Raw genomic sequence first — 114066 nt, 5'->3', positions numbered from 1 at the left:
GGCCAACGCGGCGCGGCGGGCCATCCCGCCGGAGAGCTCGGCCGGGTACTTGTCCCGGGCGGAACGCAATCCGACCGCCTCGAGCTTGAACAGGACGATGCGCCGAATCAGCGCCTCGTCCAGACGGGAATGGGCGCGCAACGGGAAGGCGACGTTTTCACCCACCGTGAGGTCGGTAAACAGGGCCCCGTTCTGAAACAGCACGCCCATGCGCCGGCGCAGGGCGTATAGCGCCTTGCGGCGGGCACGCGACACCTCGGTGCCGTCGACGAGCACCCGGCCACTCGCCGGGCGCACCTGCCCACCAATCAGACGCAGTAGTGTCGTCTTGCCGGTGCCCGAGGGGCCGAGTACCGCGGTGACCTCGCCGCGGCCGAAGCGCATGTCGACACCGTCGAAGATCACCTGGTCGCCACGGGCGAAATGCACCGCGTCGAGCTCGATCATGCCGGTGGTGGTACGTGAATCACTCACCGTCCCATCAACTCCGTCAGGGTGCGCAACCGGTCGACCGTGGCCACCGAGGGCGGCTCGCCGTCAACGAACAGGGCGGCCTCGGCGGGCGCCTGGTCGAGAAAAGCCGACAGCCAGGCATGCAGATCGGCCGGCTGGTCACTGGCCGGCACCAGGCCCACCACCGCCGGCTTACCGTGGGTATCGGGACGCCAGATCGGCGTATCACCCGTCAGGCGCACCACGGCATGGTGGCCGGCATCAGCCAGTGCCTGCCACGCCGGCGACCAGGCGGGCTTCTCGACCACCACGAACACCTCGCCGGGGGACTCCTCCAACTCGGCGAGTACGGTCTCGACATCCGGGTCGTCACCGGCCACCCACAAAGCGTCCTGCTCGTTGAGCAGGAAGGCCACGCGCCAGTCAGCCGGCATCTCGGGATCGAAGAAACTCGATTCGAGCGCCGGCGAACGCCGGAAACGCAGACCAAGATGTGTCGCCTTCATCGCGGGTGGCTACCTCGGAAAATCAATCGACCGCGCATGATACACGTCGCTCAGGCCCCGATCTCGCGCAGCAAACGAAAACCCAGATTCAGGTCGAATTCGTCCTGGTGACGACGGGCCCGCGAGCCGCTACGGCAGGCCCCTGGCGGATCGAACCACGACCCACCGCGCACCGCGCGCAGGTAACGGTATTTCCGATCGATGCTCCGATACGCCCGATCACCGGGGCGCGGCCCGTCGGCAAAGGCATCGCGCCAGTGATCCAGGGTGAATTCCTGCAGGTTGCCGTGCACCTCGAACAAGCCCCAGGCATTCGGCGGCAGGCTCCCCACGGGGACCGGCTTGCCCACGCCGCAGAGGAACAACCCGCGGGTGCAATGCAGACCGCCGGCACAATTGACCTCCTGTCGGCGGATTCGGTCGCCGAAACAGAACATGGTGTCGGTGCCCGCGCGGGCGGCGTACTCCCACTCGGCTTCCGTGGGCAGGCGATAGCTGTGCCCGGTGACCTCGCTCAGCCACCGCGCGTAGGCCTCGGCATCGCGCGCCGAGACGTTGTACATGGGAAATTCCGGATCGTTCCAGCTGAAGGGGCGTGGCCGGCGATGCCCGCTCGCCGCGAGGAACGCAGCATACTCGCGACGACGTATTGCCCCCCGGGTGATGGCAAAGGCGCGCTCAAAATGCACCTCGTGCCGCGGCTGCTCGACGGGGCGCGCACCATGTTCACTGGCCCGGCTACCCATCCAGCACCCACCGGGCGGAATCACGGCCACCTCGGGCGCCGGCTCGCCACCGGCATGGCCATCCCGGAAAAACACCTCCAGGCCACGATGGCGAGCCGCCTCGCGTTGTCGCTCGATCACCGCATCAACAAGATCGGCCTGAATGGCCGTGGCATCCGGCTGCATTCGCTCACCCCCAGGACAGAAACGGACTGACGTCGGAACCGGATAGATCGCCACCTGTCTTCACCGCCGCCTGTTCTAAAAGGTGCGACAAGCCACGGCGGTCCGTTCGCGTCGGACTGATATACTTCGAGCCCCAAAAATCTTAGCACGCCAACCGGATACCCCATGGAGCCCAACGCCCTGCATCCCGACAACCTGCTGCGCATGGCCCGCGAGGTGATCGATATCGAGCGGCAGGCCATCGACGCGCTGCCCGCAAGACTCGACCAGGCCTTCGTCGACGCCTGCCGTCTGATGCTCGATTGCGAGGCCCGGGTGATTGTTACAGGCATGGGCAAGTCCGGTCATATCGGCGGCAAGATCGCCGCCACATTGGCGAGCACCGGCACCCCGGCCTTCTTCGTCCACCCGGGCGAGGCGAGTCACGGCGATCTGGGCATGATTACCCAGCGCGACGTGGTCATCGCCCTATCTAACTCCGGGGAAACGGGCGAGATGTTGGCCATCCTGCCGGTGATCAAGCGTCTCGGCGTGGGTTTGATCGCCATGACCGGCCGTCCGCAGTCGACGCTCGCCCAGGCGGCCGACGTGCATCTGGACGTCGGCGTCGACCGCGAGGCCTGCCCCCTCAACCTTGCCCCGACCGCGAGCACCACCGCCACGCTCGTCATGGGCGATGCCCTCGCCGTCGCCCTGCTCGACGCCCGCGGCTTTCAGCCCGAGGATTTCGCCCTCTCCCATCCGGGTGGCTCGCTAGGCCGGCGCCTGCTGCTGCACGTGCGCGATGTGATGCATACCGGCGAGCAGCTGCCGCGGGTGGGGCCTCGGCACAGCGTCAAGCAGGCGTTGCTGGTGATGTCCTCGGGCGGGCTGGGCATGGCGGCCGTCGTCGATGAAGACGATCGCTTGCTCGGACTGTTTACCGACGGCGATCTGCGTCGCCTGCTCGATCAAAGCGATTTCGACCTCGACTGCCCGATCGAACGGGTGATGACCCCCGATCCGCGCACCTGCCCGGCCAACGTGCTCGCCGCCGAGGCGATGGCGATGATGGAGCGCGACAAAATCAACGGCCTGCTGATCGTCGACGAGAAAAAGCACCTGGTCGGCGCCCTGAATATGCACGATCTACTGCGGGCGGGAGTGGCGTAATGGCCGGGCATGACACGACATGGATTGAACGGGCGCGGCAGGTCCGGCTGCTGGTGCTCGATGTGGACGGCGTGATGACCGACGGCCGCCTGCACCTGACCGAGGATGGCGAGGAACACAAGATATTTCACAGCCGCGATGGCCACGGCATCAAGCTGATCCAGGAACTGGGCGTCGATGTCGCGATCATCACCGGGCGTTCGTCGCCCGCGGTCAGCCGACGGGCCAAGTCCCTGGGCATTCAGCACGTGGTGCTCGGCGCCACCGACAAGGGCCAGGCGATCGAGGAACTGGCGCAGTTGCTTGAAATCAGCCTCGACGAGATCGCCGCGATGGGCGACGACGTCCTGGACCTGCCGATGCTCAATCGCGCCGGACTGTCCGCGACGGTCAGCGACGCCCCCATGGTGATCCGCAGCCGGGTCGACTGGATCAGCCCGGTTCCCGGCGGCTACGGGGCGGTGCGGGCGCTCATCGACACGCTGATCGATGCGCGCGACCAATGGGGTGAAGTACTGGCGCGGTACCGCTGATCATGCGCTGGCCGCTCTCCTCACGGGTCAATCGCGGCCTGGTCGCCATCGCCGGGCTGGGATTGGTTGGCTGGCTGGCGTGGCAGAACCTCGCCGACGAGCTGGCCCAGCCAACCGATACAGCCGGCGGCTACGCCCAGCGCCTCGACAATGCCACCACCTGGCAATACGACGAGGCGGGCCAACTTGCCTATCGGCTTGAGAGCTCGCAGGCCATTCACCTCGACCAGACGACCACGGGAGACCACTACGAGCTCGACTCCCCGCGTGCCACCCTGCTGGATGCCGATCCGACCGTGCCGCCTTGGACACTGCGCGCCGAACGCGGCACGGTGACGGAGCGAGGCGAGACGGTCGAACTGGCAGGGTCGGTTCACGCGCAGCGCCAGCCGCACCAGGAGCGCGGATTGCTGGAACTGACCACCGAACAGCTTTGGCTCTATCCGGCACAGCGCCAGGCGCGCACCGACGTCCCGGGGCGTATCAGCGAGACCGCGCCGGACGGCACGCCCCGCTGGCACAGTAACGCCGAGCAGCTCGCCCTCGACTGGGGCGACAAGATCCTGACCCAGACCGGGCAGGTCCGCGACGAAATCCAACCCGGCACGACCGACAAAACCGACTAACCCACCCGACTCGGCACGGCAGCTACGCCACCCCGACGCCGGCGAGAAGGCAGGAAGATCACACCATGCAGATTCCAACGTATTCCAACCACTCAAGCCGCAACCACGCAACCTGGCTCGCGACAGTCGGCCTGTCACTGATGATCGGCCTGGGCACCCAGCCTGCATTGGCGGCACAGGCCGACCGGACGCAGCCGGTCAAGGTCCAGGCGGACAAGAAGGTGACCCGTTACCAGGAGGGCACCAGTGTCTACACCGGTAGCGTGGTGATCGACCAGGGCAGCCTGCATGCCACCGGCGACCGCGCGACGCTCTATCTTGAGGAGGGCGAGCTGGTGCGGGCGGTGCTCGAGGGTCACCCCGCCACCTTCCGCGAGCGCGATGACGAAGGCAACTGGGTCGAGGGCGAGGCGCGCGAAGCGGACTACCGCACCGCCGAAGGCAAGATCGAGCTGACCGACGAGGCCTGGCTAAAGCGCAGCGGCGACGACATCCGCTCCGATCGCATCACCTACGACCTGGAAAGCGAGGTGGTCGAGGCCGGCGAGGAAGGCGGCAACGCACGTGTCGAGATGACCCTGCAGCCACGCAACAAGAAAGACGACAACGGTGGGGACTGACGCAACGATGACCGCGGCAACCACCCAATCGCGCACTGCCTCCACCGAACAACGGCACCCCGCCCTGCTCGAGGTGCGCAGCCTGTCGAAGAGTTACGGGGCTCGTCCGGTCGTGCGCGATGTGTCATTGAGCGTCGAGGCCGGTGAGATCGTTGGCCTGCTCGGCCCCAACGGGGCCGGCAAGACGACCAGCTTTTACATGATCGTCGGACTGGTCGGGGTCGACCAGGGCGGGGTCTATCTCGATGGACACGACATCACGCACACGCCGATCGATCGGCGCGCACACCTCGGCCTGGGTTACCTGCCGCAGGAACCCTCGGTGTTTCGCAAGCTGACCGTGCGCGAGAACATCCTCGCCATCCTCGAACTGCGCCGCGATCTCAACGGGGCGACTCGCCGACGCGCGCTCGACGACTTGCTCCAGGAACTCAACATCACCCACATCGCCGGCTCCAAGGGCCAATCCCTGTCCGGTGGCGAGCGACGTCGCGTGGAAATCGCCCGGGCGCTGGCCGCCAACCCCCGCGCCATGCTGCTCGACGAGCCATTTGCCGGTATCGACCCGATCTCCGTGATCGACATCCAGCGCATCATCGAGCACCTGCGCGATCGTGGCATCGGCGTGCTGATCACCGATCACAACGTCCGCGAAACCCTCGGCGTGTGCAAACGCGCCTACATCGTCTCCGACGGCACAATCCTCGCCCACGGCACCGCCGACGAGTTGCTGGCAAACCAGTCGGTGCGGGACGTCTACCTCGGCCACGATTTCACGCTGTGATTCGTCTTGCCGAACCACCGATCGACCCAATCGGCGTTCGGCGTCCGCGGCAAAATCGTTGGCACAGTGCGCCTCCATTCGGCTAAACTGAACCTCATGCAAATTGCGTGCGCAACCTCACTTCATTACCCCACACCGGGCTCGGCAACACCCATGCCAGCCAACCACCTGGCCCGCATCACACCCGACGCTGACTCCACCGCGGGAGGCATGACATGTCCGGTATGAAGGCAGGACTCGAACTTCGCCTGGGCCAGTCACTGGCCATGACGCCACAGCTACAGCAGTCGATTCGACTACTGCAACTCTCCACCCTGGAGCTGAGCCTAGAGATCCAGCAGGCGCTCGACACCAACCCGTTGCTCGAGGTCGGCGAAGACGAGCATCCCGAGGAAGAGACGGCCGAGCAGGACGCCAAGGAAGAGCAGGACCCCGGCCTCCAGGCCGGCGAGGAACTCCTTGATGACCGCAAGGACAAGTCGGCCGATGACGACCTGGTGGTGGACTCGACCTGGGACGACTACTACGAGTCCGATGGCAGCACCCCCCTGAGTGCCAACGCCCCCGGCGACGACTACGACCCCTTCGCGACGCAATCGACCGGCGAAGACAATCTTCGTGATCACCTGCTGAGCCAGATCCATCTCGCCACGCTGTCGGAAACCGACCGGCGGATCGCCACCGCCCTGATCGAATCGATCGAACCATCCGGCTATCTCGACGAATCCCTCGAGGAACTCGTCGCCCTGCTGAAAGACGAGTTGCCGGGGATCGATGCCGAGGAAGTCGAAGCCACGCTTCACTACATCCAGCGACTCGATCCACTGGGCGTCGGCGCCCGCTCGCTGGCCGAGTGCCTGATCATCCAGATCGACCATCTTCATGCCGACGACCCGGCCGCCGCGGATGCCCGCGCCGTGCTCGAGGGCAACTGGCTCGAAGCGATCGCCCGGCGTGAGCTGCCGCAGGTCACCAAGGGGCTGGGCATCAGTCGCGAACGCCTCGAGGCGGCGCTGGGGCTCATCCAGTTGCTCGACCCCCGCCCCGGGCTTGCGATCGGAGACACGACGGCCGACTACATCAAGCCAGACGTGATTGTCACCCATCGGGAGGACGGCTGGCACGTCGACCTCAACCCGGAAATCGCGCCGCGACTGCGAGTGAACCAGACTTATGCCAGCCTGATCGATCGATCCAGCCGCGGCAAGGATGCCACCTACATCCGCAACCACCTGCAGGAAGCCCGCTGGTTCATCAAGAGCCTGCGCAGCCGCAATGAGTCCCTGCTGAACGTGGCACGCGAGATCGTGCGCCGGCAGATCGAGTTCTTCGAGCACGGCGAGATCGCGATGAAGCCCCTGGTGTTGCGCGAGATCGCCGAGACACTCGAACTGCACGAATCGACGGTCAGCCGGGTAACCACCAACAAGTACATGCTCACCCCCAGGGGCGTGTTCGAGTTCAAGTACTTCTTCTCCAGCCATGTCGGCACCAGCGACGGCGGCGAGTGCTCGGCGACCGCCATCCGGGCGCGCATCAAGAAGCTGGTCGAGGAAGAAAATCCCAAGAAGCCCTTGAGCGACGCCAAGATTGCCACCATGCTGGGAGATGAGGGGATCGACGTCGCAAGACGGACGATCGCCAAATACCGCGAGGCGATGGGAATTGCCTCATCAACCGACCGCAAGCGACTGATATAACGAACTTATAAGGAGCGGCTCATGCAGATCGACATCACCGGTCATCACGTCGACGTCACCGAGGCCCTCAAGGCCCACGTCCACGAGAAGTTCACTCGACTCGAACGTCACTTCGACAAGCTGGTGGATATCCACGTCATTCTGACCGTGGAGCGCAAGGAAGCGCAGAAGGCCGAGGCGAACCTGCACGTCAGCGGTCAGGACATGCATGCCGACGCGACCACCGACGACATGTATGCCTCCATCGATGCCATGATCAACAAGCTCGACCGGCAGATCGTCAAGCACAAGGAAAAGCTGACCAGTCACCGCTGAGCCCCCTCCGCCGGGCCACTCGTCGGCGGATGACGTGAAGGCAGCGACCAATCGCCCCCTTCACGACGTCGGAATCGGTGTTGCACAGCCGGCGCAACACGCTATGATGCGCGCCGATTCAACCATTCCCGCCCCGACCCGCGAGTGATCCTCGCGACCAGTCGACCGACAGGGTGCTTAATGAATACTGCCGAGCTATTTCCGATCCACCACATCCGGATCGACGAGCTGTACCAGAGCCGCAAGCGGGTTCTTGAGGTCCTTTCCGGCCTACTCGCCGACGATGAGCTCGGCGGCGAACAGGCCACCCGCATTTTCGAGGCGCTCGTCGCTCGAGAGCGGCTGGGCTGCACGGCAATTGGCCACGGCATTGCCGTTCCCCACGGTCGCGTCGACGATATCCTCACCCCGCGTGGGGCGCTGATCCGACTTCGTGAAGGCGTGGATTTTGGCGCGCCCGACGGCGCCCCGGTCACGCTGGTGATCGGCTTGGTCATCCCCGAGGATTGCCCGGAGCAACACCTGGAAATCCTCGGCCGACTGGCTCGTCACCTCAACGATGCCGACGAGCGGGAAACCATCATGGAGACCCAAAGCGCCGAGCGCGTGCAGGCCCTGATGGTAGAATGGCTCAAGGACGGCGCGGAAGCGACTGCGAGCTGACCCGGGCTGCGAGCCCGATCACAGGGGCAGGCCATGATCCCAAGCTTCACCTATCAGCACCTTCCCTCGGACGCCGGCGATAGCGACTGGCAGCGGGCGCTTCCCGATAGCTGGGACGCGCCCGTTGCCGGTGACCAACGCCTGATCGGCTCGGCAAACCCCTGGATACCCACGCGCGTCGCGCTGATCTCCCCGTCGCTGCGTCATTACCTCCAGTGTGGCGAGGAGTGTCTGCAGCGGGCAAACGGACCGGTGGCGGCGATCAGCCCGCCCCGGGTCATCATTCTCAGCCGGGCACATGCCGACGTGCTCGCCGACTGGCTCGACCAGCACGCCACGGCCACCAGCACGGCGGCCGACATCCATATCCTGAGCACCAGCGAGGACGACGAGACCGTCGTTCGGCGGTTGCGACGGTTATGTGGCCACACTGACGAAGACTGGCGCCATGGCGTGTTCATGGAGGTCAGCGGGTTGGGGGTGCTGATCCGCGGCTCAGCGGGCATTGGCAAGAGCGAGGTGGCACTCGAACTCCTCAGCCGCGGGCATCGACTGATCGCCGACGACGCGCCCTGCTTCACCGCTCACGGGGAGGAAGTCACGGGCTCCTGCCCCGATCGTCTGTTCGGCCTGCTTGAAGTCCGGGGCATCGGCATCGTCGACATCCGCGAACTCTTCGGCAGCAACGCGATCAAGGCGCGCAAATACCTTCGTCTGATCGTCGACCTCTACCCCGCCGATGCCGGCCGTCCCATCGGTGCCGAGGAGCGCCTGTTCGGCGACCGTGGCAACGAGCCGGTTGCCGGGCAGACCATTCCCGTCTGGCGCATGCCGGTGGCACCGGGGCGCAACCTTGCGGTCCTGCTGGAAACGATCGTGCGCCAGCGCAACCTCGAGCGACAGCGCGGCGGCCAGCCGGCCAGCCCGCAAATCGCGCGGCTGTTCGCCGACGGCGAGATTCCGCCGCGCCCCGATGAAAGGCCGGAGCCCTGGTCATGACCGCCCCCTTGCCGCGCTTGATACTCGTCACGGGGCAATCCGGCTCGGGCAAGTCCGTGGCCCTGGCGGCCCTGGAAGACAGCGGGTTCTACTGCATCGACAACCTGCCGCCGGACCTGCTCGACCACCTCGCCGAAAGCTACCTGGAAGGCAGCATCGTCGCGCGCGGGATTGCGATCAGCATCGATGCGCGTGCGCCCGAGCAATCGCTGGCCAACCTTCCCGACCGCATCGACCGACTCAGGGAACGCCTGCCGCAACTGCAGATCAGCAGCCTGTTCCTCGAGGCCGATCGTCAACGGCTGATCACCCGGTTTTCCGAGACCCGGCGGCGGCACCCACTCTCCTACCAGATCGAGAACCTGGTCGAGGCGATCGCGCGCGAGGGGCAACTACTGATGCCGATCCGCGCCTACGCGGACCTGGTCATCGACACCAGCCTGACCACCGTCCACCAACTGCGTGAGGACGTGCGCTCACGCCTGATCGGTGAAAAGGAGGCCGGGCCGCGCATCCTGATCCAGTCGTTCGGCTTCAAGTTTGGCATTCCCCTCGACTCGGACTTTCTCTTCGACGTGCGCTTTTTGCCCAATCCGCACTGGTCGGCAGCGCTACGTTCGCACAGCGGACTCGATCAACCGGTGGTCGAGTACCTCGAACAGCATCCGGTGACGCACGAGACCCGCACGCGCATCGCCGAGTTCCTCGCTCACATGCTCACCGAGGCAAGCCATAGTGATCGCAGTTACCTCACCTGCTCGATCGGCTGCACGGGCGGCAAGCATCGCTCGGTCTACGTCGTCGAGCAGATCGCCCGCGACCTGCGGCCCACCTTCGGCAACCTGGTGGTCCGCCATCGTGATCTCGGCAACCACTGACCGCGATGGCGCACCCCCTGTCTCGGGCCCGTTTTTCGGTATGATGCGTTTTTTGCCGACCGCGACCGAGGAAGCACTCCCGCAATGACCGTCGGAATCCTGCTGATCTGTCACAACGACATCGGGGGCCAGTTGATCGAAACGGCCACCGATATGCTAGAACGCCTCCCTACCCGGCTCGACCACCTCGACGTGCGCCAGGACGACGACCCGATCGATCTGCTCAATGCCGCCCGACGGCGGGTGGCCGACCTCGACAGGGGCGAGGGGGTTTTGGTATTGACCGACATGTACGGCTCGACCCCGTCGAACATCGCCCACCGCTTGCGCGATCAGCACGATGTGCAGGTACTGTCCGGCGTGAATCTCCCCATGCTGGTTCGCGCCCTGAACTATCCGCGCCTGTCGCTCGACGAGATGACGGCCAAGGCCTGCAGCGGGGGTCGCGAGGGTATCATTCAGGAAGGAGCGACCGAGGAGCGGTCATGAGCGAGAACATTCCTTCCGTCGTCCAGAGAGAATTGACGCTGCGCAATCGTCGCGGTCTGCACGCCCGCGCCGCCGCACGTTTCGCCGCGACGGCCGAACAATACGCAAGCGAGATCGAAGTCGCGTTCAACGACCGCCAGGTCAACGGCAAGTCGATCATGGGCCTGATGATGCTGGCCGCCGCCTGTGGCAAGACGATCACCGTCACCGCCACCGGCGACGATGCCGCCCAGGCCATCGAGGGGATCGCCGATTTGGTCGATGCCCGTTTTCACGAATCCGAATAAGAGAGACGGAGTACAACATGCAGCGTAGAGGCAACTCAGCAAAAGACGGTTACGTCGGGATCGACAACGATGGTGATGGGGGCATGACCTTCCACGGCCGCCTGATCCTCGATGCCCGCGTGTTCGGCCTGATTCCGGAAGACGAGACCTGTGAAGGTTGGGAACTTGGGCGTCTGCAGGGACTGGCCGACCGGGTCAATGCCGAATGGGACAAGCATGGCGGCGGCATCCCGAGCCAGCTGCCCGATGACCTGCGCCGTCGCCACGCAGAAGCCTACGAGAAGCAGATGCAGAAGGCCCGCGAGGATGGCTGGGATCCGGACGCGAACCTCGAAGACGAACAGTAAGGCAAACCGCTTCGCCGACCGGGCACGAAGTCCACTTCGGCCCCACAGACGTTAAAAGGTCGCCGGAACCCTCGTTCCGGCGACCTTTTTACTGCCCGGCCCCGCAAGCGGGCCCCGGGATCTTTCCAGGCATTCAACCCGCCATGCGAGCGAAGACGCGCTCGGCCGCGTCGATGGTCGCATCGATCTCGGCCTCGCCGTGGGCCATCGAGACAAACCCGGCCTCGAACGACGACGGCGCGAAATACACGCCCTCGTCGAGCATGCCGTGGAAGAATGCCTTGAAGGCCTCCTTGTCACAGGCGGTCGCGTCATTGAAGTTGGCCACCCGGTCCTTGTCGGTGAAGAACAGGCCGAACATGCCGCCGACGTTCTGGGTGATCATCGGGATGCCATGTGCCTTGGCCGCGGCGGACAGACCATCGCAGAGCGCCTGGGTGCGACGGGCCAACACGTCGAAGAAGCCGGGCACGCTGATCAATTCAAGCGTCTTGACGCCGGCGGCCATGGCCATCGGGTTCCCCGACAGCGTGCCCGCGTGGTAGACCGGTCCCATCGGCGAGATCATCTCCATGATCTCGCGTCGACCGCCGAAGGCACCCACCGGCATACCGCCGCCGATCACCTTGCCCATGGTGGTCAGGTCCGGCTTGATGCCATAGTGCTCCTGTGCGCCGCCCAGCGAGACGCGGAACCCGGTCATCACCTCGTCGAAGATCAGCACCGCGCCGTACTCATCGCAGACCTGGCGCAGCCCCTCGAGAAAGCCCGGCTCGGGCGGGATGCAGTTCATGTTGCCGACCACCGGCTCGACGATGATCGCGGCGACCTCGTCACCCACCTCGGCAAACACCTCGCGCACCTGATCGAGGTGGTTGTATTCGACCGTGGTGGTCAGGTCGGCGAAGGCCTTGGGCACACCCGGCGAACTGGGTACCCCGTGGGTCAGCGCCCCCGAGCCGGCCTCGACCAGCAGGGAATCGGAATGGCCGTGGTAGTTGCCCTGGAACTTGACGATGCGGTCACGACCGGTAAAGCCACGCGCCAGGCGAATGGCGCTCATGGTCGCCTCGGTACCCGACGAGGTCAGGCGCACCAGGTCCATCGACGGCACCAGATCGCAGAGCAGGTCGGCCATGCGCGTCTCGTTGACCGTTGGCGCACCGAAGGACAGGCCGCTCTTGGCCGCCTCGCGGACCGCGTCGATCACGTCGGGATGCGCGTGCCCCAGGATCATCGGCCCCCAGGAGCCGACGTAATCGATGTAGGGTTTGTCGTTCTCGTCGAAAAAGCGTGAGCCCTCGGCCCGCTTGACGAAGACGGGATCGCCGCCGACCGAGCCAAAGGCACGCACCGGCGAATTCACCCCGCCGGGGATGTGGGCCTGGGCACGTTCGAACAGCTCGTGGTTGGATGCGGTCATCTAGGGATTCTCCGGATCGTGATTGATTCTTGAATTGGATTGAGCCGGGTTTTGAACCCGGCCGGCCGCCATGGCCCGCGTCAGGGACTCGGCGGCGGCCCGAATGTCGGCGGCGGCGAACACCTCGCTGATCACCGCGATCATGTCGGGGCGATGCGGCATCAGGTCGGCCACGTTCGCCGCCGTGATACCACCGATGCCGCAGACCGGCCGGCCGAGCCGCTCCCGGGCCCAGCCCAGCACCTCTGCAGGCGCGCCGGGGGCATGCGGTTTGGTTGGCGACGGGAACATCGCGCCGAAGGCCAGGTAATCGGCCCCCTCTGCCGCGGCGCGTTCGGCCCGAAGCCGATCAGCATAGCAAGACACACCGATGATCGCATCGAGCCCCGCGGCCTCGAAACGGGCCCGCGTGTCGGTCAACGGGGCATCCTCACGGCCGAGATGCACACCATCGGCGCCGACCGCGATCGCCAGCGCCACGTCGTCGTTGACGATAAAGACACGATCGTGATGCCGGCACAGCTCGGCGAGTGCCGCGGCCTCGTCACGGCGCCGCTCGGCATCCGTGCTCTTGTCCCGGTACTGGACAATCCGCGCCCCGCCCCCAATGGCCTCGCTTGCCGCCTCGACCAGCGCCTCGCGCTGAAACCGGGTGGTATCGGTGATCACGTACAGCCCGTTCAGATCGTCCCGGCTCATCGTTCCACCCTGGTTGAATCCATTTCCTGCTCGGCCAATCGCCGCGCCCCGGCGAGACCGAGATTGCCGTCGGCAACCACCCACAGCGGCAGACGGCCGAGCATGGTCGCAAACCGCCCCTTGTCGAGAAAGGCCTCCAACGCCTGCTCGCGCACGAACGGCATAATGTGCCCGACGATGGCCCCGGCGATAAAGACCCCACCGGTGGGTAGCGACTTGAGCGCAAGATTGCCGGCCTCCGCCCCGAGGATCCGGGCGAACAGCCGACAGGCGATCACCGCGCATTCGTCCTCGCCGCGGTTCGCCCACTGGGTGACCAGGGCATTGGGGTCCGAGGCCGCCGAGAGCTGCCCATCGGCACCCGGGGTCGGGCGGCCAAGCTCCGCATGGCGCGCAAAGGCATAGAGCGAGGAAAAACCGTCGCCACTGAGAATGCGCTCGTAACTGACGTGACCACCGAACCGCCCACGCAGGTAGCTCAGCAAGGCCGCCTCGCGCTCGTCGTTGGGACCGAAGTCGCAATGGCCGCCCTCGCTCGGCATCGGGTGGTGGCGGTCCCCATCATGGAAGAACAAGGCCTCGCCCAGCCCGGTGCCCGGCGCGATCACGGCGGCATGCCCCGTGGCCGGCGTGGCCTCGGGATTAAGGTTCACCCGCCGGTCGAGCGGGCTTGCCAACGCACCCAGACCCACGGCGATCAGGTCATTGATCAGCCGAACACGCGCGCCGCCGAGGGCCTGGCCAATCGTCGCCGCCTCCAAGGTCCAGGGCAGATTGGTTGCCTGCACCCGCGCCGCGTCGCCCTCGCCTTGCACCGGTCCGGCGATACCGAACGCGGCCACTTCGATCCGCCCGTGGTCGTGCCGACCGGCAAGCTCGAGGAAGGACGAGAGCATCGCGGCAAAGCCCGCGTAATCCCGACTGGGCAAGGTCTGCTCGAATCGAGCCGCGGGCTCGCCGGCGACGAACAGCGCCAGGCGCGAGCGTGTCCCGCCGATATCACCCGCCAGAATCATCATTTGCCTCCTCCAAAACGGGAACCGCGTCGACGTCCGCTGCGAGCAGGTAATCCAATGCGGCACCCACCCAATGGGCAACGGCCAGTGGCGATCGATGGTAGAACGCCTGCCAGGCATCTGCTCGTGACTCGTCGTAACGCCCCCCGTCTTCGGGATGCTCATGGAGCCAGGCCAGACGGACGGCGTGCCCGATCACCACGTCGAGCACCAATGGTTCCTCGATCGACAGCTCCGGGGAGTGCGTCACGATCTCGATCAGTGCGGCGATCGCCTCGACGTTCAACTCCCGGTATTCGGGGGCATCAATTCGATTGAGCCGATGCTCGACGGCCAGGGCGAAGTTGTGCTCCCGGGCGGTCGACTGGCCCCGATAGAGCGCGCTGTCGAGCACGTTGCGTGGATCGAACCGATTGCCGATCACCAAGGTCGGGACATGACCCAGTAAGTCCCACACCCCCTCGTAAAAGCGCTCGGGCAGGCGACTCATCGCCCCGCCGATCTCACGACGGTGGTACCAATCCACCGTGCGCGCCGTATCTTGCCCAGCCGCCCGCGCTCCCGACCCATCTCCACTCAGCACCGAGGCGGTCGGCGAGGTCGGCGGCTCACCCTCGGCCTGCGGGGTCGGCGGGCGGGCGGTATCGCGTCGATGCAGCGCCTCGAGCCGTTCGGGCTGATCCCGCCAGTCGATCGCCTCACGCAACCGTTCGCGCAAGGCATGCGGCGCCATGCCGACAAGCTCGTCCAACGCCTGCGACGGCGGAATCGCCGCCTCGCGAGCGCGCAGGGCCACCAGGATCTGCAGCAGCGGGCCGGTACGCAGGGTAATCACGTTGCAGAACAGGTCCGGCTCGGCACGCAACCAGGCACCGAGGTGAATCACGAGTTCCTGGGTCAGGGAGCGTTCCCGCGGATCGTCATCGCAATAGGCGTGGATCCGGCGCAGGATTTCGCGATTCGAGATCGGGGCGTCGATCACCGCCGCTCGGCTGTAGGAACGCCCCACGGCCAGCCGCTTCTGGCGCACGACCAGATCCATCAAGGCGACCTCGAGAAACCCGTCGACCACGCCGGCGAGATCCGCCGCCAGGCGCATTACCCGCCAGGCACCCACCCGCTGGGCCAGCCGTAACAGGGCAATACAGTGACCGTTCCAGTCGCGCAGCTCGCCGTCGACATCGGCAAACGTCTGCTCGGGGGCCAATGCACTCCGCGCCAGCCACTCGAGCAGCATCAATCGTTCATCCAGCGCGGTGGCGCGCCCAAAGACCGCGATCAGCTCGTCGACCGAATCGGCTTCGCCCAGTTCGGCGGCAATCGCATCGACATCACCACCCCACTCCCATCTGCCGCAGCGAACCGGTTCGCTAACGGGCGCGTCGGGTAGCTGTCCGGGCAGTCGCCACTTCGATGCCGCCTGCACCAGCTCGTCCAGGCGTCCGAGCCGAACCCGGTCAACCCGGCCGCTCGTCAGCTGGTCGAAGAAGGCCAACACCGTCGCGCCCCCCGGGCCATCGAGCATCCAGTCGAAAATCGGGATTGCCCATAGGGCGTGCCCCGGACCGCGGGCGTATCGGGCCAGGTAAGCCAGGCTGGTACGAACCTCGTGGATCAGCAATTCGGCATCCCGACCAAGCAGAAAGGTGTCGGTGTCGAACAGTGACGGGATCACGGCCGAGTCGCCCCTATCGCTGACGATCACCCGGTCCGCCGACAGGCCCAGCAGCCGCCGCTTCGTGCGCCCCGTCAACGCGAGGTGCCCATTCGTCCCCACCGAGGCCAGTCGCTCGACCAGGACATCGGCCGGGATCACGGCCGTCTGGGTCTGTTCCGGCCACGAGACCGGCCCGATACCGGCGGCCTCGAGTCGCTCGGCCACGGACGGCGTCTGAGCGAGCAGCGCCACGTTTATTTCGACGCTGGAGGATTCCAGCCTGGGCCGATGACGACCGATCGGATCCATGTCCGACGGTTGAATGTGCCCCGCCAGTAACAGCCGACCGACCACCCACAGGCTCTGGGCCCAGACTAGTGGTCGGTTTTCATTTGCCAGGCGATCGGTGGCGCCGGGGGTGTGACGCTCGGTCTCGATCGACTCGGTCGGCACGTAATAGAGCTCGGGCAACACCGGTGCGCCGCATTCGCACACCGCCACCCGCTGGATCTGCCGATGGATCGACGCGGCTGCCGCGCGATCCCCGGAAAAACAGGCATTGATCAGTCGATAGGTGAAAAACAGCGGCCACTCGCACTCGATGTGGGCAAAGGCCTCGAGTTCCTCGGGGTCGTAGTGGAGCTTGGTTTCATCCTCGATCGACGTCTGGTGTCCATCGCGCAGAAAACGCTTGTAACCGTAGCGCCCGGCCAGCCGTGTCTCGATGCGTTCACCCACCTCCTCGGCCTTGTCACCGGCGGCAAAGGCCGGAAAACCGATCACGGCGAGCAGCGCCGAATCGATTTCCTTGGAGGCCGATTCCCGGGGGAGGATCGAATCCAGACACTGCTGCACCCGGGCGATATCGTCGGGCACCACCTGCAACCGACTGGCGTCATCGCCCTGTTCGCCGAACAGATCAAAGCCGTCGGCCGCCTCCAGTGCAGCAAGCACCAGGCCGAGTGAGCTGGCATTGAGCTCACGCATACCATGGTTGATCTTGTTGCCACGCTCCCAGATGCCGTAGTCGGGAATCACGTACGCCCGCGACAGGTACCAGACGAGGTTCTGGACGAAATCCACCTCGTCACGCCCCTGCACGATCGTCAGCCCGCCCGCGGTCATCTGCACCAGCATCAGCAGGAACAGCGAAGTGGCATCCAGTTGCAGGTGCCCCCACTCCTCGTCACCCACCACCGCCTCGCCGGTCGCGGTGTCGTATTTGGCATGCAACGCATCGATCGGGTCGAGGCTGTGCTTGAAGCGCTCGACCCGATCGGCCTGACGCATCATGGCCAGCAGGAGCCCGCGCATGTTGCGGACGACCGCCTGTTCGAGCTCGAAGGCCTGGGCCGATTGTCCGGCACGACGGCAGGCAATGCCGAGTGCCCAGGGGCCGAGGATGCTGTAGACGTTGTCGCGCACCCAGGCGTCGGTGTAGTCGCCATGGGCGGTCACCGCCGTACTGGCAGGCAGCAGCCCCGAGATCGGGTGTTGGCGGTCGAGGATATGGCGACGGACTTCGCCAAAGAGGGTATCGAGTGATATCTCGTCGATAACAGGATCGACGGCGGTGTTGGAATGGGGCGAAGTGTCGGAGGCGAGACCGGACGTCATGCGATACACCGGGTGATGTTTAGGGACAGGCCGGGAAAAGCGCCCAGTATGGCCGCCTTCACGACTGCCGCCCAGAGGCCGACAGCATCGGATTCAATGACGGGTGGACTCTGCCGGTGCGACGCTATCGCTGGTAAGCAATTGCTCGACATCGACCCGGTCAAAGCGATACAGGCTGCCACAGAAATCACAACGAATTTCGATCAGCTCCGACGTCTCCTCGCTGTCGAGTGTCTCTTCGAGTTCCTGCCGCCCCAGGCTCGCGAGCATCTGGCCGACACCCTCCCGGGTACAACCGCAGTTGAACGAAACGCGCGCCACATCCTGGATGCGCAACGCCTCCTGGTGGAACAGCCGGTGCAGCAGTTCCGGCGCCGACACCGTTCGCATCTCCTGACGTCCCTGTTCACCGAGCAGGGTATCCATCAGCTTGCCCACATGCTCGAAGCCCGACGCCGCGGCCCCGCGGCTCGGCATGATCCCGCCGGTCTCGGGCATTTGCTGGACGAGCATGCCCGCAGTCACATCGCCGGTGGCGCTCAGCACCAGTCGGGTCGGCAACTGCTCGGATTGCTGGAAATATCCCTCGATGGCGTTTTCCAGACCAGCACCGGCGATCGGGACCAGCGACTGGTACCGCGCGCCCTCGTCGGGCTCGATCGTCAACACCAATTGACCCCGGCCGAGTTGGTCCTCGAGATGATCGCCGGCAACGGCCAGACGGTCGTCGTCCCACTTGGCCATGCAACGAAAGCGGCGATCGGAGGTCACCTGCACCACCAGCAGACTGATCGGGCCGCCTCCGGCGAACTGCATCACGAGACGTCCCTGGAACTTGAGGCTCGCGACCATTAGCACGGCCCCGGCGACGGCCTGTCCCAGCAGGCTCGCCACCGACGCCGGGTAGTCATGGTTCTCGATCGCTGCCTGCCAGGTGGGCTCCAGGCGCAGGGAGACCCCGCGCACCCGCCCATCCTCGAAGGAAAAGCGGAACAGCTCGTCGCCCTGGGGCAGGTTGTGCCAATCGATGGATTCGGACTTGCCGGTCATTTCGCTCATGGGGTTCCCCCGGGTTGCTGCACGACGGCTCAATCCCCGTCCAGGCGGCGCTTGAGCACGTCGTTGACCGCCTGCGGATTGGCCTTGCCCTTGGCCGCCTTCATCACCTGGCCGACGAAAAAGCCGAACAGCTTGTCCTTGCCGCCCCGATAGGCCTCGACCTGGCCGGGGTTGGCGGCGATCACCTCGTCGACCATCGCCTCGATCGCCCCGGTGTCCGAGATCTGCTTGAGGCCGCGAGCCTCGATGATCTCGTCGACCGAGCCACCCTGCTCGGCCAGCGCCTCGAAGACCTCGCGACCGAGCTTGTTCGACAGCGTGCCATCGGCAATCCGTTCGAGCAGGTCGGCCAGTTTGTCGGCCGGGACGGGGCACGCGCCGATCTCGCACTCGAGCCGGTTGAGCAGTGCGGCGACCTCGCCCATCACCCAGTTCGCCGCCAGCTTGGCATCCGCACCCTCGCGGGCGACGACCGCCTCGAAGTACTCGGCCGTGGCGCGGCTCGAGGTGAGCACGCCGGCGTCATAAGCGCTCAGCCCGTACTCGGACTGGTAGCGCTCAGCCTTGGCATCCGGCAACTCGGGCAATTCGGCTCGCCAGGACTCGATGGTCGCGTCATCGACGACCACCGGCAGCAGGTCCGGGCAGGGGAAGTAGCGGTAGTCGTCCGCCTCTTCCTTGGTGCGCATCAGGCGGGTCTCGTCGCGATCCGGGTCGTACAGGCGCGTGGCCTGGACCACCTCGCCGCCGGTCTCGAGCAGGTCGATCTGGCGTTCGATCTCGAACTCGATCGCCCGCTGCAGAAAGCGGAATGAGTTGACGTTTTTGACCTCGGTGCGAGTCCCCAACGTCTCGTCGCCCTCGGGGCGCACGGAGACGTTGGCATCCACGCGGAACGAGCCTTCCTGCATGTTGCCGTCGCAGATGCCCAGGTACTGGACGATCGCGTGGACCTTGCGGGCATAGGCCACCGCCTGCTCGGGGTTGCGCATGTCCGGCTCGGAGACGATCTCGATCAGGGGCGTGCCGGCTCGGTTGAGATCGATGCCGGTCATGCCGTGGAAATCCTCGTGCAGCGACTTGCCGGCATCCTCCTCGAGGTGGGCGCGGGTCACGCGGATGGTGTCCTCGCGGGCCTGCTTGCCCTCACCGGTGGTCACCGTCACCGAGCCACCCACCACGATCGGCCGGGCCAGTTGCGTGGTCTGGTAGCCCTTGGGAAGATCCGGGTAGAAGTAGTTCTTGCGGTCAAAGCTCGAGACCCGCGATATCTCGGCGTCGATGGCCAGGCCAAACAACGAGGCCATGCGCACCGCGCCCTCGTTGAGCACGGGCAACACGCCCGGCAAGCCGAGATCGACGGCGCAGGCCTGCGCGTTGGGCTCGGCGCCGAAGGCGGTGGATGCCCCGGAGAAAATCTTCGACCGGGTGGCCAGCTGGGCGTGGATCTCCAGACCGATGACCACTTCCCAGCCCGAAGGGATTGCGAATTGACTCATTGGTGCTGTCCTTACCCTTCGCGGTTATCGTTGGCGGAGTCGGCAGCGAACGACGGCATGCGCTCATGCCAATCCACGCGCTGCTGATACTGATGCGCGACGTTGAGCAGTCGCGCCTCGTCGAAGTGCCGACCGATCAGTTGCAGACCGACCGGGCGACCCTCGACGAAACCGGCCGGCACCGACATGCCGGGCAGGCCGGCGAGATTCACCGGAATGGTGAAGATATCCTCGAGGTACATCTTGGCCGGATCGGCGCTGTGCGCACCGCGGTCGAAGGCCGGGGTGGGCGTGACCGGTCCGGCAATCACGTCGCACTGCTCGAAGGCGCGCTGGAAGTGGTCGGTGATCAGTCGACGGGCCTTCTGTGCACGGCGGTAGAACGCGTCGTAGTAACCGGCGGACAGTGCGTAGGTCCCCACCAGGATGCGGCGCTTGACCTCCGAACCAAAGCCCTCCGAGCGGGTGCGCTCGTAGAGGTCCTGCAGGTCCTTGGGGTCCTCGCAGCGGTAGCCAAAGCGCACGCCGTCGAAACGGGACAGGTTCGAGGAGGCCTCGGCCGGCGCGAGCAGGTAGTAGGCGGCCAACGCGATGTCGGCATCCGGCAGGTCAATCTCGACGGTTTCGGCACCGGCGGCCCGCAACTCGTCGATGGCCACCGTAACGGCATCACCCACGGCCGGGTCCAGCGCGTCCGAGAACCATTGCTTCGGGATGCCGACCCGCAAACCACGGATCGACTCGTCCAGGCCGGCGACGTAATCCGGCACGGGCCGATCGGCCGAGGTGGAATCGCGTTCGTCGAACCCGGCCATCTCACCGAGCACCAGCGCGCAGTCGGCGGCTGACTTCGCGATCACGCCACCCTGATCAAAGCTCGAGGCATAGGCGATCATCCCGTAGCGAGAGACCCGCCCGTAGGTCGGCTTGATACCGGTCACGCCGCAGAAAGCAGCCGGCTGGCGAATCGAACCGCCGGTATCGGTGCCGGTGGCGAACGGCACCAGCCGGGCGGCGACCGCCGCGGCCGAACCGCCCGAGGAGCCACCCGGTACAGCGTTCGTATCCCAGGGGTTGGCCACCGCGCCAAAATGGCTGTTCTCGTTGGACGAGCCCATGGCGAACTCGTCCATGTTGGTCTTGCCCAGCAGCACCGCCCCGCTTTGAGTCAGACGCTCGTGGACGGTCGCATCGTAGGGCGCGACCCAGTCAGCGAGCATCCGCGAACCGCAGGTGGTGCGCGTGCCCTTGGCGCAGAAGATGTCCTTGTGGACGAATGGAATGCCGGCAAGCCGTCCGGTGGACGACGCCGGCTCGACCGGCTCGACGCGGCTGACCAGGCTGTTGAGGGAGGGATCGATCGTCTCGATGCGCCGGGCAAAGACGGCGGCCAGATCGGCGACCGTGTACTCGCCGGCCGACAGCCCATTACGCAGTTGGGCAATCGAGGCGTTGATCAGCGCGGCATCCCCGCCGCGTTGCGGTGTATCACTCGTGGACACGTAAGGTGTTCCCCTGGCAGGCAATGTGGGCGTCAATACTCGACGCGGACCGGCTTGCGCCGACCGCAGGCGATCTACTCGATGACCTTCGGCACAAGAAACAGGCCCTGCTCCTGGGCCGGCGCGCCGGCCATCAGGGTCTCGCGCTTATCGGTCTCGGTGACCGTGTCGGGGCGCAGTCGTTGTACCTGGTCGAGCGGGTGGGCCATCGGCTCGAGATCGTTGAGCCTTGGGTCGTCGAGACGACCGGCCTGTTCGAGAATGCCATTGAGATCCGAGCGCAATGCCTCGGTCCACTCCGGCTCGACGGCAATCCGGGCGAGATGCGCCACGGTTTGTAACTGATCATTGGTCAACGACATCGTCGTCACCCCTCATGAAACGTGTTTGGCGTGTCTGACTTGAACCGTATTTCGGGCGACTGTCCGTCCGCTGGCATCGAGCGAGAACCCGCCGGCAAGTTCCTTGCTCGGACGACGCATGCCGAAGGACGGAAATCCGTCGCGAAGCCTATCACAGCCGCGCCTGCCTGCCGAGTCAGGCACTTGCCTGAAAGCACGCTTGTTGCTACCGTAGCCGCTTATTTTTCGCGGCGCCTCGGATGCGGCTCTCGTCCCGTTTTCCGAACGGATTGCCCCGGCGACACAGGTGGCCGGGCCGCGCACACGGGAAAGGACTCAGCCGATACCGCGCGCGACCGCGGTATCGCGACAACGGGCCGTCCACCGGCCCGACCACATACATCAGACATCACTCGGTTATATCTCCCATGTTCAAAGGCTTCCGCGGCATCTTCTCCACCGATCTCTCCATCGATCTGGGCACGGCCAACACGCTAATCTACGTCTCCGGTCGCGGCATCGTGCTCGACGAACCGTCGGTGGTCGCCCTGCGGAACGACGGTGGCCAGACCGTCATCCAGGCCTACGGCAACGAGGCCAAGCAGATGGTCGGCCGCACACCGAAATCGATTCATGCCGTGCGCCCGCTGCGCGACGGCGTGATCGCCGACTTCCATGTCACCGAGAAGATGCTGCAGCACTTCATCAAGAAGGTGCACTCCTCGCACTGGTTCCGTCCCAGCCCGCGTGTACTGGTCTGCGTGCCGGTGGGCGCGACCCAGGTCGAACGCCGCGCGATTCGTGAATCGGTGCTTTCCGCGGGCGCCCGTCGCGCGTTCATCATCGAAGAGCCGATGGCCGCCGCGATCGGGGCCGGCGTGGACGTCGACGAGCCGCGCGGCTCGATGGTGGTCGACATCGGCGGCGGTACCTCCGAGGTGGGCGTGATCTCGCTCGACGGTATCGTCTACTCCTCGTCGGTACGCATCGGCGGTGACAAGTTCGACGAGGCGATCATCGCCTTCGTCCGCCGCCACTACGGCATCCTGATCGGCGAGGCAACCGCCGAGCGGATCAAGAAGGAAATCGGCAGCGCCTACCCGGGCAAGGAGCTGCGCGAAATCGACGTCAAGGGGCGCAACCTCGCCGAGGGCGTGCCGCGCAGCTTCACGCTCAACTCCAACGAAATCCTCGAGGCCCTGCAGGAACCGCTGTTCGGCATCGTTCAGGCCGTACGCGCCGCCCTCGAGCAGACGCCGCCGGAACTGGGTGCCGACATCGCCGAGCGCGGCATCGTGCTGACCGGCGGCGGCGCGCTGCTGCGCGATCTGGACAAACTGGTCATGGAAGAGACCGGCCTGCCGGTCGTGATCGCCGAGAACCCGCTCACCTGTGTGGCTCGTGGTGGTGGCAAGGTCCTGGAACTGATCGACCAGCGCAACAACACCCTCTTCGCTGACGAGTAACGGCGCCGGTCGTGGCGCTTTTCGATTCCCACCGTCCCGGACTCAACCTGCTCCTGGTGCTGGCGGTGATCTCGATCGCCCTGATGAGCCTCGACCGGATCGGCACCCGCTGGGTCAGTCAGCTCGACCAGGGACTGGGCGGTGCCACCGACGGCATCGTCAAGGCCATTCACCAACCGGTGGTGATGGCGCGAGGCGTCGGCCAATGGTTTGTCGAGCACAGCGATCTCCAGGCGGAGGTCGAGCGCCTGCATGAAGAAAACATGCTCCTCCGTGGCCAAATGCAGCAGTTCGTCGCGTTGCAGCGCGAAGTCGACGAGTTGCGCGCCATGCTTGACGGCGAGGCCAGCACGATCCCGGGCGTGCTGCTTGCCCGTCGCGTCGGTCACCCCCCCAGTCTGCACGGCAATCTGTTCACCATCGGCCGCGGCCACGGCGACGACGTGCGTCCCGGCGACCCGGTCATCGATGCGTACGGGGTGGTCGGTCAGATCCTGCGCAGCACGCACAGCGGTGCGACCGTCATCCAACTGACCTCGCGCGACCACATCCTCTCGGTCATCCTGGGCGACACGGGTCGCACCACCCTGCTCCGCGGCACCGGCAACCGTCAGTTGATTGCCGAGCGTGTGCCCGAGCGCACCGCCATCGAACCCGGCGACCTGCTGACCACCTCCGGCATCGACACCGCCTTTCCGCGCGGCTACCCGGTGGCACGAGTGACCGACATCGAGATGGACGAGGCCCAGCGCTTTATCCGGCTGATCGCCGAACCGGTGGCCGATCTCGAGCGTCTCGATCACGTCCTCGTGATCACTGAGGCGCCGGACGCACCGCCCGACCCGAGTTCCGCATCCGATTCCGTCCTCGAGCACCCAACCATCACGCCACCCACCGATGGCCACACCGCCGACGAGTCCACGGCAGCCGATGTCCCGGCTGCCACGGGAGCCACTGATGACGACTAGTTGGTTTGCCATCATCCTGACCAGCATCGCGGCGCTGGCACTGACCCTGTTGCCCCTGCCCGCGACGATGCAGGTGCACAATCCTCAGTGGCTGCTTCTCACGGTCATCTTCTGGTCGCTCTATCGCCCGGCGCAGGCGGGGCTGATCTACGCCTGGATCGCCGGCCTGATGCTCGATGTGGCGACCAATGGCCTGCTGGGCCTCAACGCCCTGCTGTTCACGATGACGGCCTTCCTCTTTCTGTCGTTGCGCCAGCGATTCGGGGTGGCGCCACTGCTGTCTCAAGCCCTGCTGATCGCGGGCTTCACCCTGGGCTATCTGATGGTGGCCCTGTGGGTGGAAGGCGTGGCCACCGATCTGGTGTCCATGGCCACCTACCTGTCACGCGCGATCAGCAATCTCGCGGCCTGGCCCGTGGTGTTCTTCCTGCTCAGCCGATTCGCTCGCATCTCCGAGCGCTGACGCGGCATCGTTTCAGTCGAACAGCAGGAATCCCCAAACCACCGCGGCGATCACGATCGCCATCAGGACGGCCGCCGAGCCGACATCCTTGGCGCGCCCCGACAACTTGTGTGGATCGTGGCCGATGCGATCGACCACCGCCTCGATGCCGGTGTTGAGCAACTCCACCATCAACACCTGGAGCACCACCGCAATCAGCACGGCTCGCTCCAGCGCACTCTCGCCAACGAACCACGCCAGCGGCACGGTCAACATCACGACCACGACTTCCTGCCGGAAGGCCTCTTCCTTGCGCCAGGCCGCGCGCAACCCTTGCAGGGAATAGCGCAGCGCGTACCACACGCGCCGCAGCCCGTAGTTCTGTTCGGATGCCATGAGTTTGTCTCCCGGCTGAGGGGCGAGCGAACCGTCCACGACGGCTCGCCGGTGCAGCGCCAAAGGCGGTCAGTCGGTTGACTCGAGCATCCGACCGTACTCGTCCGGGCTCATCCACTCGGCCGGCTGGCCTTCCATGCGGATCTTCAGGATCCAGCCCTCATCGAGCGGATCGTCGTTGATCAGCTCCGGGCTGTCCTCGAGCGCCTCGTTGATCTCGAGCACCTCGCCGTCCACCGGGCAGAGTACGTCGGAAGCCGCCTTGACCGACTCGAGCGTGGCGCAGGGCGCGCCCTCGGAGACCGCCTGCCCCACGTCGGGCAGATCGGCGAACACCACGTCGCCCAGCATTTCCTGCCCCTGCTCGGTCACCCCCACCGTGATCACGTCGTCTTCGACCGTGTACCACTCGTGGGTCTCGCCGTAGCGCCGATCCTGCAGAATTTCCATGGGCGACTCCTTCGTCGGGTTAAGCGGGTAAACAGGCCCGCGATTCTGGCACAAACCGCCAACCTTCTCGATTGTCTCTCATCGCCCGATTGCGGCATATGCCACAACGCATGCGGCATCTGCCCCGTTCCAGGGGTCACCGATAACCGTAAATCAATAGCTTACCGGTGGCCCGTTTCCTGCTGTGTAGGGCGGCAACCCGTCCCGCCATACCGACAACACAGTGAGGAACGATTCCCGCATGACTGCCGCTCGCCTGCATCACCGCCCCACTCGTCTGCACGCCACCATTCTGGTTAGCCTCGCCAACCTGGCCACCATCGCAGCCGGCACCCAGCCCGCCGCCGCTCAGGGTCTGGACACGATCCTGATTACCGCCCCGGAACCGGTGGCGATCGACCAACCGGTCACGCTGACGGCCGAGGACACGGCGCCACGCGCCGACCTGGCCGAAGTACTCCGCGAGATCAACGGTGTCAACGCCGGACGCATGTCCGGTCATGGTCTGGACCCGATCATCCGCGGGCAGCGTGAACACCAGCTCAACGTGCTGCTCGACGGGGCGGGCATCGCCAACGCCTGCCCGAACCGCATGGACCCGCCCACCAGTTTCGGCAATCTGGCCGGCTACGACACCGTCGAGGTGCGCAAGGGCGTGACCACGCTGACCCGCGGACCGGGGGGTAGCGGCGGCAGCATCGAGCTCACCCGCAACACCTTCGAACGAGCCGCTGAAACCGGCATCCAATCTCGGTTCGGCTTTGCCACCAGCAGCAACGGCCTGACCGACCAGGGCAGCGCCGACGTGCTGATGAGCAACGGCCATGCCTACGCCCGAGTGATCGGCCAGATCGCCAACGGCGAAAATTACGAGGATGGTGAGGGCAACGGGGTGCCCTCGTCATTCAAGCAGCGCAGCGGCACCATCATCGGCGGCTACCGCGTCAGTGACGAGACCGGCATCGAGGTGTCGATCGACCGCAACCGCATGCTCGACACCCGCTATGCCGGCACCGGCATGGACTCGATATTCGACAACGCCACCATCTATCGCCTCGACGGCCGGCTGGGGGATCTCGACGGCCCGGTCGACACGCTGCGCCTGGAGGTCTCGCGCGCCAATGTCGACCATCTCATGGACAACTACAGCCTGCGCGAGTTGACCGCCCCCATGCGGATGGAGGCCCCGGCGGAGTCCCACACCACCACCGCCCGCCTGACCGCGTCCTCACGCATCAACGGGGTCGAAATCGATTACGGCCTCGACTTCCAGCGCGTGCAGCAAGACGCCCAGGCGGTCAATGCGATGACCGACATGCTCATGTTTCGCCAATGGCCGGATGGCCAGACGGACCAGGTGGGGGCCTTCCTGGAAGGTGACTGGGAACTGGATGACCGCAACGTGATACGCGCCGGCCTGCGAGTCGATCGCTTCGACAGCGAGATCGATTCCAGCCTAGACAAGGGCATTGCCACCCACATGAAGGTCCCGGCCGCCATCCGCGCTGCGGCGACCGAGACCAAGAGCGACACCGAGATCGGTGCCCTGCTTCGCTACAGCCATACCTTTGACTCGAACCTCTCCGGCCACGTCGGCATCAGCCGCACCGCGGTCGCCGCCAACCTGACCCAGAAGTACTTCACCCTGTTGATGAACGGCATGCTGGCGAAGGTGGGCAACCCGGACCTGGAACCGGAAATCCATCACCAGATCGAGACAGGTCTGTCGTGGCAGAACGAGCGACTGTTAACAAACGCCAACCTGTACGTCGATCAGGTCGACAACTACATCCTGCAGGACCGGCAGATCGCGGGCCTGATGCCGATGACCACGACCTATCGCAATGTCGACGCCCGCCTCTACGGTGGCGAGCTCGACCTGCGTTATGCCGTGACCGACTGGCTGGCGACCGAGGCGCAGCTGGCCTACGTCCGTGGGCGCAACACCAGCGACTCGCGCGACCTGCCGCAGATCCCGCCGCTGTCCGGCAACCTCGGGGTGCGCGCCGAGCGAGGGGCGCTGGACGCCGCCGTAATCATGCGCTGGGCGGCTCGCGCCGAGGCCATCGACAAACAGAGCGGACTGGACACCACGGAAACGGCCGGATACGCCGTGCTCGATCTCAATGCGGGCTATGCCCTCAGCAAGAACTGGCGGCTGGAGGCCGGTGTCGACAACGTCTTCGACCGCACCTACGCCCAGCACGTCAACCGGGCCTATAGCGGTGCATTCGGTGACCCGACCGCCCGGATCAACGAGCCGGGACGCACCGTTTGGGCACGTCTCACTGCGACCTTCTGACCCCCTTTACCTCCAGACTGCCACGCGACAGCGTGGCCTTGCGGCAGCTTCGGCTGCCGTTTTTTTTGGGGCGCAACGGGACGGACGACGACATCAATAACTAGGCCCCATCGCAACGCGACCAACGCAAAGGCCCCGTCTCAGACAATGCCGAGACGGGGCCTTTAGGATTCGAGACAAGATCCGTTGGTCAGTCGCTATTCAATGGCGAACTTCTTCAGACGATAGAGGAACGTGTCACGCGAGAGGTGCAGCAGGCGAGCGGCATGCGACTTGTTGCCGCCCGTATGGGCCAGGGCCTGGCGCAGAAGATCGCTCTCGACGGCCTCGAGATCGACGCCACCTTCCGGCAGCACGAAGCCCGGCGCAAGCGGACCACCGCGTTCGCTTTGTGCCGCCGACCGCATCGCCGGCGGCAGGGCTTCGACGTCGACCACGCCGCCTGGATGAAAGATCACCAGCCGTTCGGCCAGTTGCTTGAGTTCGCGAATATTCCCCGGCCAGCGGTATCGACGCAGCACACCGGTGGCCCGCGCCGTCAGGCGAGGCATCGCCACGCCACTGCGGGTAGCATTCTCTTCCAGGAAGCGAGCGAAGAGCCAGTCGACGTCACCCTGACGGTCACGCAACGGCAGCAATTCGACCGGTACGCCGGCCAGCCGGAAGTACAGGTCGGCGCGGAACTCGCCGGCCTCGACCATGGCGGCAAGATCCCGGTGCGTCGCCGCGACCACGCGCAGATCCACTCGACGGGTACCTGTCTCGCCCACCGCCCGGGTTTCGCCGTTCTCGAGCAGGCGCAACAATTTCGCCTGCAGGGCCTGGGGCAATTCGCCCAGTTCGTCGAGAAACAGCGTGCCGCCGTCGGCCTGGTCGACCAGGCCCGGCTGGTCGGCGAGCGCGCCGGTGAAGGCGCCGCGCCGATGGCCGAACAGCGTTGATTCGGCCAGCTCGTCCGGGATGGTGGCGCAATTGACCGTCACCAGCGGACGATTGGAACGCGACGAGCCGGCATGGATCGCGCGCGCGGCCAATTCCTTGCCGGTGCCGGTCTCACCCGTGATCAGCACCGTCGCCTCGGTCGCCGCCACCAGCCCGATGCTGCGCAGCATGGACTCGAAACGTGGCGACTGGCTTTGCAATGCCTCAAGATAGGGGTTCGCGTTCATGGCGATCGGTCCATAACGTGACGAGAATGACGGCCAGTCTACCGCTAGCAGCCGTCACGATAAAGCCAGTTTTGCCGCCCCAAACCCGACTCAATCACCCGGAGATACGATGCCCGATACGGTCACCGACAACCTCGAGTGCTACATCGTCGGCGGCGCCGTGCGTGACCAGTTGCTCGGCCGCCAGGTGGTCGACCACGACTGGGTGGTCGTCGGCGCCACGCCCGAAGAGATGCTCAGCCGCGGCTTTCGCCAGGTGGGTGCGGACTTCCCGGTGTTCCTGCACCCGGAGACCGGCGAGGAATACGCGCTGGCCCGCACCGAGCGCAAGCAGGGACGCGGCTACCACGGCTTTGCGGTGCATGCGGCCCCGGAGGTGACGCTCGAGGATGACCTGGCCCGCCGTGACCTGACCATCAACGCCATGGCGATGCGGGAAAACGGCGAACTGGTCGATCCGTTCGGCGGTCGCAAGGACCTCGATGCTCGCCGGCTGCGCCACGTCGGCCCCGCCTTCGTCGAGGATCCGGTGCGCGTGCTGCGCGTGGCACGTTTCGCCGCCCAGCTGGGCGCGCATGGATTCGAGGTCGCCGAATCCACCGCCGCGCTGATGCGGCAGATGAGCGCCAGCGGGGAGCTTGCCGATCTCGTCGCCGAGCGCGTCTGGACGGAGACGGTCAAGGCGCTGGGCACCGAACGGCCGTCGCGCTATTTCACGGTGCTCCACGAGGTCGACGCCCTGGCCGAGACGTTTCCCGAGGTCGAGGCACTGTTCGGCGTGCCCCAGCCCAAGGAACATCACCCCGAAATCGACACCGGCATCCATACCCTGCTGGTGCTGGACGCCGCCGCCGGCCTGAGTGATTCCATCGGCGTGCGCTTCGCCGCGGTCTGCCACGACCTGGGCAAGGCACTGACGCCGCGCGAGGAGTGGCCGCGCCACATCGGCCACGAACGTCGCGGGGTCGAGCCCACGCGGGCACTGTGCGAGCGCCTGCGCACCCCCAAGGCAATCCGCGAGCTAGCCCTGACCGTGACCGCCCAGCACGGTCGCATCCACCGGGCGCTGGAAATGCGCGACACCACGCTGGTCGACCTGATCGACGAGCTGGACGCCCTGCGTCGCCCGGAGCGCTTCGAGGAGATTCTGATCGTCTGTCACGCCGACTCGCGCGGCAGGCCCGGCAAGGAATCGGTCGAGTATCCGGAGGGCGACTGGTTGCGCCAGGTGCGTGAAACGGTGGCCGCCATCTCGCCGCAGCCCCTGCTTGAACAGGGGATTCGCGGCAAGGCGCTGGGCGAAGCGCTCCGGCGCGAACGCATCCGGGCGGTCGCCGCACTGCAACACCCGGATTGACCGCGTCGAGGCAGCGGGCCCTTACTCGGTGGCCTCACTCGGTCATCGCGTGCGCCGGCCCGGTTGGCGGCACCCGACCGAGAAACCGCGATACCGTCGACAGGATCTGGGCGTCGAAAGGGAATACGTTCGACAGGCTGACCACCACCCCGGCATGACGCAGATTGTCGACCCGCAACAGATCGACCGGCACGCCGAGCTGTTTGAGGCGCTCGGCCATCCGCTCGGTATTGCGTGGATCGACCACCGGGTCATCGGCGCTGACCACCAGTAACGTCGGCGGCACCTCGCTGTCGACCCAGTTGATTGGCTGGCTCGACTCGAGCGGGTCGGCGGGCTCGAAGATACGCTCGAGCTTGGGGTCATTCAGCGGCAGGAAGTCATAGGGCCCCGCGAGCCCCGCCCAGCCCGCAATCCAAGATCGCTCGCCGCCCGCTGCTTCGAGATATCGGCCGTCGGACACCAGCATGGCCACGTTGTAGGCCCCCGCCGAATGCCCCATCAGTGACAAGCGCTCCGGATCGGCACCGTAATCTCCCGCATGCTCGCGTGCCCAGGCCACAGCACGAGCCGAGTCATACAGGAAGTCGGGGTAGCGCACCTCGGGGTAGAGGCGATAGTCGGGGATCATCACCACGAACCCCCGACTGGCCAACGTCCGACCGAGGAACGCATAAGTGGAGCGGTCGCCCGTCTGCCAACTTCCGCCCCAGAAGAACACCACCAACGGAGCGTCTTGCGAGTCGTTGGGGCGATAGACATCCAGCGCAAGATCGCGCTCGACATCGAACACCACGCCCTGGGTCACCGAGACCGACTCGCTGGGCGCAAGCGACTCGAGCACCTTCGCCCCGGAGCAGGCCGTCAGGGTCAGCAGGGTGACCGTCGCGGCCGTTATTACGGTCAGAAATCGTTTCACGATATGGCTCCGCGGTGATGGCGCGCTGTCTTCAGGTGCGCGGAGTGTAGACCCCGCCACGCCCACGTGAATCGCTTTATTCGCGACCATAATCGCGGCGCAGATCGACCGCCGCAGCGACCAGATTTTGCAGCGCGGCTCTCACTTCCTCCCAGCCGCGTGTCTTGAGACCGCAGTCGGGATTCACCCACAGCCGTTCCACCGGCACCTTGTCCAGTGCCAGACGCAGGCGATCGACCATCTCCTCCACGCTCGGCACCAATGGAGAGTGGATGTCCCAGACACCCGGACCGATCTCGTTGGGGTACTCGAACTCGGCAAACGCATCCAGCAGCTTCATGTTCGAGCGTGTCGTTTCGATGGTGATCACATCGGCATCCAACCCGGCAATCGCATCGATGATGTCGTTGAACTCGCTGTAGCACATATGGGTGTGGATCTGGACGTCATCCGGTGCCACCGCGGTGGCGAAGCGAAACGCGCGCACCGCCCAGTCGAGATAGCCGTCCCAGCCGGCGCGGCGCAGCGGCAACCCTTCGCGAAAGGCCGGCTCGTCCACCTGGACCGCCGCAATGCCGGCGGCGCTGAGATCCGCGACCTCTTCGCGCAATACGGCCGCGAGTTGATACGCCACCTCCTCACGCGACAGGTCATCGCGAACGAACGACCACGAGAGCATCGTGACCGGGCCGGTAAGCATTCCCTTCACCGGTCGGTCGGTGAGTGACTGAGCATAAGTGCTCCAGTCGACGGTCAGGGGACGAGGCCGAACCACGTCGCCCCAGATGATCGGCGGCTTGACGCATCGCGAGCCGTACGACTGCACCCACCCGGCGCGGGTGAAGGCAAAGCCCTCCAACTGCTGGCCGAAATACTCGACCATGTCGTTGCGCTCGGGCTCGCCGTGTACCAGTAGATCGAGGCCCAATGACTCCTGCTCGCGGATCGTGTCGGCGATCGCCTCGCGCATCGCCTGCTCGTAGGCAGTGGTATCGATTTCCCCGCGGCGATGTGCGCGGCGTGTCGCACGAATCGCGTCGGTCTGCGGAAACGAACCGATGGTCGTGGTGGGAAGGGTCGGCAGGTTCAATCTCGCGCGTTGTGCCGTCGCCCGTTCGGCATACGGACGCGCACGTGCCGGTTTCTCGGTGAGCGATCGGGCCAACTGCTCGCGCCGCACCGTATCCTGGCGGCCATCCAATGCCTCCAACCGTAGACGGGCCTCGGTGGTCGCCTCGATCTCGTGCGCGATCGCCTCGCGGCCCTCGGCCAGCCCGCGGGCCAGCAACGCCAACTCGTCGAGTTTCTGCCGAGCAAAGCTCAGGTTCGCGGCCAACGCGGGCGGCAAATCGGTTTCCTCACCGGCATCCAGCGGCAAATGCAAAAGCGAACAGCTCGGCGCCAACCACAGGCGTTCGCCCAGCCTCTCGTAGAGCGGCTCGAGTCGATCGAGCAGCGCGGGCAAGTCCGCCCGCCAGATCGAACGCCCGTCGAGGACGCCCGCGGAGAGCACCTTGAACGCCGGGAGCCGATCCGCCAGGGCGTCGAGATCATCACCGGCGGACACGTCGACATGCAACCCATCGACCGGCAAGGAGGCCAGCAGGGCCAAGCGCCCCTCGATCGGCGAGAAATAACTGGCCAACAGCAGCCGCAGCCCCGGCGTTTTCAGACGGTGGTAGACCGGTTCGAATGCCGCCAGCCAATCCGCTGGCAAATCCAGCCCCAGGATCGGCTCGTCGAGCTGGACCCACTCGGCGCCGAGGGCTGCAATTTCGCTCAATAGCGTGGCGTAGGCATCGGCGAGCTCCGGGGCGCGCCGCAGGCGTTCTTCGCGACTGACACCCGCGCTGAGCCAAAGGAAAGTCAGTGGACCGATCAGCACCGGCTTGCTGGCCGGGTCATCAGCGAGCGATTCGCGTATCTCCGTCAGCAGCCGATCGGCATCGAGTCGAAACGGGCGGGTCGCATCGAGTTCGGGCACCAGGTAGTGGTAGTTCGTATCAAACCACTTGGTCATCGCCAGCGGCGCGAGACTGCCCTGCTCGGACGGCTTCCCGCGGGCCAGGGCAAACAACGAGGCGATATCGTTGGGCAGGTCGCCGAAGCGATCGGGCGCCTGCCCGAACAGCAGGCAGAGGTCCGCCATGCCGTCGTAGAAGGTGAAATCACCGCACGCCGGTCGCTCGACGCCCGCCCCGCGAAACCACTGGCGTGACTCGGCCCGTACCTCACGGGCGGCGTGCTGCAGGGCATCGGCGTCGATCTCGCCGCGCCAGTGGCGTTCCAGCGCCCACTTGAGCGCGCGCTCACGTCCGATGCGGGGAAAACCCAGGATGTGCGTAACGGGGTACGTGGTCGTAGCGGGCATGTCGATTCCTTTGTGATTCGGGCGATAACGTCACCCTATCGGAATGCAACATGCATTTCGTCGCACACTATTCCTTGATTGTATTATTTCTATTCATCTCATGACGAGCCAGTCGGGTTCTCCAGGTCCGTGTGGAAGGCAACCGACTCGTCCTTTGCCCCCTTGGCCCCCTTGGCCCCCTTGGCCCGATACATGGCGGCATCCGCACGGCGCATCAGGCCCTCGAGGGTGTCGGCATCTTCGGGGAAGCGAGCGAAACCGATCGATGCCTGGACGTGGACCAATTGCGCCGTGCCACTGAGCACCATGGGCTCGCGCAACTGCTCGAGCAGCGACTCGCCCAACCGGGCAATGTCCTCGTTACCGTAAACGCCATAGAACACCACCACGAACTCGTCGCCACCCAGGCGCGCAACGATATCCTCCCGCCGACCTACCTGGGAAAGGCGCCGTCCGACTTCCCGCAACACCTCGTCACCGACGTGATGGCCGAGGGTGTCGTTGATGGGCTTGAAGTCGTTCAGATCAACAAACGCCAAGGCGATGCCCACGCCCTCGCGAATCGCGTGCAGGCGAGCCTGCTCGCAGCGCTCCTCGAGGCCGGCGCGGTTAAGCATGCCGGTCAACGGATCATGTAGCGCACGATGGTGCATGGCCTGCATGCGGCGATGACGGGTCGTGACATCGCTGATCACGGCAACGTAGCGACTCACGCGTTGTTGATCGTCACGGTTCAGGTCCACCGACCAGGCCAGAACACACTCCCGCCCATCCGGCAGTCGACAAGCCACTTCCTCGATCCAGCGGCCCCGCTCTCGCAACCCGCGCACGCAGGACGCAAGCCGTCGCCGACTGCGATCCAGCGGTTCGGGAATGGTCAGCCGCTCGCCGACCAGTGCCTTGCTCGAATGGCCCAGCAATCGCTCGAAGGCCGGATTGACCGCCAGTACCCGGCGATAACGGTCCAGAATGATGATGGAATCCCCCGCCCCTTCGAACACCGCGGTAGCCAGCCCCTCCAACTGCTCTAAGGCCTGCCGATCGGACAGATCGATCAGGGTGCCGACCAGCCCCGCTTGCCCGAACGACGCCGCCGTCACCGGCTCGACTCGCATCTCGGTCGGGACCACCGTCCCGTCGCTGTGTATCAGGCGAGTCGCCAGCACCACCCGGTCACTAAGCGAGGGACCGGATGGGACTTGTTCGGGCTGACGCATCCGCTCGGTGGCCTCACGGATCGTACGCCGCTCGTCTGCAGGGAACAGATTCAGCCACTGCTCCCCGATCACTCCCTGCGCGGAGCGACCGACCATGCGCTCGTACGCCGGGCTGATATAGATCAACTGCCCTGTCCCGTCCGTGCGGAACACCGCGTCACTGACGTTGGAGGTAACGTCGCGCAGCAGACGCTCGGAGTCGACCAACAGCCGTTGCTGCGCCTGCCAGCGCACGGCGAGCCACATCACGAGCAGCCCCACCAGCAGAGACACCAGCTCGACGATTCGAATCAACCGGGTGACCATCGTGCTCGGTTGACTGAGCTGCATGGCAAACTGCCATTGCCCATCCAGCGCAATCACCGGCGCTTTCAAGGTATCGTCGTGCCCGAAAAGCTCAGGGGGACCAAGAAAAACCGCTCCCTCGGCCCCAAGGCCATCCATCCCCCGCACGGCCAGCGTGCCCTGGGCCAGCCGGTCGGACACACCGGCCGCCTCGAACAGGCGCATCAGGTCGATCGGGGTGGAAACCATGCCCCAATACTCTTCCTCCCCGTTCCCGTCCCCGTCACCATCGAAATACACCGGCACCCGGTGGATGACAGCGTAGCCGCCCTTTGCCAGTTCATAGGGGCCACTGAGCACGGGCTTACCACTTTGCATCACCCGTCGCACCAACTTCCCCTGAACCGGATCGGCCGCGATATCCGTGCCAATCGCCAGCTCGTGACCCGCCAGCGGGATGCTGACCTGGATCACGTTGTCCGGTGCAAGGGAGATGGATCGAATGCCGGGGGTGTGCTCGAGCATGCGCTGGGCAACGGCTCGCACGGCAGGTTGGTCCAGCCCGCGGTTGGCCTCGATCATCGCCCCGACCCCCACGGACACCTTGGAGGCCTGATTGAGCTGGGATTCGATGCGGGTACGGATCTGAGCCAAACTGTTGAGATCGGCCTGCAAGGCCGCTGTGGTCAGCTGCCGTTCGACCACCCAAGTGGTCGCAAGCAATACGCCACTGACCACGAGGCCCGCTGCCAGCGGCGGCAGCGCCCGGCTCAGGCGGGCAAAAAAGGGCCAGGGGCCGGGCCTGGACGACGGCGAGTTGCGCTGATTTTCGACCGACTGGCCGGCGTCGAGGCTACCCACTACCGATCTCCCTACTTGACGCTAATTAACCTATCGAAAGAGTCTAGCTTATAGCGGAGGGATTACTGATAGCCTGGCTGCCATGGTCGGGATTAGTTGCCAGCACCAGACATAACAAAGCCGACGCCTGAAAGCGCCGGCTTTGTCGACTCGTGGGCTGAACCCTTCGTGGGCTGAACCCTGGCCGTGAAGAAATGGCCGGGCAGACCTGAAAGCCTCAAGCCTTTCCAGCCATTTTTTTCGGGCCCGTGTCAGCTGTGCGGATGTTGGTGTTGCTGTTCGTCTTCCTGGGCGTGCTTGGCTTCGCCGGACCTTTTCCACAGCACCCAGAACGCGTACAGCGGCATGCCAACGATGCCGATCATGGCGATGATGCTGATAAGTAAAATTTGCAGCTCGATATCCATGACAATCAATCTCCAATTGTTTGATCGCATGACCGCCTAGGGTCAGGCCGGGTCATCTCTCTGAATCTAGACCCTGCTTATGGACCTATCAACCCAGAAGATCACTGAGGTATTTAGCAACCGAGTTCCACTGGCTCCAAATGGCGTCAACGCAGGCGTCTACCAATGGAGTCACCCAGAAAAGCCGCGCCGCGTACGCCACTGGAATCACCGAAACGAGGGGCGACCAACCGGGTGGTAATCGGGTCGGAGAACACGAACCCGTCCCACTGCCGCGGCACGCTTTCATACAGCCGCTCGACGTTGGACATCCCGCCTCCGAGCACGATCACGTCCGGGTCGAACAGGTTGATCACGTGGGCCAGTGCGCGGGCCAGTCGCGCTTCATACCGCGACAGGCTCGCTTGTGCCGCCGTGTCCCCTTCCAAGGCACGGGCAACGATGGCTTCGCCATCCAGACGCTCACCGGTCCGCTTGGCGTGGTCCCGCTCGAATGCCGGCCCGGAGAGCCATTGTTCGATGCAACCGCTCAGGCCACACCAACAGGCCGGACCGGGCGACTCGGCCTCATCGGGCCACGGCAGCGGGTTATGTCCCCATTCGCCGGCAATCGCATTGCGGCCGACCAGCACGCGGCCATCGACCACCAGGCCGCCGCCCACGCCGGTGCCCAGGATCACGCCGAACACCGACTCAGCACCCGCCGCGGCCCCGTCATCCGCCGATTCGGACAACGCCAGGCAGTTGGCGTCGTTGGCCATCAGCACCTCGCGTCCCAGGCGCGCTTCGAGGTCACGTTTCAGCGGTCGATCGTTGAGCACCACCGAGTTGGCGTTCTTGACCAGGCCGGTCCGCGGCGAAATCGTGCCGGGGGTGCCCACCCCGATGCCGTCGGATCGTCCGCATTCGCGCTCCGCGCGTTCGATCAGTGCGGCCATGGTCTCGACCGTGCCGGCATAATCGCCCTTCGGCGTGGGCTCACGTTCCCGCCAGCGTATGCGGTTATCGGAGGCAAGCACCGCGACCTCAATCTTGGTGCCCCCCAGGTCGACACCCAGTCGGTTGCTCATTGGCTCGTCCCAATTGATCGAAAACAAGTCGGCCCGGTCGCGACCCGGATTGTCATCCGCTCACGTGCCGGGCCTGATATCAACCACGCGCCCCGCTGTTGCCGGGCACGGCCTGACTCGGATCAGAGCGCGCCAAGGGCGGCATCGTAATCCGGCTGGTCGGCAATCTCGCCGACCTGCTCGACGTAGCGCACGGTGTTGTCGGCGTCCAGCACCACGACGGTACGGGCCGCCAGGCCGGCCAGCGGACCATCGGCGATGCGCACACCGTAATCGTCGAGAAAGGCCGGGTGACGGAAGGCCGAGAACATGGCCATGTTCTCCACGCCCTCTGCCTCGGCGAAACGGCCTTGGGCAAACGGCAGATCCATTGAGATGCCGAGCACGACCGTATCGTCAAGCTCGCCGGCACGGCGATCGAACTCGCGTACCGATTTGGCACAGGTGCCCGTGTCGAGGCTCGGGAAGATGTTCAGCACCTTCTTCTTGCCGGCAAATGCCTCCAGCCCCTTGTCGGCGAGATCGCTCGCGGTCAGCGAGAAGGCGGGTGCCTTGTCACCCACGGATGGCAGTGTGCCGGCGACGTTGACGGGCGAACCTTTGAATGTGACTTGGGACATGTGTTGTCTCCTTTATCTTGGCCAGTGGTACTGGCTGAAATGACTGTTGGAATCGTACGAAATGGCGGCGACCATCGGTCTGGGTCGCCGCCCGATATCAGTTGCGCAGCGTCGCGATCAGCCGCTTGGGTTTCAAGAGTAGATCAAGGGCGCTGTTGATGTCCGGACAGATCACGTCACAGGCATCGAGCGCATGCCGCGAGAGCCCTTCGGGCTGCATCACGCCGAGACCGAGCACGGCCTCGGCCAACATCAGTGCATCGTTGCGGCCATTGCCGATGGTGACGCACTCACGGGCCGAGAGCGTGCGCACGTAACGTTGCTTGGCCTCGTCCTGGAGATGATCGGTCAGCGTGGAGAGCGTCACCGGCAGATCGACCAGTCGCGCTTCGACGTCACCGTAGGTGTCGGCGGTGATCACGTGCACGTCCATGTGCTTGGACAACTCGTGTAGGCGCTCGCCCACGCCTTCGACCAGGGCGCCGTCGAGCGCCAGTGTGCCGTTGTAGTCGAGCACCAGGTGCGACAGGTTCAGGACACCCCGACTGGGAACTGTGATTTCCAGCATGTTTACTCCTCGATGACGATTTCTGGTCCGGTCTGATCCTGCGAGCGCACCGCCCGCCCGAGGCCGGCGGCCAACCGGCGGGCGGCCTGCCGATACGTGCCGGCCAAAGCACCGGTTGGGTCCTTTGCGACCGTCGGGGTGCCGGCGTCCAGGTCCTCGCGGATCCGCAGGTCCAAGGGCAGACGACCCAGCAATTCGGTGCCGTACTGGCGGGCGATCGCTTCGCCGCCGCCCTCGCCGAAGATCGCCTCGACGTGACCGCAGTTCGAGCAGACGTGCGTCGCCATGTTCTCGATCACGCCGAGGATCGGCACGTTGACCTTGTTGAACATGTTGATCGCCTTGCGCGCATCCAGGGTGGCGATCTCCTGGGGCGTGGTCACGATCACGCTGCCGGCCACCGGCACCTTCTGCGCGAGTGTCAGCTGCACGTCACCGGTGCCCGGCGGCATGTCGACGATCAGGTAGTCCAGACCGTCCCAACGGGTGTCGTTGAGCAACTGCATCAGGGCCGAGGTCACCATCGGCCCGCGCCAGACCATCGCCGATTCCTCGTCGACCAGGTACCCGATCGACATGGTCTGCAGGCCATGGGCCTCGACCGGGGCCATCGACTTGTCGTCCACCTGGCGCGGTTTCTCGTTGCTACCCAGCATGCTCGGCTGGCTCGGGCCGTAGATGTCGGCATCCAGCAGGCCCACCCTGGCCCCATCGGCCGCCAGGGCCAGGGCGAGATTGATGCTGGTGCTGGACTTGCCCACACCGCCCTTGCCGGAGGCCACCGCGATGATGTTCTTCACGCCGGGCAGTGGCTTGCCGTGCATGGCCGAGCCCTCGGGGGCAACAAAGGCCACCGTGACGGCGGGGTCGACCGAGGCATCGACGGTCGCGACGGCCTCACGAACCCGACTGGTCAACTCGGCCTCCCAGTCACCCGGCGGGTAGTCGAGCACGATATCGATCTGACACGACTTGTCGCGGCACTCGACGCGCTCGATCACCCCCGCCTCGGCCAGCGTCTGGTCGTTGTTGGGATCGTGAATCGCCTCCACCGCACGCTGGATCTCGGCGTTTCGGTCGTCGTTCACGTTGCGCTTCTTGCCGAACAGGCCCATCAATATCATCACCCCAATGTAAATGCGTCAGCGACAGGGTAGCAAAATCGGACCAATTTGGTCTTGTTATGCCAACCGCTTTTCGGCCTCGAGCACGGTCTGCTGCATGGGCAGGAGGCTGTCGGGATTGAGCGACAGGCTCGAGATGCCTTGCTCGACCAGCCACTCGCTGATCTCGGGGAAATCCGAGGGCGCCTGGCCGCAGATACCGATGTACTTGCCCTGCTCGCGGCAGGCGGCGATCGCCATGGCCATCAACTTGAGCACGGCGGGGTTACGCTCGTCGAGCCCTTCGATCAGCGAGGAGTCACGATCGACGCCCAGGGTCAACTGCGTGAGATCGTTCGAGCCGATGGAAAAACCATCGACGTGCTCGAGGAATTCCTTGGCCAGTAGCGCATTGGCCGGGATCTCACACATCAGGTAGACCTTGAGGTCATGTCGCCCGCGCTCGAGCCCCGCCTTGGTCATCAGGGCGAGCACCCGGTCAACCTCCTCGACACTGCGCACGAAGGGCAGCATCACCTGGGCGTTGGTCAACCCCATCCCCTCGCGCACCCGCCGCAAGGCCTCGCACTCGAGCACGAACGACTCGGCAAACGACTCGGCGTAGTAACGAGACGCACCACGGAACCCGAGCATCGGGTTTTCCTCGTGGGGCTCGAAGCCCGCCCCACCGACCATCGCGGCGTACTCGTTCGATTTGAAGTCCGACAGGCGCACGATCACTGGCCGCGGGTGGAAGGCCGCCGCAATCGTGCCCACGCCCTCGGCGAGCTTCTGGATATAGAACTCGCGGCGATCATCGAAGCCCACGGTATGCCGATCGATCTCGGCCTGCGTCTCGGCATCCAGCTGGTCGTATTCGAGCAACGCCCGGGGGTGAATCCCGATGCGGTTGTTGATGATGAATTCCAGGCGCGCCAGGCCCACTCCCGCCGCCGGCAATGAGGACAACCGGAAGGCCTGTTCGGGATCGCCGAGATTGATCATCAGATCGGTGCGCGTGGTTTCCGTCACCGAGTGGTCGATCCGCTCGACCGTGAACGGCAGCACGCCGCGATAGACATGTCCGGTGCTGCCCTCGGCGCAGGAGACGGTCACCTCCTCGCCATCGGGCACGCACTTGGTGGCATCGCCGCAACCAACGATCGCCGGGATGCCCAGTTCCCGGGCAATGATCGCCGCGTGACAGGTCCGTCCACCCCGGTTGGTCACGATCGCCCCGGCACGCTTCATGATCGGCTCCCAGTCGGGATCGGTCATGTCGGTGATCAGGATTTCGCCGTCGTCGAGCTTCGCCATTTCCGCCGAGGACTCGATCGTCCGGGCCCGGCCGGCGGCAATGCGCTCGCCGACGCTCTTGCCCTCCACCAGCACCTCGCCCCGTTCCTCGAGTCGATAGGTGGCGTGGGTGGCCGCCTCGCGCTGCGAGTGGACCGTCTCGGGGCGGGCCTGGAGGATGAACAGCTCACCGCTGTCACCGTCCTTGGCCCACTCGATGTCCATCGGGCGGAATTCCCCGGCCTGCTCGCTGTAGTGGCGCTCGATCTCCACGGCAAAGCGCGCCAGCGTCAGCACCTCCTCGTCGGTGATCGCGAACCGTTGGCGCTCATCGACCGGCACGTCGACGTTGCGAGTGGACGCGCCGTGACGGGCATCCTCGGTGTAGATCATGCGAATCGCCTTCTCGCCCAGCTGGCGCGAGACGATCGGGCACAGGCCCTCCTTGAGCATCGGCTTGAAGACGTAGAACTCGTCCGGGTTGACCGCCCCCTGCACCACGTTCTCGCCCAGGCCGTAGGCCGCGGTGATGAACACGGCATCCCGGAAGCCCGACTCGGTATCGATGGTGAACATCACCCCCGAGGAGGCCTTGTCCGAGCGCACCATCTTCTGCACCCCGGCCGACAGGGCCACCGCCATGTGATCGAATCCCTGGTGCACCCGGTAGGAGATCGCCCGATCGGTGAACAGCGAGGCGAACACGTGCCGGATACTGTCGATCAGGGCCTCTTCACCGGCGATATTGAGGTAGCTCTCCTGCTGGCCGGCGAACGAGGCGGTGGGCAGGTCCTCGGCGGTGGCCGAACTGCGCACGGCGACATCCGTGTTCTCGCCATAGTCGTGACCCAGTTCCCGGTAGGCAGCGACGATCTCCTCGGCCAAATCCTCCGGCACCTCTCCCTCGGCAATCCAGCGGCGGATCTGCCGACCGGCCTTCTCCAGCGCGGTCACGTCGTTGGTGTCCAGCGCGCCGAGCTCCTCGGTGATCCGATCCGTCAGGTCGTTGTGCCGCAGGTAATATCGATAGGCCTCGGCGGTGGTGGCGAAGCCATCCGGCACCCGCACGCCACGCTCGGCCAGCTGGGCCACCATCTCGCCCAACGAGGCGTTCTTGCCACCCACCGTGGCCACGTCGTTCATACCCAGTTCGGAAAATCGCCGCACAAAGCGCATTACAGCCTCTCCCTTGATCGTTTCCGGTCGCCGATATCGGGACGGTGACCCTGATTATGGCCTTGTGTCGAGCTTAGCACCGGCCGGGATCTCGTTGCGGGAACCTTTTCAACAATATTCGGTCTATCGAATGTACACTTGGCCGCACCCTTCACAGGAGATATCCATGCAACGACTCAGTGCCCTGCTCGCCGGCACCCTGGCCCTGCTGACCACGGCGCTCGGCCATGCCGATGGCGATGCCACCTACCAGCCGACCGCCGAGCCGGTCACCGACTCGGTGTACGCGATCATCGGGCCAACCGATGCGCGCACTTACGAGAACCACGGCATGAACGCCAACTACGGGGTGATCGTGACCGATGTGGGTGTGATCCTGATCGATTCCGGCCCCGGTGCGTTCAGTGGCCCGTACATCGAGCGCGCCGTCGCCGAGGTCAGCGACCAGCCGATCCGTTGGGTAGTGAACATCGGCGTGCAGGATCACCGCTGGCTGGGCAACGACTACTTCCAGCAACAGGGGGCCGAGGTCATCGCCTTCGAGAAGACCGTCGAGTCGCAGAAGGCATTTGCCGATCGGCACATGGAAGGCCGCCTTCCCGAGGCACTGGGCGAGCGCTTCGAGGGCACCAAACCGGCCTATGCCGACCGGGTCCTCGATGGCGAGGCCACCAGCATCACACTGGGCGGCACCGAGATCGAACTCTCCCTGACCAATGCCCATTTCCCGGGCGATGCGATGGCGTATCTGCCGGCCAGCGATGTGGTGTTCACCGGGGATCTTGTCTACGTCGACCGCTTGCTGGGCATCCATCCATGGTCGAACCCGAAAAATGGGCTGGAGGCCTTCGCCCGACTCGAGGAGATCGATCCGGAACACGTCGTCCCGGGCCATGGCCGCATCAGCGACATGGAGCGTGCGCGACGCGACAGCGGTGACTACTACGACTTCCTGGTCAACACCGTTGGCGAGGCGGCTCGCAACTTCGAGGCCATGAGCGATGTGATGAATGCCAACGACGACCTCGAGAAATTCAAGCACCTCGAGCACTACGACAGTTGGCATCGCACCAACATGAACCGGACCTTCATCCTGTTCGAAGGCATGTAAGAACCGCAAGAGCCCCCCGATCGTGTCGGCGGGGCGCCTGCAACGGAAAACGGGGCGTTGCGCCCCGTTTTTTCGTGCCTCACGCGAACTCGCCCGCTCAATACTATGCCGGGCGAGCCCTCTCGATCCGGCCCACCGCCAGGCGCTCATCATCGGCAAGAATTACCCAGTCCTCGCCGCGATCGGTGACCACGTCGATCACCCGAATACGCCGCCAACGGCCATCCAAATGAACCTCGGCGTGGCGCTTGTGCAGCGCCGCACCCTCGAGCACATCCAGGATGCCGCAACGGAAATCGGCCCCCGTCTCGTCAGCCACGGGCGGTAGCATCGCCCGAGCGACGATCAATCAGGTACAGCCCGAGGGCCATCAGGAAAAGTACCGGCAAGGCCGATTCCATCCCCTCCTCCAAGGCGAGCATCACCATCTCGATGTTCTCCGGCAGGGTGAGGTCGAACTGCACCCGCAGGATCGACGGGCCGCGATCGACCGCCTTGAGGATCGGCGATATCGCCACCGCGAACAGCGCCAGCCATCCCCAGGGGCGTCGCCAGCCACCGCGGGCGAACATCTCCCGTCCGCCCATCACCAGCAGCCAGATCAGCGTGATCGTCAGCCCCAGGGCGACCGCCCCGGCAATCAGCTTTTCGGCCAGCGGCACGCCGGTCATCTGGTAGTAATCCGACTTGAACAGGCTGTCGGTGGTGAACTTCTTGTGCCACCCTTCCTCGCGGGCCGCCAGCGCGGCGGCGATCACGGCCATGCCGATGCGACGGCCAAGCCCGATCGGTCTCGCGAACAGCAGCACCACGCCCAGAACCAACCAGAACACCGCACTGAGGTCTTCAAACCCGCCCGTTTCGCCAAACAGGGCGTCGGCGCGCTCGGGCGGTAGCACAGACCCAGGTAGACAAGCCAGGCGGCATAGGCCACCAGCACCAAGCCTGTCAGGGCAACGATGTAACGTTGATTCATGGAATGATCGTCCAAAAAAATCGCCATGCTACCCAGCCGCCCTCCTGGCGGCAACGCGGGCCATGGCCAGGCCGAGGCTAGTCCACGTACGGGCCACGCTGGCGGATCGGCTCGCCGTGCGGATGACCGGCCGCCACCATCACCTCGCTGTTCTCGGCGGCCTCAAGCTCGATCCGTGTCTCGGCGTCGAGGAAGGCGGCCTGCGCCGGGGAAAGAGACTGCCCGTTGACCCGCACCGCGCCGTCCTTCAGGTAGACAATCGCCCGCCAGCCCGCCGGCAACTCGATGGTGTGCCGACCGCCAACATCCAGCATCACGTGGCGATACAGGGCATCCGTCTTCAGACTTACCCGACCGCCCTCGCCGGCAATGCGCCGCTCGTGTCCGCCGTCGAAGGCGACCTCGGGCACGGTCTCGGCAGGGGACTCCTCGTAGGAGGGTTCGCTGGCCTTCAGTCGGCGCGGCAGGTTCACCCACAGCTGGATACCGCTGGTGGTCTCTTCGACCGAGGGCATTTCCGAATGGACGATGCCGGAGCCGGCCGTAAAACGCTGCGCCCCGCCCGGCCCCACGGTCGAGACATTGCCCAGATTATCGCGATGCTCGATCTCGCCACTGAATAGGTAGGTAATCGCCTCGAAGCCGCGATGGGGGTGCTCGGGGAACCCCGTTCCTGCGCCAAGCTCGAAGTGATCGAACATCACGAACGGATCGAAGTTCATGAACCCCGGTAACGGCAGGTGCCGTTTGACCCGCGCCCCGGCACCCTCGGCCATCACGGTGGCATCCCGGATCTCGATACTCACAGCAGCACCTCCCGCTCATCGCGATGAACACCCCGATGGTGGGGTTGGTCGAATGCGATCTTCGGTCCACGTGGCACGATCCCGGTCGGGTTGATCCAGTCGTGGCTGACGTAGTAATGGTGCTTGATGTGGTCGAGCCGCACCGTCTCGGCCACGCCGGGCCACTGGTACAACTCGCGGGTAAAGGCCCACAGGTTGGGGAAATCCGTCAGCCGATGACGGTTGCACTTGAAGTGGCCGTAGTAGACCGCATCGAACCGCACCAACGTGGTGAACAGGCGCCAGTCCGCCTCGGTGATCCGCGAACCTGTCAGGAAGCGTTGCCGGGACAGACGTTTCTCCAGCCCGTCGAGTGCCTCGAACAATCGGTCGAACGCCGCCTCGTAGGCATCCTGCGTGGTCGCGAACCCGGCGCGGTAGACCCCGTTGTTGACCTGCTCGTACACGGTGGCGTTGATCGCATCGATCGCCTCATGCAATTCCGTCGGGTAGTAATCGTCACGATTGCCGGTCAGGTCATCGAACGCCGAATTGAACATGCGAATGATCTCGGACGACTCGTTGTTGACGATCGTCTGGCGCTGCTTGTCCCAGAGCACCGGCACGGTGACGATGCCGCTGACGGTCGGGTCGGCCCGGGTGTAGAGCTGGTGGAGGTGATGCGCACCCATCTGGCTGTCCGGGGTGGCGCCCGGGAAGTCACCGAAGTGCCAGCCCTCCGCGCGCATGTGCGGATGGACCACGTCCACGCTGATCAACTCCTCGAGCCCCTTGATCGCGCGGAAGATCAGGGTGCGATGCGCCCAGGGACAAGCGTAGGAGACGTACAAGTGGTACCGCCCAGCCTCGGCGGAAAAGCCGCCCTCGCCACTCGGCCCCGGCGAACCGTCGGGCGTAATCCAATGACGGAACATCGAGTCCTTGCGGACGAACTCGCCGCCCTCGGACTCGGATTCGAACCAGTCGGTGTGCAACTTCCCCTCAACGAGCAGACTCACGTTATCCCTCCTACCACTGTGAGCGGCGGAGTATGGACCAGATTTTCGGTGACGTTGTCGAACTATTCGAAACCTTTGATTCGATATCCTGATATCGAATCAACTATCCCCGGCCAGCGACCTTATGCCCCGATCACGAGATTCTGTGGCAAAAACAACGTCCTGACGGGCATTTGGCCCTACCATGAGGGCTCTCCACTTCCCAAGACTCGATGACCGCCTCATGCCCCTGCTGTTCGACAACCCCTGGCTCACCCTGCTGGCCGGCGCCGCACTCGTCGGACTGGCCTTCGGCGCCATCGCCGCAGCCACCCGTTACTGCAACATGGGCGCGGTCTCCGACTGGGTACTGACCGGTGACCCGGGGCGGATGCGCGCTTGGCTGCTGTCGATCGCCGTGGCGATCGCCGGCGTCGCCCTGCTCGAGACCGCCGGGGTGTTCGATCTGGATCAGACCCGGGTCAACTACCGCGCCGCCGAATTCCCGTGGTTGCGCTACCTGCTCGGGGGGCTGCTGTTCGGGGTGGGCATGGTGCTGGCCGGCGGCTGTACCACCAAGACCCTGGTCAACATCGGCCACGGTGACATGAAGTCGTTGTGGGCCTACGCCGTGGTGGGTGTCACCGCCGCCGTGCTGCTTTACTGGCCCGAGGCGCGCTGGTTCATCGACCAGACGCTGGCCTGGCCGCACTTGAGTTTCGAGGCCGTCTCCATCGGCCATCAGGATCTGGGCGCCCTGCTTGCCGGTGTCGTCCCCGGCGGCACGCTGGAACACTGGCGTCTGGCCACGGCCCTGGCGGTGACCGCCGGGCTGCTCATCTGGCTGTGGCGGATGGATCACGCCCAGCGCATGCGCCGCGCGGACGTGATCGGCGGGCTGGGTATCGGTCTGGTGATCACGGCCGGCTGGCTATGGACCGGCTCACCCACCGGGCAGACCCTGATGAGCGAGGCGGCACTGGCCTTCGATCCACCCAAGGGCATGGGCACTCAGTCCCTGAGCTTCGTCGCCCCGGCCGCCGAGGTGCTGCGCCTGAGTGGGGGGCCCGCCATCGGTCTGGTTACCTTCGGCATCGTGGCCATGCTGGGGGTTATCGTCGGCGCCGGCGTCTGGGCCGTCGTGCGCGGCCATTTCCGGCTGCAAGGCTTTGGCGCCTGGGGGCAGTTCGCGTCTTACTCGGTCGGGGGTCTGCTGATGGGCGCTGGGGGGATCATCGCGATGGGCTGCTCGGTCGGCCAGGGACTCTCGGGCACTTCGACGCTGGCCCTGGGCAGCCTGATTGCCTTGGGCGGCATCGTGCTGGGCGCGTTCGTGACTCTCAAGATCATGCTCTACCGCGCACTCTACCCCGAAAGCCGCCGCCGCTCGCTGGCCTGCGCCTTGATGGCCGACCTGCGCCTGATCCCGAGCCGCTGTCACCCCTTCCGGGACGCGGACCCCACTGGCGAACGCCCCGCCGGCTGCTCGCGATAAGCCCGCGGGCTATTCGGGAATGGCACCCCGTTTGCCAACTCAGTCGGTCGCGGGCTCGATCCGCAACAGGGGCGCACGCCCCTCGACGAACACCCGTTCGGCCAGCGCGGCCGGGTAGTCCAGAGACACGCGTGAACTGGCCTCGAGCACGCGCGGCTCACCCCACTCGACCTCCCCCTCGTCGTAACGGGCGAGTCGATAGCCGAACGCCTCCTCCTCGTTGTTGACCAGCGTCAGTCGGGTCGTGATCTCGGGATTGCCCTGGCGACCGACCTGCCCCCGCACCCGTTCAATATTGCCCTGCACGTAGGGCGGCAGGCCGACGGACACGATCTGTTCGTTCAGCTTGATATTGACATGCGACAACCCGCTCAACACCTCGCCCGGCATGGCATCGAACACGATCATGTTCCGAAACGTCGTCACCGCGCCCACCTCGAGCTCACGGCAGCTGCGGTAACGCGTGTCCGGGAAGACGCCCGAAAGCGCCCAGGTGGCCCAGCCCGCGCTGCCCTCGCGCTCGGCGCTGCGGGTGCCGCGATCGCAATCGTCGGTGCGCACCTGGCTGGTGGCGAACAGCCCACGCGTCTCGCGTTCGCGGATATCGCCAACTTCGAGCTCGGCCTCGACTTCGGCCTGGCAACCCGTCAGCAGAGGGATCAGACCCATGCCGGCAAGCAACAGGGGCATCAGGACAGTACGACGTCGCATGGTGCAATCTCTCGGGCCTGGTCCATCCATGGGCCATCCATGGACTATCCGTGGCATACATGGGCCATCCACGGGCGATCCATCGGCGGGAAAGCGCCAAGGAAGGCCGCGCGGAGGGATTCGTTGGGGCCGAAGTCTAGCACCCGCGTTATCCAGCGCCCGCGCGGCGGCGCGTGCCGACATTTCGCGACAAGATGGCTATGATGAACATCATGAACATCCAGTTGACACTCACCTTCCTCGGCGGGGTCGGCCTGTTTCTGCTGGGCATGCGCCTGATGACCGACGGTCTCAAGGTCGCCGCCGGCGACGCGCTACGCGAGATACTCGCCCGCGGCACGGCCACCACGCCACGCGGCATTCTCTCCGGCATCGGCATCACCGCGGTCGTGCAATCGTCCTCCGCGGTGATCTTCGCCACGGTTGGCTTCGTCAATGCCGGGCTGCTAACGCTGTCCCAGGCCGTGGGCGTGATCATCGGCAGCAATATCGGCACCACGGCCACCTCCTGGCTGGTGGCGCTCGTCGGCTTCAAGGTCGATCTGCAGGCGCTGGCCCTGCCCGCCGTTGCCATCGGCATGCTGCTGCGCGTGACCGGCCAGGGCAAGCGGCGCGCCTACTTGGGGGATGCGCTCACCGGCTTCGGTATCTTCTTTCTCGGCCTGGATGTACTGAAGGCGAGCTTCGGTGATTTCGGCGACGGGTTTGATCTGGCTGCCCACACCGGCAGCGGCATCGGCAGTCTGCTGATGTTCGTCGCCATCGGCGTGGTCATGACCGCGGTGATGAACTCGTCAAGCGCGTCGCTTGCAATCACCCTCACGGCCGCCGGCGCCGGGTTGATCCCACTGACGGCCGCCGCGGCCATGGTGATCGGCGCCAACGTGGGCACCACCTCGACCGCCCTGTTCGCCGCCATCGGCGCCACCTCCTCGGCCAAACGGGCCGCCATGGCCCACGTCCTATTCAACATCGTGGTCGGGATCGTCGCGTTCATCGGCCTGCCCGCCCTGCTCTGGCTGGTGGCGCACGCCGCGCAATTGATGCGCCTGGAACCGGGGCCGGCCACCTCGCTCGCCATCTTCCACACCACCACCAAGCTTCTGGGCATGGCGATCTTCTGGCCGTTGACACCCCGGCTGGTCACCTTCCTGGAAGGTCGATTCCGCACCGCCGAGGAAGACGAAGGCCAACCACGTCACCTCGACCGCAACATCGCCAGCACCCCGGATCTGGCGCTCAATGCGCTGAACATGGAGTTGAAACGCATCGGCGAGATTACCCGTCGCGGTGCCCGGGATGTGGTCAGCATGGAAGGCTCGGCGGCGATCGAGCGGTTACGACGCGAACGCGCGATCGTGGATCGACTGATTCTCGCCACCGCTGAATTCAGCAACCGCGCCCAGTACGGCGAGATCCCGGAGTCGATTGCGGACGGCTTTCCGCTGGCCATGCGCATAAGCCGCTACTACGGTGATATCGTTGAAAATGTCGAGGAAATCGCGAAGATCGAGGGCGCGCTGACGACCCCGACCGACCCGGCACTCACCGAGGCACTCACCGAATTCCGGCGCGAAACCGCGCATTTCCTCGCCCTGGCCGACCCGGACATCGAGGGCTTCGAGATGAAGCCGATCAAGCGGGCAATCAAGGATTTTGCCGACGACTACCAGTCGCTCAAGGCGCTGCTGTTGCGCGCCGGTGCCGATAATCGGCTACCGGTGCGGCAGATGGTGGCCCGACTGGACGAATTGAGTCATGTGCGCCGCATCGTCGACCAGTCCTACAAGGCCGCCAAGTACACCCGTCGGTTGCGCAAGCAGCTTTACCGGCACCAGGACGAGGCCGGTGGCGTCGAGGACACCGACACCTACCGCGACGAGGCCGTCATGGAGATGACCGGCGCCGCCACCCCGTTGGCGACGACCGAGAACGACCCGTCGTCTCAACCGGCGGCCGCCCAACCGTCCACGCCTGGCGACGAAGACAAGCCACGGTAAACCCCGTGTCCAGTGGAACTGCTGACGCGCCTTGCCCGCCGACAAAAAAAGCCACCGGTCGTCGGGCCGGTGGCTTTTGTCGTAGAGGGGGTGACCGCCAGACTCCCACGACCTAGCCGGCGAAGTCAGCCGAGATCGCAACGTCCGCCGTTCATCACCTTGTTCCAGGCAGCCACGAAGTCCTTGACGAACTTGTGCTCGGCATCGTCCTGGGCATAGGCCTCGGTAATCGCCCGCAGCTGCGAGTTCGAACCGAACACCAGATCCAGGCGCGTGCCGGTCCACTTGAGCTCACCGGTCTGACGGTCCCGCCCTTCGTAGATGTCCTCGTCGGCGGCGGTCGGCTGCCAGACGACATCCATGTCGACCAGGTTGACGAAGAAATCGCTGGTCAGGGTGCCGGGCTCGTCGGTGAACACGCCGTGTTTGCTGTCACCGAAATTGGCGCCGAGCACGCGCATGCCACCGACCAGCACGGTCATCTCCGGCGCGGAGAGTCCGAGCAGTTGGGCGCGATCAACCAGCAACTCTTCTTCGGAGACGGTGAACTTGGCGCAACGATAGTTGCGGAACCCGTCTGCCTCCGGCTCGAGCGGATCGAAGGAATCGGCGTCGGTTTGCTCGTCGGTGGCATCCGTCCGCCCCGGGGCAAACGGCACCTCGACCGGATAACCCGCATCCCAGGCCGCCAGCTCGACGGCCGCGCAACCACCCAGCACGATCAGGTCGGCCAGCGACACGCGCTTACCGCCGTACTGGGCCGCGTTGAATTCTGCCCGGATGCCCTCCAAGGTTTTCAGCACCCGCGCCAGTTGATGGGGCTCGTTCACGGCCCAGTCCTTCTGCGGGGCCAGCCGGACGCGTGCGCCGTTGGCGCCGCCACGCTTGTCCGACCCACGGAAGGTAGAGGCCGACGACCACGCGGTGTAAACCAGTTCACGTACGGTGAGGCCCGCATCCAGAATGGCCGCCTTGAGTTCCTCGGCATCCTGCTCGTCGATCAGCACGTGGTCGACCGGCGGGACCGGGTCCTGCCAGATCAGATCCTCGTTCGGCACGTTCGGGCCGAGGTAGCAATCCTTCGGCCCCATGTCGCGGTGGGTGAGCTTGAACCAGGCCCGCGCGAAGGCATCGGCGAATTCGTCCGGGTTGTTGTGGAAGTGCTCGGCGATCTTGCGGTACTCGGGGTCCTCGCGCATCGCCATGTCGGCGGTGCTCATCATGATGCCGACGCGTCGGTTCGGGTCCTCGGCATCCGGGGCGTGGTCCTTCTCCGCCAAGTTCTTTGCCGTCCACTGCCAGGCACCGGCCGGGCTCTTGGTCAGCTCCCAGTCGTAGCCGAACAGCACGTCCAGGTAGGACATGTCCCACTTGATCGGCGTCGGCGTCCAGGAGCCCTCCAGCCCACTGGTAATGGTGTCGCGACCCTTGCCGGAACCGTAGCTGCTCTTCCAGCCCAAGCCCATCTCCTCGACGGGTGCGGCTTCCGGCTCCGGGCCGACATGCGCCGCATCGCCGGCGCCGTGCACCTTGCCGAAGGTGTGGCCACCGGCGGTCAGGGCGACGGTCTCGTAGTCGTTCATCGCCATGCGCTCGAACGTCTCGCGGATATCCTTGGCCGAGGCGAGCGGATCGGGCTCGCCGTCTGGGCCTTCCGGGTTGACGTAGATCAGGCCCATCTGCACGGCGGCGAGCGGGTTTTCCAGCTCGCGATTGCCGGAATATCGGCTGTGCGGCTTGTCGCTGGTGGCGAGCCACTCTTCCTCGGCACCCCAATAGATATCCTCCTCGGGTGCCCAGATGTCCTCACGGCCGCCACCGAAACCGAAGGTCTTGAGCCCCATCGACTCGAGCGCCATGTTGCCGGCCAGGATGTAGAGATCGGCCCAGGAAAGCTTGTTGCCGTACTTCTGCTTGATCGGCCACAACAGCCGGCGGGCCTTGTCCAGGTTGGCATTGTCCGGCCAACTGCCGATCGGCGCGAAGCGCTGGTTGCCGGTGGATGCCCCGCCCCGGCCGTCGGCGGTCCGATAGGTGCCTGCCGAGTGCCACGCCATGCGAATCAGGAATGGGCCGTAGTGACCGTAATCCGCCGGCCACCACTCCTTGGAGTCGGTCATCAGGTCGACCAGATCCTTCTTCACCGCCTCGAGATCAAGTTTCTTGAACTCCGTGGCGTAATCGAAATCCGCGCCCAGCGGGTTCGACACGGCGGTGTGCTGGTGCAGGATGCCGAGGTTGAGCTGGTTCGGCCACCAGTCCTTGGCGCTACCACCGCCACCGCCCATCCGGGTGCGGCTGCCGTGCATTACCGGGCACTTGCCTGCGTTCGCGTTCTCGCCCATTTCCTTCTCCTCGTGGTCTTGGTGGAGGCCGACCGGTCACAGTCCGACTCTCCAGGTTCGCTCGTGCGAAAGGCCCCGGCGGGGAAGCCCCCGTCCGGGAAGATCGTGGTGACCACGCACACCCATCCGGATTGACGGGACGGAATGCCTTTATCACCGACTCAGGTCTCAAAGTAGGCCGCCCACTCACGGGCTGCAAATTGATTTTTCACCGCACTTTAATAGCGAGTGACTATCACCTCACCCTGCCGCCGGGCCGTCGTTTCAATGGATGCGTCGTCGCGATACCGGGGTTGGATTCAGCTGCACCGCGCCACGCGTTGCGTGTAGGATTCCAGGCAGCGACCGGCCAACCCGACGGCCACGCATCAAACCCACCCCATCCCGAAGCACACCCCCATGCGCGATAACCGCTACCGCCCCGGCAAACGCACGTTGATGGTCCTGCTGTCGATCGGTCTGCTCGCCTGGCTGATCGTCGGCACCTGGCACGTCTACAAACCGATGCCGGGCGGGCTCGACGTGGCCACGCCATGGGTACCGGCCGAGGATGTGACCTTCCTTGCCGACGCCACCTATACCGCCCCCGACGGCAAACGCATCAGCGACCAGCAAATATTCGATGCAATTTCTGACATGGTGGCGGGGGCTAGGGAACTGCTCGTACTCGACATGTTCCTGTTCAATGATTTCGCCGGCGAGGCCAGCGACGGTCATCGCCCGCTTTCGGCCGAACTGACCACGGCATTGATCAAGCAGCGGCGCCGCCAAACGGATCTGAATGCGGTGCTGATTACCGACCCGGTCAACACGGTCTACGGCAGCATCGAGTCCGATCACCTCGAACGACTGCGCTCCGCCGGCGTGCGGGTCATCACCACCGACCTGGACCGACTGCGTGATCCCAATGCCCTGTGGTCCGGCCTGTGGCGACTGTGCTGCCGCTGGCTCGAGAGCGAACCCGGCTCGGGCCGGCTACCCAACCCCCTGGCCGAGGACCGCGCCTCGACCCTCGACGCGTGGATGCGGCTGCTCAATTTTAAGGCCAACCACCGCAAGACCGTGATCGCCGATAGGGGAGAGGGCTGGATCGGGCTGGTCACCTCGGCCAATCCGCACGATGCGAGCAGCCGTCACGGCAACGTGGCGCTGCGATTTGCCGGCCCCGCGGCCCTGGACCTGTTGTCAACGGAGAAGGCTGCAGCGAGCCTGTCCGGGGCCGAGCGGGCCTTCACCCTGCCCTCGCCTCCCCGAGGGGACTATTTCGATGCGACCGAGGGGCGCTTGCGCGTGCTCACCGAGGCACGCATTCGCGAGGCCGCCCTGGCGATCATCAAGGCGGCCGAGAACGGCGAACGGTTGGATCTGGCGATGTTCTACCTCGCGCATCGGGAGGTAATCGAGGCGCTCAAGCGGGCCGCCGCCCGCGGGGTCAACCTGCGCGTCCTGCTCGATCCCAACCATGATGCGTTCGGGCGGACAAAAAGCGGGATTCCCAATCGCCCGGTCGGCATGGAGTTACATCGTGCGGGGGTCGAGGTGCGCTGGTGCGATACCGACGGCGAGCAGTGCCACAGCAAGCTGCTGCTCCATCAAGAGAGTGACGGCTCGGCCCGCCTGCTGCTCGGCTCGGCGAATTTCACCCGCCGCAACCTCGACAACTTCAACATGGAAACCAATGTCGAGTGGCAGGCGCCCGCCGATCACCCGGCACTGCGGGCCGCCACCCGCTTTTTCGATACCCGCTGGGCCAACGAGAACGGCCAACAGCACAGCCTGCCCTTTGCCGAGTACGCCGATGACTCGGCGTGGCGCTACTGGCGGTACCGCCTGATGGAAGCCACGGGCCTGTCGACGTTCTGAGCATCACGACGACCATCGCGGGTCAGGCGGGGGAAAACATCGCCTCGTAGCCGGCTTGATCGACCTGGGACAGGCCCATGCGATGAAACTGCTGCCACATGTCCCGCCAGCGCTCGGCATCCGGCACGACCGGGGCCACCAGTCGATGACAGGTATCCCGCACGATCGCGTCCATCAGCTCACTTTGCGCCTCACCGCTGTAGCGATACCACAGCCGCATCGCCTCGTCCGGGTCCTCACGACAAAGCGTCGCCCCTTCCGAGGCGATGCGCGTCACGGCCTCGATCACCTCGGGGTATTCGCGCTGGAAGGCCTCACCGGTGAACAGCTCGAGCGCCGAGAAGTTGGGCAGTCCCACCTCGACGCTGGAGATCAGGCGCGCGGCGACGCCCAGCTCCTGTGCCTCGACCCCTTCGAAGTTCGCGAAACACAGCCAGGCGCCATGGAAACCCGCCTGCAGGTTCTTCAGATGCTCGAAACCGGCCGCCTCGATCTGCAGTTGCGACGACTCGAATCCGATGCCCTCGCGCTCGCACCAGCGGGCGACAATCAATCGGGCGAGATCGTCGGTCACCTCGCCGGCCACCGGTGAGGCCACCCGGATCGTCTCGCCGCGCGCGAGGGCCTGTTCGCCTTCCGGCGTCAGCATCACCCCGCCCTCGGTCTCGAAGAAACACCCCAGCGCCCGCAGTCCCGGGCGCGCCTCGTCGATCATGTGCAGTGGCTCATTGCAGGCGAACGCCAGCTTGCCCTGGGCGACTTCCGCCAACCCATCGTAGTGACCCTCGGGTTCGATCAGGGTCAGGTCCAGCCCCGCATCGCGAAACCAGCCCTTCTCGATCCCGGCAATAAACGGCAGGTGGTCCGGGTTGAGAAACCACTCCAGTCCCAGTTCGATCGATTTCATGGTGTCTCCTCGTGACGTAAGAACAGCTGTTCCACAGTCTAGACACCAAACGGATAGGTGTCGGCGGCGCCCTCGAGTTCTCGGCTGTCTAGTGGCGTGACCGCCCGGCTGCGATCGACCCAGATGTACTCGTCGAATTGTGCTGGCAACGCGGCGTGGAAGTAGTGGCTGGCCCGCTCGGTTTCCGGGCGGTAGATCACCCCGACGGCCCGTTCCAGGCGTGGTTCGCCCAAGCCCTCGCGCACCTGGGCATCGCCGTGTTTCCCCAACGGCAACAGGAAACCGGCCCGGCCGGTTTCGTGGCAGAGACGCTCGTAGCTGTCGGGTAGCGCCGAGCGCAAGGTCTTTACCTCCATCGGCTCGCCCCAGTTGGAGGCGGCCGCCACGGTGCCGGTGTCCGTGCCGACCCCGATCGTGTAGACCGCCTCACCGAAACGCGCCCGACACAGCTGGCCGATATTGAATTCGCCACGGCGCGACATATCGGTGGCCCGCGCGTCACCGACGTGCGAGTTGTGCGCCCAGATCACGCCCCGGCTGCCTTCGCCGTGATGCACCAGCAGGGCCTCGAGGGTCTCGAACATGTGGCCGTCACGCAGGTTCCAGGCGCTGCGCGAGCCGTAGAACATCGAGCGGTAGTATTCCTCGGCGTTCGCGACCAGGCGTGCGTTCTGCACCACGTCGAGGAACCGGTCACCGTCCTGCTCGGCGTACCCGCGGTGTCGCTGTTGCAGGTCGCGCAGCATCTCGACCACCGGGGCCTCGCAGCCGGCATAGCCCGGGCTCAACGACATCCGGGCATAGGCGGCCGGATCGGGTTCGAACGGCGTCAGGCAGCCGTAGCGTTCGCGGGCGACGACTGCCGCCTCAGGATCGACCTCATCGAGGTACTCGAGTACCGCCGCGATGGAGTTGTAGAGGCTGTAAAGATCCAGGCCGTGAAAGGCGACACGCTTGGCGGGTGCCCGATCGGCGTTGTGCTCGCGCAGCCAGTCGACGAACCCGCGTACCTCCTCGTTGCGCCACATCCAGGTGGGGAATCGCGCGAAGGCGGTCCATTCGGATGGTGGGTACTCGGCGTGTCGCACGTAGTGGTCGATGCGGGCGGTATCCGGCCAATCGCCCTCGATGGCGACGAAATCGAAGCCCTGCTCCTTGATCAGGGCGCCGGTAATCCGCTGCCGGGCCCGGTAGAACTCCGAGGTGCCGTGCGAGGCCTCGCCAATCAGCACCAGGCGGGAGTCGCCGATGCGATCGAGCAGACCGGCAAGCGGCAGCTCATCGACCGATTCAAATCCCTCGGCCACGTCGGCGATGCGATGGCTCAACGACTGGTCACGCTCGGAGGTCGTGTGCCGCCCGAACCCTCGCCGCGGACGCGCCCTCGACTCGTCCCAACCGGCCTCCCCCAGCAGGGGCACGAATTGCACGTCAGCCAGGTCCTCGCAGCGATACTCGTCGTCCCCAAGCCGCGTGATCCGCACCAGTTCCTGCGCGCGTTCGTCCGCACCCACCGGCATCACCAATCGCCCGCCGATCGCCAGTTGGCGCTTGAGCGCATCCGGCACGCTGGGGCTGGCCGCGGCCACCATGATCGCCTCGAAGGGCGACGCATCGGGCCAGCCCAGCGACCCGTCACCCACACGCAGCTCGACATTCGCCAGCCCCTGGTCGATCAGCGTGCGACGCGCCTGGTCCGCCAGTTCGCCGATGCGCTCGATGCTGTAGACCTGCCCGGCAATCCGCGCGAGCACGGCCGCGGCATACCCCGAGCCGGTACCGACGTCGAGCACCCGCTCGCCGCCCTTGAGATCGAGCGCCTCGATCATCATCGCCACGATCCAGGGCTGGGTGATGGTCTGGCCGGCGGCAATGGGCAGCGCGGTGTCGTCGTAGGCGAACTCGTGCAGATCGAGTGGTACGAACGCCTCGCGTGGCACCTGCCGCATCGCCTCGAGCACCGCCGGCGATCGGACACCACGGGCGCGCACCTGGTAATCCACCATCGCCTCGCGACGGGCCTTCTGGTCTGGATCGGTCATCGCTCACCCCCGGGTGGGGAAACACCGTTGAACATTACTGACCGGAGCATAGCCAATGGCGCCCCCTTTCGGGGCGGGTAGTGACGGGTACGACCCCGCAATGCACCCGGTTTGTGCACTCGCGAGCAAGGCCGCACCATGGCGGGGCATTAAACAGGGGATAAATGCCCCGCAATGCGGCATGCCGGCATGGAACGATTCCTGCTCATGGTGCAGCCAGCAATTCAGACGGGAGACTTCGATGGAAACGTTTCAGGACGGTGCGAACACCTTCTTTCTCTTGATTGGCGCGGCCATGGTGCTGGCCATGCACGCCGGCTTCGCCTTTCTCGAGGTGGGCACGGTGCGCGAGAAGAACCAGGTCAATGCCCTGGTGAAGATCATCGCCGACTTTGCCGTCGCGACGATCGCCTACTTCTTCATCGGCTATTCGATTGCCTACGGCATGGACTTCTATGCCGCGGCCGCGGAACTCAACGTCGGCAACGGCTACGAGCTGGTCAAGTTCTTCTTCCTGCTGACCTTCGCGGCGGCCATCCCGGCGATCATCTCCGGCGGCATCGCCGAGCGGGCCAAGTTCTACCCGGTGCTCGCGGCAACCTTCCTGATCGTGGCCTTTATCTACCCCGTCTACGAGGGCATGGTCTGGAACGGCCGGTTCGGCCTGCAGGGCTGGCTGGAATCGAGCTTCGGCGCCGGATTTCATGATTTCGCCGGCTCGATGGTAGTGCACGGGATGGGCGGCTGGATCGCGCTGGCCGCAGTGCTGCTGCTGGGCGCCCGCCGCGGTCGCTACGGCAAGAACGGCATGGCGGCCCACCCACCGTCGAGCATTCCGTTCCTCGCCCTGGGCGCGTGGATACTCACCGTGGGCTGGTTCGGCTTTAACGTCATGTCCGCCCAGTCCGTCGAGGCCGTCTCGGGCCTGGTGGCACTCAATTCACTCATGGCCATGGTCGGTGGCGTGCTGGCCGCGCTGTTCGTCGGCCGCAATGACCCGGGCTTTGTCCACAACGGCCCACTGGCCGGGCTGGTGGCTATCTGTGCCGGCTCCGACATCGTGCACCCGCTCGGTGCGCTCGCGATCGGCGCGATCGCCGGTGCGCTGTTCGTCACCACCTTCATCATTACCCAGAACCGCTGGAAGATCGACGACGTGCTGGGTGTCTGGCCGCTGCACGGCCTCTGCGGTGCCTGGGGGGCGATAGCCGCCGGTATCTTCGGCCTCGAGGCACTCGGCGGCATGGGTGGCGTGAGCCTGCTGTCGCAGTTGGTGGGCACGCTGGTAGGTATCGGCATCGCCCTGATCGGCGGGTTCGTCGTCTACTGGGCGCTCAAGCGCACCATCGGCATCCGTCTGACCCAGGAAGAGGAGTTCCAGGGCGCCGACCTGTCGATCCACCGCATCACGGCCACGCCGACCACCGGCGACTGAGCCGCCGGAAGACGATGATTGACCAAGCCACCGCCTTGCGGTGGCTTTTTTGGTTGGGCGGCACGGGCGCGCTGTGTCTCCCCGGCCCCGGCTGCTATGGTCGATACGGTGCCCGCCCCCGCCGGGACGACAAGAGCGAGACCGACCGATGCCCCGACATGACGGCCATCCGCATGAGATGAAAGCGGCCCATCGACAACCCGTCGAGGCCGTGCTCGCCCAACAGGAGACCTCGCTGGAAAACGGCCTGTCCGCCGGCGAGGTGGACGCCCGCCGGCGCCAACACGGCCCGAACCGGCTGCCCCGCTCGCGCGGCCCCACCATGTGGCGGGTCCTGGTCAACCAGGTCGAAAGCCTGGTCGTAATCCTGCTGTTCAGCGCCGCCGTGGCGGCCGCGGCCTTCGGCAGCACCATCGAGGCGCTGGCGATCCTCGCGGCCCTGGTAGTCAACACGGTCATCGGCTTCGCCATGGAATGGCGCGCCATCCGCGCCATGGAGGCACTGGAGCGCATGGGGACCGCGCAGGTCCACGTCCGGCGCGACGGCAAGACGCACCGGATCGGCGCCGATGAACTAGTGCCGGGCGACATCGTCCTCCTCGAAGCCGGCGACATGATCATGGCCGACATGCGGCTGGTGGAATCCAACCGACTGCAATGCGACGAATCGGCCCTGACCGGGGAATCCGTCGCGGTCGACAAGACCACCGACCTGCTGACCGAGGGCGACGCCGCGATCGCCGACCGTCACAACATGGGCTATGCCGGTACGGCGGTCACGCAGGGCTCGGGGTTCGGCGTGGTCGTGGCGACCGCACTGGCAACCGAACTGGGCGAGATTGCCCGCCTGGTCTCGGAATCGGGGCTATCGATCACCCCGCTGGAAAAACGCCTGGACCGACTCGGCCAGCGACTGATCTGGCTGACCCTGGTGGTCGCCGTGCTGGTGGCCGGTGCCGGCATGCTCGCCGGCACCGACCTGCGCCTGATGGTCGAGACCGCCATCGCCATGGCGATCGCCGCCGTCCCGGAAGGCCTGCCGGTGGTGGCCACCCTGGCCCTCGCCCAGGGGATGCTCCGCATGGCCCGCCGCAATGCCGTGGTCAAGCGCCTCTCGGCCGTGGAAACGCTGGGCTCGGCGAACGTCATCTTCACCGACAAGACCGGCACCCTGACCCGCAACCACATGACGCTCGACCGGCTGACGCTCGATCGGGGCGGCGTGCAGCTGGACGACGCGATGTTCCGACTCGACGACGCGCCGCTGGCTGTGGCCGAGACGCCCGACCTGCTCGCCTTTCTCGAGACGGCGACGCTGTGCAACAACGCCAGCCTCGAGTCGCATGGCGCGGTCGGCGATCCCACCGAGGTCGCACTGCTGGAGGCGTCCGCCCGGGCCGACATGAGGCGTCAGACCCTGCTGGACGCGCTGCCCGAGACCCGTGAGGTGAGCTTCGACCCGGCGGTCAACATGATGGCCACCTACCATGCCACGGCCGACGGTTTCCGGGTGGCGGTCAAGGGCGCGCCGGAATCGGTCATCGACGCCTGCACCCAGGTCATGACCGCTGATGGCGAGCGGGATCTGGCCGAATCGGACCGCCGGGAATGGATGCGTCGCAGCGAGGAACTGGCGGCCGACGGCCTGCGCACCCTGATGCTGGCGCAGAAGACCGTCAACGACGATACGGCCGAACCCTACGAAGGGCTCACGCTGCTGGGTGTCGCCGGCCTGCATGACCCGCCGCGCCCCGGTATCCGCGAGACCATCACCGCCTGCCAGGAAGCCGGCATCCGGCTGGTCATGGTGACCGGCGACCACGATGCCACGGCCCGCGCGATCGCCCGCGAGATCGGCTTGGTCGGCACCGACGCCCCGGCCACCGACCCCGCCATTCTCGACCGTCTCGACGCCCTCGCTCCGGACGAGCGCGAGGCGTTGCTGGCGCAAGGGGTATTCGCCCGCATCTCGCCACGCCAGAAGCTCGAGCTCATTCAGCTTTACCAGGAGGCCGGCTGGATCGTCGGCATGATCGGTGATGGAGTGAACGACGCGCCGGGGCTGACGAAGGCCAACATCGGCATCGCCATGGGCCAGCGCGGCACCGAGGTGGCCCGGGAGGCGGCGGACATGGTGCTCAAGGACGATGCCTTCGCCACCATCGTCGATGCGGTGCGGCACGGACGGACCATCTTCCAGAACATCCGCCGCTTCATCGTCTACCTGCTCTCGGGCAACCTCGGCGAGATACTTGCCATCTCGGCCGCCGCCATGGTGGCCGCACCACTGCCGATGCTGCCGCTGCAGATCCTCTACATCAATTTCGTCTCGGACGTGATGCCGGCCCTCGCCCTGGGGCTGAATCGCAGCGAGGCCGACATCATGGATCGCCCGCCCCGCGACCCGACCGAACCGATCCTGATGCGACGTCACTGGTCGGCCATCGGCGCCTACGCGGTGATCATCGCGGCCACCGCACTGGCGGCCTTCGCCGTGGCCCTGCTCGTCCTGGAACTCGATACCGCGATGGCGGTAACGATCTCGTTCCTCACCTTCGGCTTTGCCCGGCTCTGGCACGTGTTCAACATGCGCGGCAGCCGCTCGCCGCTGCTCGTCAACGAAGTGACCCGCAACGGCTTTATCTGGGCGGCGATCGGCGTCGGCGTGCTCCTGCTGCTCGCGGCCACCTATGTTGCCCCGCTCGCGGGCATTCTCGGCGTGACGCCGCCGGGCGGGCGCGAGTGGCTGCTCATCCTGGGCTTCTCCCTGCTGCCGTTGCTGGTGATCCAGTCGCTCAAGCAGGCCGGGCTGTGGTGGAAGCGCCCCCATTCCGAGGCGCCCGCCAACTAGTTGAGGTCGCGCGGGATCTCGTAGTCCCAGTTCTCGGAGAACACGCGTTTCTCGCCTTCCCCCTCGCCCTCGTAGCCATCGAGCTCGGCATGCAGCAGGAAATGGGTGGAGTTGGCCGTCAGCACCGTGCGGATGACGGTGCGCACCGCGCCCGGCGTCGACTCGCCGGGGCGGCGTGGGCGGCGCCCTTCCGGCTTGGGGAAGGCGTGTTCGTCCCCATTCCGGGATAGTCAGCGGCCTGAGGTGGACGTCGTCCAGGCCGATGGCTCACACCTGTCTGCTCATACATCCATCCTTCAACAGCGCTTGGCCGGCCGGTGGTGGCCGGGTCACGCTCCACCAGGCAGGTCAGCGAGCATCAAGGAATCGGGTAATCCGGCTGCCGGCACCCAGGCAGGAAGGGTGGCGCGGGGGCGCTAGGCGGGGCTGTCCGGCTCGGGCTTGTGGGACTGTTTCTGCCGGTACATGGACTCGTCCGCTGCCACCACCAGCTCCTCGACGGTCGTGCCCCCCTCGGGGTAGACCGCCTGGCCGATGCTCGCCCGCGGATTGAGGCTCAGCTCCCCGACTCGCAGCGGCGCCTCGATCGCCGTCCGGATTTTCTCGGCGACCCGCTCGACGGCCTCGTGCGTCGACGGACGAGCGACCAGTACGGCGAACTCGTCACCGCCCTGACGGCTGACCGTATCCTCGTCACGGGTCACCGCCTCCATGCGCCGCGCGAGTTCGATCAGCAACTCGTCACCCACGTCGTGGCCGTAGGTGTCGTTGATGGGCTTGAAGTCGTCCAGATCGACATACAGCACGCCCACCAGCTCACCATGACGTTCGGCCGAGGACAGGGCACGCTCGAGCCGTTCGTGGAACAACGTGCGATTGGCCAGCCCGGTCAGCGCATCGTGGTGCGCCTGGTGCCACATGGCCCACTCGCGAGCCTTGGCCTCGGAGATGTCCGAGAACATCACGACGAAGCGTCGCTCGCCGAGATCGCTGGTGATCGCCGTGAACGAGGCAAGGGTCGGGAAGAAGTTGGTGCCGTCACCGAAGCGGCGCAGCCAGAGCTCGCCCTCCCAGGTGCCGGTGGAGCGCAGTTGCTCACGCACCAGGTGGAACGGCGTGGTTTCCTCGCGATCGAAGACCAACTCGTCGACGAAACGGTCGAGCAACTCGGACTGGTCGATGCTCAGCAGGTGCTCGACGGCCGGGTTGGCCGACAGGATGCGCCCCTCGTCGTTCGCGATCACCACGCCCTCGTGGGTCGACCGCAGGATGGTCGCCGCCTGGCGGGATTCCTCGTTCGCGGCGATACGATCCGTGATGTCCTGCGCCGTGCCCAGCATGCTGCGCGGGCGCCCCCTGCCGTCGAGCTCGACCGTGCCGCGCTCGTGCACGTAACGCACCTTGTCGTCCGGGCGCACGATGCGGTGGTCGATCTCGTAGGGATTGCCGGTGCGCAGGGACTCGTCCACCGCCTGCTCGACCCGGGCCCGGTCGTCGGGATGAACCATGGCCAGAAAGCGGTCGTAGGTCGGGGTAAAGCTCCGCGGCGCGTGGCCGAAGATCCAGTAAACCTCGTCTGACCAGGATAGCTCGCCGCGCCCGACGTCAAAGGTCCAGTTGCCCAGCCGGGCGATCCGTTGCGCCTCGTTGAGCGTCCGCAGCCAAAGTTCCCGCTCGCGGGAACGCCCGGACTCGCGCAGGTTCATGTAGATCAACGAACCCATGGTCAGCAGAACCAGCACGGCCGTCAGGACCACCTTGATCCACAGCCACGACCAGGCAGAGGCCACCTGCGGCGCGGAGGCATAGCGCAGCAGATAACCGCCATTCAGCCCCATGGTGGTGTGGACGGGGAGGAAGGACACCACCACCGGCTCGGGATCGCGCGTGACGACGGAGAAGGCCCGCCAGTCGTTCATGCGCTCGCGCACCCGGGGAGCGATCACGCGACCGATGTCGGCCAGGCGTGACTGGCTCCATCGGCGCGCCATCGGCAGGACCTCGGTAAGCTGGGTCAGGTCAGCGTACCGGTCGATGACGAAGCCTGGGTTCACGGCCGAGTCCATGTAGTTGGACTGGCGCTCGTCGCTCCAGACCTTCTCCAACACCAGATCGCGGGACACGAGCAACCGGTAGGCCCCGTGCTGAAGATCGGCGTGGGTGAGAAGAAAGGACCGGAACGAGTACGAGGTCTCCACCGAACCAACGAACTCACCATCGTGGAACAGCGGGAAGATGTAGCGAAAGCCGTTGAATACCCGCCCTTCCTCGAAGCCGCTGACCCGCTCGCGCTCGGTGTTCACCCGCGCGATGCCGGCGCGCACCTTCCAGAGATTGTCACCGAACTTCTCCGGCCGGTGAAAGCGCAGAAAGCTGATCGCCCCCGGCAGGTGGAAATGCAGCTGGCGAAACCCCTTGGTGAGCATCCTGTCGTAGAGGGGTGAGAGCCTTTCGAGCAATTGCTGACGCAGGTCGGCCAGACGCTCGTGATCCTCGGTTTGCGCCGCCTCGGCCATCAGCCGGCGGATGGCGGGGTCATCGATCTTGTCTTCGAATACCTGCTGGGCAAGGGCCGCCTGATACTGGTTCAGCGAACGGTACTCGACCGTCAGGTGTTCGATGGATTTGTCGCGGGTGGTCTTGAGGAGGTTGCTGTAAGCATCCAGGTAGGACCAGACCAGCAGCAGGAATACCAGGCCACCGAAGACCGCGACCACGGTGTTCCGTAGCACGATCCGATGCCGGTGGCTCTCGGCGGGCGACATTTCGGGAGGATGGTTGTCCGACACGCGCAAGGACACTCCTGCATTATCTCAACATGCTTTTAGCATATCGCGTGCCGCCATGCCCGCACGAATCGGCGTCAATCACCTCCCCCTGCCCGCCTTTTCTCATGGCGTTTTGCCGCTACTCGCGCGGGAGCGACGAGACCGAATCGACCACGTGGGAGGCCCCTTCGCGAATCTCGTCGACGATCGCCTCCACCGAGCGCACCTGCTCACGACCGCGCTCGGCCACCTGGCTCGCGCTCTCGATGCGCTGGACGATATCGCCGGTGTGTTCGAGATTGCCGCGAATCACCTCGGCGATTTCCGAGGTGGCCGTGCTGGTACGGGCGGCGAGCTGGCGAACCTCGTCGGCCACTACGGCAAAGCCGCGACCCTGTTCGCCGGCCCGGGCCGCCTCGATCGCGGCGTTCAGGGCCAGGAGATTGGTCTGGTCGGCGACCGAACTGATGGTCGCGACGATGGTCTCGATGTTCTTGGACTCGTCGTTGAGATTACCAATCACCGACTTGGCCTCGGCGATCAGGTCGCGGATCTGTTCCGAGGTCTCGATCGAGGTGCGCAGCGAGTCGGCGCCACGAGCGGCGATATCGGCGGTCTGCTGGGCGGTGGAGTAGGCAATCGAGGAGGCATCCCGCGTCTGCTCGGCTGTCAGTACCGACTCGGTAATGTCCGTGGCGAACTTGATCACCTTCTCCACGCGCCCGTGCTCGTCGAAGATCGGGTTGTAGGTCGCCTCGAGCCAGACCGCCTGCCCGTTGGAACGAAACCGGCGGAACTTGCCCGAGCGAAACGCCCCGTCGGCCAGCTCCGACCAGAAATCCGGATGCTCGCGATAGAAGGCATCGTCACAGAACAGTCGGTGGTGCTTGCCGCGCACCTGATCCGGCGAGTAGCCCATCGTGTCGAGGAAATTGCGGTTGGCATCGATGATCGTGCCGTCCGGGGTGAACGAGATCACCGCCATGGATCGATCCAGCGCCTTGAACATCGCCTCGTGTTCGCGCAGCTCCTCGGCCCGCTCGGTCACGTCCGAGGCAAACTTGACCACCCGTTCGACCCGACCATCTTCCGACTTGACCGGGAAATAGGTCGCTTCCAGCCAGAGGCGATCGCCACCGGCCGTCACTCGCGGGAAGGTACCCGAATGCGATTCCCCGCTACGCAGGATGTCCCAGAATCGCCGGTAGGCATTCGACTCGGCGTAGTCGTGATCGCAGAACAGTTGATGATGCGCCCCCACCACCTCGTCGCGCGAACGCCCCACTGTCTCGAGAAAACGATCGTTGACGTCGAGCACGTGGCCATCCGGGGTGAACTCGATATAGGCGACCGAGCCGCGCACGGCATCCAACACGGCATTTCGCTGGCGCAGTTGGCTTTGGCACTCGGCCAGTTGGTTGTGCAGGCGACGATTGAACATCTTCGATTCCTCCCGGCCGACTTGCTCCCGACAGATCAAGGGGGTCAAGATCGGCGTTTTTGTATCGCTATTGTACACGTCTTGTACAACAAACGTGCAGCTTAGTTCACCAGCACGGGGAATGCTGAGTTCACTGGAAAAAACGAAGCGGAAGGGACAGACCGGATGCCCGGATCGTCGGGTGGGCTTGGCAACGCCTGCCCGGCGTTGGATCATGCAGGCACGCAACACAATCACCAGGCAGGGAGTTTGAATGTCTTATCTAAAGGACTTTCCGAATAAAGAGGGCTACTTCGGTGAATTTGGGGGCGCTTTCCTGCCACCCGAACTTGAGCCGCATTTCGCCGAGATCGAGCAGGCCTACCTGAGGCTGATGCGTTCGGCGGACTTCCTCAACGAGTTGCGCTACATCCGCAAGCACTACCAAGGTCGCCCCACCCCGGTTTACTACGCGCACAATCTCAGTGCCGATGTCGGCGCCCACATCTATTTCAAGCGCGAAGACCTCAATCATTCGGGCGCGCACAAGCTCAACCACTGCATGGGCGAGGCGCTGCTGGCCAAGCACATGGGCAAGAAAAAGCTGATCGCCGAGACCGGCGCCGGCCAGCACGGTGTGGCCCTGGCGACCGCCGCGGCCTATTTCGGCATGGAGTGCGAGATCCACATGGGCGAGATCGACATCGCCAAGGAAGCGCCCAACGTCACGCGCATGAAGCTGTTGGGGGCGACCGTGGTACCGGTGGGCTTCGGCGGGCGCAGCCTCAAGGAAGCGGTGGACTCGGCCTTCCAGAGCTATCTCTCGCAGGCCGACGAGGCGATCTTCGCCATCGGCTCGGTGGTCGGTCCGCACCCCTTCCCCACGATGGTGCGCAACTTCCAGTCGGTGATGGGCATCGAGGCGCGCGAGCAGTACCTCGAGATGACCGGCGAGCTGCCCGACCACGTCGCCGCCTGCGTCGGCGGCGGCTCCAACGCCCTGGGCCTGTTCGCCGGCTTTATCGAGGATGACGACGTGCAACTCCACGGCGTCGAGCCACTGGGCAAGGGCACCGAGCTGGGCCAGCATTCGGCCACCATGACCTACGGTAAGCCAGGGCTAATCCACGGCTTCAAGTGCCTGCTGCTGAGTGACGAGGAAGGCAACCCGGCGCCGGTCCACTCGATTGCCTCGGGGCTGGACTACCCCGGTGTCGGCCCGGAACACTCACACCTCAAGACCTCCGGGCGGGTGAGCTACCACGCCATCGGCGACGACGAGACCCTGGATGCCTTCTACAAGATCTCGCGCCGCGAGGGCATCATCCCGGCGCTGGAGTCGGCCCACGCAATCGCCTGGGCGATGAAATTCGGCCGGGAGCACCCCGGCACGACCATCCTGGTCAACCTTTCCGGACGCGGCGACAAGGACATCGACTACGTCACGGAGAACTTCGGCCATGGCTGATCACGGCAGCATCGAAACGCGAGCCGCGAACATCGGCGCCCCCGGCTCCCCCAAAGCGACCCGGCTGATGCTGCTGGGATCGGGTGAGCTCGGCAAGGAGGTCGCCATCGAGGCGCAACGGCTGGGTTTGGAGGTGATCGCGGTCGACCGCTACGCCAATGCGCCGGCCATGCAGGTCGCGCATCGATCGCACGTGATCGACATGCTCGATGGCACGGCACTCAAGAGCGTGATCACCCACGAGATGCCGGCCCTGATCGTGCCGGAGATCGAGGCAATCGCCACCCAGACATTGATCGACCTGGAAGCACAGGGCTTCGTGGTCACGCCGAACGCGCGCGCCGCCCGGCTGACCATGGACCGCGAGGGCATCCGCCGGCTGGCCGCCGAGATGCTCTCCCTGCCCACCAGCCGTTTCGCCTTCGCCGAGACCGAGGCACAGTTCCTCGCGGCCATCGACGACATCGGCACCCCCTGTGTGGTCAAACCGGTAATGAGCTCGTCGGGCAAGGGCCAATCGCTGGTGCGCAACCCGTCCGAGGCGCCGCGCGCCTGGGCATTCGCTCAATCGGGCGGAAGAGCCGGTCGTGGTCGGGTGATCGTCGAGTCGTTCATCGACTTCGACTACGAGATTACCCTGCTCAGCGTTCGCCACCGCGACGGCATCACCCTCTGCCCGCCAATCGGGCACACCCAAGTGGATGGTGACTACCGCGAAAGCTGGCAGCCCCACCCGATGAGTGAAATCGCTCTCGAGCGGGCGAGCGAAATCGCGCGCGCCATCGTCGAGGAACTGGGTGGATACGGCATCTTCGGCGTCGAGTTGTTCGTCAAGGATGATGAGGTGTGGTTCAGCGAGGTCTCGCCGCGTCCGCACGACACCGGGCTCGTCACGCTGGCCTCTCAGGATCTGTCGGAATTCGCCCTGCACCTGCGCGCCATGCTGGGCCTGCCGGTGCATGCGATTGTCCAACATGGACCAGCCGCCTCCTGCGCCATCGTCCGCGAGGGTGAGACCACACACCCGGTCCTGACCGGCACGGCCGTCGCATTGGCCGAACCGGGTACCGATCTGCGCCTGTTCGGCAAGCCCGCAGTGACCGGCAAACGGCGCCTGGGTGTTGCCCTGGCTCGAGCGGAGACCATCGAGGCGGCGCGAGAACGGGCGCGTCGAGCGGCCAGCTCGGTGCAACTCAAGTGATCACGGCACACGGTTCGGGAACAAGGTTGAGAAAGGAGCGGCAAGCATGAGCACGCGCCAGAGCATTCAACTCGACGGCAGCGGTGGCCGATCGGGCCCGCAGCAGCGGCCGGTGGGCACCTGGGTCCGTTTCAACTGGGAAGACGCCAACGACCGGGGCTGGCTCGAGCACGAGGCCGGGGTCGACGAGCTGATCGCCGACAGCCTGCTCGCCGAAGACACCCGCCCGCGAGTAGTCGAGCACGACGACGGCCTGCTCCTGATCCTGCGTGGCGTGAACCTCAATGCCGGCAGCCGCCCCGAGGACATGATCTCGCTGCGTCTGTGGTTCGACGGCGAGCGACTGATCAGCACCTCGCGCTTTCCGCTGCGCACCGTCGACGGGATCATTCACAAGCTCGAGGAGGGCACCGGCCCGACCACGCTGGCCGACCTGTTGCTGGAGCTGATGGAGGGTCTGGCCGAACGTACCGACGAATTGATCGAGTCGATCGAAGAGGAAATCGACGAACTCGAGGCACAACTGCTCGATGGTGCCGACCGCGAATTGCGTAGTCGCATCGGCCAGATCCGTCGCAGCATCATTGTCATCCGCCGCTATCTCGCCCCCCAACGCGACGCGCTGGCCCGGCTGTCGACTATCAACCATCCGCTACTCGCGGCCATGGATCGTGGCCGCATCCGCGAACAGGCCGATGCGCTCACCCGCCTGGTCGAGGATCTGGACATGGCCCGCGAACGCGGCGCGATGATCCATGAACAACTGCTCACGCGGCTATCCGATCAACTCAACACCCGCATGTACCTCCTCTCGATCGTCGCGGCGATTTTCCTGCCGCTGGGATTCCTTACCGGACTGTTCGGCATCAATGTCGGCGGCATGCCCTGGGTGGAGAGCGAGATGGGGTTCTGGTGGGTGATACTGCTGATCGCCGCTCTCGGTACCGGGCTCGGTATCTGGCTCAAGCGTCGGCGCTGGTTCTAGTTGGGTCAGGGAACCTAACCCAAGGCTACGTCCAGCACCATCATCACGATAAAGCCGCCGACCACGCCCAGCGTCGCGGCATCCGCGTGGCCGCTGCGCTGGGCCTCGGGGATCACCTCCTCGACCACCACGAAGATCATCGCCCCGGCAGCGAATGCGAGGGCGTAAGGCAGGATGGGCTCCCAGAACAACACGGCTGCCGCGCCGACCACGCCGGCAACCGGCTCGACCGCCCCGGACAGCTGGCCGTACCAGAAGCTCTTGCCGCGACTCATCCCCTCACGCCGCAATGGCATGGCCACCGCCATGCCCTCGGGGAAATTCTGGATACCAATGCCGATGGCCAACGCCATCGCCGCCCCGAGGCTGGCATTGTCGAAGCCATGGGCCAATGCGCCGAAGGCCACGCCGATCGCCAGCCCCTCGGGGATGTTGTGCAGGGTGATTGCGAGGACCAGCAAGGTGGTGCGCCGCCAGGTGGTCGGCACCCCCTCGGCCTCGTGCATGGGGGCATTGAGATGCAGGTGCGGCAAGACCAGGTCCGCCCCGCGCAGAAAGGCCGCCCCCAGGGCGAAACCCACCGCCGCCGGAAACCAGGCGGGCACGGCCAGATCCGCGGCCATCTCGATCGACGGGGCCAGCAACGACCAGAAACTGGCCGCGATCATCACCCCGCCCGTGAACCCCAGTAATACATCAAGCAGGCGACGGTTCTCGCGATCGGTGAAGAACACCGGCAAGGCACCGGCCGCCGTCATGCCCCAGGTGAACAGCGTGGCGATCAATGCCTGCACGACCGGCGAGGCCTGCACGAAGGCATCGATTGGCGCGAGTAGCCAGTCAGTCATGGCCTCGCGCCTTGCCAACTCATCGGGTACCGGTCGAGCAAGCGCCTATCGCCAAACCGGAGAGTCCGGGCCACTCGACGAATGCTGATCGCAACGTCCTCCCGGCTTCTGACAGCACCCACATCGGCATCTATCCTTTTTGATGACGTTATCAATTCGAGTGAAAGGCAGGAGAGAACCCATGAGCAACAACGTGCTGAAAGTCGTCGAGGTCCTCGCGGAGTCGGAAACCTCCTGGGAGGACGCCGCCAACCAGGCCATCGCCAAGGCCAGCCGCAGTGTTCACGGCATCAAGTCGCTCTACATCAAGGACTTCGAGGCCAAGATCGAGGACAACCGCATTACCAAGTACCGCATTAACGCCAAGATTACCTTCGAACTCGACTGATCGAACCGATAGACCGGCCCTCCCCGTAGCGGCCGGTTTTTTTCATTCGACTGACAGGCGCCGACCGAATCGCAGCGCCTTCCCATCCAAGCGGCGAGCCTAGTGCGCGGCGGCGAGCTTGTCGGTGCGCGCGGCCATAATGAAGTCGTTGCGATGCAGACCGCGAATCTTGTGGCTCCACCAGGTGACAGTCACCCGGCCCCACTCGGTCAACAACGCGGGGTGATGCCCTTCCGTCTCGGCGATCTCGCCCACGGCGTTAGTAAACGCCAGGGCGCTGGCGAAGTCGTCAAAACGGAACACGCGCTCGAGCTGGCGCACCCCGTCGCGGGTGATTACCTGCCAGTCATCCTGCAGTGCCTTTTGCAGGGCCGTGATCTCGTTGTCGTCCAGCGTGGGCGCATCGGCACGGCAGGCCTCGCAGCGATCGCTAGCCAGTTCGCTCATCTTGTTTGGACCTCATGGATATCAATTCAAGGTGTCCGCGCCGGGCGCGAAAGGGGTCAAGGCCCTTGCCGACCGCTGGCGGCGGGTGCAGGAAGCACCCTCTGGACTGTAGGCAACGCGCCCCGCCGCGTCCATCGTTGTCCCTATCCGTGACGGCATGTTAATTTGCTTTGCTACCTAATCGGGATCGGCACGAATCGACGCCGCTCAGCACGCCTTGGGCAATAAAGACTCGCCAGGCCGACGTGGCACCGGATGCGCGCACCCCTTCCCTCGTCACCGGTGAACCATGACCGAAAACCAACAGCATCATCGCCTGGGCCTGATCCTGATGGCCCTCGCCGTAATGACCATCCCGATGTCGGACACCATCGCCAAATGGCTGTCCGCCGACTTGTCCGTGGGCGAGATCGCCTGGCTGCGGTTCGTGTTCCAGACGCTCTTCCTGTTGCCCTTCGTCGCCATGTACTGGCGCGGCGGGCGACTGCGGCCGGTGCATCTGGTCCTGGGCACGTTCATCGCCGCCTCCATCCTGTTTCTGTTCTGGGGACTGGCCCACCTACCGCTGGCGAACAACATCGCGTTGTTCTTCATCGAACCCCTGATCCTGGTGATTTTCTCCGCCCTGTTCCTGGGGGAGCGCATCACCGCCAGGCGCTGGATTGGCGTCATCGGCGGGCTGGTCGGTGCCGTGGTCATTCTGCGTCCCAACTGGAGCGCCTACGGACTGGCCTCCCTGCTGCCGATCGCGGCGGCCGCCTGCTATGCCGCCTACCTGACCGCCACGCGGGCCTGGGCCAGCGCCCCCCGGACCCGGGACGCCCTGGTGCTGCAGTTCTGGGTCGGGGCAGCCGCCTCACTGATCATGCTGGGCCTTATGCTCCTGGGCCAAGGGTTCGGATGGTCTCTCACTCAATGGGACATGCCGAGCGCAATGGAATGGTTCTGGCTGGCCGCCGCCGGCGTGCTGGCCGCCTTCGCTCACGTGTTGATCGCCATGGCATTTGCCCGCAGCGATGCGAGCCTGCTGGCCCCACTGCAATACCTCGAGATCTTCGGCGCCACCCTGCTCGGCTGGCTGATATTCGCCGAATGGCCGGACGGGTTCACCATCCTCGGTGGCCTGATCATCATCGCTGCGGGCCTAATGGTGGTACGCGAACGACCGGTCGAGGCTCACCCCTGAGCAGGACCCCGCAAGCGGCAAGTTAACGCGCCCGCGTAACTTGCCCGCGAGGCCGTTTTCGAAGGCAGCAAGAAAAATCCCGCCAAATCGGCGGGATTGTCTTATCGACCTTGTTGGCTGCCTGAATCAGGCACTTTCCATGTCGTCGCTGTACTTGCCGAGGCTTGCCAGCCCGTTGTACTTCGCCCGTGTGAAGGCTCGTTTCTGCGCTTCTTCCTTGTTGGAGGACTCACCCTTCCAGTAGTTGAGCGCCGGCCCTTGGATGGCGCGGGCGTAGGAGAAGGTCAGCGGCCACGGCAGGCGGTCGGCGTGACGGGTGTGCATGGCGTTGAGGTGCGCGGAGGATTCCTCGACGCCCTGCCCCCCGGAGAGGAACACCACGCCACCGAGTGCCGCCGGGACGGTACGCCGCAGCGTCTCCACGGTGCGATCGGCCACCTCATCGACACCGGCACGATTCGAGGCGCCCTTGCCCGAGATCACCATGCTGGTCTTGAGGATGACGCCCTCGAGCATCACGTTCTGGTGATAGAGCTGACGGAAGACCTCGTTGAGTTCCTCCTCGGTGACCCGCTCGCAGGTGGCGATGTCGTGGTCGCCGTCGATCAGCACCTCGGGCTCGATGATCGGCACCAGGCCCGCTTCCTGGCACAGGGCCGCGTAGCGGGCCAGGGCGTGGGCGTTCGCCTCGATGCAGCCGCGGGTCGGCAGGCCCTTGGCGGTGTCGATCGTGATCACTGCCCGCCACTTGGCAAAGCGCGCGCCCATCTCGTAGTACTCCGCCAGGCGCTCGCGCAGGCCGTCGAGGCCCTCGGTGACCTTTTCATCATCCGAACCGGCCAGCGGCTTGGCGCCGGTGTCGACCTTGATGCCGACCACCTGGCCGCGTTCACGCATCACGTCGATGAACGACTTGCCCTCAGCGGTGGACTGGCGGATCGTCTCGTCGTAGAGGATCGCGCCGCTGACGTACTCCTCGAGATTCGGCGTGGTCAGCAGCAACTCGCGATACTCACGCCGCTTTTGCTCCGTGGCGTCGATACCGACGGCCTCGAAACGCTTGTTGCAGGTGCCGTTGCTTTCATCGATGGCGAGGATGCCCTTACCGGGCGCGACCATCGCCTTGGCCGTCTGGATCAACTCGTCGGCTTTCTCGGGACGATAGGTAGTCATGCGCGAACTCCTTGATTCCGTATATGAAATCGTGTCATGAAAAGTGACCGCCCTCGACCATAGTCCCTAGGCGGGCGTTTTTTCAAACCAGTCTTCGCTATTACAGGTAGGCACCGCCGCCACCGATCGCAATGCTCACCAGTCCCAGCCACATGATGATGTGCACCAGCCGGCGGATACGGGGAATCATTTCCCCGGCCCGGGACCAGTTCTCTGCCGCGACGGCGATATGCAGCTGTCGATACGGCCCGAAGGCGAGCACGGCGAACACGATAATGGTCAACCAACCGAACAGTTGCATCCCGTGCAGGTAGCCCGGTGAGCCGAACCCGCCGAACGACGAGAACAGCATCCCGTAGCCACTGACCAACAGTGCGGCAATCAGCACCCACACCCAGCGAAAGAAGCGCGTGAACACCCGATCCCAGAGCGAGACGCGCTCGGGTCCGGAAAGAAAGCCCACCGACGGGCGCAGGATCACGTAGGCATAGAAGACACCACCGATCCACAGGACCGCGGACAGCAGGTGAATCACTATGAGCAAACCGGTCATCGCGTCACTCCTTCATTGTAAAAATGGGTCTTACGCTTGCGCCTGTCGCGACCGACGGACGGTCTCGTAGGCGTTCTGGATTTCCTGGGTGCGCTCCTTGGCCAACTCGACCATCGAATCAGGCAGCCCCTTGGCAATCAGCTTGTCCGGGTGGTGTTCGCTCATCAACTTACGATAAGCCCGCTTGACCTCGGCATCGGTCGCCGATCGCTCCACCCCCAGGGCCTGATAGGCGTTTTCCAGGGCGGCTGCCGTGGTTGGCGCCCCGGGCCCACGCTGGTAGTGCCCCGCCAACAGCGCCTCCAACCGGTCAAAGTCGGCGTCCGACACGCCCAGGGCGTGAGCGATGCGCAACAACGCTTCACGCTCGGCCGGGGCAATCTGGCCATCGGCGAACGCTGCCTGTATCTGGATTTCGAGAAAAACGCGCAGCAGCGTCGGTTGGCTGCCGCAAACGCGCACGAATCGGCGAATGATCTCTTCCGGCTCAAAATCGCTGGCCTTGCCGCGATTGAAGGCCTCGATCGCGCGTCTGCGCCGCACCTTGGTCAGGCGCATTTGCGTCATGATCTGCTCGGCGGCACGAATCTCCGCCTGGGTGACCTGGCCATCGGCCTTGCAGACATGGCCCAGCACGGTGAATGTCGTCTCGAAGAAGGTCTGTTGAACCTCCAGCAACCGCCCGCCGACTCGCTTGATCCGGCCGATGAACCGATCGAGGAAGTGCCCGAGCAGCAAGCCGATAACCGCCCCGATCCAGCCGAAAATCCAGAAGCCGAGCCCGGCCCCCACCGCTTTTCCAATCCAGGACATGCGTGTTCCCATCAATGAATCCAGCGTGCAGTGTGCCAAAAACCACGCGGCGACAGGCGATCACGTCACCGAGACGATTGCCCGAACCGCATGAAAACCAGCATCGCCAGCACCACCAGAAGCCATGCCCCGTACCACGGGTTGAGGCCACCGGCGATCAGCGCCATGCCGAGCGTCCCCGCCGCCAGGACATAGTATCCCAGCGGGATCAATGCCTTGCGAATCAGATCACCCTCTCGCCCGATCAGGCCCACTGTCGCCGAGGCCGCGACGACGTTGTGGACACAGATCATGTTGCCTGCCGCCCCGCCGACCACCTGCAAGGCAACGATCCAGGCAGCGCCCTCCGATCCCAGGCCGATCGACTCGGCCGAGGCAAACTGGAATAGCGAGAACATCATGTTGCTGATCGTCGCCGACCCCGCCATGAACGACCCGGTGGCGCCGATCAACGGAGCGAATAGCGGCCAAACCGGTCCAGCCAGCCACGAAACGCCCTCCGCAAGCACCAGCGGCATGCTGGCGTAGGGTGAGGCCTGTCCGGAATGGATAAACACCTGGACCATGGGAACCGCGAACGCCATTGCCAGGATCGCGGAGAACAGGACGCGGCCGGATTTGCGCCACGCCCGAGCGTACGAGCCGGGTCGTTTATGCATCCGGTGAAGGAAAAAAGTCAGCAGGGACACCACCACCAGGATGAAACCGGGCAGATAGAACGGTTGGGCCGACGTACCGACCTCGGTGCCGAAGATACCCGACCATTCGAGCGTCAGGGCCGGTGATTGCAGCCAGTCGCGCAGGGGCGTCACGGCACGACTCAACACGAGCAGCCCGACCACGAGGACGTAGGGAAGCCATGCCTGCCAGAGAGGCATCCGCGGCCCGACCGGCAATGTCTGCAGTTCGTCCTGAAGGCGGCTGATCCAGTCCGGCTGCCATCGATCCCGCGGCTCGAAGTCGAACACGCGCCGGGGCACCAGAAAACCACGGCGGGTGGCCGTCACCACGATCAGCAATCCGACCATCCCACCCACCAGCGAGGGAAATTCCGGGCCCAGCCAGGCCGCGACGGCTAGGTGAGGCAGGGTGAACGCCAGGCCCGCGAACAGCGCGAACGGCCAGGCGGCCAGGCCCTCGCGAAACGAGCGTGATGCACCGAAATAGCGGGTGAGTACCGCCACCATGAGCAGCGGCATCAAAACACCCACCACTGTGTTGATCACGGCGGCGTACAGGGTTATCCGGTCGAGATAGTCCGGAAACAGGGGCACATCGAGCAGCGCCTCCACCGCCGGATGCCCCGCCAACCCGGCGTTCACGCCGACGAGTACCGGCGTACCCACCGCGCCGAAGGACACCGGCGTCGACTGGACGATCAGCGCCGAGAGCACGGCGGCCATGGCGGGAAACCCGATCGCCACCAGCAGCGGGGCCGCGATGGCCGCCGGGGTGCCGAACCCGGCAGCACCCTCCAGCAACCCGCCGAACAGCCATGCCACGATGATCGCCTGGACCCGACGATCGGGCGAAACGCTCACGAATCCCGCCCTAATCGACTCGATCGCCCCGGATTCCCGCAGGGTGTAGAGCAGCAAAATGGCCCCGAACACGATGGTGAGGATATTCAGCGCCGTCACCACGCCATGCATGCTCGCCGCGGCCGCCACAACCGGCTCCGTTTGCCAGACCAGAAGCGCGAGGATAACCGTCATCAGCCAGGCCACGGGCATCGCCCGCCAGGCGGGCCATCGCCGCACGACGAGCAACACGAAGACCGTGGCCAGCGGCAACAGGGCCAATGTGAATAAGGCTCCCAACGGCATCCTGACGAACCCTCTCCTGGTCATTGCCGCCCTAAAACGGCCTTTTGTCATCCCGACGTCTAGGGTGTGTATAGCACTCCGGCGCGTTTTACCCTGGACGGTGTTTCACGAATCCTTTTTGCGAGGTGGCCATGATGGAACAACACGACCGAGCCCCCCAGTACCGCGAAAACAGCCTCAGCCTGATCGGTGCCATCGCGCTCGGCACCGGGGTCATGATTGGCGCCGGGATATTCGCCCTGACCGGCCAAATGGCCGAGATCGCCGGTCCCATGTTCCCGCTGGCCTTCATTGCCGCCGCGGTCATCGTCGGATTCAGCGCCTACAGCTACGTCAAGATGTCGAACACCTACCCCTCGGCGGGCGGCATTGCCATGTACCTGGAGAAGGCCTACGGCAGAGGTCTTTCCACCGCGTTCCACGCCCTGTTGATGTACTTCTCCATGGTGATCGCGCAAAGCTTTCTCGCCCGGACCTTCGGTTCCTATACCTTGCAGCTGTTCGACGTCGCCAACATCGACATGTTGGTCCCGACGCTCGGCGTCGGGTTGCTGCTGTTCGCCTTCCTGATCAATCTATCCGGCAACCGGCTGATCGAGGAATTCGCCTCCTGGCTCTGCCTGATCAAGATCGGCGGCATCGTGCTCTTCGGGGTGGTGGGAATACTCGCCGCCGACACCCTCGCTCCGCCCACGGGTAGCGGTGGTGGCCCCGAGGCCAGCGTCAGCGGCTTTCTAGCGGCCACCGCACTCGGCATTCTCGCCTTCAAGGGCTTTACCACCATCACCAACAGCGGCTCGGAAATCACCGATCCGCACCGCAACGTTGGCCGGGCGATCGTGATCTCGATCCTGCTATGCGTCGGCATCTACGCCCTGGTCGGCACTGCCGTGGCGCTCAACCTCTCGCTGCCGGAGATCATCGAGAGCCGCGACTACTCGCTCGCGGCCGCCGCCCAACCGGTCGCTGGCGAATGGGGACTGTGGTTCACGGTCATTCTCGCGATCATCGCCACGGCCGGCGGGATCGTCGCCAGCATCTTCGCCGTCTCGCGCATGCTGGCGATGCTCACCGAAATGAAATTGGTGCCGCACAGCCACTTCGGCATGCCCGGCAGTATCCAGAAGCATACCCTCGTCTACACGGTGGCATTGGGCCTGATATTGACCGCCTTTTTCGATCTGTCGCGGATCGCCTCGCTCGGCATCATCTTCTATCTCGTGATGGACATCGCGATCCACTGGGGCGTGTTCCGCCATCTGCACCAAAAGGTCAAAGCCAACCGGGGCATTCTCGTTACGGCCATCGGCCTCGACCTGCTGGCCCTGGGCGGATTCCTCTGGGTCAAGATCAATACCGACCCGCTGGTCGTCGGCATTGCCCTAGCGGGCATGCTCGCTATCCTCGCCGGCGAGGCGTTGTTCCTCCGGCGACGACCCGCGGGCTGAGTTTTTCTGCGACGCAGAGGGAAAATTCCCTGATCACCGACAAGGGGCAATATCCGGCAAAGGCCACTCCAGCCTCCGGTTCGCAACTGACCTAGGCCATTGCCGCCGATTGCCTCTGTACCCCGTCGGACCATGACACGCCGACAGCGCCTCAGGTAATGGGCAGGTCAGACAAGAGCGCTCCCCGGCTACCAGCGAGGTACACTGCCCGGGTCCACCCAATCCTGGTAAAACGGCCCGCGACCATTCGTCGCGCTCAACAAGGAGAAGCCGCCATGGGAACCGAAATCTGGATCGTGATCGCGCTGGTCGTGATCGCGGTCATCTACGTCATCTATCTCTACAACAAGCTGACCTCCTACCAGACCCAGTACGAGAACGGTTTTGCGCAGATCGAGACGCAGCTCAAGCGCCGCCATGACCTGATCCCCAACCTGGTCAACACGGCCAAGGGCTACATGGACCACGAAGCCTCGGTCCTCAAGGAGGTCACCGAGGCGCGTGCTGCCGCCGAGAAGGCGGTCGACGCGGCGCATGACCGGCCGGGCAACCCGGAGACCATGGATCTTCTCTCACAGGCGGAGTCGGCGCTCACCAGCGGCCTGGGCCGTCTGAACGCCACCTTCGAGGCCTACCCGGACCTCAAGGCCGATGCGAACATGCGCCAGCTGTCCGAGGAACTGGCCACCACGGAAAACCGCGTTGCCTACGCCCGCCAGGCCTACAACGACCTGGTGCAGAAGTACAACGAGTACCGCCGCTCCTTCCCGCCGGTGATGATCGGCAAGCTGGTCGGCCATGGCGAGGATGCCCAGTTGCTTGAGTTCGAGGACAGCGAGGCCATCCAGAAGGCCCCCGACGTCAGCTTCTGAGCCGATAACCCATGGACTTTCGCGAACAGCAGGATCAGGCGCGCCGACAGACCCGCATACTGGTGGGACTGTACGTGCTACTCCTTCTCGCCGCCGCCGCGACCGTCGGCGGGCTGATGTGGCTCGGGCTGACACTCGGTGAACAGGCACAGTCGACACAGGGCAGCGGCGCTCCGTCCACGATGCCGGTGGAAGCGACGTGGAAGGCCTTCGCCTGGGCGGCCGGCCTGACCGGCTGCGGCATCCTCCTGGTCACCCTCTTTCGCTGGTTCACCCGATCGGACGGCGCCAAGGTGGCAAAGTCGTTGGGCGGGCGCGAGCTCACCGGCGAAGGCGAAACCAGCCTCAGCCCGGCCGAAAGGCAGTACCTGAACGTGGTCGACGAGATGGCGATCGCCTCCTCCCTGCCCCGACCGCGGGTATTCGTGCTCGACCGGGAGGCCGGCATCAATGCCTTCGCCGCCGGCACCAAGCCGGAGAACGCCGCGGTGGCCGTAACCCAAGGGGCACTGGACAACCTCAGCCGTGACGAACTGGCCGGCGTGGTGGCCCACGAGTTCGGCCACATCGCCAACAGCGATATCAAGCTGTCCGTGCGTGTGGCAGCGATGGTGTTCGGCTTCACCTTTCTGTTCTTCGTCGCCCGCTGGTGGTTCCACGTCGGCGTTGGACCGGGTCGACGAGACGCCCGCCTGCGCATCGCCATGCTGATAGGCGCGGCGGCGATCGCGCTGGTGGGGCTATTGACCGTGTTCTTCGGTCGCATCCTGCAGGCGGCCGTCAGCCGCCAGCGCGAGTTTCTCGCCGACGCCTCCGCCGTGCAGTTCACCCGCTATCCCGACGGCCTGAAAAGCGCCTTCGAGAAGCTCAAGGGTGGCGCCTCGTCCCGGGTGGAGTCCGATGCCGCCGCGGAGATGAACCACGCCTTCCTGTTCCGCGCCGGCGGCGCGCGCCTGTTCGACACCCACCCGCCACTCGAGGAACGGATCCGGCGGCTGGAGGGCGTGAACTGACCGGCCAGCGAGTCGTTTCATTGACTAATTAAGATTCTTCGAACTTCAGCGTGAACCGGGTTCTACCTCAGGGCAAAACCCGCTTTTCAGTGGCCGATCTGAGGGTAGCCTCCTACTCTTGGCATATTATTAAGGAGTGAAGTGGTTCACTTGGCATCTGCCAAACAATGCCCTTTTCAAAACAACACGGTAGCACCTAGGGAGTGGTGCGCACCCAAAAGGGAATTCCATGACCGAAGACACCAGATCCCCTGAGGCATCCCAGCACAACGTCCCTTCTTTTGACGAGAAGGAGCGACTAGCCGAACTTCACGCTCTCGGTATCCTGGACACCCCAGCGGATAAGTATTTCGATCGGCACACACGTCTCGTGGCAGAGATATTCAAGGTCCCCATGGTCGCGGTGTCCTTGGTTGACGAGGATCGCCTTTGGATCAAGTCGTCCGTTGGCATGGAAGTGGGGGAAACGCCTCTCGAAGCGTCCTTTTGCGTCCATGCCCTCGAAAAGAACATCCTCGAAGTTCCCGATACCCTGGAAGACGACTTCTTCCGCGACCATCCGTTGGTGGTGGCGTCCCCTTTCATTCGTTTCTACATGGGCACCGTCCTGCGGGGGCCCACGGGCCAGCCGCTCGGCACCCTGTTTATGATGGACACCGAGTCTCGTTATCTCTCCCGGCTACAGCGCACTTGGCTGGTGACCTTCGGTCATGTCGTGGAGGATTTGATCATCCACGACCATGCCTTGAACGATGCCCGTGACGACGCTAAACGGACCAGACATCGCAATACGCTTACCAACCTTCCCGATCAGACGCTTTTCGCCAGTACCCTAAAACACCTGATACGCATGTCGGAAGACAAGGGGAATCACCTGGCCGTCTTGTACATGCGCCTGAATAAGCTCAACGAGATCAGCCGCGTCCATGGCCGACCTGCCCGGGATGCCATGCTGTGCCGCTTGGCTGAGCACCTGATCGCCACGGACATCAAAACGCTGACTGTCGGTCACTTGAGCCAAGCTTGCTTTGGTGCCGTGATAGCGTTGCCCTCGTTGGGTGACGTCTTCGACGTGGTCACTCCCATTGCCAATAAATTGACCCGACCCATTGAAGTAGAGGGCACGACAATGTGGCCCGATATTGATGTGGGTATCAGCTTGTCTCCCGTGGATGGTGTGACTCCTGAGGATCTGTTGGAAAATGCCAGCGCTGCCTTGGAGGGGCCGAGATCCCATGCCGGCCTATATGTTTTCAGTCACGAAGTGGCGGAAAGGGCGCTGCGCCGAGACACGATCGAGCAGCATCTGGAATCTGCACTCCTCAATCATGAAATGACCAAATATTATCAGCCTCTGGTGGCCGTCGATGGCAGTCGCATCGTGGGTTTCGAGGCGCTGGCGCGCTGGCAGAATGCGGAACTGGGTGACGTGAGCCCGGCGGAATTTGTGCCCATAGCCGGAAAAAATGCCCGGTTGTCAAAGATGCTGACGGAGTGGTCGCTCAAAACGGTCGCCAGCGAATTGCGTCAATGGCCTTTACGAGTCGGTGATACATCCCTGCGGGTCGCCATCAACATTCCCCCCGATCAGTTCCTTGAAGACGGGTTTGTCGGCCGTGTGCTACACACCCTCGAGGAGCATCGATTGGCCCCAGAGCGCCTGACTTTGGAACTCACCGAGGAGAGCATCCTGACCAACGTCGACAAGTCGATCCAGATCATGCGCGTGTTTCGCAGTCACGGCATCCACATTGCCTTGGACGACTTCGGGACCGGCTATTCGTCGCTGAGCCATATCAAGAACTTGCCGCTCGATAGCCTCAAGATCGACAAGAGTTTCATCGACGACCTGACTCACGATTCACGATCCGCCCATCTGGTCGATGGCATCATCCGCATCGCCCATGGCCTCGGGTTGCAGGTCGTTGCGGAAGGAGTGGAACACGAAGTCCAGCGCGCCCTGTTGCAGGAGTCTGGGTGTGATGTGATTCAGGGCTACTTATTCAGTCGCCCCCTGCCGTCCGAGGACGCCTTGGCGCTGCTTAAAAACTGGACGCCGGCATTGTGAAAAATCGGATGCAAAGGCAGAGCCGGCTTCTTGCGAACCGGCCTTTGATGCATGACGGCTCAGCGATTCGTTGATTCATCGAAACGCAACGATCGCCGAAGCCCGCCAGGATGTGTTCGATTACATCGAGCGGTTCCACAACCCGAGAGTCCGCTGACGAATCCGGGCCAACGACAACGCATTACCCTTAACCCAACCGTCCGCGAAAACGGGGTAGAACCCGAGCTGGGCCTTCACAGTGCACCATTCCGAGACTGCGTGATCGAGGTCATCAACCGGATGGCCTACGGCTAGCAGGCACACCGAGTACTTCTTCCCCAATATTCGGCATGCCTCTCACGGCAAAGTGCGATGAACCCTAATTAAACCACCGACAAGCGAACCCAAAGCCCCTACCCCGTTTACCGACGCACGGGCAGCGAGAGAAGTCCGGTTCAACCGCGCACGAGCACGGCTCCTTCCGGGACGTCATGCCCCCGTTCCCGGCAGTTGCGCGGCTCCGGCTGGTCCTCGGGGTCGAGAGCGAGGTGCCAGATCCGGCACTTCCCGGCCGGTGGCAGGTGACTTGCCGGCACGATCACCGGGTCGAGCGAGGTGTCACCTCCGGGGTAGACGATCACGGTGCGCTGGTCGCCGGTTGGTCCGTTGCCGATTAGCGCACAGCCCCCCAGGAGCGCGAGCGTCACGCCGAACGCCGCGGCCTGCAGTGCCCCACCGGCATTAATCCAACGTGACTTCATCGCCCTCCCTCCTGGTTCTCGGGCCGGGCGAAATATTCGCGCGTAATGGCGAACACGGTGCCGGACAGGGCGATCAGGGCGATCAGGTTGGGAATCGCCATCAGGGCATTGAGGATGTCGGCCACCAGCCAGATCAGTTCCAGGTTGGCGATCGCGCCGAGGAACAAGGCCCCCACCCAGACGTAGCGGTACGGCTTGATCACCTTCACGCCGAACAGGTACTCGGCGCTGCGCTCGCCGTAGTAGCTCCAGGCCACGATGGTGGTGAAGGCGAACAGCACCAGGCCGAAGGTCACCACCCAGTTGCCGCCACCCAGGCTCGCGGCGAAGGCTGCCGAGGTCAGCGCCGCGCCGCTCTCGCCCGTCTCCCAGACGCCGGAAAGCACGATCACCAGCGCGGTCATGGTGCAGATGACGATGGTGTCGATGAAGGTGCCGAGCATCGCGATGGTGCCCTGGCGAACCGGGTCGTTGGTCTGCGCCGCGGCGTGGGCGATCGGTGCCGAACCCAGCCCCGCCTCGTTGGAGAAGATGCCGCGCGCGACCCCGAAGCGGATCGCCGCCCAGACGGCCGCCCCGGCAAACCCGCCGGTCGCCGCCGTGCCGGTGAACGCATCACTGACGATCTGCGCCAGTGCCGCCGGCACGTCCGTGATGTTCATCAGGATGATGACCAGCGCGAAGGCGACGTAGAGGATCGCCATCGACGGCACCAGGTATTCGGCCAGGTGCGCGATACGGCGGATGCCGCCGATGATCACCACGAACACCAGTGCGGCCAACACGAGACCGGTGGCCCAGTCGGGAATGGACAGGTTCGATTCGAGCACGTCGGCCACAGAATTGGCCTGCACGGTGTTGCCAATGCCGAAGGCGGCGATCATGGCGAACAGGGCGAAGGCCGCGCCCAGCCATTTCCACTTCGCGCCCATGCCGTTCTTGATGTAGTACATCGGCCCGCCGACGTAACGGCCGCGCTCGTCCACCTCGCGGTAGCGCACCGCCAGCACGGCCTCGGCATACTTGGTCGCCATGCCCACCAGCGCGGTCAGCCACATCCAGAAGATTGCACCGGGCCCGCCCAGGGCAATCGCAGTCGCCACCCCGGCAATGTTGCCCGTGCCGATGGTCGCGGACAGTGCCGTGGCGAGGGCCTGGAAGGGCGTGATGTCCCCGCGGTCGTCCTTGCCGGCACGCCGACCCGCGAGCAGTTGCCGGAAGCCGTAGCCAATCCGGCGAATCGGCATGCCACGCAGCCCGGCGGTGAGATACACCCCCGTGCCGAGCAGCAGGACCAGCATCACCGGCCCCCAGACGAATCCACTGATACTGCCAAGAAAGTCGGTCACTGCGTCCATCGTGTCTGCTCACTCCTTCGGTGGTTCGTGCCGCCGGATTCGTAGCGGCGCGGCTCTAGCGTCAAACCCTACCCGCTTTTCCTGCCGGAATACCAGCCCAGCCCAGCCCGCATGTGACGCCCGATTGGGGCTTTTTGTAGCCGCGGCGCGTGCTAGTCTCGATTCCAACAGGCATGTCATATCCCCACGGATTCAAGAGGCACTCATGGCCGATGCGCCTACCCGGCTGGAAGCCGATCAACTCTACCGCCCCTGCCCGGCAAGCTCGTTGCCGTTCGAGACGACCGCCGAGCTCGACCCGCCGGCCGCGCCGCCGGGCCAGGAACGAGCGCTGGAGGCCTTGTCGTTCGGTACCGAAATCGGCGACGGCGGCTTCAACCTCTACGCCCTCGGTGCCGTGGGTAGCGGCAAGTACGCCGTGGTGCGTGATTTCCTCGAGCGGCGCGCCCGTCGCGACGCCCCACCGCCCAGCTGGGCCTACGTCTTCAACTTCGACGACCCCGACAAGCCCCGGCTGCTGAAACTGCCCGCGCGCGCCGGCCGCGACCTGCAGACGGATCTCGGCAACCTGATCGATGAATTTCGCACCGCGATTCCGGCGGTGTTCGAGAGCGACGAGTACCACAATCGCATCCAGGAGCTGCGCGAGACCTACAAACGCCGTCAGCACGAGGCGATTGCCGCCATCAGCAAGGAGGCCGAAGACCGGCACGTGGCGATGGTGAGCACGCCAAACGGCTTCACGCTGGGCCCGTACCGCGACGGCAAGGTCCTCGAGCCGGAAGAGTTCAGCCAGTTGCCGGAAGAAGAGCAGAAAACCTGGCAGGCGGCCATCGACGAACTCGAGGAAAAGCTTAAAGAGGCTCTCCATCAGGTCCCGAAGTGGCAGAAGGAGGCAGGCGAACGCTTGCAGGCGCTCAACGAGGAGATGCTGCGCGTGGCCGTGGGCCAGCAGCTGCAGGCGCTCGAGGAGCGCTGGGCGCACCTGCTCGACGTGACCCGGTTTCTCCATGGCATTCGCGATGACATCATCTCGCACGTCAACGATCTTGAAGATGACAGCAGCACTGTCCCCGAGGAGATCCTCAACCAGTACCAGATCAATCTCATCGTCGATAACGCCGAGCTTCACGGCGCGCCGGTGATCTACGAGGACCTACCCACCCACGCGCGGCTGATCGGGCGCATCGAGCACCACTTCCGGGAAGGCGCCCTGCTAACCGACTTCCGCCTGATCCGCGCCGGCGCCCTGCACCGCGCCAACGGCGGCTACCTGCTCCTGCACGCCCGGCAAATCCTGATGCAGCCGTTCGCCTGGGAAACTCTCAAGCGGGCCATCTACGGCAAGCAGGTGCGCATCGAATCGCTCGAACAGCTCTACGCCGTATTCACCACCATCACGCTCGAGCCCGATCCGATCCCGCTGGAGGTCAAGGTGGTGCTGGTCGGCGACCGCCTGCTCTACTACCTGCTGGCCGAATACGATCCCGACTTTGCCAAGCTGTTCAAGGTGCAGGCGGACTTCGAGGACACGCTACCCCGCCAAGCGGAGAACGAGCTCGACTACGCGCGCACGCTGGCTGCCATTGCCCGACGTGACGGGCTGCTGCCACTCGACCGAGGCGCCGTGGCCCGCAGTATCGAGCACGCCAGCCGCCTGGCGGACGATCGCGAGAAACTCACCGCCGGGACACGCCCACTGGCCGACCTGCTCGCCGAGGCGAACTACCTCGCCGGATCGAGCCATGCCGATCACATCGCCGCCCACCACGTCGAGGCAGCCATCCGGCGCCAGGAGCAACGCGCCGAACGGCTGCGCGAACGTGCCGTTGAAGCGATCCTGCGCGAGACCTTGAACGTCCCGACCCAGGGCGAACGCATCGGTGCGATCAACGGCCTGGCCGTCAGCGAGCTGGGCGGGTTCCGCTTCGGGCTGCCCACGCGCATCACGGCCACCGCCCGCCCGGGCCGCGGCCAGGTGGTCGACATCGAACGCGAGGCCAAGCTGGGCGGGAACATCCACACCAAGGCGGTGATGATCCTGTCGCGCTATCTCGCCAGCCGTTACGCACCCGAGGGTGAGCTGTCATTGTCCGCCAGCCTGGCCTTCGAGCAGATGTACGGCTCGATCGATGGCGACTCCGCCTCGGTCGCCGAGGTGGCTGCCCTGGTCTCGGCGATTGCCAAGGCACCGATCCGTCAGTCACTGGCGGTGACCGGCTCGATCAACCAGCTGGGCGAGGTGCAGGCGATCGGCGGGGTCAACGAGAAGATCGAGGGCTTTTTCCGCATTTGCCACGACCGGGGACTGGATGGCACCCACGGTGTGCTGATCCCGGCCAGCAACCTGCCGCACCTGATGCTCAGCCAAGAGGTGCGCAGCGCGGTCGCCGCCGGGCGCTTCCAGATTCACGCGATCAGCCACGTCGAACAGGCGCTGGCCCTACTCACCGGTCTCGAGCCGGGCGAGCCGGATGCCAACGGCGTGTTCCCCGCAGACAGCCTCAACCGCCGGGTCGCCGATCGGCTGGCTCGTTTCGAGCGGGCGACGCGACACAGTCGCGACCGCGATCACCACGGGCTGGAGCGAGACGGGCCCGGACCGGGATGACCGAGCCGCACGTCCTGCTGCTCATCGACGCCTCACCGACCAGTCGGTCGGCTCTGGCCAGTGCCGCCCGACTGGCACGACATCAGCACTGCGAACTCGTCGCCCTGTTCATCGAGGAGCAGGACCTGCATGCCTCGGCCGGCCACCCGTTCACCCGCGAGATCAGTGCCCTGTCGGGTGAATCCCGTCCGTTCGACCGCGAGATCCTGCTCATCCGCCTCGCGCAACAACGCCGCCAGATCGAGATGCTCATGGCATCGCTCGACCGGCAGGATCGGCAGGATCGGCTGGGGTGGCGATTGGACGTGGTGAGCGGGCCGGTGATCGACAATATCCGGCAGGCTGCGCTCGGCGCCGAATGGGTCGTGCTGGGCAAAGCCGGCTGGTCGGCGTCACGTGGGGGCCGACTGGGCTCCACCGCGCGGCAAATCGTGGAGACCACCCGTAGTCGACTGTTGCTTTGGCAGGAGGATGCTTTCGCCACACAGGGCGCCATCGTTGCGCTGGTCCACGATTCCGGGGACTGTGGCCCGGGGATCGAGACCGCCCGCCTACTCGCTCTTGCAACCGACCGAAACGTCCGGCTGCTGCTTCTGCCCGACGTCGATCCAGCCTCCTTGCCAGCCCTCGCGTCATGGCAGCAACAGGAAGCCCCCCAGGTAACGGTCGAACGGCTTTCGGCCCACAGCATCGAGGCCCTGCACCGCACACTGAAGGCTCCGCCAGCCGGTGCCCTGGTGATAGACGACCGGGGTGCGTCCCTCCTCGGACTGCCGATGGCCGATCTCATTGCCCAGATCGATATACCCATCATCCGTGCCCCCGCACCAGCAGAGCCTGCCTAGCAGGTAAAAAGCGCATGAAATGACGTTGCCGTAAATTAAAGGCAGGCGGATCTTCAGCAAGAACGACTCGGTACCCCGATAGCCGCGGGCGTTTCCACTGTCACCACCATAATCTGCCGCAGGTGTCGGCGGATCAAGGCGTCCAGTATCTCGAAGACGCTTGGGTTCTACTCCGCCATTAATTTCCCTTTGAGGTTCACAGACGCCCCGACTGGTTCGCAGCCTGCTCCAGGGAACATCTCGAGATACGCCCGGCGCTAGGCGCCCGAATCCTCGCCATTCACCACCACCCGGTTGCGACCGGCCCGCTTGGCCTCGTAAAGAGCGGTGTCGACACGCTTGAGCAACGTATTGGGCGTGTCCCCGCTCTGGAAGTTGGTGATGCCCAGGCTAATGGTCAAGGCCCCCACTCCGGGAAAGGGCTCGACCTCGATACGTCGACGCAGTCGTTCCGCCATTCGGAAGGCCTCGGAGGGGCCGGTTTCCGGAAGGAGAACCACGAATTCCTCGCCGCCCCAACGGGCCAGAAAATCGGGCTCCCGGATTTCCTCGGCGAGTCGCTTGGTTAGGTCCACCAGCGTCTGGTCGCCCACGTCGTGGCCGTAGGTATCGTTGACCGGCTTGAAATGGTCCAGGTCGATCATCGCCAGAGCGGTTTGAGTGCCATAGCGTGCGTGGCGAGCCAGCGCATGCTCCATCTCCGTATCGAAGCGTTGCCGGTTGGAGATACCGGTGAGCGAGTCGGTGGTGGCTTCTCGCTCCAGCGAGCGTTCCAGCTTCTTTTGCTTGGCAATGTCCAGCCCGACACCCAGCAGGGAAAACTGACCATTGAGCTCGACCCGCAAGCCGTTGAACAGATAAGGGGCGTCGCCCTCCACGGTGAGCAGCTTGCTTTCGACCACCGCGCTGCCCTCCGAGAACGTTTTCGCGATGGCCTTGGCGACACGCCTTCTCTCTTCCGGCGGGACGAGCGCCAAGGCGTCGAGGCCGTCAAGCTCCTCGTAGCTCAGGCCAGTCACCGCTTCCATCCGATCATTCCATTGGATCAAATGACCCTGTCCGTCGAGCACGTAGAAGATGCCCGGCAGACTGGCCAGAATCGACTCCGAAAGGGCCGTCTCGCGTCGAAGCTGATCCTCTAGATCACGGCGCGCGGAGATATCGCCGAGGATGGTGGAAACCTGATCCATCTCGCCGGCGTCGTCCCGGTGGACAATAAGGACTTGTGAAACAGGGACCTCCTTCCCCTCACCATCCAGCGCCACCGTTTCCCCGCGCCAAGAGCCCTCTTCCCAGGCGATGGGCAACCCTTCGTTTAAAATCTTTTCCGCCACCCAGGGCGGATGCGCCCACCGCAACGCACCCTCCAAGCTTTCCGTCTCGGGCGGCAGGTCGGACCGATCCCAACCTGTCTTCGGCTGCCAGAGATCCTGACTGGAGCGCTCGGGCAGTCCCGCAAAGCGCCTGCCGGTGGCATTCAAATAAAGCATGGTGCCGTCACCGTCGTGCATGGCGACGATGTCCGGCGTGCTGTCCAGAATCGCTGCCAGGCGCCGCAGACTATCTTCCAGCCGGCGCTGTTCGGTGATGTCCTGCATGGTACCGAACAGGCGTTGCGGCTTGCCGTCGGCATTGAGCTCCGTGTAGCCGCGCTCATGCACAGTGCGGACCTCACCGTCGGGGCAGATTATTCGATGGTCTAGCTCGTAGCGCTCGCCTTGAAACGAGGTTTCGAGGGCCGCCTGCACCTTCTCCCGATCGCTGGGATGCACCGCGGCCATGAATAACTCGTGGCTAGCACCCCACTCTTCCCGGTTCAGGCCCAAGATGCGGTAGACCTCGTCGGACCACCGGATTTCGTCGGTACGGAAGTCGGAGATCCAACTGCCCAGATGGGCGATCCGCTGCGCCTCGGCGAGTTCCTGTTCACGGCTGCGCAGGGCGGCCTCGCCCTCTTTGCGGTCGCTGATGTCGCGCACTACCGCCTGCACCAACGGGCCCTCTTCCAGATCAACCCGGCTCAACGAGACCTCGACGGAGAAATCGACTCCGTCCCATGTGCGAGAGCACCATTCGAAACAAGCCGTCCCCTGGCTCATCGCTTCTTCCAAACGGGCGGCCGCCGCCTCCGAACTGGGCCGACCATCGGCCTGGTTCGGGGGCGAAAGGTCGGCGGGCTGGAGGGTCGCGAAGGTGGCCGTGTCGGGCACCCGAAACAACAGCAAAGTGTCGGGATTGCAAGACAGGAAGCCTGCATGGTCTTGAAGCACGATGGCATCGCAGCACTGCTCGAACATCGCCCGGTATATCTGTAACTGACGGGCGGGGTCATCCCTGGCCACGTCAGGTCTGTTTCCATCTGCCATGGTTGCTCCTCTATTCTGAGCCGTGCTCACAGCCTTCCTAAGAAGGTAGCCTCAGATCGGCGGACTTGTGAACCGCACCGCCGGGAAGATGCTGTTAACCCCTCTAGGCGGCGTTGGAGTCAGTTGAGCGCCAGCTGGCAAACGGATGGATTGAAATTGGCGCCCGATGGTTGCCAGAAACGCTTTGGGGGCTCCTGTTTGTCGTGGTCAATGGGGGCGACGGGGGTATCGATCAGGCGACCGCATGGCCCCTTCTTTGTCCAGAACGGCTACGGCTGTCGTGGTTGCCCGGTCAAACGTTGACAATGCATCGCGGCGGGAAAGGCGTCCGAGGCATGTAGCCATTCCGGCTGCAAGCAAAGTGCCAGAAAAGTCCCCGAATGCCCTGAATGGCCCCAAATGGCCCTGATCGACCATCACTTCGTCTCGTTGCTCGATTCCAGTCCCCGCACCAAAGCCCGCAGCGCCGCATGGCAAGGCTGCCGAACCAGAAACCGGCCTCGATGCCGCCGATCAGCATGGCCCCCAGCGCACCGACGGCCGAGCCGAACTCACACCAGAGCGCTAGACACCGAGAACGCCGGCACGCTCGACCGGCTCGCAGGGATCGGCCACCGCCGCGCCCAGCGTCGGATAGAGCATCGCCATCCCGGGGATGCGCAGCGCCAAGCCTGGCTTACCACGAGTTACCCTGCCCGCGCCGGGGATGCTCGCTGAACTGGGAATAGGCCAAACAAGGCGGCCACCCAACGAGGGTCGGCCGCCCGGTCACATCCGGCAGGCAATACAGTTCAGTAGCTCAACGCGACGAGGCCGTCCCGGGAGAGCAAATTGAACAGTTTGTCTGGCTTGCCGAGCTCTACCCCGTCGATCAGGTCGTCAGGAGAAAGGCCACCTTGCTTCATGCACATCGGGCAAACCAACACGCGGGCGCCGTTCTCGATTGCCATCAGCAGGGTCTCCTGGGCGGTCCGACCGGTCGCCCCCAGGGTGTCCTGCTTGCGATCCTTGGCGGCGAGATACACACCGCGCACGTTGAGGTACACGATCACGTCGTGGCCCCGTTTGGCGGCGTTGTACGCCTGCGCCGCGGCCATGCCGGCCGGCCAGACTTCGTCTGTCGTCAGGTTGTAGAACAAGGTGTTGCCCTTGTCAGGAGCGGCGATGGCATTGCCGGATCCGATCAGGGCAAGGCCGAGGAAAAGTGGGGTGAAAAGTCGTTTGAGCATCGACATGAACTGTGTCCTCTTGAGATTGGGTGACCTGAATCGCCAACCCCGAGTCTAGGCAACACACCCGAAGACTTTCAGGTCACCGCCCTCGCTGGTCGCCCGGCAACAACGTGGCGACCCGCCGCTGGTGCCAGACATCGCCGGCATGGACACACCGTCGACCCACTCCCTGTTTGGATCCTGTTGCAGACTGGGGCATCGGCCCTCGTCGTCGCGGACGATGCGGCCGGCATGCTGGGTCTGCTGCTCGCCGAGTCGATCACCTGCATCCATGCCTGGGTGATCCGGATGCCGCGGATCACGCCTTGATCCGTTCAGAACAGGACCGAAACCGCTTCTGTGGCCCGGGTGGCGTGGTAGGATTTCCGGCCGCCGATTCGCCGTGAGAGATGCGCGATTCATCGGCATGATCCCGACTGCAGGAGACCCCATGACGTCCCGCCAATCACTCGCCCGATCCCTGGTGCTGCTGGCTATCAGCGCGCTGCTGACCGTGATGCTCAGCACGCCCGCCGAGGCCAAGCGCTTCGGTGGCGGCAAGAGCTTCGGCTTTCAGGGTCAGAAGAGCTCGCAGACTACCAACCAGCGGCAGTCCACCACCGACCAGAAGGCCACTCGCAGCCCGGGCGCCGGACTGGGCGGCTTGTTCGCCGGGCTGGCCGCCGGCGGCCTGCTGGCGTGGATGTTCATGGGCGGTGCCTTCGAGGGATTCCAACCGATGGACTTCCTCGTGATCCTGCTGCTGGCGGCCGGGGCGTTTCTCCTGATCCGTCACTTGCGCGGCGGTGCCATGGGGACCCGGCCGGCCTATGCGGGCGCGTCCCGTCCGGAGCCGATGGTCGAGCAACCGACCCATCAGGCCCGGGCGTCGAACGAGACGCTCGATGGCCCGAACAACGGCAAGGCGGGCGTACGCCCCGGCTCGCTGATGGATGAGTTCGGCTTTGGCGGCACGTCCGGTTACCAGCCACCCAACTGGTTTGACGAGACACGCTTCCTAGGCGCGGCACGTACCCATTTCACCAACCTGCAACTCGCCTGGGATGCCAACCGCATGGAGGATATCCGCGAGTTCGTCACCCCCGAGTTGTTCCGCGAACTGGTGCGCGAACGCGCCGCCCTGGGGGACGCCGAGAACGTCACCGAGGTGCTCGACCTCGAGGTATCGCTGGAAGACCTTGGCGAGGAAGGCCGTGACCTGATCGCCGCCGTGCGTTTCACCGGCCACGTTCGCGAGGACCGTGAGGCGAATGCCAAGGCACTCGACGAGACCTGGCTGGTCAGCCGGAATCTCGACGAGGCGGACGCCAACTGGCTGATCGCCGGGATTCGTCAGAACGGCTGATCGAGGCCAGCGCCTGCCCACACAAAACGAACCCCGCGGATCGCTCGATTCGCGGGGTTTTTCATTGTCGAGACAGTTGACCTGTGCCGGTCAGGTATAAAACGATTCCTGAGCCAGCGCCTTCATCACCTCGGTCAGATTGGCTTCGGCATTGTCGACCACCGCCACCATGCTCGACATTCCGCATACCGTGCGCTGATCGCCATGCACGATCCAGCCGTTGGCCGGTGTCCAGCCGGGCTGGTGGACGAACAGGGCCAACTGGTCGGCGTGCCCCTGGGTCATGCGTTTGAAATCCAGCGCTAGGCGCGTCAGCCGACGGGCGTCGGTGTCCGAGAGCTCACCGTGCACCTGCCACGGCTCGCCGGACTCCTCGCGGAAGTGGGCGACGGCCTCGACGCCTTTGAGATCGAGCAATTGCTTGAGCATGACATCCTCCTCAACCCGCCAGGGCCTTGTAGGCGGCGTCGAAGTCGGCCTGGTCGTTGGACAACACCACGCCCTGCCGGCCGCGAGAGACCGCCGACCAGTCAAGCCCGACAAAGGTGAAGCCCTGGATGGGATAGAAGCCCTTGACGTCACTCATCCCTTCCCAGCCACGCGCCTGCATGGCGCCGATTGCCATGTTTGCTACACACAGATGACCGAGCAGGTCGAGCGTATCGCGATCGATCACCACGTCGTCGGTGATCACGGCGTCCTCGAGTCGACCTTCCTCATCGAACTGGAACGCCGCCACGGTGCCGGGCATCGAACTGAGTGTCTTGAGATCGGACATGGTCATTCCTCCTGTTTGGGACGGATCGCCCGCGGGCGTCAGTTCAGGGAATCGGGTGCGTCGGCTAAACGGTTGCGCATCATGCCGAGCACATTCCCCAAGGATCCCCGCTCGTTGTCGATCACGCAGTAGACGTTGGAGATCACACAGACACTGCGCGACTTGCCATGCATCACCCAGCCCTTGGTGGGCACGAAGCCGCAACCGCCGGCACCCGGCTGGCACACGCGGGAGAACATCGCCAGCATGTCACCCTCCATCCGCATCGCCGCGGCGTTTGACCGACACAGCGACGAGATCAGTCGGGTGTCGGCTGCAGACAAATCGCCCTTGTGGTGATAGTACTGATCCCCCCGGTAGGCGAAGTCGCCCGCCGCCACGACCCCGGGTTGGTCCATCAGATCGTTTACCAGACTCATTATGTCGCCCCTCTCCTGGACTCCGTAATTAATCCTTATAGACCGCTGAAGACAAGTTGTCCAACGAAAAGAAGGGCGCGCTTTGCAGATTCAATCTTTTGATTTCAAGGGGTTCTGGCTTATGCCCCGGCCACCAACGCCTGGCCTGCTGGCCGGTTAGCTGGAGGCCAACAACGCTTGCAGTCGGTCCGCATCCCGCGGTGCCTGCGCCTCGGCATCGTTGTCGAAGTAGGCATAAACATCCCGACCCTCGTCCAGCCACTTCCGGAAACGCCGAGTCAACGCCCCCAACTGCGCGTCGCTGTATCCACCCCGATACGGTCCATCCGCCCCGTGCCAGCGCAGGTAGACGAAATCCGCGGTCTCAAGGAAGGGGCTGGTCTGCCCGTCGAGGTCGAAGACGCAGAAGGCGGCCCCGTGCGCGGCCAACAGATCGGTCACCGCCGGATCCCACCAACTGCGATCACGAAACTCGAAGCCATAGCGATGCCCGTCAGGCAACGCATCGAGAAAGAGGGCCAAACGCTCGACATTGACGCGCCAGCGTGGTGGCAACTGAAACAGGATCGGTCCCAATCGGTCGCCGAGCCGATCGATGCGCTCGAAGAACGTGGCAATGCTGGATCGCGGGTCCTTGAGCTTTTTCAGGTGGGTAATGTAGCGGCTGGCCTTTACCGCGAAGCGGAAATCCGGCGGCACAGCAGACCGCCAGGCATCCAGCGTCTCCGGGCTGGGCAGACGGTAGAAGGTCGCGTTGACCTCGACGCTGGAAAAGTGCCGGGCGTAGAACGACAACCAGTCGGCAGCAGGCACCCCGGGACGGGTAAAACGCCTCCCGCCAATGGGGGTAATGCCAACCGGATGTGCCGATATAGAGCGCCACGCCTAACCTCCTCGACTGCGCGTCAGTCAAGGTTAGACGACGGAATCAAGGAGGTTCCTTCGACTAGGAATCGCATCAAACAAACAGCGCCACCAAGAAAAAGCACCGCCCCTGGGCACCACCCCTGGGCACCACCCCTGGGGATGATGCGTCGCACCAACGGGCGAGGACTCGAATCGGCTTAACTGGCTAACGCCTCGCCGGCCCCCTCGGCGATCACGCGATCGCGCCCGCCCGACTTGGCGGCATACAAGCGCGAGTCGGCCAGCTTCATCAGCGGCTCGGCGCTGGTCAGACGATCGTTGGCGGTGCAGGCAACCCCGAGGCTGGCGGTCACAGACAGGGTATGCCCGGCAAACTCCACCTGGCTCTGGGCCAGGGCAAAGCGAATCCGCTCGGCCACTTCCTGCCCATCCTTGATATCCGAACCGGGCAGAATGGCGATGAACTCCTCGCCACCGTAACGCATCACCACGTCGCCCTTGCGCAGCATGTCGCGGATGACGCTGGCCGCGCGCACCAGCACCTTGTCGCCGGCCAGGTGCCCGTAGGTGTCGTTGAGGCGCTTGAAGTGATCCAGATCGACGATGATCAATGACATCGGCGTCTGGTTGCGCTGGATCCGGGCCAGCTCCTCATCGAGTCGCTTCATGCCGAAACGACGGTTGTAAAGACCGGTCAACGGGTCCAGCGCCGCGACCCGTTGCAGGTCGTCGTGCAACAAGGCGTTGTTCAACGCCATACCCAGTCCCTGGATCATCAGCGGCAGCAGGCGGGTGGTGTTGTCGCTAAAGGGGGAGGCCGCGGCCAGCACCACCCAGCCCAGCAGCAGCCCATGGTGCTTGATCGGCAACAGCAGCACGTCGCTGGGGGTGAAATGCGAGAGCACCGCATCAACCTTGACCTCGTCGGGCAGGTCGTAGCGTCGCACCACGGCCTGCTCGTGGGCCGCCTGCAGCGCGGAGCTCTTGAGGATCGCCTCGGGCTCGATCAATCCCATGGAGGCGGGAATCGTCCACTCGCCCTGCTTTTCCAAGATGATCGCGCCGCCATCGGCCACCGAGTGCTCGATCAACAGCGCCAGGGCCTGCTCGCTCAGATCATGCAGATCGAGCTGGCTGGAAAGGGTGTTGTTGAAGTTCTGAATGCGCTCTTCGACGAGGTGGGCCGCATGCAACGCCTGCAAAAGCGCGTTGTAGCTGTCGGCCACGTCGCCGAGCTCGTCTTCCGCCTGCTCCTTGAGCTGACAGACGGCCGGATCACATTGCGACCAGTCCCCGGAATAGGTGGCCTGGTCCATCGCCGCGCGCACCTGGCGCATCCGACTGGTCAGTCGACGTAGCCGCGGGCGGACGATGCGACTGGCCAGCGCGAAGTTCAGCCCACCGACGATCAGGCCCGCAGCCAGCGTTGTACCGATGAAGGCCGGTGAGAGCGCCAGATCCGCCGAGATACCCATCTGCACGCCCACCAACGGGAAGATCGCCCCCATGAGGATACCCATGGAGACCATGCCCCAGGCCAGCGCACGAAAAACGTGCTTAGATCGGTAGAAACTCATCCCTGTTCCCCTTATTTCCATTCTATTTGGCGCAAAACATTAGCATGCCATGATGAATAAATAACCCCTTGATTAGCATGGGAATCGCGCCGACAGCCTCCCCAGATTTCTCCAACGATTCGCGTCGTGGTCTACCCTTGCCGGCATCCGCAACAGACCATCGGCCAACCATTAAATCCATCACTGACCACGCATCAACCACCACATCGAGGTAAACGCATGAGCAAAGTTCTCGTTCTCTATTACTCCATGTACGGCCACATCGAAACGATGGCGCAAGCCGTCGCGGAGGGCGCGCGGGAAGTCGACGGTACCGAGGTGACGATCAAGCGCGTGCCGGAGCTGATGGACGAGGAGACAGCAAAGAAGGCCGGCGCCAAGCTCGACCAGCCCGCGTCCGTCGCCGACCCGAAAGAACTGGGTGACTACGACGCCGTGATCATCGGCACCCCCACACGCTTCGGCAACATGGCCGCGCAGATGCGCAACTTCCTCGACCAGACCGGCAGCCTCTGGGCCGAAGGCAAGCTGATCGGCAAGGTCGGCAGCGTGTTCACCTCCACCGGCACCGGTGCGGGCAACGAAACCACCATCACCTCCACCTGGAACACCCTGGCGCACTTAGGGATGGTGATCGTCGGCACTCCTTACGGCATCCCCGAGATGTTCGACATCTCCGAGCCACGCGGTGGCGGCCCCTACGGGGCCGGCACCCTGGCAAGAGGCGATGGCAGCCGCCAGCCCAGCGAGATGGAGCTGACCATCGCCCGCTATCAGGGTCGGCACGTTGCCGAGATCACGAAGAAACTCCACGGTTGACATCCGCTTGTACGGTTGCATGTCCCGGACACACCCTATTCGCCCTCTCCGGCACCCCCGGCCCTCCCCGGGAACGCCGGGTCGGATTCAGAAATCCCTGACCCAACAAGCCGAGCACGCCCAGCACGATTAGGTAGATGGCCACGATGTAGTTGAGGAGCTTGGGGATGATCAGGATGGCAATCCGGCGCCAAGTGAGATCAGCGGGATAATCTCTAGGTTTATGGTCATGGGAAGCCTCCGTCGGCGTAAATCCGGTGGGTTTTTATTGGTGCCCGGTACGCGATTTACGACACCGCTCGGCGAAAAATCTCCGGTCAGCACATGGCTTTCTGGAGACAAACGTGGTGCTCAGTCGACCTCGCGCTCCATGTCGCAGCAGGGGGTGGCCGTGGCCACATCCTGCAGGATCGCGCCGGTGATCGGGTTGGGGCGGTAGGTGGTGCAACCTTTCAGCCCCAGTTCGAAGGCGCGCTGATAGATGGCCTCGAAGTCGGTGAACGGCATCGATTCCGGCACGTTGATGGTCTTGGAAATCGCGCTGTCGACATATGGCTGCAACGCGGCCTGCATGGCCAGATGCGCCTCGGGCAGCAAGGTTTCGGCTTCGACGAAGGTGTCCGGTGCCTCGCCGTGCGGATGCCCGGTGTGCCATTCATGCCAGGCCCGGTCTTCAAGGCGAAACGACTCACGCGTACCGTCGCCGGTGAGCACCGAGCGACACAGTTCGCGACGAAAGATCGGCTCGATTCCAGACGATACGTTTCCCGCCAGCAGGCTGATGGTGCCGGTGGGCGCGATCGCGGTCAGATGGCTGTTGCGAATGCCATCGCGGGCGATCCCGGCGCGGATGTCGCCCGGCAGCGACCGGACAAACGGCCGGTCAAGGAAGTGGGCAACCTCGAAGAATGGAAACGGCCGTTTCTCCCGTGCCAGTTCGATCGAGGCGCGATAGGCCGCGTGCGTGATCGCCTGCATGACCGCGCCGGCCTGTTCGCGCGCCTCGGGGCTGTCGTAATGCAGCCCCAGCATGATCAGCGCATCGGCCAGTCCGGTGACGCCCAGGCCGATCCGTCGGCTGCCGCGCGCCTGCTCGGCCTGCGCGGGCAACGGGAACGACGAGGCATCGATCACGTTGTCGAGAAAGCGCACCGCCAGCCGGGCGGTCGCTTCCAGCCCGTCGCGGTCCAGCGTCGCCCGCGACGTGAACGCATCGCTCACGAAGCGCGTCAGGTTGATCGAGCCGAGATCACAGGCCCCGTAGGGCGGCAGCGGGATCTCGCCGCAGGGGTTGGTGGCCGAGATGCGTTCACGATCGCCCAGGTTGTTCCACTGGTTGATCCGGTCGATGAACAGCACACCCGGCTCGGCGTGATCATAGCTCGCCCGCATGATGTGCTCCCAGAGCTCGTGGGCACGCACACGCCGGATCACCGGGCAGGCCACCGGCTCGTCGAACCCGGGCCAATCACGCCGAACCGTTTCGCCGGTGCCCTCCCCGCTCGTGCCCTCCCCGCTCATGCCCTCCAGCGCGGCGGCCGGGAAGACCAGCGGCCAATCCGCATCGGCGTGTACCGCGGCCATGAAGGCATCGGTCACCAACACCGAGCAATTGAAATGCGTGAGTTCCCCGGAGCGATGCTTGTCGTTGACAAACGACTCGATATCCGGGTGATCGACCCGCAGGGTGGCCATCATCGCCCCGCGTCGGGCGCCGGTGGAGAGAATGGTGGCGCACATGCTGTCCCAGATGCGCATGAACGAGACCGGCCCCGAGGCGATCGTGCCGGCGTGTCGAGCTGCCGAGCCGGCCGGGCGCAACGTGGAGAAGTCGTAGCCGACGCCGCCGCCTTGCTGCATGGTGATCGCGCCTTCCTTGAGCGCCTCGAAGATCCCATCCATGGAGTCCTCGATCGTGCCCATGACAAAGCAGTTGAACAGCGTTACATGGCGATTGGTGCCGGCCCCAGCCAGGATGCGACCTCCCGGGAGGAAGCGAAAGTCAGCCAGCAGATCGGCAAACCGCCGCTCCCAGACCGCCGGTTCGGCTTCGACCGTCGCCAGTGCCCGCGCCACGCGCTGCCACGTGGCCTCGATGCCCGGCTCGTCGGCGTACCGGTAACGGCTCACCCATACCTGTCGGGCGATGGCGGTATCGAGTGCCTCCCGTCCCATGGGTCACCTAGGTCGGGATCAGCCAGCGGGTGAACCACTCGGCGGCCAGCCGCGCGGCCTGGAACAGGGTGCCCGGTTCCTCGAACAGGTGCGTGGCCCCCGGCACGACGGCCAGTTCGGTGGTGGCCTGCAGGCGCTCGCGAGCAAGGCAGTTGAGTTCGATGACCTGCGCATCTGCCCCACCGACAATCAGCAAAGTGGGTGCGACTACCTGCGGCAATGCCTCGCCCGCCAGGTCGGGGCGACCGCCTCGCGAGACCACCGCCCGGATGGTCTCGGGGAGCTGCGCGGCGGCCTTGAGCGCCGCCGCCGCGCCGGTGCTGGCGCCGAAATACCCTTGCGGCAGATCCGCCAGTTCGGGCTGCTCGGCCACCCAGGCGGAGGCCTGTACCAGTCGATCGGCCAGCCGGTCGATATCAAATCGATTCTCGTAGACCGCATCCTCCGACTCGCTCAACAGGTCGAACAAAAGCGTCGCCAGTCCCACCTCGTGCAGTTGGCGCGCAACGAACTGATTGCGCGAGCTGTGGCGGCTGCTGCCACTGCCATGGGCAAACAACACCAGCCCTTTCGGCTGAGCGGGCAAGCCGAGGATGCCCTCGTGCACCGCCTCGCCCAACTGCATCTCGACGTTCTGCTGCTCAGCGTTCACTGCGCACCTCCCGGTCGGTGGCCTGCTGGAGCATGGCGATGACCTGGTGGTCGGTCACCTGCGGGAAGCTATCGTAGTAAGCGCCGACGGCTCCCAAGTACTGGTCGGTGATCTCCAGGGCCACCAGTTCGTCGGCCTCCGTTTCCAGGTGCGCGGCGGTCGAGGCCGGCACCACCGGGATGGCGACCACCACCCGGGCCGGCTCACGAGCGCCGGCATCGCGAATGGCCGCGCGCATGGTCAGCCCGGTGGCAATCCCGTCATCGACGATGATCGCGAGCTTGCCGGCTACCGACGGCGCGGCGGCGCGCCCATAAAGGGTTCGACGCCGGGATGCCTCGACACGCTCGCGCGACTCGGCGTCCATCAGCCACTGGGGGTCGACGGCGGCCTCCTCGCGTGGGTTGCAGACCCGCTCGCCCTGCTCGGGCACGGCACAGATGGCGTATTCCGGCTGCATCGGGTGACCGATCTTGCGCGGGACCAACACGTCTAGTGGCATGCCCAGGTAACGCGCCACTTCCGCGCCCAAGGGCACGCCACCCCGTGGCAGCGCATAGACCACACCGGGTTGGCCCCGAAAGCGTTCCAGTGCCTCGGCCAACTGACGGCCGGCCTCGCGTCGATCGGCAAACCGCATGACACCCTCCCATGACACCCTGCGTGGGGACCCACTTGTCGGGCCTGACATGACTATAGCCATTCCGCAGAGGAACGCTGCCCTGAATGCTTTCCTTTTCACGCCCAAACAGTAGGTTGCGAACGATAACGCACTGATTTGCTGTGCTATGTTTGAATCGGAACGCCGGTCCGCCGCGCCACAATCACCTCGACGCCTCACGGTGATGCCGTAGCGGGTGCCGAGGACCATGGGCCCGGCCGCGTTCCGGGGACATCCGTGATACCGGATGATCAGCAACACGGGGAGTCGACTGAGCGGGTTTTGCAAATGCCTGCTCGGCGTTCCTCGATCGGGGCGTGAGGGGAGTCCGCGTGTCACTCCAACCCGGAGACCAGTGTTTCTCCGGGCGACTGGCTGACCCGCGTGCTTCCCCGGCCCCAAGCCTTCAACCCATACCTAAGGAGGAGAAGCGCCATGATCAAGAAACGATTGTTACGGGAACTCACCGCCTGCGGCCTTGCCGCAACCATGCTGACCGCCGCCCCAATGGCACTGGCCGGGGACGACAAGGAGCGACGCGGCATGGACGGCCAGGGCATGATGAACGGCTCCGGCTATGGTCAGGGCTACGGGATGGCCGGGGGTGCCCCGTGCGCGCCCGGTGGTGGCTACGGCCCCGGCATGATGCAGCCGGGTTACGGCTACGGCCAAGGCATGATGGGCCCCGGTTACGGTCCCGGAATGATGGGTCAGGGCATGATGGGCTCTGGTGGTGGCTACGGCCCGATGATGAACGGCTCTGGACCGGGCTGGGGCGGCGAGCCACTTTCCGAGAAGCAGCGCGATCGGGTACGCGAGCTTCAGCAGGAACACCAGAAAGAAAACTGGGAGCGCATGCAGAAAATGCAGGATCGTCAGCGCGAGCTCCAACGTCTGCAACTCGCCGACGAACCCGACTACGACGAGATCAAGGAAAAGTCCCGCGAGCTCAACGAGCTCCAGCAGGAGATGACCGAAGAACGCATCGAGATGCACAAGCGAATGCGCGAGGCCTTGGGTCAGGACTGATCTCACCGCCCTCGACTCGGCACCACGCTAAAAGGCCGCCCAAGCAATGGGCGGCCTTCCTTTTTTGTCGCTGCCGACGACACGGGAACCCCGTGTCATCAAATCAATCGTCCAACCGTCGTCGGCGCTCCTCGAACTCCTCGTGGTCGATTTCACCGCGCGCATAACGTTCCTTGAGCACGTCCAGTGCCGTGCGCCGACCCTCACGCGGCTCGGATGGCCGTTGCTGGCCGGAAGAGAGCAGCCATTTGATCAACGCGACGATACCGACGATCAGCAGCACCCAGAAGAGCACCATCAGTACCCAGCCCAGTCCGTACATGCCGCCATGCGGCATCCAGCCATAACTCCCGTCGTACATGTCGTGCCTCCGTGGAGTTCAGAAATGGTCCCGCCACCTTGGCGATTATCAGAAACCGTAGCCCAGTAGCCCCAGCACACCGAGAACGATCAGATAGATCGCCACGATGTAGTTGAGCAGCTTGGGAACCACCAGGATCGCGATGCCTGCGGCCAGCGAGATCAAGGGAACGAGCTCAATTTGGATATTCATGCGTTTTTCCTTGCCTTATCGTCAGTGTCACAACCGTAAACCACGAGGTCGATCGTGCCGCGCCGGGCGGGTGTTGTCCACCTGCGCTACAACGCTCCCTCGTCGCGCAGCACCTCGGCAAGCCGCTCGGCCATGGCGCGATAGCCCTCGGCGTTAAGGTGCACGGCGTCGGCCTTGTACCCCGGGCGACGCAACAGACCGGCGACCAGGTCATCGACCAGCACCACGCCGTGCTCCTCGGCCAGTTGCTCGTAAAGGGGCGCGGACTGCGAGAACAACGACTTCTCCGGCACGCCGACCAGCACCACCGCCACGCCGCTTGCCTGGGCCTGCTCGATCATGTCGCCAAGATTGCGCTTGGCCACGGCCAGATCGTGATTGCGCAGCACGTCGTTTCCGCCCATCAGCAGGATCATCAGTGCCGGGGCATGGGCCTTGAGTGCCTCGGGCAGGCGCCGGAGCCCCTCGGCCGTGGTCTCACCGGCCACGCCGGCGTTGACCACCGTCCACCCCGTCAGCCGGGCAAGCTGCTCGGGATAGGCTGCGCCCTCGGGTGCCCCCACGCCCTCGGTCAGGCTGTCGCCGAACGCCAGGATGGTGGCATCGCGCGGCAGCGGTTCGAGCGCCGGCTCGCCGCAACCGGCCAGTGCCAGCAAAACACCGGCCAGCAGCCAGCGACTTGATCGTCCGAACCACGTCATCAATTGCTTCCCGCGTCTCCCCGCCCGGCCAGTTTCTCTTCGAGCATGTGGCGGTCGGCTTTCACAATGGCCGAGTCGATATCCTGACGCGGATCGCGTGCCGACCAGCCCACCGATGCCTCGACTCCGGCCTCGGCCAGTGCCCGGCGAATCTTATTCTCGATGCGTTGACCGCCATCCGCGCCACTCTCCACGCAGAGCACGGCAAATTCGTCTCCGCCATTGCGCGCCACGGCATCGGTATCGCGCATGGCTGCGCGCAGCGCCTGTCCGGCTCGCACCAGCAGATGGTCACCGGCCTCATGTCCCTGACCGTCGTTGGTCTCCTTGAGACGATCCAAATCAATGATGAACACGGTCGCCGGGCTGCCATAGCGCCGCGCACGATGCTCCTCGATTTCGACCCGTTCTTTCCAGCCCCGACGATTGAGCAGGCCGGTGAGCGGGTCACGGCTTGCTTCCTCCCGAACGTCCTGAAGCGCGCGCGCCAAATCCACGCCACGCAATTCGGACTCGAGGATGCTGCCCAGCAACCGGGCGAGCAGCCGGACCAGCGGCAATTCGTCAGTGAGTGCCTCCGGCTGGGCCGTCAGGGTCGATCGCGCAGAGGGTGCCGAACAACTCCCCATCATCACGGAGGACCGGCACGCCGACGTATGCCCCGATCGGCACCTGCAGGCCGATTGGCGCCTCACGGTAGGCCGGCACCTCGTCAGCCTGTGGCGCGACCTGCGGCCCCTTGCCCACAACCATCAGCGAACAGAATGAGTCTGTCCAGTGCAGCACATCTCCGCCGGCGACCGTATACCGATCTCCCTCGGCCTGGAGCACGATCCAGTCCTCACCCTCAGTGCGGGTCATCATCCACAACCCGAGCCCCGTGCGTTCGCTCAAATGCGCCAGCACCGCCTGACAGGCAGTGTGGAAATCCGTGTACGGCAGGAAATCAGCGAGATTGTTGGTCATCGATCGAGGCCCTCGCCTGTGGGACGCAGTCAACTGCTTATCGAGCACGTATACCCAAGCGTGAAGGTCAAGTCTACATTCTGCGCGCCACCCGCACGTGGGATTGTGCGTGGCCAAGTCTGCACGAATACGATAGCGCTCTGCGCACCTTGAACGAGGCAGACGCGAGGGACTCGTCCGCTGCCGAACGGATCGTTTTTCCAAGGCCGGCAACACAGCAGCTGCCCGGATTAAGGCATATCTCAGGGGCCCCAGTGAGCGGCATCGCATCCACGCGGACGTTGTCTAACGTATGGCACCCATAAGGGATCGAAATGCCTCACCGTTCGCGCTGATGGTAGACTCGCCGGCACTCGACCTTTCCTGATACGTGAACTGGCTTACGCCAAGGTCCCCGCTCGATGATCGAACTCCGGACATACGTCTTTATCGACTCGCTCCAGCCCCAGGTGGCGGAGTACATGGCGACGGCGTCCCAGGGCTTTTTGCCCATTCCGGGCGATGCCTGCCTGTGGGTCGAGGTCTCGCCGGGCATGGCCGTCCACCGGTTGACCGACATCGCGCTCAAGGCCTCCAGCGTGCGCCTGGCGCAGCAGGTGGTCGAGCGGGCATTCGGCTCGATGGTCATCCACCATCGCGTGCAGAGCGACGTCGTCCAGGCCGGCAATACCATCTTGGAGTACCTCGGCCGCGAACAGACCGAACGCCAACCCTGCGAGATTGCCTGGCAGGAGATCATTCGTGGCATGACACCGGACCACACGGTCCTGATCAACCGTCAGAACCGCCGTGGCAACATGATCCTGCCCGACCAGAGCATGTTCATCCTCGAGGTCGAGCCGGCCGGTTATGTCGTCTACGCCGCCAACCAGGCGGAAAAGGCAGCCAACATTTCGCTGATCGACGTGCGCGCGGTGGGCAAGTACGGTCGCCTGACGATCGCCGGCACCGAGGGCAATGTCGACGAGGCCGCCCGGGCGGCCATCGCCGCGATCAAGAACCCCGCGTTCACCTAATCCTAATCAAGGCGCCTCGAAAAACGTGATGAGCACGTTCGAGTGCAAGGAGCCGCGCAGTGAGCGACGAGACATATCATCTTGATAGGCGAGGAGTGAACGAGCACGTGACGCAGCAATCGGACGGCGCAGTAGTTTTTCGGGGTGCCTTGAGCCATGCATCGCAATGATCTGCTAGACCAACTCGCCCGCTACGAGACGCGCCACCTTGACGAGGCCGCTTTCGTCCAGCGCGCGCGGCAGTTCGTTGCCACGCACCCCGATACCTTCTACCGCGAGCACCTGCCCGCACACGTCTCGGCGTCCACCTGGGTGGTCAACCCCTCGCGTACCGCGGTGCTCCTGATGCACCACAAGAAGCTCGACTGCTGGTTGCAGCCCGGCGGGCATGCCGATGGCGACACCGACATGCGCGCCGTGGCCTTCAGGGAGTGCGTCGAGGAGACGGGTGTCTCGCCCGAGCATGTCCGGCTGGTCGGCGACGAGATCTTCGACGTCGACATCCATGCCACGCAGGAGCCCCACCCGGACGCCCAGCCTCACCACCACATCGACATCCGTTACCTGGTGGAAATCGACGACAACGTGCCCGTCCCGGGCAACGACGAGTCCTTCGAGCTGCGCTGGGCCCCCGTCTCCATGGTCACGCGACTGAACAACAGCCGCTCGACCCTGCGCATGGTCGACAAGACGCGCAAGATGCGTTGAGCCCCGGTCCTGGCTCGGTGGGACACCGTGGCCCACTTTTCCAGCCAACGAAAAAGCCCGAATCCAGTGGATTCGGGCTTCGTCGTCTGGGGGCCGCTTGTGCGACCCGGACCCTTCAGTCGTATGCCTCGGGGTCAGCTTGCCTGGGCAAGGGAGCGGGCATGGTCCACCGCGTCATCAAACACCTTGGTCTCGTAGAGGGTCTCCATATCACCCGGCACCGCCATGCGGCCGTTGGTCGATCCCTTGCGAGGTCGACGGGCGGGTCGTTGCACGAGGTACATGCCGTCGTTGGCCTGTTCGACCTGGATGTTGCCGTTGCGGTAGAAACCGCGTTCCGCGTCCATCTTCTCTGCCATGAGCATCACACCTTTATCGTGATCAGACCGTACCGCGGGAAGGCGGCCGGCCTTGGTGAGTGACAGCCCCGGAAGTCTCCGGGACGCCCACCGGTCCACTGTAGGCCAGTCGTCACCACGTTGTCATGGAAAAATATCGAAGCGAGCCGAACCCTGATTCCCGCAGCATTCCACCTCGACGAACGACGGCCACGGTCGGGCACACGGTGCGCGCCGTGATTTCGAAGTTGTCGAACAAGGCATGAAGACGGAACACCAGCGTTCGCCGATCCGGGAATGACAGCAAGGCCCGGAATCCCTACAATGGCGGGCTTCCGGAAGGCTTTCTCGCCGTATTTCCTGGCGGCAGTTCCCGGCCCTTTCGAATCGTGACGGAGACCGATCAGTGACCAGCAGCAACCGCCCGCGCATCAGTGGCTCCCGCTTTCTCAGTGCCGACGATGCGCCGAACTCGCGCCTGAGCATGGGCTCGTCCCATCGCGACGCGTATCGCTCGGTCACCGGCACTGGCAGTGACTTCCGAGCGATCGACGTGCCCGCCGACGAAAGCTGCGTGGTCTGCGCCCCGGCCACGCGCCGACTGGCCGAAGAATTGTTCGACCAGTGGAACAACGCCCTGCGGACCGGCGATGCCCGTCGCGTCACCGCCCTGTACGCCGAAGAGGCTGTGCTGCTGCCCACCGTCTCCAACGTGCCCCGCACCACGCACGCGGAAATCCAGGACTACTTCGAACACTTCCTGGAAAAGCGACCGGTCGGCACCATCAACACCCGCAACGTGAAGCTCGGCTGCAACAAGCTGACCGACGCCGGCACCTACACCTTCCGCGTCACCGACGGCGACGAGACCCGCGACGTCCCGGCCCGCTACACGTTCGTCTGGGAGAACCGCGACGGCCAGTGGCTGATCGTGCATCACCATTCCTCGGTAATGCCGACCGACTGACCCGCCCAGCGTGGTCCAGCACCAACGACAACGCCCGCCAATCCGGCGGGCGCTTGCGTTATGTCGTAAGCATTTCTGGTTCTCGCGTCAATCGGCGGGCCGTCGCCAGGCTAGACGCCTTCCGGCCATCGCCGCACCTCTCGCCACCACATCCTGTCCGCCCCGGTCGGCCCAGCCATTTTCAGAGTGCCTGCCGGGCCCGCTGAAACCCGGTCACGCCCGCCAGCACGATCGCCCCGGCGATCAGGCCCACGACCCCGTTGAACAGCATCGGGATGATTAGCCCTGCCGCACCCTCGAAGCCAGGATCGAACCGTTCGAGAAGATGGTGCAAAAACGGCAGGCCGTGGACGAGGATCCCACCACCGACCAGGAACATCGCGGCCATCCCGACGATCGACAACCCGCGCATGAACGTCGGCATGGCGACCAGAATCCCGCGCCCGAGCGCCTCCTTGAAGCGCCCCCAGGCCTCCTCGCCCGCGCCCTTCACCAGCGCCAGGCCCCAGTCATCGAAGCGCACGATCCCGGCGACCAGCCCGTAGACCCCGACCGTGGCCACCAGCGCGACCAATGACACCACCACCGCCTGCGTCCAGATCCCGGCCGCACTTGCCGCGCCCAGCGCAATCACGATGATCTCGGCCGAGAGGATGAAGTCCGTGCGGATCGCCCCACGGATCTTCCCCTTTTCCGCCTGCTTGATGTCCTTTTTCTCGTCGGCGACGGTCTCACGCAGCTCCTGCCGGTGCGCCTCGTCCTCCTCGGGGCTGTGCAGCAACTTGTGGGCGATCTTCTCCGCGCCCTCGAAGCACAGGAACAGCCCGCCGAGAATCAGGAGTGGCGTGATCAGCCATGGCAGGAAAGCACTGATCAACAAGGCTGCCGGCACCAGGATCAGCTTGTTGAGGAACGACCCCTTGGCCACCGCCCAGACGACCGGCAACTCGCGGCTGGCCCCCACGCCGGTCACCTGCTGGGCATTGAGCGCGAGGTCATCGCCGAGCACCCCGGCGGTGTTCTTGGCGGCGACCTTGGAATAGACGGCGACATCGTCGAGCAACACGGTGATGTCATCGAGTAGGGTGAGTAGACCGGCAGCAGCCATGGCGTGATTTCCTTGGATTCCTTGGGTTGAATGGATCGGGGCGGACGCCCACGCAGTGTGGCACACGCGCACCGAACTGCCGCTTCGCCCGGCCGGCATGTCCGCCCACTCCATGATCCAACCATGCGAAGATAGCCGTACGGATAACGGGGCTTTTCGCAAGGGTCTTTTCGCAAGGGAAGCGGCATGAATTCATACCGACGCAAGGCAGCCATCCTGATCGCCCTGGTGAGCACCCTGCTTGCCATCGCCGCCAGTACCGCCGCGTGGTTCGTCGCGCAAGAGAGTGCCGAGCATGCCACGGTCCAGCTGGCCGTGGAGGAATCCCGGCGGATGATCGGCCAGTTCGACGTCGCCGACCTCAACGGCCCGGACGGCGAGGCCATCGCTACCCGGGCCGCCAAGACACTGGCCGGCGGACTGTTCGAGATTGCCGAGGTCTACGACCAGGACGGCACGCTGCTGGCCGACTGGAGCACGCCGGCGGGCAAGCGGCTCGAATCGCAGATCGACGATCACAGCAGCGTGCTTTCCCAGGAGCCGAGCTACCAGGCCCTGTATTCAGCGGATGGCCGCTGGGTGCTGCGCGTTACCGTGCCGCTCTTCGATGGCGCCGCAACGGATGCCCCCATCGCCTATTTCGAGGGGGTGCGGCTGGTGCCCGACTGGCAGCGGCAGAACATGCTCGACGCCACACTCGCCGCCGCGCTGATGGCCGCACTCGCCGCCATCGCCTGCGGGCTGGTGATCTACCCGATCGTGGTCCACCTCAACGACGAGAACGACCGCAAGTCCCGCGACCTGCTCGCCTCCCACATCGCCCTGCTCGAGGCCATGGGCAAGGCCGTGGCCAAGCGCGACTCCGACACCGGCGACCACAACTACCGCGTCACCGACATCGCCATGGCCATTGGCGAGCGCCTCGGCCTGGGCAAGAAACCGATGCGCGCTTTGCTCTCCGGCGCCCTGCTCCACGACGTCGGCAAGATCGGCGTGCCCGACCGCATCCTGCTCAAGCCCGGCAAACTCGACGACCAGGAAATGGCGTTGATGCGCTCGCACGTCCCGCAGGGCGAGGACATCGTTCAGGGCATCCCCTCGCTCGACGAGGCCCGCGACGTGATCGCCTACCACCACGAGAAATGGGACGGCAGCGGCTACCCGCGCGGACTGGCCGGCGAGGATATCCCCCTCAACGCGCGGATCTTCGCCGTCGCCGACGTCTTCGATGCGCTGTGTTCGCCGCGCCCCTACAAGGAGGCCATGCCGTTCGAGACCGCCTGGGGCATCATCCGCGACGACGCCGGCAGCCACTTCGACCCGCGGGTGGTCGACGCCTTCCGCCCCGTCGTCCGCCGTCTGCACCAACTGCACTTCGGCGGCAACGGCGGCCGCTCGCGCCAGCTGCTCGAACGCGACATCCGCCGGTACTTCTTCTGAACGGGGGGCCACTGCCGAGCGCCCCGCCCGATGCGAGCGGGACGAGCGCTTACGCCAAGCACGCCTCGAAGGTCAGTCGTAATGCACGGCCAGCCAGACCGTGTCCTCGTCCGGAGCAGTCCACGCCACGCGATGCCGGCAGTGCGCGGGAATGCTCAGATGGTCGCCCGGCCCGAGGGCGGCCTCCTCGCCGTTCTCAAAGGCCACCACGCCACGCCCCTTGAGCACGACCACCCACTCGTTCCGCGGCTGGTCGTACCACTCGGAGGCCGGCGAGCTGTGGCCACGCGAGACGATGCGTTCCACCGCCACGTTCTCGGCCTCGACCAGGGTGTCGAACCACTCCTCCGTTAGCTGCGCGGGCAGGTTTTCAAACAGATTGGCGGTCATGGATCACGTCTCTGGTGGGTGGGAACGTACGGCGGCAACCAAGTAGGCAGCCACGTAAATGGGCCCCTCTGCGCATCTCGGCAGCGCCGTCAGCTTGCGTCTGGCCGCATTTGACAACACCGAAGGCCCTTACTAGCTTCATTATGCGCCCCGGCATCGCGAGTGCGATTACAGGTCTCTTTACATATCACTGGGAGGAATCCTCATGGATTCAGACCGCATCAAAGGCAAATGGAAACAGATCAAGGGCAGTATGAAGGAGCACTGGGGGAAACTGACCGATGACGACCTCGACCAGGCCGAAGGTCACCGTGACTACCTGGTCGGCAAGGTGCAGGAACGGTATGGCATCAGCAAGGATGAGGCGCGTGAGCAGGTCGACGACTTCGAACGCAAGCTTTAACTCCTGCCATACGGCGACTGGCCCTTGAGACCAGTTGCCCCTTACAGCTAGCGTCCCTTGCTCGAGTTGGCAGCCCCGTAATCACGCGCAGGGACAATCAAGCAAACGGCCCCTCACCCCACCCCCGCAGCCAGCGAACGTGGGTTTCTTGCACACGCACGGCTAACCCCCGATAAAGCCTATCGACAGGCGAAATACCCTCACTCCATGGCCGGGCGCCTACTTCACTGGCATAGCTTTACGATGCGAGACAAGCTCGTCAGTCGTAGACCAAAGGCATTCTGGCTCGTTACTTTGTGTTGCGCAGATAGGCAGTGAAGTCCTCGAAGCTCATGGGCCGCGCGCACAGAAAGCCTTGCACTCGGTCGCATCCATGCGCTCTCAGCCACTCGAGTTGTATCTCGGTCTCAACCCCTTCCGCCAAGGTGCGAAGGCCGAGCGCTTGCCCCATGACGAGAATGGCCTGCGCAATGCTCTCGTCATTGCGGTCGTTGCCGCCCAGACCATCGACAAAACTCTTGTCGATCTTCAGTTCCGTCAATGGCAGCCGTTTGAGGTAACTCAACGAAGAGTAGCCGGTGCCAAAGTCATCCACGGCGAATGGAATATTGGCTTCCCGCAGCCTTTCGATATTGCCAATCACCACGCTCGTGCGATCGACAAGCGCCCCTTCGGTAATCTCGATCTGTATCTGATCCGCGGCCACACCGTAGTAGGCGAGCCGACCGATCAAGTAATCGGGCATCCGGGCTTCTCTCAAGCTACGCACGGATAGGTTGATCGACAGCGGAACGCCGGCAAAGCCCTCACTGGTCCACTGGGCGATTGCACGTATCGACCGCTCGATCACGTAATGATCGATTTCGATGATCATTTCGCTGGATTCGGCGATCAAGATGAACTCGGCCGGCGAGACCGCCCCCAGCGTGGGATCGGTCCATCGCAGCAAGACCTCTGCGCTACAGACAGGCATCCCGTCCACAATCTCGAACTGCGGCTGAAACACGAGCTTCAACGCTTCGGTCTGCAATGCAGCGCGCAGCGCCGACTCGACCCGGTAATGCCGGATCAAGCGGGCTTCGAGTTCCTTCTGGAAGACCTCGAAGCCGTTGCGGCCACTGTCCTTGGCCCGGTACATCGCCATGTCGGCCGCCTTGATCAAGGTGGTGATCTCGCGACCGTCGTCAGGGAAAAAGGCGATGCCAATGCTCGCCGTGATAAACAGACGCCGATCGTCGACAACAAATGACTCGCGAAAGGCCTCCAGGATGCGATTAGCCGCATGCTTGGCACCATCCACGCTGGTGTCCGAAAGAATGATCGTGAACTCGTCCCCACCCATGCGCGAGACCGTATCCACTTCGCCCAGAACGCCCGACAATCGTTTGGCCGCCTCGATCAGCAACACATCACCCACGTCATGGCCGAGGGTATCGTTGACGGCCTTGAAATTATCCAGATCAAGGAACATCACCCCCACCACTCCCTCATGCCGCCGGGCCGAGGACATGGCGGAGTCTAGGCGGTCGGAAAACACCGAGCGACTGGGCAAGCCGGTCAACTCATCATGGGTTGCCAGGTATTGGGCGTGCTTTTGCGAGTCCTTGAGCTTCGAGATGTCTGAAAAGACCGCCACGTAGTAAGCGTCGCCGTCTCCCGCGGTCCGGGTAATCGTCAGCCACTCGGGAAAGAGCTCGCCGTTTTTGCGGCGATTGAGGAGTTCACCCCGCCACAGCCCGGTCCGCTGCACGCCGTCCCAGAGCTCCTCGTAAAGCCTGCTGGGGTTTTCATCGGACTGAAGCAGATCAGCCACCCGGCAACCAATGGCCTCCTCGGCCGGATAGCCCGTAATCTCGGTGAAAGCCTGGTTGACGGAGGTGATCACGGTGTTGGCATCCGTCACCATGATCGCCTCACCGGCCTGCTCGAAGACCTGGGCGGAGACCCGCAGATTCTGCTCGATCCGCCTTCTCGTCGTTACGTCATCTGCCTCGATCAGCAATCGTTCCGGCGCGCCGTTTTCATCCAGCAACAACTGATGGGTCGAGCGATAGACCCGTCGGCTTTCGCCGGCATCAAATTCATGTTCGACCACGTTGGCGCTGCCCGTGCGCATCACCTCGAGGTCAGTGGTCCACATGCTGCCGGCCAGCGGGTGAGAGAATAATTCGAAGTCGGTTCGGCCCAGTGTCTCCTCGAGGCTCAAGTCAAACGCCTTGAGGAAGGCCGGGTTGGCAAACTGGTACCGACCATCCAGGCCCTTGCTGCTGATGAGCACCGTGCTGTTGCTCATCAACGCATCCAGGTGGGCCCGCGATGCCGCCAGCTCACTGCGCGTGCGCCGAATCTCGGTAATGTCGACCAGGGTGACGACCAGCAACTCGACCTCGCCCGCCTCTTGGCAGCCCGGGGTCACCATTTGCTGCCACTCCCCCCCTTGGATCGGCACGACCTTCTTGTGGGATTTGACCTCGACGCGAGCCTGGGCGAGGTCCTTCTTCAGACCGTCCAGAGCCGCGGGCAGACGCAATCGCTCGACGGGCCGGCCGATGAACGCCGAGCGCAGGTCGAGGATCTCCTTCGCCGCCAGATTGAAGCGTTGCAAATGTTGTTTTGTGTCGAATACGAGAACCGGAAACTCCATCGCGTCGTACAAATGGCGGTATTCGTCCGTCAGTGACTGCAACTGTTCCGTCTTTGTATTCAGTTCGTCGTTGAGCGCACTCAACTCCTCGTTCGACGCCTGCAGTTCCTCGTTGGCAGCATGCAACTCTTCATTGGTCGCCTGGAATTCCTCGTTGGATGCCTGCGCCTCCTCACTGAGCGACTGCATCTCCTCGTTGGTCTTGGCCAACTCCTTCATCAACGATTGCACGTCGCCATCCGCGGCGGCGTTCTCGTCCGTCTCCGACTCGGCATCCGATCGATCGGGGCGTTCCGGCACCCGGCACAACCGTTCAATGCACACCAAAATGCGGTTGGCGTCCTGGTCGGGAACCGGCCGCAGCGAAAGCCGCCAGCGCTGGCCGACGTCGTCGCGTTCTCGCCCGAACAAGCGCTGAGGCGATTGCCTCATCCGATGCAGCAAGGAGAACAATTCATTGCGGAACGGTTGGGCGATCACGTCGGTGATCTGGTGAACTGCCTTGCCCCGCGGGAATTGGAAGAACCGCTCCACCTCGCCGGCGGTATGTCGGATATCGCCGTTCGGTTCGCACAACGCCACCGTGGCATTCAGTTGCGATACCACGGCCTCGAGCAGGCTCTCCGTGTCTGCCTCGACGGGAAAATGGCTGGATCTTGGCAGGGACTTGAAGAGGCTCGGAATCAGCCGAGTCGACGTGCCGCCTCGCTTGCGGAACAGACGTTCTCGCGCGTCAATCGCCGTAAACAGGGAGTCGGCCGATGCCGGTGTCTCGGACTGACCGAGGAAGAGAACGCCCCCCGTGGCCAGTGCGAAATGAAACCGATTGAGGATTCTCGACTG

105 protein-coding genes and 3 pseudogenes (1 of these 108 only partly in view) are annotated in these 114066 nt (G+C 64.7%); 44 read left to right on the top strand and 64 right to left on the bottom strand.

The features are described 5' to 3' along the window. The 3 genes in view from ABGV18_RS02505 to ABGV18_RS02495 are tightly spaced (at most 50 nt apart) and all read right to left on the bottom strand, a layout consistent with a single transcriptional unit that may run on beyond the window. Positions 1 to 474: the 5' portion of an ATP-binding cassette domain-containing protein gene (locus ABGV18_RS02505; RefSeq protein ID WP_396584662.1), read on the bottom strand. 354 nt of this gene lie to the left of the window's left edge; 474 of the gene's 828 nt are visible here — the first part of the coding sequence; it begins with the start codon at positions 472 to 474; its stop codon lies off the left edge, out of view. Continuing rightward, positions 471 to 959 carry a hypothetical protein gene (locus ABGV18_RS02500; protein WP_396584661.1) on the bottom strand — a complete coding sequence of 163 codons (489 nt, stop codon included), beginning with the start codon at positions 957 to 959 and terminating at the stop codon, positions 471 to 473. The genes ABGV18_RS02505 and ABGV18_RS02500 overlap by 4 nt, the downstream gene beginning before the upstream one ends. 50 nt (positions 960 to 1009) lie before the next feature. Then, positions 1010 to 1870: an SUMF1/EgtB/PvdO family nonheme iron enzyme gene (locus ABGV18_RS02495; protein WP_396584660.1), complete on the bottom strand. Its 861-nt coding sequence runs from the start codon at positions 1868 to 1870 to the stop codon at positions 1010 to 1012. A gap of 165 nt (positions 1871 to 2035) precedes the next feature. Here ABGV18_RS02495 and ABGV18_RS02490 point away from each other — a divergent pair, with 165 nt between their 5' ends. The 13 genes from ABGV18_RS02490 to ABGV18_RS02430 all read left to right on the top strand — a co-directional run bounded on the left by ABGV18_RS02490 (position 2036) and on the right by ABGV18_RS02430 (position 11263). Continuing rightward, entirely contained in the window at positions 2036 to 3022 is a 987-nt protein-coding gene (locus tag ABGV18_RS02490; protein WP_396584659.1) for a KpsF/GutQ family sugar-phosphate isomerase, read from the top strand. Beyond that, entirely contained in the window at positions 3022 to 3555 is a 534-nt protein-coding gene (locus ABGV18_RS02485) for an HAD-IIIA family hydrolase (RefSeq protein ID WP_396584658.1), read from the top strand. The genes ABGV18_RS02490 and ABGV18_RS02485 overlap by 1 nt, the downstream gene beginning before the upstream one ends. Positions 3556 to 3557: 2 nt before the next feature. Beyond that, entirely contained in the window at positions 3558 to 4181 is a 624-nt protein-coding gene (lptC, locus tag ABGV18_RS02480) for an LPS export ABC transporter periplasmic protein LptC (protein WP_396584657.1), read from the top strand. 65 nt (positions 4182 to 4246) lie between these two features. Beyond that, positions 4247 to 4801, top strand: a complete 555-nt coding sequence (gene lptA / locus ABGV18_RS02475; RefSeq protein ID WP_396584656.1) for a lipopolysaccharide transport periplasmic protein LptA — start codon at positions 4247 to 4249, stop codon at positions 4799 to 4801. 7 nt (positions 4802 to 4808) lie between these two features. Beyond that, positions 4809 to 5585 carry an LPS export ABC transporter ATP-binding protein gene (gene lptB, locus ABGV18_RS02470; RefSeq protein ID WP_396584655.1) on the top strand — a complete coding sequence of 259 codons (777 nt, stop codon included), beginning with the start codon at positions 4809 to 4811 and terminating at the stop codon, positions 5583 to 5585. Between the two features lie 224 nt (positions 5586 to 5809). Beyond that, a complete protein-coding gene (locus ABGV18_RS02465) occupies positions 5810 to 7285 on the top strand; it encodes an RNA polymerase factor sigma-54 (protein WP_396584710.1) in 1476 nt (491 codons plus the stop codon). A gap of 21 nt (positions 7286 to 7306) precedes the next feature. Continuing rightward, positions 7307 to 7600 carry a ribosome hibernation-promoting factor, HPF/YfiA family gene (gene hpf / locus ABGV18_RS02460; protein ID WP_396581719.1) on the top strand — a complete coding sequence of 98 codons (294 nt, stop codon included), beginning with the start codon at positions 7307 to 7309 and terminating at the stop codon, positions 7598 to 7600. A 180-nt stretch (positions 7601 to 7780) separates the two neighbouring features. Next, positions 7781 to 8263: a PTS sugar transporter subunit IIA gene (locus ABGV18_RS02455; protein WP_396584654.1), complete on the top strand. Its 483-nt coding sequence runs from the start codon at positions 7781 to 7783 to the stop codon at positions 8261 to 8263. A gap of 33 nt (positions 8264 to 8296) precedes the next feature. Next, positions 8297 to 9262 carry an HPr(Ser) kinase/phosphatase gene (locus ABGV18_RS02450; RefSeq protein ID WP_396584653.1) on the top strand — a complete coding sequence of 322 codons (966 nt, stop codon included), beginning with the start codon at positions 8297 to 8299 and terminating at the stop codon, positions 9260 to 9262. Continuing rightward, the gene (gene rapZ, locus ABGV18_RS02445) at positions 9259 to 10140 is read left to right on the top strand and encodes an RNase adapter RapZ (RefSeq protein WP_396581722.1); all 882 of its coding nucleotides are present in this window, start codon (positions 9259 to 9261) and stop codon (positions 10138 to 10140) included. Before ABGV18_RS02450 ends, rapZ begins: the two co-directional genes overlap by 4 nt. A gap of 84 nt (positions 10141 to 10224) precedes the next feature. Continuing rightward, positions 10225 to 10629 carry a PTS sugar transporter subunit IIA domain-containing protein gene (locus ABGV18_RS02440; RefSeq protein ID WP_396584652.1) on the top strand — a complete coding sequence of 135 codons (405 nt, stop codon included), beginning with the start codon at positions 10225 to 10227 and terminating at the stop codon, positions 10627 to 10629. Next, positions 10626 to 10916, top strand: coding sequence for an HPr family phosphocarrier protein (locus ABGV18_RS02435; RefSeq protein WP_396584651.1), 291 nt, complete (start codon positions 10626 to 10628; stop codon positions 10914 to 10916). Before ABGV18_RS02440 ends, ABGV18_RS02435 begins: the two co-directional genes overlap by 4 nt. Positions 10917 to 10933: 17 nt before the next feature. Beyond that, positions 10934 to 11263 (top strand): hypothetical protein, encoded by a 330-nt coding sequence (locus tag ABGV18_RS02430; RefSeq protein ID WP_396584650.1) that lies wholly within the window; start codon positions 10934 to 10936, stop codon positions 11261 to 11263. A 133-nt stretch (positions 11264 to 11396) separates the two neighbouring features. Here the strand turns inward: ABGV18_RS02430 and hemL are convergent, their stop codons facing one another. From hemL to gatC, 8 genes are all read right to left on the bottom strand, one after another. Beyond that, a complete protein-coding gene (gene hemL, locus ABGV18_RS02425) occupies positions 11397 to 12686 on the bottom strand; it encodes a glutamate-1-semialdehyde 2,1-aminomutase (RefSeq protein WP_396584649.1) in 1290 nt (429 codons plus the stop codon). After that, positions 12687 to 13385: a thiamine phosphate synthase gene (thiE, locus tag ABGV18_RS02420; RefSeq protein WP_396584648.1), complete on the bottom strand. Its 699-nt coding sequence runs from the start codon at positions 13383 to 13385 to the stop codon at positions 12687 to 12689. It lies immediately after the preceding gene. Continuing rightward, entirely contained in the window at positions 13382 to 14404 is a 1023-nt protein-coding gene (locus ABGV18_RS02415; RefSeq protein ID WP_396584647.1) for a glucokinase, read from the bottom strand. The genes thiE and ABGV18_RS02415 overlap by 4 nt, the downstream gene beginning before the upstream one ends. Further along, on the bottom strand, positions 14385 to 17675 hold the full coding sequence (locus tag ABGV18_RS02410) for a glycoside hydrolase family 15 protein (protein WP_396584646.1): 3291 nt from the start codon (positions 17673 to 17675) through the stop codon (positions 14385 to 14387). Before ABGV18_RS02410 ends, ABGV18_RS02415 begins: the two co-directional genes overlap by 20 nt. A 93-nt stretch (positions 17676 to 17768) precedes the next feature. Continuing rightward, complete coding sequence (gene hslO, locus ABGV18_RS02405; RefSeq protein ID WP_396584645.1) at positions 17769 to 18734, bottom strand: Hsp33 family molecular chaperone HslO; 966 nt, start codon at positions 18732 to 18734, stop codon at positions 17769 to 17771. A 29-nt stretch (positions 18735 to 18763) separates the two neighbouring features. Then, positions 18764 to 20233, bottom strand: a complete 1470-nt coding sequence (gatB, locus tag ABGV18_RS02400) for an Asp-tRNA(Asn)/Glu-tRNA(Gln) amidotransferase subunit GatB (protein WP_396584644.1) — start codon at positions 20231 to 20233, stop codon at positions 18764 to 18766. Between the two features lie 11 nt (positions 20234 to 20244). Then, complete coding sequence (gene gatA / locus ABGV18_RS02395) at positions 20245 to 21693, bottom strand: Asp-tRNA(Asn)/Glu-tRNA(Gln) amidotransferase subunit GatA (RefSeq protein ID WP_396584709.1); 1449 nt, start codon at positions 21691 to 21693, stop codon at positions 20245 to 20247. Positions 21694 to 21809: 116 nt separating this feature from the next. Next, positions 21810 to 22097, bottom strand: coding sequence for an Asp-tRNA(Asn)/Glu-tRNA(Gln) amidotransferase subunit GatC (gene gatC / locus ABGV18_RS02390; RefSeq protein WP_396581732.1), 288 nt, complete (start codon positions 22095 to 22097; stop codon positions 21810 to 21812). A gap of 407 nt (positions 22098 to 22504) precedes the next feature. Here gatC and ABGV18_RS02385 point away from each other — a divergent pair, with 407 nt between their 5' ends. Genes ABGV18_RS02385 through mreD form a run of 3 tightly spaced genes read left to right on the top strand, consistent with a single transcriptional unit; the run spans position 22505 to position 24973 of the window. Continuing rightward, positions 22505 to 23542, top strand: coding sequence for a rod shape-determining protein (locus ABGV18_RS02385; RefSeq protein WP_396581733.1), 1038 nt, complete (start codon positions 22505 to 22507; stop codon positions 23540 to 23542). Between the two features lie 11 nt (positions 23543 to 23553). Continuing rightward, a complete protein-coding gene (gene mreC, locus ABGV18_RS02380; RefSeq protein WP_396584643.1) occupies positions 23554 to 24510 on the top strand; it encodes a rod shape-determining protein MreC in 957 nt (318 codons plus the stop codon). Beyond that, a complete protein-coding gene (gene mreD / locus ABGV18_RS02375) occupies positions 24500 to 24973 on the top strand; it encodes a rod shape-determining protein MreD (RefSeq protein ID WP_396581735.1) in 474 nt (157 codons plus the stop codon). The genes mreC and mreD overlap by 11 nt, the downstream gene beginning before the upstream one ends. A gap of 12 nt (positions 24974 to 24985) precedes the next feature. On the opposite strand, the gene ABGV18_RS02370 is transcribed toward mreD, so the two are convergent. After that, positions 24986 to 25348: a diacylglycerol kinase gene (locus tag ABGV18_RS02370; RefSeq protein WP_396581736.1), complete on the bottom strand. Its 363-nt coding sequence runs from the start codon at positions 25346 to 25348 to the stop codon at positions 24986 to 24988. Positions 25349 to 25417: 69 nt separating this feature from the next. Next, positions 25418 to 25798, bottom strand: a complete 381-nt coding sequence (gcvH, locus tag ABGV18_RS02365) for a glycine cleavage system protein GcvH (protein ID WP_396581737.1) — start codon at positions 25796 to 25798, stop codon at positions 25418 to 25420. A 241-nt stretch (positions 25799 to 26039) separates the two neighbouring features. Here gcvH and ABGV18_RS02360 point away from each other — a divergent pair, with 241 nt between their 5' ends. Beyond that, complete coding sequence (locus tag ABGV18_RS02360) at positions 26040 to 28100, top strand: TonB-dependent receptor domain-containing protein (protein WP_396584642.1); 2061 nt, start codon at positions 26040 to 26042, stop codon at positions 28098 to 28100. A gap of 197 nt (positions 28101 to 28297) precedes the next feature. Here ABGV18_RS02360 and ABGV18_RS02355 read toward each other — a convergent pair whose 3' ends face one another. Then, a complete protein-coding gene (locus ABGV18_RS02355) occupies positions 28298 to 29269 on the bottom strand; it encodes a sigma 54-interacting transcriptional regulator (RefSeq protein ID WP_396584641.1) in 972 nt (323 codons plus the stop codon). A gap of 109 nt (positions 29270 to 29378) precedes the next feature. On the opposite strand from ABGV18_RS02355, the gene ABGV18_RS02350 reads away from it, so the two are divergent. Next, a complete protein-coding gene (locus ABGV18_RS02350) occupies positions 29379 to 30626 on the top strand; it encodes a multifunctional CCA addition/repair protein (RefSeq protein WP_396584640.1) in 1248 nt (415 codons plus the stop codon). Between the two features lie 34 nt (positions 30627 to 30660). Here ABGV18_RS02350 and ABGV18_RS02345 read toward each other — a convergent pair whose 3' ends face one another. The 9 genes from ABGV18_RS02345 to ppsA form a co-directional block, all read right to left on the bottom strand. Next, complete coding sequence (locus ABGV18_RS02345; RefSeq protein ID WP_396584639.1) at positions 30661 to 31545, bottom strand: alpha/beta hydrolase fold domain-containing protein; 885 nt, start codon at positions 31543 to 31545, stop codon at positions 30661 to 30663. 76 nt (positions 31546 to 31621) lie between these two features. Beyond that, on the bottom strand, positions 31622 to 33916 hold the full coding sequence (metE, locus tag ABGV18_RS02340; RefSeq protein WP_396584638.1) for a 5-methyltetrahydropteroyltriglutamate--homocysteine S-methyltransferase: 2295 nt from the start codon (positions 33914 to 33916) through the stop codon (positions 31622 to 31624). Between the two features lie 98 nt (positions 33917 to 34014). Beyond that, positions 34015 to 36279: a sensor domain-containing diguanylate cyclase gene (locus ABGV18_RS02335; protein WP_396584637.1), complete on the bottom strand. Its 2265-nt coding sequence runs from the start codon at positions 36277 to 36279 to the stop codon at positions 34015 to 34017. A gap of 251 nt (positions 36280 to 36530) precedes the next feature. Then, on the bottom strand, positions 36531 to 36686 hold the full coding sequence (locus tag ABGV18_RS02330) for a hypothetical protein (protein ID WP_396584636.1): 156 nt from the start codon (positions 36684 to 36686) through the stop codon (positions 36531 to 36533). 146 nt (positions 36687 to 36832) lie between these two features. Further along, positions 36833 to 37756 (bottom strand): ROK family protein, encoded by a 924-nt coding sequence (locus tag ABGV18_RS02325; protein ID WP_396584635.1) that lies wholly within the window; start codon positions 37754 to 37756, stop codon positions 36833 to 36835. Between the two features lie 122 nt (positions 37757 to 37878). After that, positions 37879 to 38376 (bottom strand): thiol peroxidase, encoded by a 498-nt coding sequence (tpx, locus tag ABGV18_RS02320; RefSeq protein WP_396584634.1) that lies wholly within the window; start codon positions 38374 to 38376, stop codon positions 37879 to 37881. 97 nt (positions 38377 to 38473) lie between these two features. Next, positions 38474 to 38944 carry an HAD family hydrolase gene (locus ABGV18_RS02315; protein ID WP_396584633.1) on the bottom strand — a complete coding sequence of 157 codons (471 nt, stop codon included), beginning with the start codon at positions 38942 to 38944 and terminating at the stop codon, positions 38474 to 38476. Between the two features lie 2 nt (positions 38945 to 38946). Beyond that, entirely contained in the window at positions 38947 to 40059 is a 1113-nt protein-coding gene (apbC, locus tag ABGV18_RS02310; protein ID WP_396584708.1) for an iron-sulfur cluster carrier protein ApbC, read from the bottom strand. 66 nt (positions 40060 to 40125) lie between these two features. Continuing rightward, on the bottom strand, positions 40126 to 42519 hold the full coding sequence (gene ppsA / locus ABGV18_RS02305; RefSeq protein WP_396584632.1) for a phosphoenolpyruvate synthase: 2394 nt from the start codon (positions 42517 to 42519) through the stop codon (positions 40126 to 40128). A 166-nt stretch (positions 42520 to 42685) separates the two neighbouring features. On the opposite strand from ppsA, the gene ABGV18_RS02300 reads away from it, so the two are divergent. Then, the gene (locus ABGV18_RS02300; protein ID WP_396584631.1) at positions 42686 to 43630 is read left to right on the top strand and encodes an MBL fold metallo-hydrolase; all 945 of its coding nucleotides are present in this window, start codon (positions 42686 to 42688) and stop codon (positions 43628 to 43630) included. A 103-nt stretch (positions 43631 to 43733) separates the two neighbouring features. Here ABGV18_RS02300 and ABGV18_RS02295 read toward each other — a convergent pair whose 3' ends face one another. From ABGV18_RS02295 to ABGV18_RS02280, 4 genes are all read right to left on the bottom strand, one after another. Beyond that, positions 43734 to 43949 (bottom strand): hypothetical protein, encoded by a 216-nt coding sequence (locus ABGV18_RS02295; protein WP_396584630.1) that lies wholly within the window; start codon positions 43947 to 43949, stop codon positions 43734 to 43736. Then, positions 43942 to 44463, bottom strand: coding sequence for a hypothetical protein (locus ABGV18_RS02290; protein WP_396584629.1), 522 nt, complete (start codon positions 44461 to 44463; stop codon positions 43942 to 43944). The genes ABGV18_RS02295 and ABGV18_RS02290 overlap by 8 nt, the downstream gene beginning before the upstream one ends. Before the next feature lie 220 nt (positions 44464 to 44683). After that, positions 44684 to 45412, bottom strand: a complete 729-nt coding sequence (locus ABGV18_RS02285; protein ID WP_396584628.1) for a pirin family protein — start codon at positions 45410 to 45412, stop codon at positions 44684 to 44686. Further along, positions 45409 to 46410, bottom strand: a complete 1002-nt coding sequence (locus ABGV18_RS02280; protein WP_396584627.1) for a glutathione S-transferase C-terminal domain-containing protein — start codon at positions 46408 to 46410, stop codon at positions 45409 to 45411. The genes ABGV18_RS02285 and ABGV18_RS02280 overlap by 4 nt, the downstream gene beginning before the upstream one ends. A gap of 223 nt (positions 46411 to 46633) precedes the next feature. Here ABGV18_RS02280 and ABGV18_RS02275 point away from each other — a divergent pair, with 223 nt between their 5' ends. Beyond that, the gene (locus tag ABGV18_RS02275; RefSeq protein WP_396584626.1) at positions 46634 to 47884 is read left to right on the top strand and encodes a YeeE/YedE family protein; all 1251 of its coding nucleotides are present in this window, start codon (positions 46634 to 46636) and stop codon (positions 47882 to 47884) included. 39 nt (positions 47885 to 47923) lie between these two features. Here the strand turns inward: ABGV18_RS02275 and ABGV18_RS02270 are convergent, their stop codons facing one another. Further along, positions 47924 to 48595: a hypothetical protein gene (locus ABGV18_RS02270; RefSeq protein ID WP_396584625.1), complete on the bottom strand. Its 672-nt coding sequence runs from the start codon at positions 48593 to 48595 to the stop codon at positions 47924 to 47926. A gap of 194 nt (positions 48596 to 48789) precedes the next feature. Between ABGV18_RS02270 and ABGV18_RS02265 the strand changes: the two genes are divergently transcribed. Next, entirely contained in the window at positions 48790 to 50595 is a 1806-nt protein-coding gene (locus ABGV18_RS02265) for a Na/Pi symporter (protein WP_396584624.1), read from the top strand. A 125-nt stretch (positions 50596 to 50720) separates the two neighbouring features. Here the strand turns inward: ABGV18_RS02265 and katG are convergent, their stop codons facing one another. After that, entirely contained in the window at positions 50721 to 52940 is a 2220-nt protein-coding gene (gene katG, locus ABGV18_RS02260) for a catalase/peroxidase HPI (RefSeq protein WP_396584623.1), read from the bottom strand. Positions 52941 to 53339: 399 nt separating this feature from the next. On the opposite strand from katG, the gene ABGV18_RS02255 reads away from it, so the two are divergent. Next, positions 53340 to 54803 (top strand): phospholipase D-like domain-containing protein, encoded by a 1464-nt coding sequence (locus ABGV18_RS02255; RefSeq protein WP_396584622.1) that lies wholly within the window; start codon positions 53340 to 53342, stop codon positions 54801 to 54803. Between the two features lie 22 nt (positions 54804 to 54825). Here the strand turns inward: ABGV18_RS02255 and ABGV18_RS02250 are convergent, their stop codons facing one another. Then, positions 54826 to 55710 (bottom strand): ABC transporter substrate-binding protein, encoded by an 885-nt coding sequence (locus ABGV18_RS02250; protein ID WP_396584621.1) that lies wholly within the window; start codon positions 55708 to 55710, stop codon positions 54826 to 54828. Positions 55711 to 55748: 38 nt separating this feature from the next. After that, the gene (locus ABGV18_RS02245) at positions 55749 to 57752 is read right to left on the bottom strand and encodes a protein-L-isoaspartate(D-aspartate) O-methyltransferase (RefSeq protein WP_396584620.1); all 2004 of its coding nucleotides are present in this window, start codon (positions 57750 to 57752) and stop codon (positions 55749 to 55751) included. A 241-nt stretch (positions 57753 to 57993) separates the two neighbouring features. On the opposite strand from ABGV18_RS02245, the gene ABGV18_RS02240 reads away from it, so the two are divergent. After that, positions 57994 to 59187, top strand: coding sequence for an ammonium transporter (locus tag ABGV18_RS02240; RefSeq protein WP_396581761.1), 1194 nt, complete (start codon positions 57994 to 57996; stop codon positions 59185 to 59187). A gap of 148 nt (positions 59188 to 59335) precedes the next feature. Further along, entirely contained in the window at positions 59336 to 62038 is a 2703-nt protein-coding gene (locus ABGV18_RS02235) for a cation-translocating P-type ATPase (RefSeq protein ID WP_396581762.1), read from the top strand. Here the strand turns inward: ABGV18_RS02235 and ABGV18_RS02230 are convergent. The 3 genes from ABGV18_RS02230 to ABGV18_RS02220 form a co-directional block, all read right to left on the bottom strand. Then, complete coding sequence (locus ABGV18_RS02230) at positions 62035 to 62184, bottom strand: hypothetical protein (protein WP_396581763.1); 150 nt, start codon at positions 62182 to 62184, stop codon at positions 62035 to 62037. The genes ABGV18_RS02235 and ABGV18_RS02230 overlap by 4 nt on opposite strands. Positions 62185 to 62454: 270 nt before the next feature. Then, complete coding sequence (locus ABGV18_RS02225; protein WP_396584619.1) at positions 62455 to 64827, bottom strand: diguanylate cyclase domain-containing protein; 2373 nt, start codon at positions 64825 to 64827, stop codon at positions 62455 to 62457. 118 nt (positions 64828 to 64945) lie between these two features. Further along, positions 64946 to 66247: a methyl-accepting chemotaxis protein gene (locus ABGV18_RS02220; RefSeq protein ID WP_396584618.1), complete on the bottom strand. Its 1302-nt coding sequence runs from the start codon at positions 66245 to 66247 to the stop codon at positions 64946 to 64948. Positions 66248 to 66500: 253 nt separating this feature from the next. On the opposite strand from ABGV18_RS02220, the gene trpB reads away from it, so the two are divergent. The 3 genes from trpB to ABGV18_RS02205 are packed head-to-tail and all read left to right on the top strand — an operon-like array spanning position 66501 to position 69880. Continuing rightward, positions 66501 to 67694, top strand: a complete 1194-nt coding sequence (trpB, locus tag ABGV18_RS02215; protein ID WP_396584617.1) for a tryptophan synthase subunit beta — start codon at positions 66501 to 66503, stop codon at positions 67692 to 67694. Next, positions 67687 to 68895 (top strand): formate-dependent phosphoribosylglycinamide formyltransferase, encoded by a 1209-nt coding sequence (purT, locus tag ABGV18_RS02210; RefSeq protein WP_396581766.1) that lies wholly within the window; start codon positions 67687 to 67689, stop codon positions 68893 to 68895. Before trpB ends, purT begins: the two co-directional genes overlap by 8 nt. Positions 68896 to 68941: 46 nt before the next feature. Further along, complete coding sequence (locus ABGV18_RS02205) at positions 68942 to 69880, top strand: zinc transporter ZntB (protein ID WP_396581767.1); 939 nt, start codon at positions 68942 to 68944, stop codon at positions 69878 to 69880. A 14-nt stretch (positions 69881 to 69894) separates the two neighbouring features. Here the strand turns inward: ABGV18_RS02205 and ABGV18_RS02200 are convergent, their stop codons facing one another. Further along, positions 69895 to 70728, bottom strand: coding sequence for a ZIP family metal transporter (locus ABGV18_RS02200; protein WP_396581768.1), 834 nt, complete (start codon positions 70726 to 70728; stop codon positions 69895 to 69897). A gap of 181 nt (positions 70729 to 70909) precedes the next feature. Between ABGV18_RS02200 and ABGV18_RS02195 the strand changes: the two genes are divergently transcribed. Continuing rightward, entirely contained in the window at positions 70910 to 71116 is a 207-nt protein-coding gene (locus ABGV18_RS02195; RefSeq protein WP_396581769.1) for a dodecin family protein, read from the top strand. 99 nt (positions 71117 to 71215) lie between these two features. On the opposite strand, the gene ABGV18_RS02190 is transcribed toward ABGV18_RS02195, so the two are convergent. Next, on the bottom strand, positions 71216 to 71563 hold the full coding sequence (locus ABGV18_RS02190) for a 4a-hydroxytetrahydrobiopterin dehydratase (protein WP_396581770.1): 348 nt from the start codon (positions 71561 to 71563) through the stop codon (positions 71216 to 71218). 289 nt (positions 71564 to 71852) lie between these two features. Between ABGV18_RS02190 and ABGV18_RS02185 the strand changes: the two genes are divergently transcribed. Next, entirely contained in the window at positions 71853 to 72749 is an 897-nt protein-coding gene (locus ABGV18_RS02185; RefSeq protein ID WP_396581771.1) for a DMT family transporter, read from the top strand. A gap of 126 nt (positions 72750 to 72875) precedes the next feature. On the opposite strand, the gene ABGV18_RS02180 is transcribed toward ABGV18_RS02185, so the two are convergent. From ABGV18_RS02180 to ABGV18_RS02165, 4 genes are all read right to left on the bottom strand, one after another. Then, the gene (locus ABGV18_RS02180) at positions 72876 to 73922 is read right to left on the bottom strand and encodes a class I fructose-bisphosphate aldolase (protein WP_396584616.1); all 1047 of its coding nucleotides are present in this window, start codon (positions 73920 to 73922) and stop codon (positions 72876 to 72878) included. Positions 73923 to 74022: 100 nt separating this feature from the next. Continuing rightward, positions 74023 to 74475, bottom strand: coding sequence for a CopD family protein (locus ABGV18_RS02175; RefSeq protein ID WP_396584615.1), 453 nt, complete (start codon positions 74473 to 74475; stop codon positions 74023 to 74025). A 30-nt stretch (positions 74476 to 74505) separates the two neighbouring features. Beyond that, positions 74506 to 75288, bottom strand: a complete 783-nt coding sequence (gene djlA / locus ABGV18_RS02170; RefSeq protein ID WP_396584614.1) for a co-chaperone DjlA — start codon at positions 75286 to 75288, stop codon at positions 74506 to 74508. 65 nt (positions 75289 to 75353) lie between these two features. After that, positions 75354 to 77114, bottom strand: coding sequence for an L-lactate permease (locus ABGV18_RS02165; RefSeq protein WP_396584613.1), 1761 nt, complete (start codon positions 77112 to 77114; stop codon positions 75354 to 75356). A gap of 131 nt (positions 77115 to 77245) precedes the next feature. On the opposite strand from ABGV18_RS02165, the gene ABGV18_RS02160 reads away from it, so the two are divergent. The 4 genes from ABGV18_RS02160 to ABGV18_RS02145 all read left to right on the top strand — a co-directional run bounded on the left by ABGV18_RS02160 (position 77246) and on the right by ABGV18_RS02145 (position 82515). Next, positions 77246 to 78562 carry an amino acid permease gene (locus ABGV18_RS02160; protein ID WP_396584612.1) on the top strand — a complete coding sequence of 439 codons (1317 nt, stop codon included), beginning with the start codon at positions 77246 to 77248 and terminating at the stop codon, positions 78560 to 78562. 275 nt (positions 78563 to 78837) lie between these two features. Continuing rightward, positions 78838 to 79434 (top strand): LemA family protein, encoded by a 597-nt coding sequence (locus tag ABGV18_RS02155; RefSeq protein WP_396581776.1) that lies wholly within the window; start codon positions 78838 to 78840, stop codon positions 79432 to 79434. Between the two features lie 11 nt (positions 79435 to 79445). Next, positions 79446 to 80447, top strand: coding sequence for a M48 family metallopeptidase (locus ABGV18_RS02150; RefSeq protein ID WP_396584611.1), 1002 nt, complete (start codon positions 79446 to 79448; stop codon positions 80445 to 80447). Between the two features lie 229 nt (positions 80448 to 80676). Further along, a complete protein-coding gene (locus tag ABGV18_RS02145; protein WP_396584610.1) occupies positions 80677 to 82515 on the top strand; it encodes an EAL domain-containing protein in 1839 nt (612 codons plus the stop codon). 434 nt (positions 82516 to 82949) lie between these two features. Here ABGV18_RS02145 and ABGV18_RS02140 read toward each other — a convergent pair whose 3' ends face one another. Beyond that, on the bottom strand, positions 82950 to 83255 hold the full coding sequence (locus ABGV18_RS02140) for a hypothetical protein (RefSeq protein ID WP_396584609.1): 306 nt from the start codon (positions 83253 to 83255) through the stop codon (positions 82950 to 82952). After that, positions 83252 to 84613, bottom strand: coding sequence for an amino acid carrier protein (locus ABGV18_RS02135; RefSeq protein ID WP_396584608.1), 1362 nt, complete (start codon positions 84611 to 84613; stop codon positions 83252 to 83254). Before ABGV18_RS02135 ends, ABGV18_RS02140 begins: the two co-directional genes overlap by 4 nt. A 205-nt stretch (positions 84614 to 84818) precedes the next feature. Here ABGV18_RS02135 and ABGV18_RS02130 point away from each other — a divergent pair, with 205 nt between their 5' ends. Then, positions 84819 to 87224, top strand: coding sequence for an AAA family ATPase (locus ABGV18_RS02130; protein ID WP_396584607.1), 2406 nt, complete (start codon positions 84819 to 84821; stop codon positions 87222 to 87224). Beyond that, the gene (locus tag ABGV18_RS02125; RefSeq protein ID WP_396584606.1) at positions 87221 to 88069 is read left to right on the top strand and encodes a universal stress protein; all 849 of its coding nucleotides are present in this window, start codon (positions 87221 to 87223) and stop codon (positions 88067 to 88069) included. Before ABGV18_RS02130 ends, ABGV18_RS02125 begins: the two co-directional genes overlap by 4 nt. 257 nt (positions 88070 to 88326) lie before the next feature. Here ABGV18_RS02125 and ABGV18_RS02120 read toward each other — a convergent pair whose 3' ends face one another. After that, on the bottom strand, positions 88327 to 90435 hold the full coding sequence (locus ABGV18_RS02120) for a diguanylate cyclase (RefSeq protein WP_396584605.1): 2109 nt from the start codon (positions 90433 to 90435) through the stop codon (positions 88327 to 88329). Positions 90436 to 91226: 791 nt separating this feature from the next. Further along, positions 91227 to 91670, bottom strand: a complete 444-nt coding sequence (locus ABGV18_RS02115; RefSeq protein WP_396584604.1) for a DsrE family protein — start codon at positions 91668 to 91670, stop codon at positions 91227 to 91229. Between the two features lie 180 nt (positions 91671 to 91850). Here ABGV18_RS02115 and ABGV18_RS02110 point away from each other — a divergent pair, with 180 nt between their 5' ends. Both ABGV18_RS02110 and ABGV18_RS02105 read left to right on the top strand, forming a co-directional pair. Further along, positions 91851 to 91976, top strand: a complete 126-nt coding sequence (locus tag ABGV18_RS02110; RefSeq protein WP_396584603.1) for a hypothetical protein — start codon at positions 91851 to 91853, stop codon at positions 91974 to 91976. A gap of 121 nt (positions 91977 to 92097) precedes the next feature. Then, positions 92098 to 93012 carry a Tim44 domain-containing protein gene (locus ABGV18_RS02105; protein WP_396584602.1) on the top strand — a complete coding sequence of 305 codons (915 nt, stop codon included), beginning with the start codon at positions 92098 to 92100 and terminating at the stop codon, positions 93010 to 93012. Positions 93013 to 93102: 90 nt separating this feature from the next. Here the strand turns inward: ABGV18_RS02105 and ABGV18_RS02100 are convergent, their stop codons facing one another. The 5 genes from ABGV18_RS02100 to ABGV18_RS02080 all read right to left on the bottom strand — a co-directional run bounded on the left by ABGV18_RS02100 (position 93103) and on the right by ABGV18_RS02080 (position 96653). Beyond that, positions 93103 to 93441, bottom strand: a complete 339-nt coding sequence (locus ABGV18_RS02100; protein WP_396584601.1) for a DUF2173 family protein — start codon at positions 93439 to 93441, stop codon at positions 93103 to 93105. A 10-nt stretch (positions 93442 to 93451) separates the two neighbouring features. Continuing rightward, positions 93452 to 93790: a DUF2173 family protein gene (locus tag ABGV18_RS02095; protein WP_396584600.1), complete on the bottom strand. Its 339-nt coding sequence runs from the start codon at positions 93788 to 93790 to the stop codon at positions 93452 to 93454. 38 nt (positions 93791 to 93828) lie between these two features. Beyond that, the gene (locus tag ABGV18_RS02090) at positions 93829 to 94209 is read right to left on the bottom strand and encodes a DUF2173 family protein (RefSeq protein ID WP_396584599.1); all 381 of its coding nucleotides are present in this window, start codon (positions 94207 to 94209) and stop codon (positions 93829 to 93831) included. A gap of 156 nt (positions 94210 to 94365) precedes the next feature. Next, entirely contained in the window at positions 94366 to 95022 is a 657-nt protein-coding gene (locus tag ABGV18_RS02085) for a DUF72 domain-containing protein (RefSeq protein WP_396584598.1), read from the bottom strand. Between the two features lie 251 nt (positions 95023 to 95273). After that, complete coding sequence (locus ABGV18_RS02080; protein ID WP_396584597.1) at positions 95274 to 96653, bottom strand: diguanylate cyclase; 1380 nt, start codon at positions 96651 to 96653, stop codon at positions 95274 to 95276. A gap of 219 nt (positions 96654 to 96872) precedes the next feature. On the opposite strand from ABGV18_RS02080, the gene wrbA reads away from it, so the two are divergent. Next, complete coding sequence (gene wrbA, locus ABGV18_RS02075) at positions 96873 to 97472, top strand: NAD(P)H:quinone oxidoreductase (RefSeq protein ID WP_396584596.1); 600 nt, start codon at positions 96873 to 96875, stop codon at positions 97470 to 97472. 103 nt (positions 97473 to 97575) lie between these two features. On the opposite strand, the pseudogene ABGV18_RS02070 reads toward wrbA, so the two are convergent. The 4 genes and pseudogenes from ABGV18_RS02070 to ABGV18_RS02055 all read right to left on the bottom strand — a co-directional run. Then, positions 97576 to 97703, bottom strand: a pseudogene (locus ABGV18_RS02070) (DUF3096 domain-containing protein); the annotation flags it as partial. 120 nt (positions 97704 to 97823) lie between these two features. Continuing rightward, positions 97824 to 99647, bottom strand: coding sequence for an adenosylcobalamin-dependent ribonucleoside-diphosphate reductase (locus tag ABGV18_RS02065; RefSeq protein ID WP_396584595.1), 1824 nt, complete (start codon positions 99645 to 99647; stop codon positions 97824 to 97826). 7 nt (positions 99648 to 99654) lie between these two features. Beyond that, on the bottom strand, positions 99655 to 100272 hold the full coding sequence (locus tag ABGV18_RS02060; RefSeq protein ID WP_396584707.1) for an alpha/beta family hydrolase: 618 nt from the start codon (positions 100270 to 100272) through the stop codon (positions 99655 to 99657). A gap of 16 nt (positions 100273 to 100288) precedes the next feature. After that, positions 100289 to 100939: a phosphoribosyltransferase family protein gene (locus ABGV18_RS02055; protein ID WP_396584594.1), complete on the bottom strand. Its 651-nt coding sequence runs from the start codon at positions 100937 to 100939 to the stop codon at positions 100289 to 100291. Between the two features lie 456 nt (positions 100940 to 101395). Here ABGV18_RS02055 and ABGV18_RS02050 point away from each other — a divergent pair, with 456 nt between their 5' ends. Next, the gene (locus tag ABGV18_RS02050) at positions 101396 to 101989 is read left to right on the top strand and encodes a periplasmic heavy metal sensor (RefSeq protein ID WP_396584593.1); all 594 of its coding nucleotides are present in this window, start codon (positions 101396 to 101398) and stop codon (positions 101987 to 101989) included. A gap of 103 nt (positions 101990 to 102092) precedes the next feature. On the opposite strand, the gene ABGV18_RS02045 is transcribed toward ABGV18_RS02050, so the two are convergent. The 5 genes from ABGV18_RS02045 to ABGV18_RS02025 all read right to left on the bottom strand — a co-directional run bounded on the left by ABGV18_RS02045 (position 102093) and on the right by ABGV18_RS02025 (position 104209). Then, the gene (locus tag ABGV18_RS02045; protein WP_396584592.1) at positions 102093 to 102350 is read right to left on the bottom strand and encodes an SHOCT domain-containing protein; all 258 of its coding nucleotides are present in this window, start codon (positions 102348 to 102350) and stop codon (positions 102093 to 102095) included. 48 nt (positions 102351 to 102398) lie between these two features. Next, the gene (locus ABGV18_RS02040) at positions 102399 to 102542 is read right to left on the bottom strand and encodes a DUF3096 domain-containing protein (RefSeq protein WP_396584591.1); all 144 of its coding nucleotides are present in this window, start codon (positions 102540 to 102542) and stop codon (positions 102399 to 102401) included. Between the two features lie 86 nt (positions 102543 to 102628). Next, on the bottom strand, positions 102629 to 103243 hold the full coding sequence (locus ABGV18_RS02035; RefSeq protein ID WP_396584590.1) for an arylesterase: 615 nt from the start codon (positions 103241 to 103243) through the stop codon (positions 102629 to 102631). Then, positions 103243 to 103875, bottom strand: coding sequence for a diguanylate cyclase (locus tag ABGV18_RS02030; protein WP_396584589.1), 633 nt, complete (start codon positions 103873 to 103875; stop codon positions 103243 to 103245). Before ABGV18_RS02030 ends, ABGV18_RS02035 begins: the two co-directional genes overlap by 1 nt. After that, on the bottom strand, positions 103808 to 104209 hold the full coding sequence (locus ABGV18_RS02025; protein WP_396584588.1) for a GAF domain-containing protein: 402 nt from the start codon (positions 104207 to 104209) through the stop codon (positions 103808 to 103810). Before ABGV18_RS02025 ends, ABGV18_RS02030 begins: the two co-directional genes overlap by 68 nt. 401 nt (positions 104210 to 104610) lie before the next feature. Between ABGV18_RS02025 and ABGV18_RS02020 the strand changes: the two genes are divergently transcribed. Both ABGV18_RS02020 and ABGV18_RS02015 read left to right on the top strand, forming a co-directional pair. Further along, on the top strand, positions 104611 to 105225 hold the full coding sequence (locus ABGV18_RS02020) for a BMC domain-containing protein (RefSeq protein ID WP_396584587.1): 615 nt from the start codon (positions 104611 to 104613) through the stop codon (positions 105223 to 105225). 156 nt (positions 105226 to 105381) lie between these two features. After that, a complete protein-coding gene (locus ABGV18_RS02015) occupies positions 105382 to 105933 on the top strand; it encodes an NUDIX domain-containing protein (RefSeq protein WP_396584586.1) in 552 nt (183 codons plus the stop codon). Positions 105934 to 106067: 134 nt separating this feature from the next. On the opposite strand, the gene ABGV18_RS02010 is transcribed toward ABGV18_RS02015, so the two are convergent. After that, positions 106068 to 106292 (bottom strand): hypothetical protein, encoded by a 225-nt coding sequence (locus ABGV18_RS02010; protein ID WP_396584585.1) that lies wholly within the window; start codon positions 106290 to 106292, stop codon positions 106068 to 106070. Positions 106293 to 106677: 385 nt separating this feature from the next. Here ABGV18_RS02010 and ABGV18_RS02005 point away from each other — a divergent pair, with 385 nt between their 5' ends. Next, positions 106678 to 107238: an SgcJ/EcaC family oxidoreductase gene (locus ABGV18_RS02005; RefSeq protein ID WP_396584584.1), complete on the top strand. Its 561-nt coding sequence runs from the start codon at positions 106678 to 106680 to the stop codon at positions 107236 to 107238. A gap of 181 nt (positions 107239 to 107419) precedes the next feature. Here ABGV18_RS02005 and ABGV18_RS02000 read toward each other — a convergent pair whose 3' ends face one another. After that, complete coding sequence (locus ABGV18_RS02000; RefSeq protein ID WP_396584583.1) at positions 107420 to 108346, bottom strand: DUF808 domain-containing protein; 927 nt, start codon at positions 108344 to 108346, stop codon at positions 107420 to 107422. A 186-nt stretch (positions 108347 to 108532) separates the two neighbouring features. Between ABGV18_RS02000 and ABGV18_RS01995 the strand changes: the two genes are divergently transcribed. Beyond that, a complete protein-coding gene (locus tag ABGV18_RS01995) occupies positions 108533 to 109786 on the top strand; it encodes an HD domain-containing phosphohydrolase (protein ID WP_396584582.1) in 1254 nt (417 codons plus the stop codon). Between the two features lie 72 nt (positions 109787 to 109858). Here the strand turns inward: ABGV18_RS01995 and ABGV18_RS01990 are convergent, their stop codons facing one another. After that, complete coding sequence (locus ABGV18_RS01990) at positions 109859 to 110176, bottom strand: cupin domain-containing protein (RefSeq protein ID WP_396584581.1); 318 nt, start codon at positions 110174 to 110176, stop codon at positions 109859 to 109861. Positions 110177 to 110381: 205 nt separating this feature from the next. Between ABGV18_RS01990 and ABGV18_RS01985 the strand changes: the two genes are divergently transcribed. Beyond that, positions 110382 to 110579 (top strand): CsbD family protein, encoded by a 198-nt coding sequence (locus ABGV18_RS01985; protein WP_396581809.1) that lies wholly within the window; start codon positions 110382 to 110384, stop codon positions 110577 to 110579. Positions 110580 to 110868: 289 nt separating this feature from the next. Here ABGV18_RS01985 and ABGV18_RS01980 read toward each other — a convergent pair whose 3' ends face one another. From ABGV18_RS01980 to ABGV18_RS01970, 3 genes and pseudogenes are all read right to left on the bottom strand, one after another. Continuing rightward, complete coding sequence (locus tag ABGV18_RS01980; protein ID WP_396584706.1) at positions 110869 to 112530, bottom strand: EAL domain-containing protein; 1662 nt, start codon at positions 112528 to 112530, stop codon at positions 110869 to 110871. 9 nt (positions 112531 to 112539) lie between these two features. After that, positions 112540 to 112887 (bottom strand): annotated as a pseudogene (locus ABGV18_RS01975) (PAS domain-containing protein); the annotation flags it as partial. A gap of 54 nt (positions 112888 to 112941) precedes the next feature. Further along, positions 112942 to 113223: pseudogene (locus ABGV18_RS01970) on the bottom strand (PAS domain-containing protein); the annotation flags it as partial. Positions 113224 to 114066: the final 843 nt, after the last annotated feature.

The organism is Guyparkeria halopsychrophila (genome assembly GCF_044582135.1).
Taxonomy (GTDB): domain Bacteria; phylum Pseudomonadota; class Gammaproteobacteria; order Halothiobacillales; family Halothiobacillaceae; genus Guyparkeria.
This window is presented reverse-complemented; position numbering and strand designations above follow the sequence as displayed.

Bases quoted from the DNA above. Each gene is read 5' to 3' on its own strand.
- ABGV18_RS02190 (WP_396581770.1), bottom strand. From the start codon at position 71,563: ATGAGCGAACTGGCTAGCGATCGCTGCGAGGCCTGCCGTGCCGATGCG.
- ABGV18_RS02415 (WP_396584647.1), bottom strand. From the start codon at position 14,404: ATGATGATTCTGGCGGGTGATATCGGCGGGACACGCTCGCGCCTGGCG.
- ABGV18_RS02370 (WP_396581736.1), bottom strand. From the start codon at position 25,348: ATGGCATCCGAACAGAACTACGGGCTGCGGCGCGTGTGGTACGCGCTG.
- ABGV18_RS02185 (WP_396581771.1), top strand. From the start codon at position 71,853: ATGACCGAAAACCAACAGCATCATCGCCTGGGCCTGATCCTGATGGCC.
- ABGV18_RS01995 (WP_396584582.1), top strand. From the start codon at position 108,533: ATGAATTCATACCGACGCAAGGCAGCCATCCTGATCGCCCTGGTGAGC.
- djlA (WP_396584614.1), bottom strand. From the start codon at position 75,288: ATGTCCTGGATTGGAAAAGCGGTGGGGGCCGGGCTCGGCTTCTGGATT.
- ABGV18_RS02205 (WP_396581767.1), top strand. From the start codon at position 68,942: ATGAGCACGCGCCAGAGCATTCAACTCGACGGCAGCGGTGGCCGATCG.
- purT (WP_396581766.1), top strand. From the start codon at position 67,687: ATGGCTGATCACGGCAGCATCGAAACGCGAGCCGCGAACATCGGCGCC.
- ABGV18_RS02360 (WP_396584642.1), top strand. From the start codon at position 26,040: ATGACTGCCGCTCGCCTGCATCACCGCCCCACTCGTCTGCACGCCACC.
- ABGV18_RS02180 (WP_396584616.1), bottom strand. From the start codon at position 73,922: ATGACTACCTATCGTCCCGAGAAAGCCGACGAGTTGATCCAGACGGCC.
- ABGV18_RS02135 (WP_396584608.1), bottom strand. From the start codon at position 84,613: ATGGACGCAGTGACCGACTTTCTTGGCAGTATCAGTGGATTCGTCTGG.
- mreD (WP_396581735.1), top strand. From the start codon at position 24,500: ATGACGACTAGTTGGTTTGCCATCATCCTGACCAGCATCGCGGCGCTG.
- ABGV18_RS02315 (WP_396584633.1), bottom strand. From the start codon at position 38,944: ATGCTGGAAATCACAGTTCCCAGTCGGGGTGTCCTGAACCTGTCGCAC.
- ABGV18_RS02270 (WP_396584625.1), bottom strand. From the start codon at position 48,595: ATGCGACGTCGTACTGTCCTGATGCCCCTGTTGCTTGCCGGCATGGGT.
- ABGV18_RS02035 (WP_396584590.1), bottom strand. From the start codon at position 103,243: ATGACGTGGTTCGGACGATCAAGTCGCTGGCTGCTGGCCGGTGTTTTG.
- ABGV18_RS02055 (WP_396584594.1), bottom strand. From the start codon at position 100,939: ATGCGGTTTGCCGATCGACGCGAGGCCGGCCGTCAGTTGGCCGAGGCA.
- ABGV18_RS02350 (WP_396584640.1), top strand. From the start codon at position 29,379: ATGCCCGATACGGTCACCGACAACCTCGAGTGCTACATCGTCGGCGGC.
- ABGV18_RS02490 (WP_396584659.1), top strand. From the start codon at position 2,036: ATGGAGCCCAACGCCCTGCATCCCGACAACCTGCTGCGCATGGCCCGC.
- rapZ (WP_396581722.1), top strand. From the start codon at position 9,259: ATGACCGCCCCCTTGCCGCGCTTGATACTCGTCACGGGGCAATCCGGC.
- ABGV18_RS01990 (WP_396584581.1), bottom strand. From the start codon at position 110,176: ATGACCGCCAATCTGTTTGAAAACCTGCCCGCGCAGCTAACGGAGGAG.
- hslO (WP_396584645.1), bottom strand. From the start codon at position 18,734: ATGAGCGAAATGACCGGCAAGTCCGAATCCATCGATTGGCACAACCTG.
- ABGV18_RS02125 (WP_396584606.1), top strand. From the start codon at position 87,221: ATGACCGAGCCGCACGTCCTGCTGCTCATCGACGCCTCACCGACCAGT.
- ABGV18_RS02100 (WP_396584601.1), bottom strand. From the start codon at position 93,441: ATGCTCAAGCAATTGCTCGATCTCAAAGGCGTCGAGGCCGTCGCCCAC.
- ABGV18_RS02105 (WP_396584602.1), top strand. From the start codon at position 92,098: ATGACGTCCCGCCAATCACTCGCCCGATCCCTGGTGCTGCTGGCTATC.
- gatC (WP_396581732.1), bottom strand. From the start codon at position 22,097: ATGTCGTTGACCAATGATCAGTTACAAACCGTGGCGCATCTCGCCCGG.
- ABGV18_RS02160 (WP_396584612.1), top strand. From the start codon at position 77,246: ATGATGGAACAACACGACCGAGCCCCCCAGTACCGCGAAAACAGCCTC.
- ABGV18_RS02015 (WP_396584586.1), top strand. From the start codon at position 105,382: ATGCATCGCAATGATCTGCTAGACCAACTCGCCCGCTACGAGACGCGC.
- ABGV18_RS02495 (WP_396584660.1), bottom strand. From the start codon at position 1,870: ATGCAGCCGGATGCCACGGCCATTCAGGCCGATCTTGTTGATGCGGTG.
- ABGV18_RS02165 (WP_396584613.1), bottom strand. From the start codon at position 77,114: ATGCCGTTGGGAGCCTTATTCACATTGGCCCTGTTGCCGCTGGCCACG.
- ABGV18_RS02195 (WP_396581769.1), top strand. From the start codon at position 70,910: ATGAGCAACAACGTGCTGAAAGTCGTCGAGGTCCTCGCGGAGTCGGAA.
- ABGV18_RS02175 (WP_396584615.1), bottom strand. From the start codon at position 74,475: ATGACCGGTTTGCTCATAGTGATTCACCTGCTGTCCGCGGTCCTGTGG.
- ABGV18_RS02080 (WP_396584597.1), bottom strand. From the start codon at position 96,653: ATGAGTTTCTACCGATCTAAGCACGTTTTTCGTGCGCTGGCCTGGGGC.
- ABGV18_RS02220 (WP_396584618.1), bottom strand. From the start codon at position 66,247: ATGTTCAATCGTCGCCTGCACAACCAACTGGCCGAGTGCCAAAGCCAA.
- lptA (WP_396584656.1), top strand. From the start codon at position 4,247: ATGCAGATTCCAACGTATTCCAACCACTCAAGCCGCAACCACGCAACC.
- ABGV18_RS02435 (WP_396584651.1), top strand. From the start codon at position 10,626: ATGAGCGAGAACATTCCTTCCGTCGTCCAGAGAGAATTGACGCTGCGC.
- ABGV18_RS02150 (WP_396584611.1), top strand. From the start codon at position 79,446: ATGGACTTTCGCGAACAGCAGGATCAGGCGCGCCGACAGACCCGCATA.
- ABGV18_RS02250 (WP_396584621.1), bottom strand. From the start codon at position 55,710: ATGAAATCGATCGAACTGGGACTGGAGTGGTTTCTCAACCCGGACCAC.
- ABGV18_RS02500 (WP_396584661.1), bottom strand. From the start codon at position 959: ATGAAGGCGACACATCTTGGTCTGCGTTTCCGGCGTTCGCCGGCGCTC.
- ABGV18_RS02115 (WP_396584604.1), bottom strand. From the start codon at position 91,670: ATGTCGATGCTCAAACGACTTTTCACCCCACTTTTCCTCGGCCTTGCC.
- ABGV18_RS02065 (WP_396584595.1), bottom strand. From the start codon at position 99,647: ATGGGACGGGAGGCACTCGATACCGCCATCGCCCGACAGGTATGGGTG.
- ABGV18_RS02025 (WP_396584588.1), bottom strand. From the start codon at position 104,209: ATGACCAACAATCTCGCTGATTTCCTGCCGTACACGGATTTCCACACT.
- ABGV18_RS02140 (WP_396584609.1), bottom strand. From the start codon at position 83,255: ATGAAGTCACGTTGGATTAATGCCGGTGGGGCACTGCAGGCCGCGGCG.
- ABGV18_RS02410 (WP_396584646.1), bottom strand. From the start codon at position 17,675: ATGACGTCCGGTCTCGCCTCCGACACTTCGCCCCATTCCAACACCGCC.
- ABGV18_RS02200 (WP_396581768.1), bottom strand. From the start codon at position 70,728: ATGACTGACTGGCTACTCGCGCCAATCGATGCCTTCGTGCAGGCCTCG.
- ABGV18_RS02325 (WP_396584635.1), bottom strand. From the start codon at position 37,756: ATGAGCAACCGACTGGGTGTCGACCTGGGGGGCACCAAGATTGAGGTC.
- ABGV18_RS02040 (WP_396584591.1), bottom strand. From the start codon at position 102,542: ATGAATATCCAAATTGAGCTCGTTCCCTTGATCTCGCTGGCCGCAGGC.
- ABGV18_RS02050 (WP_396584593.1), top strand. From the start codon at position 101,396: ATGATCAAGAAACGATTGTTACGGGAACTCACCGCCTGCGGCCTTGCC.
- ABGV18_RS02430 (WP_396584650.1), top strand. From the start codon at position 10,934: ATGCAGCGTAGAGGCAACTCAGCAAAAGACGGTTACGTCGGGATCGAC.
- ABGV18_RS02145 (WP_396584610.1), top strand. From the start codon at position 80,677: ATGACCGAAGACACCAGATCCCCTGAGGCATCCCAGCACAACGTCCCT.
- ABGV18_RS02060 (WP_396584707.1), bottom strand. From the start codon at position 100,272: ATGCAGTTGGGCGAGGCGGTGCACGAGGGCATCCTCGGCTTGCCCGCT.
- ABGV18_RS02330 (WP_396584636.1), bottom strand. From the start codon at position 36,686: ATGGATATCGAGCTGCAAATTTTACTTATCAGCATCATCGCCATGATC.
- trpB (WP_396584617.1), top strand. From the start codon at position 66,501: ATGTCTTATCTAAAGGACTTTCCGAATAAAGAGGGCTACTTCGGTGAA.
- metE (WP_396584638.1), bottom strand. From the start codon at position 33,916: ATGCCCGCTACGACCACGTACCCCGTTACGCACATCCTGGGTTTTCCC.
- ABGV18_RS02255 (WP_396584622.1), top strand. From the start codon at position 53,340: ATGCGCGATAACCGCTACCGCCCCGGCAAACGCACGTTGATGGTCCTG.
- lptC (WP_396584657.1), top strand. From the start codon at position 3,558: ATGCGCTGGCCGCTCTCCTCACGGGTCAATCGCGGCCTGGTCGCCATC.
- ABGV18_RS02265 (WP_396584624.1), top strand. From the start codon at position 48,790: ATGGCTATGATGAACATCATGAACATCCAGTTGACACTCACCTTCCTC.
- hpf (WP_396581719.1), top strand. From the start codon at position 7,307: ATGCAGATCGACATCACCGGTCATCACGTCGACGTCACCGAGGCCCTC.
- ABGV18_RS02440 (WP_396584652.1), top strand. From the start codon at position 10,225: ATGACCGTCGGAATCCTGCTGATCTGTCACAACGACATCGGGGGCCAG.
- ABGV18_RS02095 (WP_396584600.1), bottom strand. From the start codon at position 93,790: ATGTCCGATCTCAAGACACTCAGTTCGATGCCCGGCACCGTGGCGGCG.
- ABGV18_RS02020 (WP_396584587.1), top strand. From the start codon at position 104,611: ATGATCGAACTCCGGACATACGTCTTTATCGACTCGCTCCAGCCCCAG.
- ABGV18_RS02385 (WP_396581733.1), top strand. From the start codon at position 22,505: ATGTTCAAAGGCTTCCGCGGCATCTTCTCCACCGATCTCTCCATCGAT.
- ABGV18_RS02240 (WP_396581761.1), top strand. From the start codon at position 57,994: ATGGAAACGTTTCAGGACGGTGCGAACACCTTCTTTCTCTTGATTGGC.
- ABGV18_RS02485 (WP_396584658.1), top strand. From the start codon at position 3,022: ATGGCCGGGCATGACACGACATGGATTGAACGGGCGCGGCAGGTCCGG.
- ABGV18_RS02130 (WP_396584607.1), top strand. From the start codon at position 84,819: ATGGCCGATGCGCCTACCCGGCTGGAAGCCGATCAACTCTACCGCCCC.
- ABGV18_RS02030 (WP_396584589.1), bottom strand. From the start codon at position 103,875: ATGATGGGGAGTTGTTCGGCACCCTCTGCGCGATCGACCCTGACGGCC.
- gcvH (WP_396581737.1), bottom strand. From the start codon at position 25,798: ATGGAAATTCTGCAGGATCGGCGCTACGGCGAGACCCACGAGTGGTAC.
- ABGV18_RS02455 (WP_396584654.1), top strand. From the start codon at position 7,781: ATGAATACTGCCGAGCTATTTCCGATCCACCACATCCGGATCGACGAG.
- tpx (WP_396584634.1), bottom strand. From the start codon at position 38,376: ATGTCCCAAGTCACATTCAAAGGTTCGCCCGTCAACGTCGCCGGCACA.
- thiE (WP_396584648.1), bottom strand. From the start codon at position 13,385: ATGAGCCGGGACGATCTGAACGGGCTGTACGTGATCACCGATACCACC.
- ABGV18_RS02010 (WP_396584585.1), bottom strand. From the start codon at position 106,292: ATGGCAGAGAAGATGGACGCGGAACGCGGTTTCTACCGCAACGGCAAC.
- ABGV18_RS01985 (WP_396581809.1), top strand. From the start codon at position 110,382: ATGGATTCAGACCGCATCAAAGGCAAATGGAAACAGATCAAGGGCAGT.
- ABGV18_RS02045 (WP_396584592.1), bottom strand. From the start codon at position 102,350: ATGTACGACGGGAGTTATGGCTGGATGCCGCATGGCGGCATGTACGGA.
- ABGV18_RS02155 (WP_396581776.1), top strand. From the start codon at position 78,838: ATGGGAACCGAAATCTGGATCGTGATCGCGCTGGTCGTGATCGCGGTC.
- ABGV18_RS02300 (WP_396584631.1), top strand. From the start codon at position 42,686: ATGCAACGACTCAGTGCCCTGCTCGCCGGCACCCTGGCCCTGCTGACC.
- ABGV18_RS02355 (WP_396584641.1), bottom strand. From the start codon at position 29,269: ATGAACGCGAACCCCTATCTTGAGGCATTGCAAAGCCAGTCGCCACGT.
- ABGV18_RS02275 (WP_396584626.1), top strand. From the start codon at position 46,634: ATGCCCCTGCTGTTCGACAACCCCTGGCTCACCCTGCTGGCCGGCGCC.
- ABGV18_RS02120 (WP_396584605.1), bottom strand. From the start codon at position 90,435: ATGGCAGATGGAAACAGACCTGACGTGGCCAGGGATGACCCCGCCCGT.
- ABGV18_RS02090 (WP_396584599.1), bottom strand. From the start codon at position 94,209: ATGAGTCTGGTAAACGATCTGATGGACCAACCCGGGGTCGTGGCGGCG.
- ABGV18_RS02000 (WP_396584583.1), bottom strand. From the start codon at position 108,346: ATGGCTGCTGCCGGTCTACTCACCCTACTCGATGACATCACCGTGTTG.
- apbC (WP_396584708.1), bottom strand. From the start codon at position 40,059: ATGGGCCTGTTCGGCAAGAAGCGCAACGTGAACGACGACCGAAACGCC.
- ABGV18_RS02245 (WP_396584620.1), bottom strand. From the start codon at position 57,752: ATGACCGATCCAGACCAGAAGGCCCGTCGCGAGGCGATGGTGGATTAC.
- lptB (WP_396584655.1), top strand. From the start codon at position 4,809: ATGACCGCGGCAACCACCCAATCGCGCACTGCCTCCACCGAACAACGG.
- ABGV18_RS02465 (WP_396584710.1), top strand. From the start codon at position 5,810: ATGAAGGCAGGACTCGAACTTCGCCTGGGCCAGTCACTGGCCATGACG.
- wrbA (WP_396584596.1), top strand. From the start codon at position 96,873: ATGAGCAAAGTTCTCGTTCTCTATTACTCCATGTACGGCCACATCGAA.
- ppsA (WP_396584632.1), bottom strand. From the start codon at position 42,519: ATGCGCTTTGTGCGGCGATTTTCCGAACTGGGTATGAACGACGTGGCC.
- ABGV18_RS02235 (WP_396581762.1), top strand. From the start codon at position 59,336: ATGCCCCGACATGACGGCCATCCGCATGAGATGAAAGCGGCCCATCGA.
- ABGV18_RS02450 (WP_396584653.1), top strand. From the start codon at position 8,297: ATGATCCCAAGCTTCACCTATCAGCACCTTCCCTCGGACGCCGGCGAT.
- katG (WP_396584623.1), bottom strand. From the start codon at position 52,940: ATGGGCGAGAACGCGAACGCAGGCAAGTGCCCGGTAATGCACGGCAGC.
- gatB (WP_396584644.1), bottom strand. From the start codon at position 20,233: ATGAGTCAATTCGCAATCCCTTCGGGCTGGGAAGTGGTCATCGGTCTG.
- hemL (WP_396584649.1), bottom strand. From the start codon at position 12,686: ATGACCGCATCCAACCACGAGCTGTTCGAACGTGCCCAGGCCCACATC.